Source organism: Sphingobium sp. WTD-1, from assembly GCF_030128825.1.
Classification (GTDB): Bacteria; Pseudomonadota; Alphaproteobacteria; order Sphingomonadales; family Sphingomonadaceae; genus Sphingobium.
Genome location: NZ_CP119127.1, coordinates 3705172 through 3814532 on the forward strand (window position 1 = coordinate 3705172; position 109361 = coordinate 3814532).

General features: G+C 61.5%; 120 protein-coding genes, 1 tRNA gene and 2 pseudogenes (2 of these 123 only partly in view). 73 read left to right on the forward strand and 50 right to left on the reverse strand.

What is annotated here, in order from left to right:
* From N6H05_RS18225 to N6H05_RS18250, 6 genes are all read left to right on the forward strand, one after another.
* Positions 1-1095: the 3' portion of an efflux RND transporter periplasmic adaptor subunit gene (locus N6H05_RS18225; RefSeq protein WP_284110976.1), read on the forward strand. Its footprint begins 459 nt before the window's first position; 1095 of the gene's 1554 nt are visible here — the last part of the coding sequence; its start codon lies off the left edge, out of view; the stop codon is at positions 1093-1095.
* Between the two features lie 4 nt (positions 1096-1099).
* On the forward strand, positions 1100-1822 hold the full coding sequence (locus N6H05_RS18230) for an ABC transporter ATP-binding protein (protein WP_004212086.1): 723 nt from the start codon (positions 1100-1102) through the stop codon (positions 1820-1822).
* Positions 1822-3027: an ABC transporter permease gene (locus N6H05_RS18235; protein WP_284110977.1), complete on the forward strand. Its 1206-nt coding sequence runs from the start codon at positions 1822-1824 to the stop codon at positions 3025-3027. Before N6H05_RS18230 ends, N6H05_RS18235 begins: the two co-directional genes overlap by 1 nt.
* A 110-nt stretch (positions 3028-3137) precedes the next feature.
* Positions 3138-3329 carry a hypothetical protein gene (locus N6H05_RS18240; protein WP_284110979.1) on the forward strand — a complete coding sequence of 64 codons (192 nt, stop codon included), beginning with the start codon at positions 3138-3140 and terminating at the stop codon, positions 3327-3329.
* A gap of 28 nt (positions 3330-3357) precedes the next feature.
* Positions 3358-4074 carry a CPBP family intramembrane glutamic endopeptidase, BDIM_20840 family gene (locus N6H05_RS18245; protein ID WP_284110981.1) on the forward strand — a complete coding sequence of 239 codons (717 nt, stop codon included), beginning with the start codon at positions 3358-3360 and terminating at the stop codon, positions 4072-4074.
* 177 nt (positions 4075-4251) lie between these two features.
* Positions 4252-4605 (forward strand): RcnB family protein, encoded by a 354-nt coding sequence (locus tag N6H05_RS18250; protein ID WP_004212081.1) that lies wholly within the window; start codon positions 4252-4254, stop codon positions 4603-4605.
* Between the two features lie 58 nt (positions 4606-4663).
* Here the strand turns inward: N6H05_RS18250 and N6H05_RS18255 are convergent, their stop codons facing one another.
* Positions 4664-6067, reverse strand: a complete 1404-nt coding sequence (locus N6H05_RS18255) for a GntP family permease (protein WP_284110983.1) — start codon at positions 6065-6067, stop codon at positions 4664-4666.
* 246 nt (positions 6068-6313) lie between these two features.
* Between N6H05_RS18255 and rpsF the strand changes: the two genes are divergently transcribed.
* From rpsF to rplI, 3 genes are read left to right on the forward strand one after another with little or no spacing between them, the layout of a single operon-like run.
* Positions 6314-6718 carry a 30S ribosomal protein S6 gene (rpsF, locus tag N6H05_RS18260; protein ID WP_004212077.1) on the forward strand — a complete coding sequence of 135 codons (405 nt, stop codon included), beginning with the start codon at positions 6314-6316 and terminating at the stop codon, positions 6716-6718.
* A gap of 13 nt (positions 6719-6731) precedes the next feature.
* Positions 6732-6956 carry a 30S ribosomal protein S18 gene (gene rpsR / locus N6H05_RS18265; RefSeq protein WP_004212076.1) on the forward strand — a complete coding sequence of 75 codons (225 nt, stop codon included), beginning with the start codon at positions 6732-6734 and terminating at the stop codon, positions 6954-6956.
* A 13-nt stretch (positions 6957-6969) separates the two neighbouring features.
* Entirely contained in the window at positions 6970-7566 is a 597-nt protein-coding gene (gene rplI, locus N6H05_RS18270) for a 50S ribosomal protein L9 (protein WP_004212072.1), read from the forward strand.
* 79 nt (positions 7567-7645) lie between these two features.
* On the opposite strand, the gene N6H05_RS18275 is transcribed toward rplI, so the two are convergent.
* Complete coding sequence (locus N6H05_RS18275) at positions 7646-8398, reverse strand: SDR family NAD(P)-dependent oxidoreductase (protein WP_284110995.1); 753 nt, start codon at positions 8396-8398, stop codon at positions 7646-7648.
* 132 nt (positions 8399-8530) lie between these two features.
* Between N6H05_RS18275 and N6H05_RS18280 the strand changes: the two genes are divergently transcribed.
* On the forward strand, positions 8531-9427 hold the full coding sequence (locus N6H05_RS18280) for a LysR family transcriptional regulator (protein ID WP_284110997.1): 897 nt from the start codon (positions 8531-8533) through the stop codon (positions 9425-9427).
* A 2-nt stretch (positions 9428-9429) separates the two neighbouring features.
* Here the strand turns inward: N6H05_RS18280 and N6H05_RS18285 are convergent, their stop codons facing one another.
* Positions 9430-9699 (reverse strand): plasmid stabilization protein, encoded by a 270-nt coding sequence (locus tag N6H05_RS18285; RefSeq protein ID WP_284110999.1) that lies wholly within the window; start codon positions 9697-9699, stop codon positions 9430-9432.
* Between the two features lie 104 nt (positions 9700-9803).
* On the opposite strand from N6H05_RS18285, the gene N6H05_RS18290 reads away from it, so the two are divergent.
* The 5 genes from N6H05_RS18290 (at position 9804) to N6H05_RS18310 (ending at position 13318) form a co-directional block, all read left to right on the forward strand.
* Positions 9804-10169: a hypothetical protein gene (locus N6H05_RS18290; protein ID WP_284111001.1), complete on the forward strand. Its 366-nt coding sequence runs from the start codon at positions 9804-9806 to the stop codon at positions 10167-10169.
* Positions 10166-10408, forward strand: coding sequence for a hypothetical protein (locus tag N6H05_RS18295; RefSeq protein ID WP_284111003.1), 243 nt, complete (start codon positions 10166-10168; stop codon positions 10406-10408). Before N6H05_RS18290 ends, N6H05_RS18295 begins: the two co-directional genes overlap by 4 nt.
* Before the next feature lie 118 nt (positions 10409-10526).
* Positions 10527-11456, forward strand: a complete 930-nt coding sequence (locus tag N6H05_RS18300; protein ID WP_284111005.1) for a DUF808 domain-containing protein — start codon at positions 10527-10529, stop codon at positions 11454-11456.
* Between the two features lie 118 nt (positions 11457-11574).
* Positions 11575-12885, forward strand: a complete 1311-nt coding sequence (locus N6H05_RS18305) for an MATE family efflux transporter (protein ID WP_284114269.1) — start codon at positions 11575-11577, stop codon at positions 12883-12885.
* Between the two features lie 112 nt (positions 12886-12997).
* The gene (locus N6H05_RS18310) at positions 12998-13318 is read left to right on the forward strand and encodes a WYL domain-containing protein (RefSeq protein WP_004212065.1); all 321 of its coding nucleotides are present in this window, start codon (positions 12998-13000) and stop codon (positions 13316-13318) included.
* A 66-nt stretch (positions 13319-13384) separates the two neighbouring features.
* Here N6H05_RS18310 and N6H05_RS18315 read toward each other — a convergent pair whose 3' ends face one another.
* Together N6H05_RS18315 and N6H05_RS18320 are read right to left on the reverse strand one after the other, a co-directional pair.
* The gene (locus N6H05_RS18315) at positions 13385-14155 is read right to left on the reverse strand and encodes an ABC transporter permease (RefSeq protein WP_010335393.1); all 771 of its coding nucleotides are present in this window, start codon (positions 14153-14155) and stop codon (positions 13385-13387) included.
* Positions 14152-15084: an ABC transporter ATP-binding protein gene (locus tag N6H05_RS18320; protein ID WP_004212063.1), complete on the reverse strand. Its 933-nt coding sequence runs from the start codon at positions 15082-15084 to the stop codon at positions 14152-14154. The genes N6H05_RS18315 and N6H05_RS18320 overlap by 4 nt, the downstream gene beginning before the upstream one ends.
* Positions 15085-15243: 159 nt before the next feature.
* Here N6H05_RS18320 and N6H05_RS18325 point away from each other — a divergent pair, with 159 nt between their 5' ends.
* On the forward strand, positions 15244-15870 hold the full coding sequence (locus tag N6H05_RS18325; RefSeq protein WP_284111008.1) for an RcnB family protein: 627 nt from the start codon (positions 15244-15246) through the stop codon (positions 15868-15870).
* A gap of 54 nt (positions 15871-15924) precedes the next feature.
* Here the strand turns inward: N6H05_RS18325 and N6H05_RS18330 are convergent, their stop codons facing one another.
* The 6 genes from N6H05_RS18330 to folE form a co-directional block, all read right to left on the reverse strand.
* Complete coding sequence (locus N6H05_RS18330) at positions 15925-16554, reverse strand: class I SAM-dependent methyltransferase (protein ID WP_037518919.1); 630 nt, start codon at positions 16552-16554, stop codon at positions 15925-15927.
* A 119-nt stretch (positions 16555-16673) separates the two neighbouring features.
* Entirely contained in the window at positions 16674-17915 is a 1242-nt protein-coding gene (locus tag N6H05_RS18335) for a dipeptidase (RefSeq protein WP_284111010.1), read from the reverse strand.
* The gene (locus tag N6H05_RS18340) at positions 17915-20293 is read right to left on the reverse strand and encodes a TonB-dependent receptor (RefSeq protein ID WP_284111011.1); all 2379 of its coding nucleotides are present in this window, start codon (positions 20291-20293) and stop codon (positions 17915-17917) included. Before N6H05_RS18340 ends, N6H05_RS18335 begins: the two co-directional genes overlap by 1 nt.
* A gap of 348 nt (positions 20294-20641) precedes the next feature.
* On the reverse strand, positions 20642-21418 hold the full coding sequence (locus tag N6H05_RS18345) for an enoyl-CoA hydratase-related protein (protein WP_048937020.1): 777 nt from the start codon (positions 21416-21418) through the stop codon (positions 20642-20644).
* An 84-nt stretch (positions 21419-21502) separates the two neighbouring features.
* Positions 21503-22363, reverse strand: a complete 861-nt coding sequence (locus tag N6H05_RS18350; protein WP_284111012.1) for an SDR family oxidoreductase — start codon at positions 22361-22363, stop codon at positions 21503-21505.
* Positions 22360-22968, reverse strand: a complete 609-nt coding sequence (folE, locus tag N6H05_RS18355; RefSeq protein WP_037507879.1) for a GTP cyclohydrolase I FolE — start codon at positions 22966-22968, stop codon at positions 22360-22362. The genes N6H05_RS18350 and folE overlap by 4 nt, the downstream gene beginning before the upstream one ends.
* A 157-nt stretch (positions 22969-23125) precedes the next feature.
* Here folE and N6H05_RS18360 point away from each other — a divergent pair, with 157 nt between their 5' ends.
* Positions 23126-23722: a nucleotidyltransferase family protein gene (locus N6H05_RS18360; RefSeq protein ID WP_037507878.1), complete on the forward strand. Its 597-nt coding sequence runs from the start codon at positions 23126-23128 to the stop codon at positions 23720-23722.
* A gap of 42 nt (positions 23723-23764) precedes the next feature.
* On the opposite strand, the gene N6H05_RS18365 is transcribed toward N6H05_RS18360, so the two are convergent.
* Both N6H05_RS18365 and N6H05_RS18370 read right to left on the reverse strand, forming a co-directional pair.
* Complete coding sequence (locus N6H05_RS18365) at positions 23765-25435, reverse strand: MFS transporter (protein ID WP_004212052.1); 1671 nt, start codon at positions 25433-25435, stop codon at positions 23765-23767.
* Between the two features lie 47 nt (positions 25436-25482).
* Positions 25483-26238: a metallophosphoesterase family protein gene (locus N6H05_RS18370; protein WP_284111014.1), complete on the reverse strand. Its 756-nt coding sequence runs from the start codon at positions 26236-26238 to the stop codon at positions 25483-25485.
* A 151-nt stretch (positions 26239-26389) separates the two neighbouring features.
* Between N6H05_RS18370 and N6H05_RS18375 the strand changes: the two genes are divergently transcribed.
* The 5 genes from N6H05_RS18375 (at position 26390) to pgl (ending at position 32054) form a co-directional block, all read left to right on the forward strand.
* The gene (locus tag N6H05_RS18375) at positions 26390-27598 is read left to right on the forward strand and encodes an acetyl-CoA C-acetyltransferase (protein ID WP_284111015.1); all 1209 of its coding nucleotides are present in this window, start codon (positions 26390-26392) and stop codon (positions 27596-27598) included.
* Between the two features lie 24 nt (positions 27599-27622).
* A complete protein-coding gene (locus N6H05_RS18380) occupies positions 27623-29800 on the forward strand; it encodes a 3-hydroxyacyl-CoA dehydrogenase NAD-binding domain-containing protein (RefSeq protein ID WP_284111016.1) in 2178 nt (725 codons plus the stop codon).
* A 67-nt stretch (positions 29801-29867) separates the two neighbouring features.
* Positions 29868-30869 carry a UDP-glucose 4-epimerase GalE gene (galE, locus tag N6H05_RS18385; RefSeq protein ID WP_284111017.1) on the forward strand — a complete coding sequence of 334 codons (1002 nt, stop codon included), beginning with the start codon at positions 29868-29870 and terminating at the stop codon, positions 30867-30869.
* A 10-nt stretch (positions 30870-30879) separates the two neighbouring features.
* Complete coding sequence (locus N6H05_RS18390; RefSeq protein ID WP_284111018.1) at positions 30880-31356, forward strand: YbaK/EbsC family protein; 477 nt, start codon at positions 30880-30882, stop codon at positions 31354-31356.
* A gap of 5 nt (positions 31357-31361) precedes the next feature.
* Positions 31362-32054, forward strand: coding sequence for a 6-phosphogluconolactonase (pgl, locus tag N6H05_RS18395; RefSeq protein WP_284111019.1), 693 nt, complete (start codon positions 31362-31364; stop codon positions 32052-32054).
* A gap of 89 nt (positions 32055-32143) precedes the next feature.
* On the opposite strand, the gene N6H05_RS18400 is transcribed toward pgl, so the two are convergent.
* Positions 32144-32407: a hypothetical protein gene (locus N6H05_RS18400; RefSeq protein ID WP_284114270.1), complete on the reverse strand. Its 264-nt coding sequence runs from the start codon at positions 32405-32407 to the stop codon at positions 32144-32146.
* 57 nt (positions 32408-32464) lie between these two features.
* On the opposite strand from N6H05_RS18400, the gene N6H05_RS18405 reads away from it, so the two are divergent.
* Positions 32465-33601 carry an aminotransferase class I/II-fold pyridoxal phosphate-dependent enzyme gene (locus tag N6H05_RS18405; RefSeq protein ID WP_284111020.1) on the forward strand — a complete coding sequence of 379 codons (1137 nt, stop codon included), beginning with the start codon at positions 32465-32467 and terminating at the stop codon, positions 33599-33601.
* A gap of 95 nt (positions 33602-33696) precedes the next feature.
* Here N6H05_RS18405 and N6H05_RS18410 read toward each other — a convergent pair.
* The 3 genes from N6H05_RS18410 to N6H05_RS18420 form a co-directional block, all read right to left on the reverse strand.
* Positions 33697-33781, reverse strand: a tRNA-Leu gene (locus tag N6H05_RS18410).
* A 99-nt stretch (positions 33782-33880) separates the two neighbouring features.
* Positions 33881-34258: an ammonium transporter gene (locus N6H05_RS18415; RefSeq protein ID WP_284111021.1), complete on the reverse strand. Its 378-nt coding sequence runs from the start codon at positions 34256-34258 to the stop codon at positions 33881-33883.
* Complete coding sequence (locus tag N6H05_RS18420; protein ID WP_284111022.1) at positions 34243-34551, reverse strand: autorepressor SdpR family transcription factor; 309 nt, start codon at positions 34549-34551, stop codon at positions 34243-34245. The genes N6H05_RS18415 and N6H05_RS18420 overlap by 16 nt, the downstream gene beginning before the upstream one ends.
* 116 nt (positions 34552-34667) lie before the next feature.
* On the opposite strand from N6H05_RS18420, the gene N6H05_RS18425 reads away from it, so the two are divergent.
* Positions 34668-35006 carry a hypothetical protein gene (locus N6H05_RS18425; RefSeq protein ID WP_010337980.1) on the forward strand — a complete coding sequence of 113 codons (339 nt, stop codon included), beginning with the start codon at positions 34668-34670 and terminating at the stop codon, positions 35004-35006.
* Between the two features lie 35 nt (positions 35007-35041).
* Here N6H05_RS18425 and N6H05_RS18430 read toward each other — a convergent pair whose 3' ends face one another.
* On the reverse strand, positions 35042-36490 hold the full coding sequence (locus N6H05_RS18430; protein WP_284114271.1) for a S41 family peptidase: 1449 nt from the start codon (positions 36488-36490) through the stop codon (positions 35042-35044).
* Between the two features lie 197 nt (positions 36491-36687).
* On the opposite strand from N6H05_RS18430, the gene N6H05_RS18435 reads away from it, so the two are divergent.
* The 7 genes from N6H05_RS18435 to N6H05_RS18465 all read left to right on the forward strand — a co-directional run bounded on the left by N6H05_RS18435 (position 36688) and on the right by N6H05_RS18465 (position 43339).
* A complete protein-coding gene (locus tag N6H05_RS18435; RefSeq protein ID WP_284111023.1) occupies positions 36688-37098 on the forward strand; it encodes a MerC domain-containing protein in 411 nt (136 codons plus the stop codon).
* Between the two features lie 148 nt (positions 37099-37246).
* Positions 37247-38710 carry a glucose-6-phosphate dehydrogenase gene (zwf, locus tag N6H05_RS18440; protein WP_284111025.1) on the forward strand — a complete coding sequence of 488 codons (1464 nt, stop codon included), beginning with the start codon at positions 37247-37249 and terminating at the stop codon, positions 38708-38710.
* Complete coding sequence (gene edd, locus N6H05_RS18445) at positions 38703-40535, forward strand: phosphogluconate dehydratase (RefSeq protein WP_284111026.1); 1833 nt, start codon at positions 38703-38705, stop codon at positions 40533-40535. Before zwf ends, edd begins: the two co-directional genes overlap by 8 nt.
* Positions 40536-40597: 62 nt before the next feature.
* Complete coding sequence (gene glk / locus N6H05_RS18450) at positions 40598-41578, forward strand: glucokinase (protein WP_284111027.1); 981 nt, start codon at positions 40598-40600, stop codon at positions 41576-41578.
* A complete protein-coding gene (gene eda / locus N6H05_RS18455; protein ID WP_099230394.1) occupies positions 41575-42192 on the forward strand; it encodes a bifunctional 4-hydroxy-2-oxoglutarate aldolase/2-dehydro-3-deoxy-phosphogluconate aldolase in 618 nt (205 codons plus the stop codon). Before glk ends, eda begins: the two co-directional genes overlap by 4 nt.
* Positions 42193-42248: 56 nt before the next feature.
* Positions 42249-42770, forward strand: coding sequence for a hypothetical protein (locus tag N6H05_RS18460; protein ID WP_284111028.1), 522 nt, complete (start codon positions 42249-42251; stop codon positions 42768-42770).
* A gap of 179 nt (positions 42771-42949) precedes the next feature.
* Positions 42950-43339, forward strand: coding sequence for a hypothetical protein (locus N6H05_RS18465; protein ID WP_284111030.1), 390 nt, complete (start codon positions 42950-42952; stop codon positions 43337-43339).
* Positions 43340-43407: 68 nt separating this feature from the next.
* Here N6H05_RS18465 and N6H05_RS18470 read toward each other — a convergent pair whose 3' ends face one another.
* From N6H05_RS18470 to N6H05_RS18490, 6 genes are all read right to left on the reverse strand, one after another.
* Complete coding sequence (locus N6H05_RS18470; RefSeq protein ID WP_284111031.1) at positions 43408-43983, reverse strand: gamma carbonic anhydrase family protein; 576 nt, start codon at positions 43981-43983, stop codon at positions 43408-43410.
* A 7-nt stretch (positions 43984-43990) separates the two neighbouring features.
* The gene (hemB, locus tag N6H05_RS18475) at positions 43991-44986 is read right to left on the reverse strand and encodes a porphobilinogen synthase (protein WP_279728511.1); all 996 of its coding nucleotides are present in this window, start codon (positions 44984-44986) and stop codon (positions 43991-43993) included.
* A gap of 138 nt (positions 44987-45124) precedes the next feature.
* Complete coding sequence (locus N6H05_RS18480; RefSeq protein WP_284111033.1) at positions 45125-45943, reverse strand: DUF2711 family protein; 819 nt, start codon at positions 45941-45943, stop codon at positions 45125-45127.
* 289 nt (positions 45944-46232) lie between these two features.
* Positions 46233-46673, reverse strand: a complete 441-nt coding sequence (locus tag N6H05_RS28305) for a DUF6334 family protein (protein WP_502958943.1) — start codon at positions 46671-46673, stop codon at positions 46233-46235.
* 122 nt (positions 46674-46795) lie between these two features.
* Positions 46796-47572, reverse strand: coding sequence for a hypothetical protein (locus N6H05_RS18485; RefSeq protein WP_284111035.1), 777 nt, complete (start codon positions 47570-47572; stop codon positions 46796-46798).
* A 117-nt stretch (positions 47573-47689) separates the two neighbouring features.
* A complete protein-coding gene (locus N6H05_RS18490) occupies positions 47690-47932 on the reverse strand; it encodes a reeler domain-containing protein (protein WP_004212020.1) in 243 nt (80 codons plus the stop codon).
* Positions 47933-48046: 114 nt separating this feature from the next.
* Here N6H05_RS18490 and N6H05_RS18495 point away from each other — a divergent pair, with 114 nt between their 5' ends.
* The 6 genes from N6H05_RS18495 (at position 48047) to trmB (ending at position 54416) form a co-directional block, all read left to right on the forward strand.
* On the forward strand, positions 48047-48568 hold the full coding sequence (locus N6H05_RS18495; RefSeq protein ID WP_284111037.1) for a GNAT family N-acetyltransferase: 522 nt from the start codon (positions 48047-48049) through the stop codon (positions 48566-48568).
* Between the two features lie 11 nt (positions 48569-48579).
* Positions 48580-49215, forward strand: coding sequence for a YqaA family protein (locus N6H05_RS18500; protein ID WP_004212017.1), 636 nt, complete (start codon positions 48580-48582; stop codon positions 49213-49215).
* Positions 49216-49225: 10 nt separating this feature from the next.
* Positions 49226-50776, forward strand: coding sequence for an apolipoprotein N-acyltransferase (lnt, locus tag N6H05_RS18505; RefSeq protein WP_284111039.1), 1551 nt, complete (start codon positions 49226-49228; stop codon positions 50774-50776).
* A gap of 57 nt (positions 50777-50833) precedes the next feature.
* A complete protein-coding gene (metK, locus tag N6H05_RS18510) occupies positions 50834-52033 on the forward strand; it encodes a methionine adenosyltransferase (protein ID WP_284111041.1) in 1200 nt (399 codons plus the stop codon).
* Between the two features lie 576 nt (positions 52034-52609).
* Complete coding sequence (locus N6H05_RS18515; protein WP_284111043.1) at positions 52610-53659, forward strand: hypothetical protein; 1050 nt, start codon at positions 52610-52612, stop codon at positions 53657-53659.
* A 52-nt stretch (positions 53660-53711) separates the two neighbouring features.
* A complete protein-coding gene (gene trmB, locus N6H05_RS18520; protein ID WP_284111045.1) occupies positions 53712-54416 on the forward strand; it encodes a tRNA (guanine(46)-N(7))-methyltransferase TrmB in 705 nt (234 codons plus the stop codon).
* 107 nt (positions 54417-54523) lie between these two features.
* Here trmB and N6H05_RS18525 read toward each other — a convergent pair whose 3' ends face one another.
* The 4 genes from N6H05_RS18525 to N6H05_RS18540 form a co-directional block, all read right to left on the reverse strand.
* The gene (locus N6H05_RS18525) at positions 54524-55072 is read right to left on the reverse strand and encodes a hypothetical protein (RefSeq protein ID WP_004207710.1); all 549 of its coding nucleotides are present in this window, start codon (positions 55070-55072) and stop codon (positions 54524-54526) included.
* Between the two features lie 156 nt (positions 55073-55228).
* On the reverse strand, positions 55229-55603 hold the full coding sequence (locus N6H05_RS18530) for an STAS/SEC14 domain-containing protein (protein WP_284111046.1): 375 nt from the start codon (positions 55601-55603) through the stop codon (positions 55229-55231).
* A gap of 65 nt (positions 55604-55668) precedes the next feature.
* Entirely contained in the window at positions 55669-55920 is a 252-nt protein-coding gene (locus N6H05_RS18535) for a hypothetical protein (protein ID WP_037507992.1), read from the reverse strand.
* Positions 55921-56017: 97 nt separating this feature from the next.
* On the reverse strand, positions 56018-56173 hold the full coding sequence (locus tag N6H05_RS18540) for a hypothetical protein (protein ID WP_284111048.1): 156 nt from the start codon (positions 56171-56173) through the stop codon (positions 56018-56020).
* A 158-nt stretch (positions 56174-56331) separates the two neighbouring features.
* Here N6H05_RS18540 and N6H05_RS18545 point away from each other — a divergent pair, with 158 nt between their 5' ends.
* A complete protein-coding gene (locus N6H05_RS18545; RefSeq protein WP_284111049.1) occupies positions 56332-57441 on the forward strand; it encodes a sensor histidine kinase in 1110 nt (369 codons plus the stop codon).
* Positions 57442-57446: 5 nt separating this feature from the next.
* Positions 57447-58196, forward strand: a complete 750-nt coding sequence (locus tag N6H05_RS18550; protein ID WP_284111050.1) for a LytR/AlgR family response regulator transcription factor — start codon at positions 57447-57449, stop codon at positions 58194-58196.
* A 17-nt stretch (positions 58197-58213) separates the two neighbouring features.
* Here N6H05_RS18550 and N6H05_RS18555 read toward each other — a convergent pair whose 3' ends face one another.
* The 4 genes from N6H05_RS18555 to N6H05_RS18570 all read right to left on the reverse strand — a co-directional run bounded on the left by N6H05_RS18555 (position 58214) and on the right by N6H05_RS18570 (position 63887).
* Positions 58214-59512: an OprO/OprP family phosphate-selective porin gene (locus N6H05_RS18555; protein ID WP_284111052.1), complete on the reverse strand. Its 1299-nt coding sequence runs from the start codon at positions 59510-59512 to the stop codon at positions 58214-58216.
* Between the two features lie 161 nt (positions 59513-59673).
* Positions 59674-60015 carry a UrcA family protein gene (locus N6H05_RS18560; RefSeq protein ID WP_284111054.1) on the reverse strand — a complete coding sequence of 114 codons (342 nt, stop codon included), beginning with the start codon at positions 60013-60015 and terminating at the stop codon, positions 59674-59676.
* Between the two features lie 569 nt (positions 60016-60584).
* Positions 60585-61400: a phosphotransferase family protein gene (locus tag N6H05_RS18565; RefSeq protein WP_284111055.1), complete on the reverse strand. Its 816-nt coding sequence runs from the start codon at positions 61398-61400 to the stop codon at positions 60585-60587.
* Between the two features lie 90 nt (positions 61401-61490).
* Positions 61491-63887, reverse strand: a complete 2397-nt coding sequence (locus tag N6H05_RS18570) for a YadA family autotransporter adhesin (RefSeq protein WP_284111057.1) — start codon at positions 63885-63887, stop codon at positions 61491-61493.
* Between the two features lie 240 nt (positions 63888-64127).
* Here N6H05_RS18570 and uvrA point away from each other — a divergent pair, with 240 nt between their 5' ends.
* Positions 64128-67043, forward strand: a complete 2916-nt coding sequence (gene uvrA, locus N6H05_RS18575; protein WP_284111059.1) for an excinuclease ABC subunit UvrA — start codon at positions 64128-64130, stop codon at positions 67041-67043.
* A 112-nt stretch (positions 67044-67155) separates the two neighbouring features.
* On the opposite strand, the gene N6H05_RS18580 is transcribed toward uvrA, so the two are convergent.
* The gene (locus tag N6H05_RS18580) at positions 67156-68556 is read right to left on the reverse strand and encodes a reverse transcriptase domain-containing protein (RefSeq protein ID WP_284111061.1); all 1401 of its coding nucleotides are present in this window, start codon (positions 68554-68556) and stop codon (positions 67156-67158) included.
* A gap of 294 nt (positions 68557-68850) precedes the next feature.
* On the opposite strand from N6H05_RS18580, the gene relB reads away from it, so the two are divergent.
* The 4 genes from relB to N6H05_RS18600 all read left to right on the forward strand — a co-directional run bounded on the left by relB (position 68851) and on the right by N6H05_RS18600 (position 70957).
* The gene (gene relB, locus N6H05_RS18585) at positions 68851-69021 is read left to right on the forward strand and encodes a type II toxin-antitoxin system RelB family antitoxin (RefSeq protein WP_010336649.1); all 171 of its coding nucleotides are present in this window, start codon (positions 68851-68853) and stop codon (positions 69019-69021) included.
* Positions 69018-69296, forward strand: coding sequence for a type II toxin-antitoxin system RelE/ParE family toxin (locus N6H05_RS18590; RefSeq protein WP_161731919.1), 279 nt, complete (start codon positions 69018-69020; stop codon positions 69294-69296). The genes relB and N6H05_RS18590 overlap by 4 nt, the downstream gene beginning before the upstream one ends.
* 137 nt (positions 69297-69433) lie before the next feature.
* Complete coding sequence (locus tag N6H05_RS18595) at positions 69434-70630, forward strand: hypothetical protein (RefSeq protein WP_284111065.1); 1197 nt, start codon at positions 69434-69436, stop codon at positions 70628-70630.
* A gap of 111 nt (positions 70631-70741) precedes the next feature.
* Complete coding sequence (locus tag N6H05_RS18600; RefSeq protein WP_037512246.1) at positions 70742-70957, forward strand: cold-shock protein; 216 nt, start codon at positions 70742-70744, stop codon at positions 70955-70957.
* 47 nt (positions 70958-71004) lie between these two features.
* On the opposite strand, the gene N6H05_RS18605 is transcribed toward N6H05_RS18600, so the two are convergent.
* Positions 71005-71607, reverse strand: a complete 603-nt coding sequence (locus tag N6H05_RS18605; RefSeq protein ID WP_037491660.1) for a hypothetical protein — start codon at positions 71605-71607, stop codon at positions 71005-71007.
* A 136-nt stretch (positions 71608-71743) separates the two neighbouring features.
* Here N6H05_RS18605 and N6H05_RS18610 point away from each other — a divergent pair, with 136 nt between their 5' ends.
* Positions 71744-71950 (forward strand): hypothetical protein, encoded by a 207-nt coding sequence (locus N6H05_RS18610; RefSeq protein WP_004207728.1) that lies wholly within the window; start codon positions 71744-71746, stop codon positions 71948-71950.
* A 179-nt stretch (positions 71951-72129) separates the two neighbouring features.
* Positions 72130-72513, forward strand: coding sequence for a glycine zipper 2TM domain-containing protein (locus tag N6H05_RS18615; protein ID WP_284111070.1), 384 nt, complete (start codon positions 72130-72132; stop codon positions 72511-72513).
* 57 nt (positions 72514-72570) lie between these two features.
* On the opposite strand, the gene N6H05_RS18620 is transcribed toward N6H05_RS18615, so the two are convergent.
* From N6H05_RS18620 to N6H05_RS18635, 4 genes are all read right to left on the reverse strand, one after another.
* Positions 72571-73503 (reverse strand): electron transfer flavoprotein subunit alpha/FixB family protein, encoded by a 933-nt coding sequence (locus N6H05_RS18620; protein ID WP_284111072.1) that lies wholly within the window; start codon positions 73501-73503, stop codon positions 72571-72573.
* The gene (locus tag N6H05_RS18625; protein ID WP_279776230.1) at positions 73500-74249 is read right to left on the reverse strand and encodes an electron transfer flavoprotein subunit beta/FixA family protein; all 750 of its coding nucleotides are present in this window, start codon (positions 74247-74249) and stop codon (positions 73500-73502) included. Before N6H05_RS18625 ends, N6H05_RS18620 begins: the two co-directional genes overlap by 4 nt.
* A 112-nt stretch (positions 74250-74361) precedes the next feature.
* Positions 74362-75561, reverse strand: a complete 1200-nt coding sequence (gene sucC, locus N6H05_RS18630) for an ADP-forming succinate--CoA ligase subunit beta (RefSeq protein ID WP_004207732.1) — start codon at positions 75559-75561, stop codon at positions 74362-74364.
* A gap of 147 nt (positions 75562-75708) precedes the next feature.
* Positions 75709-76035, reverse strand: a complete 327-nt coding sequence (locus N6H05_RS18635) for a hypothetical protein (RefSeq protein WP_284111076.1) — start codon at positions 76033-76035, stop codon at positions 75709-75711.
* A 66-nt stretch (positions 76036-76101) separates the two neighbouring features.
* Between N6H05_RS18635 and N6H05_RS18640 the strand changes: the two are divergent.
* Both N6H05_RS18640 and N6H05_RS18645 read left to right on the forward strand, forming a co-directional pair.
* Positions 76102-76290, forward strand: a pseudogene (locus N6H05_RS18640) (low affinity iron permease family protein); the annotation flags it as partial.
* Positions 76291-76341: 51 nt separating this feature from the next.
* Positions 76342-77922 (forward strand): recombinase family protein, encoded by a 1581-nt coding sequence (locus tag N6H05_RS18645; RefSeq protein WP_284111078.1) that lies wholly within the window; start codon positions 76342-76344, stop codon positions 77920-77922.
* 96 nt (positions 77923-78018) lie between these two features.
* Here N6H05_RS18645 and N6H05_RS18650 read toward each other — a convergent pair whose 3' ends face one another.
* Positions 78019-78192 carry a hypothetical protein gene (locus N6H05_RS18650; protein ID WP_284111080.1) on the reverse strand — a complete coding sequence of 58 codons (174 nt, stop codon included), beginning with the start codon at positions 78190-78192 and terminating at the stop codon, positions 78019-78021.
* Between the two features lie 200 nt (positions 78193-78392).
* Here N6H05_RS18650 and N6H05_RS18655 point away from each other — a divergent pair, with 200 nt between their 5' ends.
* From N6H05_RS18655 to N6H05_RS18665, 3 genes are all read left to right on the forward strand, one after another.
* A complete protein-coding gene (locus tag N6H05_RS18655; protein WP_284111082.1) occupies positions 78393-78566 on the forward strand; it encodes a hypothetical protein in 174 nt (57 codons plus the stop codon).
* Between the two features lie 113 nt (positions 78567-78679).
* Positions 78680-79057: a hypothetical protein gene (locus tag N6H05_RS18660; RefSeq protein ID WP_284111083.1), complete on the forward strand. Its 378-nt coding sequence runs from the start codon at positions 78680-78682 to the stop codon at positions 79055-79057.
* A gap of 65 nt (positions 79058-79122) precedes the next feature.
* Positions 79123-79476 (forward strand): DUF2958 domain-containing protein, encoded by a 354-nt coding sequence (locus N6H05_RS18665; RefSeq protein ID WP_284111085.1) that lies wholly within the window; start codon positions 79123-79125, stop codon positions 79474-79476.
* 90 nt (positions 79477-79566) lie between these two features.
* Here N6H05_RS18665 and N6H05_RS18670 read toward each other — a convergent pair whose 3' ends face one another.
* The 3 genes from N6H05_RS18670 to N6H05_RS18680 form a co-directional block, all read right to left on the reverse strand.
* The gene (locus tag N6H05_RS18670; protein ID WP_284111086.1) at positions 79567-80100 is read right to left on the reverse strand and encodes a hypothetical protein; all 534 of its coding nucleotides are present in this window, start codon (positions 80098-80100) and stop codon (positions 79567-79569) included.
* A 110-nt stretch (positions 80101-80210) separates the two neighbouring features.
* Positions 80211-80531, reverse strand: coding sequence for a hypothetical protein (locus N6H05_RS18675; protein WP_284111088.1), 321 nt, complete (start codon positions 80529-80531; stop codon positions 80211-80213).
* Between the two features lie 82 nt (positions 80532-80613).
* Positions 80614-81837 (reverse strand): IS256-like element ISSpwi2 family transposase, encoded by a 1224-nt coding sequence (locus tag N6H05_RS18680; RefSeq protein ID WP_014082638.1) that lies wholly within the window; start codon positions 81835-81837, stop codon positions 80614-80616.
* A 298-nt stretch (positions 81838-82135) separates the two neighbouring features.
* On the opposite strand from N6H05_RS18680, the gene N6H05_RS18685 reads away from it, so the two are divergent.
* Genes N6H05_RS18685 through N6H05_RS18695 form a run of 3 tightly spaced genes read left to right on the forward strand, consistent with a single transcriptional unit; the run spans position 82136 to position 82877 of the window.
* Entirely contained in the window at positions 82136-82381 is a 246-nt protein-coding gene (locus tag N6H05_RS18685; protein WP_284111089.1) for a hypothetical protein, read from the forward strand.
* Positions 82378-82620, forward strand: a complete 243-nt coding sequence (locus N6H05_RS18690; protein ID WP_284111090.1) for a hypothetical protein — start codon at positions 82378-82380, stop codon at positions 82618-82620. The genes N6H05_RS18685 and N6H05_RS18690 overlap by 4 nt, the downstream gene beginning before the upstream one ends.
* Positions 82620-82877, forward strand: coding sequence for a hypothetical protein (locus N6H05_RS18695; protein WP_284111091.1), 258 nt, complete (start codon positions 82620-82622; stop codon positions 82875-82877). The genes N6H05_RS18690 and N6H05_RS18695 overlap by 1 nt, the downstream gene beginning before the upstream one ends.
* A gap of 65 nt (positions 82878-82942) precedes the next feature.
* Here N6H05_RS18695 and N6H05_RS18700 read toward each other — a convergent pair whose 3' ends face one another.
* Together N6H05_RS18700 and N6H05_RS18705 are read right to left on the reverse strand one after the other, a co-directional pair.
* On the reverse strand, positions 82943-83749 hold the full coding sequence (locus N6H05_RS18700) for a hypothetical protein (RefSeq protein ID WP_284111092.1): 807 nt from the start codon (positions 83747-83749) through the stop codon (positions 82943-82945).
* Positions 83750-84072: 323 nt separating this feature from the next.
* Positions 84073-85158, reverse strand: coding sequence for an AbiJ-NTD4 domain-containing protein (locus tag N6H05_RS18705; protein ID WP_284111093.1), 1086 nt, complete (start codon positions 85156-85158; stop codon positions 84073-84075).
* Positions 85159-85171: 13 nt separating this feature from the next.
* On the opposite strand from N6H05_RS18705, the gene N6H05_RS18710 reads away from it, so the two are divergent.
* A complete protein-coding gene (locus N6H05_RS18710; RefSeq protein ID WP_284111094.1) occupies positions 85172-85684 on the forward strand; it encodes a terminase small subunit-like protein in 513 nt (170 codons plus the stop codon).
* On the opposite strand, the gene N6H05_RS18715 is transcribed toward N6H05_RS18710, so the two are convergent.
* Positions 85681-86337 (reverse strand): recombinase family protein, encoded by a 657-nt coding sequence (locus N6H05_RS18715; RefSeq protein WP_284111095.1) that lies wholly within the window; start codon positions 86335-86337, stop codon positions 85681-85683. The genes N6H05_RS18710 and N6H05_RS18715 overlap by 4 nt on opposite strands.
* Before the next feature lie 385 nt (positions 86338-86722).
* Between N6H05_RS18715 and N6H05_RS18720 the strand changes: the two genes are divergently transcribed.
* The gene (locus N6H05_RS18720; RefSeq protein ID WP_284111096.1) at positions 86723-87532 is read left to right on the forward strand and encodes a hypothetical protein; all 810 of its coding nucleotides are present in this window, start codon (positions 86723-86725) and stop codon (positions 87530-87532) included.
* 54 nt (positions 87533-87586) lie between these two features.
* On the opposite strand, the gene N6H05_RS18725 is transcribed toward N6H05_RS18720, so the two are convergent.
* Complete coding sequence (locus N6H05_RS18725; RefSeq protein WP_284111097.1) at positions 87587-88090, reverse strand: hypothetical protein; 504 nt, start codon at positions 88088-88090, stop codon at positions 87587-87589.
* Positions 88091-88185: 95 nt separating this feature from the next.
* Here N6H05_RS18725 and N6H05_RS18730 point away from each other — a divergent pair, with 95 nt between their 5' ends.
* Entirely contained in the window at positions 88186-89613 is a 1428-nt protein-coding gene (locus N6H05_RS18730) for a phage terminase large subunit (protein WP_284111098.1), read from the forward strand.
* Here the strand turns inward: N6H05_RS18730 and N6H05_RS18735 are convergent, their stop codons facing one another.
* Positions 89614-90072 carry a hypothetical protein gene (locus tag N6H05_RS18735; RefSeq protein WP_284111099.1) on the reverse strand — a complete coding sequence of 153 codons (459 nt, stop codon included), beginning with the start codon at positions 90070-90072 and terminating at the stop codon, positions 89614-89616.
* Between the two features lie 142 nt (positions 90073-90214).
* Here N6H05_RS18735 and N6H05_RS18740 point away from each other — a divergent pair, with 142 nt between their 5' ends.
* Together N6H05_RS18740 and N6H05_RS18745 are read left to right on the forward strand one after the other, a co-directional pair.
* Positions 90215-91642 (forward strand): DUF4055 domain-containing protein, encoded by a 1428-nt coding sequence (locus tag N6H05_RS18740; protein ID WP_284111100.1) that lies wholly within the window; start codon positions 90215-90217, stop codon positions 91640-91642.
* The gene (locus N6H05_RS18745) at positions 91642-92715 is read left to right on the forward strand and encodes a minor capsid protein (RefSeq protein ID WP_284111101.1); all 1074 of its coding nucleotides are present in this window, start codon (positions 91642-91644) and stop codon (positions 92713-92715) included. The genes N6H05_RS18740 and N6H05_RS18745 overlap by 1 nt, the downstream gene beginning before the upstream one ends.
* On the opposite strand, the gene N6H05_RS18750 is transcribed toward N6H05_RS18745, so the two are convergent.
* Positions 92701-93207 carry a hypothetical protein gene (locus N6H05_RS18750; RefSeq protein WP_284111102.1) on the reverse strand — a complete coding sequence of 169 codons (507 nt, stop codon included), beginning with the start codon at positions 93205-93207 and terminating at the stop codon, positions 92701-92703. The genes N6H05_RS18745 and N6H05_RS18750 overlap by 15 nt on opposite strands.
* An 83-nt stretch (positions 93208-93290) precedes the next feature.
* Between N6H05_RS18750 and N6H05_RS18755 the strand changes: the two genes are divergently transcribed.
* The 13 genes from N6H05_RS18755 to N6H05_RS18815 all read left to right on the forward strand — a co-directional run bounded on the left by N6H05_RS18755 (position 93291) and on the right by N6H05_RS18815 (position 107154).
* Entirely contained in the window at positions 93291-93950 is a 660-nt protein-coding gene (locus N6H05_RS18755; RefSeq protein ID WP_284111103.1) for a hypothetical protein, read from the forward strand.
* Between the two features lie 104 nt (positions 93951-94054).
* Positions 94055-95053, forward strand: a complete 999-nt coding sequence (locus N6H05_RS18760; RefSeq protein WP_284111104.1) for a hypothetical protein — start codon at positions 94055-94057, stop codon at positions 95051-95053.
* Positions 95054-95141: 88 nt separating this feature from the next.
* Positions 95142-95540 carry a hypothetical protein gene (locus N6H05_RS18765; RefSeq protein WP_284111105.1) on the forward strand — a complete coding sequence of 133 codons (399 nt, stop codon included), beginning with the start codon at positions 95142-95144 and terminating at the stop codon, positions 95538-95540.
* Positions 95540-95884: a hypothetical protein gene (locus N6H05_RS18770; protein ID WP_284111106.1), complete on the forward strand. Its 345-nt coding sequence runs from the start codon at positions 95540-95542 to the stop codon at positions 95882-95884. Before N6H05_RS18765 ends, N6H05_RS18770 begins: the two co-directional genes overlap by 1 nt.
* Entirely contained in the window at positions 95877-96182 is a 306-nt protein-coding gene (locus N6H05_RS18775; protein ID WP_284111107.1) for a hypothetical protein, read from the forward strand. Before N6H05_RS18770 ends, N6H05_RS18775 begins: the two co-directional genes overlap by 8 nt.
* Positions 96183-96191: 9 nt before the next feature.
* Positions 96192-96623, forward strand: coding sequence for a hypothetical protein (locus tag N6H05_RS18780; RefSeq protein ID WP_284111108.1), 432 nt, complete (start codon positions 96192-96194; stop codon positions 96621-96623).
* 66 nt (positions 96624-96689) lie between these two features.
* Complete coding sequence (locus tag N6H05_RS18785; RefSeq protein ID WP_284111109.1) at positions 96690-97595, forward strand: phage tail tube protein; 906 nt, start codon at positions 96690-96692, stop codon at positions 97593-97595.
* A 123-nt stretch (positions 97596-97718) separates the two neighbouring features.
* Positions 97719-98174: a phage-derived protein YdaY family protein gene (locus N6H05_RS18790; protein ID WP_284111110.1), complete on the forward strand. Its 456-nt coding sequence runs from the start codon at positions 97719-97721 to the stop codon at positions 98172-98174.
* Positions 98175-98194: 20 nt separating this feature from the next.
* On the forward strand, positions 98195-98512 hold the full coding sequence (locus N6H05_RS18795; protein ID WP_284111111.1) for a hypothetical protein: 318 nt from the start codon (positions 98195-98197) through the stop codon (positions 98510-98512).
* A gap of 42 nt (positions 98513-98554) precedes the next feature.
* Positions 98555-102379 (forward strand): tape measure protein, encoded by a 3825-nt coding sequence (locus N6H05_RS18800; protein WP_284111112.1) that lies wholly within the window; start codon positions 98555-98557, stop codon positions 102377-102379.
* Positions 102380-102454: 75 nt separating this feature from the next.
* Entirely contained in the window at positions 102455-102754 is a 300-nt protein-coding gene (locus N6H05_RS18805) for a hypothetical protein (protein ID WP_284111113.1), read from the forward strand.
* Positions 102754-103518 (forward strand): hypothetical protein, encoded by a 765-nt coding sequence (locus tag N6H05_RS18810; RefSeq protein WP_284111114.1) that lies wholly within the window; start codon positions 102754-102756, stop codon positions 103516-103518. The genes N6H05_RS18805 and N6H05_RS18810 overlap by 1 nt, the downstream gene beginning before the upstream one ends.
* Before the next feature lie 45 nt (positions 103519-103563).
* Entirely contained in the window at positions 103564-107154 is a 3591-nt protein-coding gene (locus N6H05_RS18815; protein ID WP_284111115.1) for a hypothetical protein, read from the forward strand.
* Here N6H05_RS18815 and N6H05_RS18820 read toward each other — a convergent pair.
* Positions 107122-107903 (reverse strand): annotated as a pseudogene (locus N6H05_RS18820) (IS5 family transposase). The gene N6H05_RS18815 and the pseudogene N6H05_RS18820 sit on opposite strands and share 33 nt — an antisense overlap.
* 59 nt (positions 107904-107962) lie before the next feature.
* Positions 107963-108388 carry a hypothetical protein gene (locus N6H05_RS18830; protein WP_284111116.1) on the reverse strand — a complete coding sequence of 142 codons (426 nt, stop codon included), beginning with the start codon at positions 108386-108388 and terminating at the stop codon, positions 107963-107965.
* A 10-nt stretch (positions 108389-108398) separates the two neighbouring features.
* On the opposite strand from N6H05_RS18830, the gene N6H05_RS18835 reads away from it, so the two are divergent.
* Positions 108399-109361, forward strand: partial view of a carbohydrate binding domain-containing protein gene (locus tag N6H05_RS18835; RefSeq protein WP_284111117.1) — the start only. Its footprint extends 2775 nt past the window's final position; 963 of the gene's 3738 nt are visible here — the first part of the coding sequence; its start codon is at positions 108399-108401; the stop codon falls past the right edge of the window.

Sequence of the window (109361 nt, forward strand, 5' to 3'; positions counted from 1 at the left end):
GTCTATCAGCTTTCCGGCGGCAAGGTGCCGGCCAAGACCGAACTGGATTCGGCCCGCGCCGACTATAATGGCGCGCTTGCCAACCTCCGCTCGGCCCAGGCGCAGGTGAATGTCTCGCGCGCCCAGTTGTCGACCGCCCAGACCAATCTGTCGATCGCCCAGATCGTCTCGCCGGTCACCGGCGTGGTCCTGTCGCGTGACATCGAGCCGGGCCAGACCGTCGCCGCCTCGCTCAACGCGCCGGTGCTGTTCACCATCGCCGAGGATCTCACCAAGATGGAGGTCGAGGTCTCGGTCGACGAAGCCGATGTCGGCCAGGTCAAGGAAGGCCAGACCGCCAATTTCGCCGTCGACGCCTTCCCGGGCCGCACCTTCCCGGCGAAGGTCACGCGGGTGAATGTCGGATCGAACAGCTCCAGCAGCAGTTCGTCCTCCTCGTCCTCGACCAGCACGACCAGCAGCTCGACCGGCACGGTCGTCGCCTATACCGCCGTGCTGTCAGTGGACAATGCGGACGAAACCCTGCGTCCGGGCATGACCGCGACCGCCGACATCGTGACCCAGGAACTGCATGATGTGCTGCTCGTCCCCAACAGCGCGCTCCGCTTCAAGCCCAGCAGCGGTGCCGGATCGGGCGGCGGCATCACCAGCGTCCTGCCCGGCCCCGGCCGCATGCGCCGCAGCGGCGCCAACCGCCAGGTCAATTTCGGCGCGGGCAGCAGCCAGACCCTCTATGTGCTGGACGAAAAGGGCGATCCCAAGGCGATCCAGGTAACCGTCGGCGCCAGCGACGGATCGCGCACCGTCATCACCGGCGGCGACCTGAAGCCCGGCATGAAGGTCATCACCGGCCAGCTTGCCGCCGGCGCGCAGCAGCCCGCCGAGGACCAGAAGGCAGACCCCGCCGCTGGGGCCAATGGCTCCAAGGACCGCCCGCGCAATCCCGCCGCCGACGGCAGCCCCGCCAGCGTCAAGTCGCTCGGCAATTCGGGCGACGCCGCACCCCAGACCGCCCCGGTCGCCCCGACGCCCGCCGCCCCCCAGGGCAGCAACGGCACCGAAAGCCGGGGCACCGGGCGGCAGAGCGGAACCTGATCCCATGGCCGCCGATCCCATCATCTCGCTGCGGGGGATCACCAAGATCTTCGGCAGCGGCCCCACCGCCTTTCAGGCGCTCAAGGGCATAGACCTCGACATCGAGCAGGGCGATTTCGTCGCCGTCATGGGGCCTTCGGGCTCGGGCAAATCGACGACGATGAACATATTGGGCTGCCTCGACGTGCCATCGGGCGGACAGTTCCTGTTCAAGGGCCGCCATGTCGAAACGTTGGACCGCGACCAGCGCGCGCTGCTGCGCCGCCGCTATCTCGGCTTCGTGTTCCAGGGCTTCAACCTGCTCGCCCGCACCAGCGCGCTGGAGAATGTCGAGCTACCCCTGCTCTATCGCGGCGAGGACAAGAAGACCCGTTACGAGATGGGCATGGCCGCGCTCGACAAGGTGGGCCTCAAGGACTGGTGGGACCATACCCCGGCGGAACTCTCCGGCGGCCAGCAACAGCGCGTCGCGATCGCCCGTGCCATCGTCACCCAGCCCGACGTGCTGCTGGCGGACGAACCGACCGGCAATCTCGATTCCGAACGGTCGGTGGAGATCATGCAATTGCTGACCGACCTCAACCAGAATAGCGGCATCACCGTGCTGATGGTGACGCACGAACCCGACATGGCCGAATTTGCCCATACCATCGTCCATTTCAAGGATGGGCTGGTGGAGCGGGTCGACAAAGGCCAGGGCGGACCGCAGAAGGGAGCCGTGGGCTGATGCTGGGCACCACCGTCATCCTCGCCTTCCGGGCGATCAACCGGCACAAGATGCGCAGCTTCCTCACGACGCTCGGCATCATCATCGGCGTCGCCGCCGTCGTCACCATGGTGACGCTGGGCAATGGCGCGACCGCCGCCGTGCGCGAACAGATCAGCTCGCTGGGTGCAAACGTGCTGCAATTGCGCCCCGGCCAGGGCTTCGGCCGTGGCGGCGGCGGGCCACGCCCGCCCAATTTCAAGGAAGCGGACCTGACCGCGATCGAGAACCAGCTGACCGGCGTGCGCGCCGTGGCGCCGGTGGTTCAGTCGAGCGGCACCGCCATCTATGAAGGCAATAACTGGTCGACCACCGTCTATGGCACGACCTCCGCCTATTCGCAGGTCCAGTCCTGGAATGTGTCGGACGGGCGGCTGTTCATGCCGGACGAGGAAGAGGCCGGCAAATCGGTCTGCGTCATCGGCAATACGGTGCGCACCAACCTGTTCCAGGGCAATGACCCGATCGGCAAGCGGATGCGGATCAAGGGCGTCAGCTGTCAGGTGGTGGGCGTGCTTGCAACCCGCGGCCAGGGCGGCTTTGGCGACCAGGACGATGTCGTCGTCATGCCGATCAAGTTCGTCCAGCGCCGCTTCACCGGCGATCGCGACATCAGCCAGATCATGGTCGCGGTCGACGACGCCTATGACAGCGCCACCGTGCAGAACAGCCTGGAGGAGCTGATGCGCGAGCGGCGCAAGATCAAGGCGGGCGCGGAGGATAATTTCAACGTCTTCGACACCAAGCAGATCAGCGACACATTGACCGGCACCACCACCATCCTGACCCAGATCGTCGCGGCCGTCGCCGCCATCTCGCTGCTGGTCGGCGGCATCGGCATCATGAACATCATGCTGGTGTCGGTGACGGAGCGGACGCGCGAGATCGGCATTCGCCTCGCCATCGGCGCGGTCGCGCGCGAAGTGCTGATGCAGTTCCTGGTGGAGGCGATCGTGCTGTCCTGCATGGGTGGCGTCATCGGCCTGGTCATCGCGCTCATCGCATCGGTCGGCATCGCGCCGCTGATGAAGGTGCCCTTCACCTTCGACCCGCAGGTCAATCTGATCGCCTTCCTCTTCTCGGCGGCGATCGGCGTGGTGTTCGGCTATTTCCCCGCCCGCCGGGCGGCCAGCCTGAACCCGATTGACGCACTGCGGCACGAATAGGCTGATACATTTTCCGACAAAAGGGCGGTTATCCGGGATAATGCTGCGACATCTTCTGCCTAATCCCTCCCGCCATGGCGCCGCTCCGGCGCTGTGGAAGGGATGCCTCCATGAAGATGATCGCCGCCAGCCTCATCAGCAGTGCGCTGCTGCTCGGGGTCAGCCTCACCCCCTTTGCCGACGCGCAGGCACCGCAAACGGCGCAATTGCTGGAGGGCAAGGATCATCCCATCCTGCTCGCCCGCATGACCGTCACCGCCACGCCCCTGCCCGCCGTCTCTCTGCCCGCCTCCACCGACTGAACCACCGGCGCGCGCCGGAGCGGCGCGCATGAACGGTGTCATCGGCCTGCTCGGCACGCTGGCGCTGCTGCTGGCCGCAGGCGGTGCGATCGGCCTGATCGATCGGCGCGGCTTTCGGCCCGGCTGGCTGCTCACCGCCGCCGCCCTGGTTGCCGTCAATGACACGCTGCTGACCCGCGCCTATCGGCATATCCCCGATCTCATCCCCGCCGCCGACTGGAATTGGCAGGGCAAGCTGCTGGCCCTTGCCCTCACGCTGCTGGTCGCTGCCCTGCCCGCCTTCGGCTGGAAGCGGGTCGGCCTTACCCTCCGGCAGGCGCGCGGCAGCCTGACCGCTGCCCTGCCCGTGGCCCTGCTCTATTGCGCCTTCTTTACCGCGCTCTCGCTCTATTTCCCCGACGATCCCAGCGGCGCGGAGGAAATCGCCTTCCAGCTCACCATGCCGGGGCTGGAGGAAGAACCCTTTTATCGCGGCATCCTGCTCTTCGCGCTCGACCGCGCCTTTACCCGACGGGTCCGCTTCCTGGGTGTCGACTGGGGCTGGGGCGCCCTGCTCTCCTGCGGCCTGTTCGGCCTCGCCCATGCGTTCGGCTATTCGGGCGGCCATTTCAGCTTTGACCCGATGGTGATGGCGCTCACCGCCATCCCCTCGCTGCTGGCCGTCTGGCTGCGCCTGCGTACAGGCAGCCTGCTGCTGCCGATCCTGCTGCACAATTTCGGCAATGCCATCTCGCTGATGCTGTGAGTCGAACAAGGCATTGAAAAAGCGCCATTTCTGAACCGATATTCAGCTTAAATCGGGGTTTGATACAATTTCCGACAAACTTCCCCCGTTGCTGGGACAGGCTTGCGACAAGCGCAGCCTATCTCTGTCTTCGACGCCGGAAGCGGCGCCCTCGATTGAAACAAGAGGAGTGAAGACATGTTCAAGAAGATCATCCTGGCCCTGACCGCCACCGCCGTTGCCGCCAGCCCGATCGTCACCGCCCAGGCCCAGGCCGCGCCCCATCGCGAGACCGTCCGGGTCGTGAAGGAAGGTCCGCACCGCACCGTCGTCCAGAAGAAGACCGTCGTGCGCAACGATCGCCACTGGGCCAAGGGCCAGCGCTTCGATCGCCGCTATGCGACCAATTACCGGGTCGTCGACAATTATCGCGGCTATCGCCTGTCGGCCCCGCCGCGCGGTTACCACTGGGTCCGCTCGGGCAATGACGCAGTGCTGGTCGCCCTCACCAGCGGGATCATCGGCGCGGTCGTCGCCGGCGCCATCCGCTAAGCAGGCCCCGCCCTCCTGAAAAGCGCCCTGGAGCCATCGCTCCGGGGCGCTGTCATGTTCAGACCAGTTCTGTGAGATAATAGACGGCGATCACGACGAAGACAGTCATCGTCTTGATGAGGGTCAGCGCGAATATGTCCTTATAGGCCTGGCGATGGGTGAGGCCCGTCACCGCCAGCAGGGTGATGACCGCGCCATTGTGCGGCAGGCTGTCCATGCCCCCCGATGCCATCGACGCGACCCGGTGCAGCACCTCTCTTGGGATACCCGCCGCATCGCCCGCCGCAACGAACTGGTCCGCCATCGCCGCCAGCGCGATCGACAGGCCGCCCGACGCCGATCCCGTGATGCCGGCCAGGGTCGTCACCGTAATGGCTTCGTTGATCAGCGGGTTCGGCACCGCCTTCAGCGCATCCTTGACGACCAGGAAGCCGGGCAGCGCCGCGATCACTCCGCCAAAGCCATATTCGACCGCCGTGTTCATCCCCGCCAGCAGGGCGCCACCGACCGCCGCCTTCGCCCCTTCCGCAAAGCGCCGCGCCACGACCGAGAAAGCGAAGATCAGGATGGTGGCGATGCCCAGCAGCAGCGCCCCCTCCACAGCCCACAGTGCCGCTTGCTGTGTCACTTTCGCCGTCACCGGATCGGGCAACCCCGCCAGCCTAATGCTCACCTCTTCCGCCCCGCCGGTGATGCGCGGGATCACCAGGGTCAGCGCCAGATTGCCCAGCCCTACCACCAGCAGCGGCAGCAGGGCGACCAGCGGGTGGATGGCGACCGCCTCTTCCTGCCGATCGGGTTCGTTGACCAGCGTTTCGGGCGCGCCATAGCCCTCCCCCGCGGCCGCCATCGCCCGGCGCCGCCAGTTGAGATAGGCAAGGCCCGTCGCCGCGATCACCACCGATCCGATCATGCCCAGCACCGGCGCCGCCCAGGCGGTGGTGCCAAAGAAGCTGGCCGGAATGACATTCTGGATCTGCGGCGTGCCGGGCAGCGCATCCATGGTGAAGGTCAGCGCGCCAAGCCCTATGGTGGCCGGCACCAGCCGCTTGGGAATATCGGCGCGGCGGAACATCTCGGCAGCGAAGGGGTAGACGGCGAACACCGCCACGAACACCGACACCCCGCCATAGGTCAGCAGCGCCGTCACGATCATGATCGCCGGGATCGCCCGCCCCGCGCCGACGAAACCGATCACCGCCGTCACGATCGCGCGGGAAAAGCCCGATATCTCGACCAGCTTGCCGAACAGCGCGCCGAGCAGGAAGACGGGGAAATAGAGTTTCAGGAAAGTGGCGACCTTGTCCATGAACAGGCCGGAAAAGGCGGTGGGCACCGCCGCCGGATCGGTCAGGAACACCGCCAGCATGGCGAGCAAGGGCGCCATCAATATGACGCTCATGCCGCGATAGGCCGCCAGCATCAGCAAGATCAGCGCCAGTGCCGCGATTGCGACCGCCATCCGTCTCTCCTTCTCTTTTTCTGGAGGGCAGGATAGAGACAGGTGAAGCCTGACTGCAAGCAGGGCCGCTGCCGCCCATGGCTGCACCGATGCCGCTTGCCTTTCCCCCGCTTTTCCGTCATAGGCGCGCCTTCGCTCGGCCCCGGATTCGGACGTCGGACGATTTCGAATGCTTGAGACGACAGCCGGAGGGGCGTTCCACATGGGGTGGGCGTCAGCGATCGGCCAACAGATGAGGCAATACCCATGGCTCTTTACGAGCATGTGTTCCTTGCGCGCCAGGATCTGGCACAGGCGCAGGTGGACGCTCTGGCGGAAACCGCCACCAAGATCGTCGAGGAAAATGAAGGCAAGGTGACCAAGGTCGAGACCTGGGGCCTGCGTTCGCTCGCATACAAGATCGCCAAGAACCGCAAGGCGCACTACGTCATGCTGAACATCGACGCACCGGGCAACGTGATTGCCGAGCTGGAGCGTCAGACCCAGATCAACGAAGACATCATCCGCTACATGACCATCAAGGTCGAAGAGCTGGAAGCCGGTCCGTCGGTGATGATGCGCAAGCAGGAACGCGCCGAACGCGGCGACCGTGCCCCCCGTGGCGACCGTGGCCCGCGCCGTGAGCGCGAAGAAGCCCCGGCTGCCGAATAAGGAGATCTGAAACATGGCACGCCCGTTTTTCCGCCGCCGCAAGAGCTGCCCCTTCGCCGCCAAGGATGCGCCGAAGATCGATTACAAGGACGTCCGTCTGCTGCAGGGCTTCGTGTCCGAGCGCGGCAAGATCGTCCCCAGCCGCATCACCGCGGTGTCCGCCAAGAAGCAGCGTGAGCTGGCCCAGGCCATCAAGCGCGCCCGTCACCTGGGCCTGCTGCCCTATATCGTGAAGTAAGGGAGAAAGACCCATGGAAATCATTCTCCTTGAGCGCATCGAAAAGCTGGGCGCGATCGGCGACGTCGTCACCGTGAAGGATGGTTACGCTCGTAACTTCCTGCTGCCCAACAAGAAGGCTCTTCGTTCGAACGCCGCCAACAAGGCTGTGTTCGAAGCCAACCGCGCGAAGATCGAAGCCGACAACGCCGCTCGTCGTTCGGACGCCGAAAAGGCTGCCGAAGGCGTCAACGGCAAGCAGATCGTCCTGATCCGCCAGTCGTCGAACGCCGGCCACCTGTACGGCTCGGTCGCCGTCCGTGACGTCGTCGATGCGCTGCACGCCGATGGCGTGACCAACGTCTCCAAGGCGATGGTCGTGCTGGAGCGTCCGATCAAGACACTGGGCGTCTTCGACGTCAAGGTCGCGCTGCACCCGGAAGTGGCCGTCACCATCACGGTGAACGTTGCCCGCTCGCCGGAAGAAGCCGAACTGCAGGCGCAGGGCGTCGACGTGATGGCCGACCTGTTCGAGAAGGACGAAGCCGGCTTCACCGAGGATTACGATCCGAACGCCGAGCCGGGCGAAATCGCCGTCGAGGCGGAAGAAGCTCCGGCCGAAGAAGCCTGAGCCTCTTCGCTCTAGAAAAACGAGAAAGCCGCCCGTCACCGGGCGGCTTTTTTGTTGCCCTGAAAAGCGCGGCTGCGGCTCAGATCTGCGCGAAGCCGCCATCGACGAACAGTTCGACGCCGTTGACATAGCTGGCGTCGTCGGAGGCGAGGAAGGTTGCCGCCTTGCCGATCTCGCGCGGGTCGGCCAGCCGGCCGAGCGGGATTTGCGACGCCAAACCACCTTCCAGCGCCTGCCATTCCGCGTCGTCAGCAGCCAGCCCCTGCAGCCCCGGCGTGCGGGTGGCACCCGGCGCGATCGTATTCACCCGGATATGGCGGTCCTTGAGGTCGAGGATCCAGTGGCGCGCGAAATTGCGGATCGCCGCCTTGGTTGCGCCATAGACGCTGAAGGCCGGCAAAGCGCGCACCGACTCCGTCGATCCCGTCAGGATGATCGATGCCCCGTCGCGCAGCAGCGGCAGCGCCTTCTGCACCGTGAACAGCGTCGCCTTCACGTTCAGGCCGAAGGTGCGATCAAACTCGTCCTCGGTAATGGCGCCGATCGGCTGGAAGCTGCCGCCACCGGCATTGGCGACCAATATATCGATCTGGGCGCCCTGCTGCTGCACGACATCATAGAGGCGGTCGAGATCGGCGAACCGGGTCACGTCGCCCTGCACACCCACGGCACCATGGCCGATGGTGCGGACCGCCGCGTCCAGTTCCTCCTGCCGCCGGCCGGTGATGAACAGCCTGGCGCCGGCTTCGGCCAATTCCTGCGCGATGCCCAGGCCAATGCCGGTCGTGCCGCCGGTCACAACCGCCACCTTGTTTTCCAATTTGCGTGCCATGATCATTTCCTTTCTGTTCGGCGATGCGCCCTGCACCGCCTGTGTCATCGGAAATAAGCCTGGAACGATTATCGCTGTAGACAGCAAAATTGACATCCATCGTTCCAAAAGTAGAACAATGACATGCAGGATATGAATGATCTTCGTCTGTTTGCGGCGGTTGTGACCCATGGTGGCTTTGCCGCCGCCGGCCGGGCGCTGCGCCTCCCCAAGTCGAAACTCAGCCGCCGGGTCGCGGAGTTGGAACAGCGGCTGGGCGTGCGGTTGATCGAACGCTCATCGCGCCGGTTCCGGGTCACCGAGCTTGGCCTGTCGGTCTATGACCAGTGCCGCATCGCCGTGGCCGCCGCGGAACGCGCCGAAGCCCTGGTCGAATCCAGCCTCAGCGAACCCAGGGGCACCGTCCGCTTTTCCTGCCCGACCGGCCTCACCCCGTTCATCGCCGCCCTATTGCCCGATTTCCTGACCCTCTATCCCAAGGGCCATGTCCAGATCGTCGCGGTCGATCGCCCCGTCGACCTAATCGGCGAGCGGATCGATGTCGCCCTGCGCGTGCGCACCCGATTGGACACCGACGCGGAACTGACGATGCGCACCCTGGCGCGCAGCCGCCGTATTTTGGTCGCCAGCCCCGCGCTCGCCAATCAGGTGGCAGGACAGCACATCGATGCCCTGCCGTCCCTGCCGACGCTCAGTTCATCGGGGGAGGATGGCGCGGTGAGCTGGCATCTCGAAGGCCCCGATGGCGGGACACGGGTGATCGAGCATCATCCGCGCCTGAGCTGCGGCGATTTCGAGACCATCCGCCGCGCCGCCATTGCGGGGCTCGGCGTGGCGCTGCTGCCCGATCATGTCTGCATGGCCGACCTGCGCTCGGGCGCCCTGGCGCTGCCGTTCCCGGAATGGCAGGCGCAGGAGGGGATCGTCCACCTCGTCTTCACCACCCGCACCGGGCTGCCGCCGCTGGTGCGCGCCTGGATCGACCATCTCGCCGCCCATTTCAGCAACGGCGATATCTTCTCGCCCTGATTTCAGCCCTGCGCCCGGCGGCGGCGCGTTTCCCACCCCTTCTTCGCCGCGGCCGATCGATCGGCCGCCTTGCGCCGTTCGGCGGCATGGCTGTCGGGCTTGCCCCGCCCCGATCCCGACAGATTTCCGCCGCCCGAATCCTTGTTCACGGTCGCCCAGGCCCGCGCCTCCGCCTCGTCATGCGAAACGCCACGTTCTTCATAGCCTTGCACGATATGCGCGGCCTTGCGCTTCTGCTTGTCAGTGTAACGATCCTTGTCGCCTCTGGGCATATCTGCCTCCTTTTCCTGCGCCATATCGGTTCAAATCCCGAGGCGCGCGGCGCGTCGATCGCGACTAGATTGGCCGATGACAAAATGAGGAACGGAGAGTCGCCATGAACGTTCCGGACATCATGGAGCAACGCACCCTGCTTGAGCGCCTCGCCCGGCATCTTGCCGCTGGCGCAACGCATAACTGGCCCTATTGGGTAGAGGACGCTGCCAGCATATTGGCACTGCTCAAGGAGCCCGATCCGGCCATGCGAGAGACGGGCGACGTGATCGCCTGGCAGGCGATGATCGACACCGCCCTGCAACAGCGCTGGAGCATTTTCCCGCCCGCCATGACCGGCGCGGACGAGGATGACGATCATGCCGGCAGCGCGGACGAAGAGGGCGAAATTCGCCTCTCGCCCGAGGCTATCGACCAGGACGCCGCCAAATGGGTCCATCTCCACAATGCGTCGAAGGAGACACCATGAAGGGATTGTTGAAGCTGGCCTTTCTGACCGGCCTGGGGGCTGTCGCCTGGAAAAGCTGGAAGGAACGCGCCGGCAAAAGCGATAGCAACACCGCCAATGATCCGGACGATCGCGCCCCGGTCGGCTCATCCGGGATCGTCCGCGACGCCGGACCGCAGGCGGACGACAGCGATTGGGACATGGTCGATGAACAGTCCGACGAATCCTTCCCCGCCAGTGATCCGCCCGGCAATTACTGATATCGCCGACGCCCGGTCACGAACCGGCAATCATCGCTCCATTGCTCCCACCCTGCCCGCGCATTAAGAAGCGCGCACGGATGATATCCATCCGTTTCAACAGGGGAATTATTCAACCATGCCTTCGGGTCTGATCGCGCTGCTCGACGACGTTGCCGGTATCGCCAAGATGGCGGCCACGTCGCTGGATGATGTCGCCGCTGCCGCCGGCAAGGCCGGCACCAAGGCCGCCGGCGTCGTCATCGACGATACTGCCGTCACGCCCAATTATGTCATGGGCCTGTCGCCCGAACGCGAACTGCCGATCATCTGGAAGATCGCGCGCGGATCGCTGCGCAACAAATTGCTGTTCCTGCTGCCGGCGGCACTGGCGCTCAGTGCCTTTGCGCCCTGGCTGCTGCCGCCGCTGTTGATGCTGGGCGGCGCCTTCCTCTGCTTCGAGGCGGCGGAAAAGCTACTCGAAGCGATCCAGGGCGGCCATGACGAGGTGGCGGATGCCGCCGCGACCCTGACCTCCAAGGAACTGGAGGACCAGAAGGTTTCCAGCGCGATCCGCACCGACTTCATCCTGTCGGGCGAGATCATGGCGATTGCGCTCGGCACTGTCGCCAGCGAGCCGATCTGGGAACAGGCGATCATCCTGGTCGTCGTCGCCATCGCGATCACCGCCGGCGTCTATGGCGTGGTCGGCTTCATCGTGAAGATGGACGATATCGGCCTGCACCTCGCCCAGCGCAGCGGCGCGGCGACGCGCGCCATCGGCCGGGGCCTGGTGAAGGCAATGCCGGTGCTGATGAGCGTGCTGGGCGTCGTCGGTACGGCGGCGATGCTGTGGGTCGGCGGCGGCCTGATCGTCCATGGCCTGCACGAATTTCACTGGGATCTGATCCCCGGCACGATCCATCATGTGGCCGAGGGGGCAGCCCATGCCGTGCCCGCGATCGCGCCGGTGGTCGACTGGCTTGTCAACGCGATCGGCGCGGGCATTGTCGGTCTGGTGATCGGCGGCATCATCGTTGCCGTGCTGCATCTGTTCAAGAAGCACTGAGGCGATTAAGGGGAGCGCCCGCGCCATATCGGCGCTTCCCTCGCTCCGGACCATCCAAGTGACCCAATCCTCCCCCTGGCGCATCGAGGCGCGCGCCCTCGTCACGCTCGCCATTCCCATGATCGCGGGCAATGTCGCCTGGTCGGGAATCGCGGCGACCGACCTGCTGCTCGTCGGTCGACTGGGTGCGGAAGCGGTCGCCGCCGGGGCACTGGCGATCAATCTCTTCAACGCGCTGCTGATCTTCGGCCTCGGCCTCGTCACGGCCGCCGCGCCGCTGATCGCCAGCGAACGCGGCCGTCGTCGCCATTCGGTGCGCGACGTGCGCCGCACCGTCCACCAGACGCTGCGCGCCGCCGCCTTCTTCGTGCTGCCGGCCTGGCTGATCCTGTGGCATTGCGAGGCGATATTGCGCGCCATGGGCCAGGAGCCCGACCTGGCGCGCGAAGCCGGCCATCTGATGCGCGGGATGCAATGGGCGCTGCTGCCCTTCCTCTGCTTCACTACGCTGCGCAACTTCATTTCGGCACTGGAACGACCACTCTGGGGCCTCATCATCATGATGCTCGGCATCCCGTTCAACGTGCTGGCGGGCTGGGCGCTGATCTTCGGCCATCTCGGCCTGCCCGCGCTCGGCCTGCTGGGCGCCGGCATCGCCAGCACCCTCTCTTCCACCTTCCTGTTCCTGGGCCTGCTGACCGTCATCCTGGTCGATCGCCGCTTCCGTCGCTATCGCCTGATGGGCCGCTTCTGGACGCGTGACCGCGACCGACAGCGGGCGGTGTGGACGCTGGGCCTGCCGATCGCGATCACGCTGGGGCTGGAAGTCACCGTGTTCAACGCCTCGGCCTTCCTGATGGGGCTGATCGACCGGGAATCGCTCGCCGCCCATGCCGTGGCGATCCAGATCGCCTCGCTGGTCTTCATGGTGCCGATGGGCATCGGCCAGGCCGCGACCGTGCGCGTCGGCGTCGCCTATGGCCGGGCCGATCCCGCCGCGATCGGCCGGGCCGGCTGGCTGGCGCTGATCGTCGGCACCGGTTTCGCCATGGCGGCCGCGCTGATGCTGGTCCTGATCCCGCGACCGCTGGTGTCGATCTTCCTCGACGTCCATGATCCGGCCAATCTCGCCACCGCCAATCTGGCGGTCAGCTTCCTGGCGGTCGCCGCGCTGTTCCAGTTGGTCGACGCTGCCCAGGCCGTCGGCGCCGGCGTGCTGCGCGGCATCCAGGATACCAAGGTGCCGATGATCTTCGCCCTGGTCGGCTACTGGATCATCGGCATCGGCGTCGGCGCCCTGCTCGCCTTCCCGATGGGGCTGCATGGCGTTGGCATCTGGTTCGGCCTGGCTGCGGGTCTCGGCACGGTGGCGATCCTGCTGATCGCGCGCTGGTCGTTGCGCGATCGGCTGCGCCTCATCCCGCGCTAAAAAAAGCCCGCACAATTCGTCGTGAAAATCCGGCCGGTTGCATTACGGGCATATGCTGCGACGCACAAAGCAATTGAAACCCGAACCTGTTTCTTGATATGGGCGGCTCATCATGGACTCTCCGACCCCTATCTTCGAAGCCATCGCGCTTCAGAAGTGCCTCAAGGCGACCTATAACAAGATGGTCGTCACGCTGGCCCCGCACATCCTCTACACGCGCCATGACGAGATGTTCATGGATGCCGTGACCACGGACCGTGACGGCCGCCCGCCGCGCGAGCTGAAGCTCGGTACGTTCAAGCTGGCCGGCCTGAGCGACGTCGAGATCCTGGACGAGACGTTCGAGGCGATGCACGGCCTCTACGACCAGGGCGACGACAAATATAAGGGCGTGACCCTGTTCGCAGTCGATCCGCAGAGCGCCGCCGCCTGATCGGCATTGGCATCGCTTCGACCGGAATGAAGAAGGGCGGCCAATGGCCGCCCTTTTCTTTTTTCGTTACTTCTTGAGCCGATAGCCGGTGCGGAACACCCAGGCGATGATGCCTAGGCAAACTGCAAGCATGCCGCCCACGAACAGCAGGCTGAATTCGATCCCGACATCACCCTTGCCAAAAAAGGTCCAGCGGAAGCCCGAGATCAGATAGACGATCGGGTTGAACAGCGTGATGGTGCGCCACGGTTCGGCCAGCATGTGGATCGAGTAGAAGGCGCCGCCCAGGAAGGTCATCGGCGTGATGATCAGCAGCGGGATCACCTGCAACTGCTCGAACCCCTGCGCCCAGATGCCCAGGATGAAGCCGAACAGGCAGAAGCTCACCGCGATCAGCAGCATGAAGCCGACCATGGCGAAGGGATGGGCCACCGGCAGGTCGACAAACAGATGCGCCGTGGCAAAGATGATGAAGCCGACGATCAGCGCCTTGGTCGCCGCTGCGCCCACATAGGCGATCACCGTCTCCATCGCCGACACCGGCGCCGAGAGCAACTCATAGATGGTGCCGGTGAATTTGGGCATGTAGATGCCGAAACTCGCATTGAAGATGCTCTCCGTGAACATCGACATCATGATGAGGCCGGGCACGATGAAGGCGGCGTAGGGAATGCCGTCAATCTCGGTCATGCGCGAGCCGATCGCCCCGCCGAACACGATGAAATAGAGCGATGTGGTGATGACCGGCACCAGCAGGCCGGTCAGCCAGGTGCGCCGGAACCGGTGCAGCTCGAACTTGTAGATGGCGGCGACGGCGCGCAGATTGGGGCCGTTCATGCCGCTTTCTCCTGATGGACCAGGCTCACGAAAATATCCTCCAGGCTACTCTGCCGCGTGTTGAGATCCTTGTAGCCGATGCCGAGATCGCCCAGCTTGCGCAACAACGAGGAGACGCCGGTGCGTTCGGCGCGGGTGTCGAACAGATATTCGATCTCCTGCCCCTCAGCCTTCAGCGCCACATCCCAGTCGGCCAGTTCGGGCGGCAGCGCCTCGATCGGCTCGGCCAGCATGATCGACAGCGTCTTCTTGCCCAGCTTCTCCATCAGCGCGGTCTTGTCCTCGACCAGCATCAGCTGGCCATGGTTGATGACGCCCACCCGGTCGGCCATTTCCTCGGCCTCCTCGATATAATGGGTGGTCAGGATGATGGTGACGCCGGTCTGGCGCAGTTCGCCGATCAGCTTCCACATGTCCCGGCGCAGTTCGACGTCGACGCCGGCGGTCGGCTCGTCCAGGAACAGCACGCGCGGTTCGTGGCTCAGCGCCTTGGCGATCATCACGCGGCGCTTCATGCCGCCGGAAAGCTCGCGGATCTTGTTGTGGCGCTTGTCCCACAGCGACAGGTCGCGCAGCACCTTTTCGACATAGGCGTCGTTGCGCGGCTTGCCGAACAGGCCGCGGCTGAAGGTGACGGTGTCGATCACCCGCTCGAACTGATCGGTATTCAGTTCCTGCGGCACCAGCCCGATCGCCGCGCGCGCGCCGCGATAGTCGCGGATGATGTCATGGCCGGCGACCGTCACGGTGCCGCCCGAGGGACGGACATTGGCGCAGATGATCGAGATCATCGTTGTCTTGCCCGCGCCATTGGGGCCGAGCAGCGCAAAAATCTCGCCCTCCTCGATATTCAGGTCGACGCCCTTGAGCGCCTGAAAGCCCGACGCATAGCTTTTCGTCAGGCCCTTGATTTCGATGATGGATGCCATGCGGCAGCGCCCCCTTTCCTTGTGTCGGCAAGATAGGAGGCTGACCGCGCCATGCAACCGGCGACGTGGCAAATAGCGAAGCGGGGCACCATATTGGAAAAAGATTGAAGCCGGCGAAGCACGGGCATAGGTTGACCCGGCTATATTGCGGAGAAGGCTATGAAGAAGGCAATTCTCTTTCTCTCTACCGCGTTGCTAATCCTCCCGGACATGGCGCTGTCCCAACCGCAGCATCGTCCGCCATCCGGCGGCGGTTCGGCCCGCCCGCCCGGTCCGTCCGCCCGCCCGTCCCCTCGCCCCTCCCGACCCGGCGGATCGGTGCAGCCCTCGCGACCCGGCGGGGGCGGATCAGTTCAGCCTTCGCGCCCCGGTGGCCCCAATCCCGGCCGGCCCGGTGGTGGCGGTCCAACGCCATCCCGTCCCGGCGGCGATGGCCATCATGGTCGCCCGCCAACCCAGCCCGGACGCCCTGGCGGCCCGCATCCTGGCCGACCGGGCGATTATCGCCCGCCCCATCATCCGGGCGCCGGCCGTCCGCCCAATTTCCGGCCGATCCCCGGCCCGGCCTTCCGCTATCCCCATGGCTATCGCTATCGGCGTTGGACGGTCGGCCTGTTCCTGCCGGCTGTCTTCTTCTCCAGCTATTATTATTACAACGACTATTGGCGCCTGGGCCTGGGCGCGCCGCCCTATGGCTATCGCTGGGTGCGCTACGGCCCCGACCTGCTGCTGGTCGAAGTCCGGTCGCGCCGCGTGGTCGATGTCGTCTATGGCGCCTTCTACTGAGGCAGAAACAGGAAGGGCCGCATCATCGGATGCGGCCCTTTTCTCTTGTCCCGATCATTCGCCCCGACGGGTGAAGCGGAAGACCGTCGCTGGCGGGAAATTGCGTACCGTATGGCCGGCGCGGACAACCTCCAGGCCAAGCTGATCCAGCACCGCACGACTGACCGGCGGCCGCGTCGAATAGGTGAACTGCACCAGACTGCCGCCCGGCTTCAGCATGCGGAAGGCTTCGGACAATATGTCGATATGCATCGCGCGGTCCATCGCCAGCAGCGGCAGGCCGCTGACCACGGTCTGATAGTCGCCGGGGCCACCGGCGGCCGCGACCGAGACGATCTGCGCCGGCGTCTCCAGGATCGAGACATGGGGAAAATGACGACGCAGCCCGCGCGCGAAGGCGGGGTTGATCTCCACCACCTCCAGCATGTCGGCGGCAAGCCCGGTTTCCAGGATGGCGCGGGTGAAGACGCCCGTGCCCCCGCCCAGTTCCAGCACGCGGCCGCCCTGCGGATCAATGTCGGCCACCATCAGCCGCGCCAGATAGCGACTGCTGGGCACGACCGAGGCGGTCTGCCGGGGCTTCTTCACCCAGGCGGCGAGGAAATCGAGATATTCGGTGGCGCGGGCGCGAAACTCGCTGTTCGGCAGGGCGATTGCCCGGCTGCGCTTCGGCTTGTGCTGCATGGGCGAAATGCGACCGCTCCTTTCTGGTGCCGACTCCCCTTAGCGGGCCGGAGCGCCCCCGTCGATTGGCTTAACAAGATTTCATGCCGGACCAGCAACGGCCGGTCCGGCACAAGTCCTTATTTCTGCTTGCCCGCTTCGGCCGCGGCCAGCACGCGCAGCACATTGCCGGACCAGATTTTCTGTACGTCAGCCTCGCTATAGCCGGCCTTCAGCAGCGCGTCGGTGATCTTGGGCAGATCGACCACATCCTCCATGCCGACGACACCGCCGCCACCGTCCCAATCTAGGCCAATGCCGACATGATCGGGACCGACGACCTTCAGCGCGTGCAGCATATGCGCCATGAAATCGTCGAAGGTTGGCCGGTCGGTGTCGGGGTAGAGCTTGTCGATCTCCTGCCGCTTGGCGAGCAGTTCGGCGCGCTTCTCGGCCGAAACTTTGGCGTCTTCCCGCATCTGGCCATAGAGCACCATCAGTGCCTTCTGCCGGTCGGGATTGGGCTTCGATGCGCGCAGATAGGCGCCATAGGCGTTCATCTGGATCACGCCGCCCTTGGCCGCCAGCGCTTTCAGATGTTCGTCGTCGATGTTGCGCGGATGGTCGTAGATCGCCTTGCAGCCCGAATGGGTCAGCAGCACCGGCGTGGTCGACAGCGCCAGCAGATCGTCCAGCACCTCGTCTGAGCTGTGCGAGGCGTCGGGGACGATGCCGAGCCGGTTCATCTCCTTCAGCAATTCCTTGCCGAGCGGGCTGAGACCGCCATAGCGCGGCTTCTTCGACGGATCGGTCGAGCTGTCGGCGAACTGGTTATGCGCGAAATGGGCAAAGCCCGACACGCGCACGCCCATGTCGTAGAATGTCTTGATCAGCGAGACATCCTCGCCGAGCGGATAGGCATTTTCGATCGACATATAGACGATACGCTTGCCCGCCGCGGCGATCGGCGCCGCGTCCTTCGCCTCCAGCGCCAGCGTGAAATTGTCGGGGTCGGCCGCCACCATCGATCGGATCGACATGCCGCGCAGCAGCGCAAAATCGCGGGCCTTGCGGAAGCCCTCGATCGTCAGCGGCCCCTGCCCGGTGTAGATCGCCCAGAAGCCGCCATCCAGGCCGCCCTTCTTCATCCGCGGCAGGTCGACCTGGGTATAGTCGTTATGGACGCCATGCTCCTCGTCGATCGACCAGTCGGGCAGGTCGAGCGAGGCCGGCGTATCGAGATGGCTGTCGAGCGTGATCAGCTTCTGGTGCAGCTGATAGACCTGTTTCGACACGCCCCCCGTCGCAGATTTTGGCTGGGCCTGCGCCGCAATCGGGAGCAGCGCGACCAGCGCTGCCCCCATCAGATAAGCATTCCGCATCAGATTTCGCCCGAAATGGTGAACTGGAAGGTGCGTGGCGACAGCGGCCGGAAGGCACCGTCGCCCGTCACCGAGGAAGAGATGTAGGACAGCGTGTCCTTGTCGAAGATATTGTCGACGTTGAAGCGCGCCTTGATGCTCTTCACCGGGCCGAAGCTCCAGCCGTCGCCAATGTCCACATAGCCGCTGAACACGGTGTAGGCCGGCACGCTTGACCCCGCCGTGTTGGTGAAGGTCGACCAGCGCTTCGAGGTATATTTGCCGCTGATGTTCGCCACCAGCCAGCTTGCCGGCTCGATCGTAACGCCGCCGCTGACGATCCACTTGGCGCTGTCCGGAATATATTTGCCGGAGGTCGCATAGGTGACCGACGCGACGATATCGTCCTGGAACTTGGCGTTGTTATAGGTGACGTTGGCGTTGGCATAGGCCAGGCCGTTGAGGAAGGCCGGCTTGTAGGTGCCGCTGGCTTCCACGCCGTAGGATTCGACCCGACCGACATTCTGGTAGAAGGTTTCGGTGGTGCTGCCGCCGCCTTCCTGGAAGGTCGTGATCGACTGGATGCGGTTCTTGAACTTGGTGTAATAGCCCGCGATCGAGGCGTAGAGCTGCCCCTGATTGGTGCGGAAGCCGATTTCCATATTCTGCGAGCGTTCCGCCTTGGGCTGGGGCACCAGCGCCGACGTACCGGTACGCGTCACGGCATAGATATCATCCATGCCCTTGGGCAGCGCCATCGTCTCGGCATAGGAGGCGAAGATCTGGCTGCGCTCGTTGATCTTGAACAGCAGGCCGGCCATCGGCAGGAACATGTCGCGATAATGGGCCGTGTTATACTGCGGCCCCCAGCCAGCCACCGCAGTGCCACCCACGACGCGATAATAGTCGTCGAAGTCGCGATAGCCACCCAGACGATAGTCCAGCATCAGCCCCTTGAAGCCCGCATCCAGAACCAGCCGGTCATCCATCAGCTTGAGCGTGTCTTTCAGGAATATCTGCAGCGTGTCGCGCTGCGAACGATAGTCGCGGCGCAGATAGACCAGTTCGTCCAGATTGGGCTCGCCATCGGGGGCGCCGTCCATCGTGTTGTAGCGCGCCTGGGTGCGGTGATATTTGTCGACTTCGGCCCAGATGCCGCCTTCCACGACATTATTGCCGCTTTCCCAGTGCAGCTTGGTGGTCACGCCATAGCGATCGCCGCCCACGCCCGACCGGCCATATTGCACGCCCTTGGGCGCGGTCACGTCCAGACCGGCGGCCGCTTGTGCCGTGTAGCGGGTCAGCGAGTTTGAATAGCTGTCGGGCGAGACGCCATAGCCATTCTTGTCCTCATAATAGAGGGTCGATTCCGCCCACACGCCGTCAGCGACACCCAGGTGGAAGGTGCCGCCATAAAGCTTGTCCTTCCGCACGTTGATCGCGAGGTTGTAGACATTGGTGTAGTTGGAATTGGAATAATAGACGCCCGCCGCCGTCGGCGCGAAGCCGGTCGTGGTGTTGGGCACATTTTCGATATAGGCGAAGTCGCGGCCACAGGTGCCGACCACGCTCTTCACCGTGCAATTATATTGGGCGCGGGTGATTGTCGGCGAGTCATAGTCGAAGAAGTCGTTCGACACGAACTTGAAGCGCGCCCAGCTGTCGCCGCCCAGATCGGCATGGATCTGGCCTTCCCAATGTTCGCGATCGACCGAACCGGGGCCACGCCACAGGTCGCTGTCCAGCTTGGTGCGGCTGACATAGGCCTTGAACGGGCCCACCCGGCCCGTGCTGGCGCGGATGAAGGTGCGCTTCATATTATTGTCGCCAAAGCTCTGCGACACGAACAGGCCCATCTCCTCCTGCGGGGCGATGCTGTTATACTGCACCACCGGGCCAAGGCTGGAATAGCTGGGCAGGCCGACATCCGCGGCGCCGACGGAGGCTTCCACCACGCCCAGATTTTCATTGTCGACATAGCGGAAGACAGGGCTGCCGCCGAAAGCGTCGCTGCGACCGGTCGGGATGCCGTCGACCACGAAACCGATCTGGTCGAGGTTGAAGGCGCGGGTCTGGACGCTGTTGCCGAATTCATAGAGGCCCAGCGCACCGTCGGTCTGGACGTTGAAGCCGGGCAGTTGCTCCAGCATCTTCAGGCCCGAAATGCCCGACGGCGCCGACAGCAGCGCCTCGCGCGTGACGGCGACGACATTGTTGATCTTGTCTTCGCCAATCGCTTCCGACGATTGCGAGATACGACGACCGGTCACGGTGATCGTGCTATCCTCATCCGCCGGCGCCGCTTCCTGGGCCAGGGCGGCAGATGACAGCGCGCCGGTGCAGCAGGCAAGCAGAAGCGCAGCGCGCGAAACGCGACGGACAGACGAAATCGAAGGCATAGAGGCTCCCTGTAGGCCCTGCAAAAGGGCAGTTCGCGCCAATCAGCAGCACCCGCTCCTTCGAGCTGTCGCGCCGTTCCTCTCCGGACTCTGGCCTGTCGATCGTCCCTTCGGGCGACCGCAGATCATGTCATCCTTTTGTCATCTGAAACGAGCCCTTCGGGAAAATCCACCACGCGCTTATGATGATTTCTCAAGCGCAACGAGACGCCTCAAAGCATTGAGATTCCGTAATCAATGCCCTCTTCCCTCTCATGCGCGCACAAAAAATCCTCCCCAGGCCTGGCCTGGGGAGGATCGAAAAATGGCATACCCTCTCCTTTCCGGAGAGGAGCTTTCTTTAAGTCTTTAGCGCCCTTTCCAGACGCCCGGACGCTTCTCGACAAAGGCGGTCATGCCTTCCTTCTTGTCTTCGGTCGCGGTCAGGATCTGGAACAGGCGGCGCTCGGTCAAAATACCCTGGGCCAGATTGGTCTCGAACGCGATATTGACCATTTCCTTGTTCACCATCGCCGCCATCGGCGGCATCGCCGCGATCGCGGCGGCGGTCTTGAGCGCATCGTCCAGCAACTCGGCCGCCGGCACGATCCGCGCGACCAGGCCGGCCCGCTCGGCCTCCTCGGCCCCCATCATCCGGCCGGTCAGGCACATTTCCATCGCCTTGGCCTTGCCGACCGCGCGGGTCAGCCGCTGCGACCCGCCCATGCCCGGCGCCACGCCCAGCTTCACCTCGGGCTGGCCGAACTTGGCGGTGTCGGCTGCCAGGATAAAGTCCGCCATCATCGCCAGTTCGCAGCCGCCGCCCAGCGCAAAGCCGGCAACCGCCGCGATCCACGGCTTGCGGGTGGCGACGACCTTGGTCTGCCAGTCGGAGAAGAAATCCTGCAGGAAGAAGTCGGCCGCTTCCTTGTCGACCATTTCCTTGATGTCGGCGCCGGCGGCAAAGGCCTTTTCGCTGCCGGTCAGCACCGCGCAATGCTGGGTCGGGTCGGCATCATAGGCGGCAAAGGCCGCGCCCAGATCCGCCAGCACCTGGCTGTTGAGCGCGTTGAGCGCCTGCGGCCGGTTGAGCGTGATGAGCGTCACCGCGCCCTGCTGTTCCACCAGGATCGTTTCATATGCCATTGCCGTCTCCCTAAGCTGTCAGCGCCGATCTATGTCGGCCAAAAACGGATCGCCAGCCTTTGCGGCGCGGCGATTTTGCCGATCCTATCGGCAAAGATGCATGAAATCCTGATCATAGCTGCGCATATGGGCGCCGCCATCGACATAGAGGGTCTGGCCCGTCACCGCCGTCGCCCCGGCCAGATAGAGCACGGCCTGCGCGATCTGCTCCGCCTGCGGCAGCCGGCCGAGCGGCATCAACTGCTCCAGCCGCGCCATCTGTTCCGCATCATAATCGGGCGTGGCGATGGTCAGACCGGGCGCCACCGCATTGACCCGCACATGCGGCGCCAGGCTGCTGGCCGCCGTCTTCGTCAGGCCGGCGAGCGCCAGCTTGGACAGCGTATAGGCCAGCTGGTCGCCATGGGGATGGTCGATCCGCTGGTCGAGGATATTGACGATGCAGCGATCGCCGGTCCCGGCCGGCACCGTCGCGAACGCCTTGGTCAGCATCGCGGGCGCCGCGCAATTGACCGCATAATGGCGCATCAGATCATCGGCGGTCACGCTGTCGATCCGGTCCTGGCCAAAGATCGCGGCACTGTTGACCAGCAGGTCGGGCGGCCGGCCAAAACGTTCGGCGACCTGCGCGACCAGTTCCTCGGCCGCTTCGGGATCGGCGAAGTCGACGACGAAGCCTTCCCATTCGGCGCCATTTTCCTCGAGCGCCAGCGCCAGATGGGAATCGAGCCGCGTGTCATGGCTGCCATGGATCGCGAGCGAATAGCCCGCCTTCGCCAGCGCCGCCGAAATGATGCCGCCCAGCCGGCGATGGCCGCCGGTCACCAGCGCCAGCCGGCGCGAGGCCAGCGGCAAGGGGCCTGTCGCCCCGCCGTCCTTCTTTACGCCGCCGATCGGGCGATAGGCGGGCTCCGCGCCCTCCCCCTCTCCGGTCACATCATTCACGAGGCGATGAGCTTCAGCACTTCCTCGCGCGACTTTTCGTCGTCGCGGAAGACGCCGAGCATGCGGCTGGTCTTCATGATGACGTTCGGCGTGCGCACGCCACGGCCGGTCATGCAGCCATGGGTCGCCTCGATCACCACGGCGACGCCTTGGGGCTTGAGATTTTCCCAGATGCAGTTGGCGACTTCGGAGGTCAGCCGTTCCTGCACCTGCAACCGGTTGGCATAGGCGTGCAGCACGCGGGCCAGCTTGGAAATGCCGACCACATAGTCGCCGGGCAAATAGGCGATGTGCGCGCGACCGACGATCGGCGCCATATGATGTTCGCAATGCGACTGGAACGGAATGTCCTTCAGCAGCACGACATCGTCATAACCGCCCACCTCGTGGAAGATGCGCGAGAGATGATAGGCCGGATCATCATTATAGCCGCGGCAATATTCGCGCCAGGCGCGCGCCACCCGCTCGGGTGTTTCCACCAACCCCTCGCGCTCGGGCGCATCGCCCGACCAGCGGATGAGGGTGCGGATCGCCTCCGACACTTCGGCCGGGACCGGCTCCTTCGAGCCTTCGCCTACGGTTTCCGCATCGGGATCATATGCCATGAACTGGGCCACTCCATAATTGTTGGCCCCGGCATATGGCGACTGCGTGGCCGTCTGACCAGCCCTTTTGCCCCGGCTGGACACAACATCGCTGTGGTGGCAAATCACAGCCTAACGGGAACGCACCACATAAAAATGTCATTACAATCGCACGATCATGCGCACTGAACGCATCGCCGCCGTCCTGCTGGCAGCCGGCATGTCGACCCGCTTCGGCGAGGAAGACAAGCTGATGGCCGACCTGCGCGGCAAGCCGGTTGCCGCGCACACGCTGGAAACCATCGCCTCCATGGCCTTTGCCGAGCTGGTCGCCGTCGTGCGGCCGGTCGAATTTGCGCCAATATTGCATCGCAAGCTCGACCGGCGCGGCTTCGATATCATCGTCAACGAACGGCCCGAGGAAGGCCTGTCGAGCAGCATCCGGCTGGCGGTCGAGCATGTGATGGACAAGCGCAAGGTGCGCGGCATCCTGATCTGCCTGGCCGACATGCCCGACGTGCCGCAGACCCATTATAACCATATCTGCATGGCGGCCGAGGACATAAGGTCGGTCGTCGCCAGCACCGACGGCTTCTCCTCCTCGCCGCCCGCCTTCATCGGCCGCAAGCATTTCCCCGAATTGCTGGCACTTAAAGGCGATCAGGGTGCCCGTGCGCTGCTGAGCCATGGCATCCAGATCGAGACGATCGGCAATGTGCTGCACGACATCGATACGCCGGAGGATCTTGGCCGCCCCCCGGTGACACCGACCTGAGGCACAAAAGGGGCAGGCGAAGCCGCTTTGCCTTGCCCCGCGTCAGGTCGATCGCGTCGGATCGGTCAGGCCGTCGCCCATTTCCCGCGGATCAGGGGCACGACTGAGCGGCAGCGAGCCGGTCTGGCGTTCCAGCATGCGATGCACCACCGGCGGCTTGCCGCCGCTGTGCAGCGCGTGGATCGTATCGCTGTTGGTGATGTCGGCGATGGTACGCCGCTGGTTGTGGCGGACATAGTCGAGCCAGGTCGACACATGATAGCGCTCGACCCAGAGTTCCGGATCGCCCAGGTCACGCATCAGCGACCAGCCATGCGCGCCGTCGCGCTTGCGGATACGGCGGCGCTCGCTCATCGCACTGAGGAAGGGGACGACCGACCCCACCGGGATGCGATATTCGATGGTGATGACGACTGGGCCGCTGCGCGGCTCGACCGGCACCGCCGTCTCCGGCTCGCGCCAGCGGTTCTGGAGATCGAGATTGTCATCGCCGATCTGCGGCAGCGGACGAACGAAGCCGATCAGCGCAGCGACCAGTTGCACCGCGGCGGAAGCATAGAGGGCGTCCACCACGCCATGATCCTCGGCCAGATTGCCGAACAGCCAGGCGCCGATCGCCATGCCGCCGAACGCCGTCATCTGATAGATGGCGACGGCGCGGGCGACGACCCAGCGCGGCGCCGACATCTGGACCGACACGTTGAAGGTCGACAGCGCCATGACCCAGCCCGCCCCGGCGAGCAGATAGCCGAGCAACGCCAGCGCCAGATAGCCTGACATGGCGGTGATCGCCGTCCCCGCCGCCAGCGACAGGGCAGCGGACCGCACGATCGCCTCGATCGAGAAGCGCGCGCGCAGCCGCCGGGTGGAGAGCGCCCCGGCCACCGCGCCGACGCCGAAGGCGCCACTGGTAAGGCCGAAGGTCAGCGCGCCGCCGCCCAGCACATCGCGCGCCACCAGCGGCATCAGCGCCGACACCGCACTGGCGCCGATGCCGAAGGCGCCGCCGCGCAGCAGCACGAGCTGGATCTTTGGCGACATCGAGACATAGCTGACACCGGCCCACATCGCGACGCCCAGCCGCTCACGCGGCAGCAGCTTGGGCGGCAATTCCGGCCGCCAGCGCGCCAGCACCGCGACCAGGCCGATATAGCTGACCGCATTGGCCAGGAACGCCGCCGCCGCGCCCGCCGCCGCGACGATCACGCCGCCCAGCGCCGGGCCGGTGCTGCGGGCCAGGTTGAAGCCCATGCTGTTCATCGCGACCGCGCTGGGCAGCACGCTGCGCGGCACCATGTCACCGACCGATGCCTGCCAGGCCGGGCCGTTCACCGCCGTCGCGCAGCCGATCAGGAAGGTGAAGCCCAGCAATGTCCAGGGCGTCAGCGCACCGAGCCAGGCAACCAGTGCGAGGGCGGTCGACACCAGCAGCATGAAAAGCTGGCAGGCCATCATCACCTTGCGCCGATCCAGATTGTCGGCGACCGCACCGGCCCAGAGCGAGAACAGCATGATCGGCAGCGTCGTCGACGCCGGCACCAGCGCCACCAGCACCGGCGAAGCGGACAGCGAGGTCATCATCCAGGCCGCACCGACCGACTGGATCAGCCCGCCGAAATTGGACGCCAGGCTCGCGATCCAGATCGCGCGGAAGATGGGAATGGCAAAGGGCGAGGAAGGCTGGGGGGACTCGGTGTCAGGCACGAAAACCATCAAGCGGATTTAAGAACCTGGGTCAAACCCACGACTCGGTCATTGGTTCAGATGCGGCCTGTCCGTAACGCCCGGCCCCAGTCCGGACGGCCGCGCGCATCGGCCCTGGCGGCGGCGCGTTCCGCGTCATAGGCGACCATCATGATCTCCGCGTGCCAGCCGTTGGCCATCCGCTCGACCAGTGCATAACGGGCTTCGGGCGATCCGGTCTCCACCTTGTGCGGCCAGGGCCGATCATCGTCGTAGGCCGGCAGGCCGACGCTGCCCGGATTGACGATCAGCCCGCCATCGGCGCGACGGTGGATGCGCGGCACATGGGTATGGCCGCACAGGACCAGCGGCGCGACGACGCCCCCTGCCCGCGCCTCGACCTCCACATTGGTGGCAGCGCGCAAGCCGGTCGGTTCGACCGTCTCCAGCCAATAATCGATGTCGCTACCCGGCGTGCCATGGACCATGAGCACCTCATCCGTCAGCCACAGCGTCTCGGGCAAGGCAGCGATCCAGTCGCGATGGCGCGGCGCCAGCAGATCATGGGTCGCCCGGTCCGACGCGCCCATGCGTTCGGGCGCCAGCGTCAGCAATTGCCGCTCATGATTGCCCCGGATCGTCGGCATATCCAACGCCATCAGCCGATCGGCGGTCTCGCAGGGGAAGAGCGGCCCCGACAGGATGTCACCGAGATTGACACATAGATCGACATTGCGTGCGGCCACGTCCGCCAGCACGGCGTTAAGCGCGTCGATATTGCCATGGATGTCGGAAAGAGCCGCAATCTTCACCTGGTGCTTGTCCCGCTGCAATCGCGCCCCACATCAGGCCCGCACCTGACCTTACGGCAAGGCCATGTCGGCGAAAACCGACCATTTCACGCTTGCACTTTACGTAAACGTAAATACATTCAGGGCCACTTCCGGTGCGCCAAAAGCCGCCAACGGAGAGGGAAAAGGAACCATGGAAGCCTATATTTACGACGCCGTCCGCACGCCCCGTGGCCGGGGCAAGAGCGACGGTTCGCTCCACGACATCACCCCCATCCAGCTCGCGACGCAGATGCTCGAAGCGGTGCGCGACCGCACCCAGATCGACACCGCCGACGTCGACGATGTGATCCTGGGCTGCGTCAGCCCCGTGGGCGAACAGGGCGCGGATATCGCGCGTGTCGCCGTACTCAACGCCGATTATGCCCAGACCGTGCCGGGCGTGCAGATCAACCGTTTCTGTGCATCCGGCCTGGAAGCAGTCAACATGGCCGCGGCCAAGGTCTATTCGGGCGAAGCGATGTTCGCGATCGGCGGCGGCGTCGAATCGATGAGCCGCGTGCCGATGGCATCGGACGGCGGCGCCTGGGCAATGGACCCGGCGGTTGCCTACAAGACCTATTTCGCGCCCCAGGGCATCGGCGCCGACGTGATCGCCACCAAGTTCGGCATCAGCCGCGACGATGTCGACGCCTATGCCGTCGAGAGCCAACGCCGCGCCAAGGCCGCCTGGGACGAAGGCCGTTTCAAGAAGTCGATCGTGCCGGTCCGCGACGTGATCGGCGGCATCGCCCTCGACCATGACGAACATATGCGCCCCGACGCGACGATGCAGTCGCTGGGCAGCCTGAAGCCCAGCTTCCAGGCGCTGGGCGAAGACATGCCCGGCTTCGACACGGTCGCCCTGCTGCGCTATCCCGAGCTGGAAAAGGTCAACCATGTCCATCACGCCGGCAACAGCAGCGGCATCGTCGACGGCGCCGCCGCCGTGCTGGTCGGCAACAAGGAAATCGGCGACAAATACGGCCTGAAGCCGCGCGCCAGGATCAAGGCGATGGCCTCGATCGGATCGGAACCGCTGATCATGCTGACCGGCCCGGAATTTGTCGCCGGCAAGCTGCTGGCCCGTGCCGGCATGACCACCGCCGACATCGACCTGTGGGAACTGAACGAGGCCTTTGCCTCGGTCGTGCTGCGCTACATGCAGGCGATGAACCTCGACCACAGCAAGATCAACGTCAATGGCGGCGCGATCGCCATGGGCCATCCGCTGGGCGCCACCGGCGCCATGGTGCTGGGCACTGCGCTCGACGAGCTGGAACGCTCGGGCAAGGGCACCGCGCTCATCAATCTGTGCGTCGGCGCGGGCATGGGCACCGGCATCATCATCGAGCGCGTGTAAGCAGCGGACTTAGGAGAGACACACATGGAAACCATCCGCTTCGACATCGATGCCGACGGCATCGCCACCCTGACGATCGACGTGCCCGGCCAGTCGATGAACGTCATCGGCCCCGACTTCCTGGCAGACCTCGACGCCGCCATCACCCGCATCGCATCGGAAGAAGGCATCAAGGGCGCGGTCATCGCATCGGGCAAGGACAGCGGCTTCATGGCCGGCATGGACCTGAAATATTTCGGGTCCATGCTCGCCAGCGCCGATGGCCAGCGCCCCGCCCCCACCGCGATCTTCGACAATGTGTTCGTGCTGAACCAGTTGTTCCGTCGCCTGGAAACCGCCGGCAAGCCGGTCGCCTGCGCCATTGAAGGCACCTGCGTCGGCGGCGGCTTCGAACTGGCGCTGGCCTGCCATCGCCGCTTCGTCGGTGACAGCCCCAAGACCCAGCTGGGCCTGCCCGAAATCCTGATCGGCCTGTTCCCCGGCGGTGGCGGATCGCAGCGCCTGCCGCGCATCATGGGCGTCCAGGCGTCGCTGATGTACATGCTGCAGGGCAAGCTGTTCCGCCCGGCCGAAGCCGCGATGCTGAAGGTCGTCGACGGCGTGGTGCCGCAGGGCACGGCAGCTGCGGCGGCGAAGGAATGGGTCAAGGCCAACCCGACCGCCAGCACCCAGCCCTGGGACGTCAAGGGCTTCAAGGTTCCCGGCGGCGCCGGCGGTTTCAACCCCGCCTTCGTCCAGACCATGGCCGGCGCCCTGCCGATGACGCTCAAGCAGACCCAGCGCAACATGAACGCGCCGATCGCCCTGCTGTCGGCGGTCTATGAGGGCATCACCCTGCCGATGGACCGGGCGATCCGGATCGAAAGCAAATATTTCGCCAAGGTCGCCGCCGATCCGCAGGCGTCGAACATGATCCGCACCCTGTTCGTCAACAAGCAGGCAGCCGAGCGCGGCGCGCGCCGTCCCAAGGACGAGCCCAAGGCGCCGACCACCAAGCTCGCCATGCTGGGCGCCGGCATGATGGGCGCGGGCATCGCCACCGTCGCGGCACAGGCCGGGATGGACGTGGTGCTGTTCGACCGCGACCAGGCCTATGCCGAAAAGGGCAAGGCCCATGTCGAGGCGGTGCTGGCCAAGCGCCTGGGCCGTGGCATGACGCCCGAGAAGATGGCCGCTACCCTGGCCCGCGTCACCCCGACCACCGACTATGCCGCGCTCGCCGGCGCCGACTTCGTGATCGAAGCGGTGTTCGAGGATGTCGCAATCAAGGCGGAAGTGACCAAGCAGGTCGAAGCCGTGCTGGGCGCCGACACCATCTTCGGTTCCAACACCTCGACCCTGCCGATCACCAAGCTGGCCAATGCCTGGTCCAAGCCCGAGAATTTCATCGGCGTCCACTTCTTCTCGCCGGTCGAGAAGATGCCGCTGGTCGAAATCATCCTGGGTGAAAAGACCGGCCCGGCCGCGATCGCCAAGGCGCTCGACTTCGTTGCCCAGATCAAGAAGACGCCGATCGTCGTCCATGACAGCCGCGGCTTCTACACCTCGCGCAGCTTCGGCACCTATGTGCAGGAAGGTGCGGAGCTGGTCGGCGAAGGCATCAACCCGGCGCTCATCGAAAATGCCGGCAAGCAGCTCGGCATGCCGACCGGCCCGCTGGCCGTCAGCGACGAAGTGTCGATCGAACTGGGCGTCAAGATCATGACCGCCGCCAAGAAGGAGCTGGGCGACGCCTATGTTCCCCAGGGGTCGGACGACATCATGCTCAAGATGGTCGAGGCCGATCGCCTGGGCCGCAAGAACGGCAAGGGCTGGTACGACTATCCCGAAGGCGGCAAGAAGCATCTCTCGCCGGTGCTGGGCGATCTGTTCCCGCGCGCCGACGCCCAGCCGGACGTCGAGGAAGTCAAGGAACGCCTGCTCTATCGCCAGTTGATCGAATGCGCCCGCTGCTTCGAGGAAGGCGTACTCGAAACGCCGGAAGATGGCGACATCGGCGCGATCTTCGGCTGGGGCTTCGCGCCCTATACCGGTGGTCCGTTCAGCCATATGGACACGGTCGGCATCGCCCATGTCGTGGCCGTGCTGGATCGGCTGGCCGCCGCCCATGGCCCGCGCTTCGCCCCCACGGCGCAGTTGCGGGAAATGGCGGCCAACGGCGCGACCTTCTATCGCCCCGTTCCGTCTCGCGCTGCAGCATGAGCGATTTGTAAATCGTAACGCTTCTGTATTAGGTCTCCCCGGACATATTCGGGGAGACCTTTTCTTTATGAGCAAGCCAACGGTTCTGGTCACGGGCGGCGCCGGCTATATCGGCAGCCATGCGGTGCTGGCGCTGAAGGATGCCGGCTATGGCGTGGTGGTGATCGACAATCTCGTCACCGGCTTCCGCTGGGCCGTGCCGCAAGACGTCCCCTTCGTGCAGGGCGACATCGCCGACCAGGCGCTGGTACAGGCGACGCTGCGCGACCATGGCGTCCAGGCGATCATGCATTTCGCCGGATCGGTGGTGGTGCCGGAATCGGTCGAGAACCCGCTCAAATATTATAACAATAACAGCGCCAAGACCCGCGACCTGCTGGAAAGCGCGGTCGCCGTCGGCGTGCCCCATTTCATCTTCTCCTCGACCGCCGCCACCTATGGCATCCCGGAGGAAAGCCCGGTCAGGGAAACGACGCCGCAGCGGCCGATCAATCCCTATGGCATGTCGAAGCTGATGACCGAATATATGCTGCGCGACGTCGCCGCCGCCCACGCCATGAACTTCTGCGCCCTGCGCTATTTCAACGTCGCGGGCGCCGATCCGCAGGGCCGCACCGGCCAGTCGACGGCCGGCGCCACCCACCTCATCAAGGTCGCGGTCGAGGCGGCGCTGGGCAAGCGCAGCCATGTCAGCGTCTTCGGCACCGATTTCGCCACGCCCGACGGCACCGGCGTGCGCGACTATATCCATGTCAGTGATCTCGCCGCCGCCCATGTGCTGGCGCTCGAAGCGCTGATCGCCCACCCCGATCGCAACTACATGCTCAATTGCGGCTATGGCCGGGGCTTCTCCGTCCTTGAAGTGCTGGATGCGATCGACCGGGTCACCAACATGACGATCGAGCGCCGACTGGAAGGTCGCCGTGCGGGCGATCCCGACGCGCTGATTTCCGACAATAGCGCGCTCATGGCCGAATTTCCCTGGCAGCCGCGCTATGCCGATCTCAATCAGATCGTCGATCATGCGCTCGCCTGGGAACGCAAGCTGAGCGACATTCAGAAGGCATGAGGCAAAAAGCATGAGCGAAGCCAGCGTTCGCGCCTTCTTCGCCGCGCAGGCGCCCGATGTCGTCATCATCGACCAGGGCGTCAGCACCGCAACGGTAGTCGAGGCGGCAACTGCGCTGGGCGTCGAACCCGCGCGCATTGCCAAGACCCTGTCGCTGCGCGTCGGCGACAGGGTGGTGCTGGTCTGCGCCCGCGGCGACGCCCGCCTGTCCAATGGCAAGGCCAAGGCCGCGCTGGGCGCCAAGCCGCGTATGCTGGGTGCGCATGAGGTGGAAGAGATTACCGGCCATCCGGTCGGCGGTGTCTGTCCCTTCGGCCTCGCCAGCGCCCTACCCGTCTATTGTGATGTCTCGCTACAGGCGTTCGACACCGTGTTTCCGGCGGCGGGATCGCGCACCGCATCGGTCGAACTGACGCCCGACCGGCTTGCCGCCTTGACCGGGGCGCTATGGATCGACATCTGCACCCTTCCCGAAATCGTCGAGTGAGAGCCATGCCGACCGAACATATCTTTACCACCGGGGCTGAGGCCGCCACCGATATCGCCGCCCGCATCGCCACCCTCTTGTCGGATGCGATCGCCCAGCGCGGCATCGCCACCCTCGCAGTCTCGGGTGGCCGCTCGCCGCGCCCGGTGCTGGAAGCGCTGTCGAAAGTGCCGCTCGACTGGACCAAGCTGATCGTCACCCTGGTCGACGAACGCTGGGTCGATCCGGTCAGCGCCGACAGCAATGAACGGCTCGTGCGCGAAACCCTGCTCCAGGGTCCGGCCGCTGCCGCCCGCTTCGTGCCGATGAAGAACGGCGCCGCCGACGCCTATGCCGGCCAGAGCGCGGTCGAGGCGGACTTTGCCGCCCTGCCCTGGCCGTTCGACATCATCCTGCTCGGCATGGGCGATGACGGCCATACCGCCTCGCTTTTCCCCGAGGGTAAGGAACTGGCCGAGGGGCTTTCTACTCAGGCTTACACGATTGCCGCCACCCCGCCGGTCGCGCCGCACCAGCGCCTGTCGCTGACCGCGCACGCGATCCTGCAAAGCCGCCATATCTTCCTGCAGATCGGCGGTGCGGGCAAGAAGGCGGTCTATGACCTGGCGCTGGCCGGCGGCCCGGTCGAGCAACTGCCGATCCGCCTTGCGCTGCTGCAGGACAAGGTGCCGGTCGAGGTGTGGATCGCCGAAGCCTGACGCTTTCATCCGTTCGTTTCGAGCCTGTCGAGAAATGCTGGCGCAGCGCTATCCGCTTCTCGACACGCTCAAAGTGAACGCAAGTTGATTCAATTTGTCGGCTCATGTTTCGAGATCAGATAGCGCCACACCCCGACCGCGTTGATCGCCAGCAGCGCGACATTCTGCCAGCCGATGCCCTCGCTGTCCTTGTCCAGGAAGCCCCAGCCGATCAGCGCGATCGAACTGGTGACGAACAGCACGAACGCCCAGCCGGTGATCCGCCGCCCCAGATTCAGCGACACGACCAGCGCCGCGAGCGTGGCGGCGCCGGCACCATAATATTGCAGGACGGTGAGCAGCGCCTGGTTCATGCCAGACAGAACGTGGCGGCCATGGACATGGTTGCCCGCAGAGAATAGGCATCCGGCATGATTGCCCAGATCGATCCCTTTCACGCCATCGCCATCAGCCGCGAGGCCCATGCCCTCAAGGCTGCGGGCCGCTCCATCCTGCACATGGAGTTCGGCCAGCCCTCGACCGGTGCGCCCGCCGCCGCCATCGCGCTGGCGCATGAGGTGCTCGACACCGATCCGATGGGTTATTGGGAAAGCCCGGCGCTCAAGGAACGGATCGCCCGCCTCTATGCCGATCGGCACAATGTCGCCGTCGATCCCGAACAGGTGCTGCTGACCTGCGGCGCTTCGCCCGGCCTGGTGCTGGCGCTCACCAGCCTGTTCGCGCCCGGTGCCCGTGTCGCTACCGCGCGGCCCGGCTATGTCGCCTATCGCAATACGCTCAAGGCGCTCTATCTGGAACCGGTCGAGATCGCCTGCGGCCCGGCCGAACGCTACCAGATCAGCGCCGACGCGCTGGCCGCGCTCGATCCGGCGCCCGACGGCCTGATCCTCGCCAGCCCGGCCAACCCGACCGGCACGATCATCCCGGCCGACGAACTGGCGGCGATCGCCAGGGTCTGCGCCGATCGGGGCATCCGCATCATCTCCGACGAAATCTATCATGGCCTCAGCTTCGGCGAACCGGCGCGGTCGATGCTGGAATTTGCCCCCGACGCCGTGATCGTGAACAGCTTCTCCAAATATTTCAGCATGGCCGGCTGGCGGCTGGGCTGGATCGTCGTGCCCGCCGATCTGATCGGCGCGGCGCGGGCGCGAATGGGCAATCTGTTCCTGACGCCGCCGGTGCTGGCGCAGCAGGCGGGGCTGGCCGCGTTCGACTGCACCGACGAACTGGAAGGCCATGTCGACACCTATCGCCGCAACCGGCAATTGCTGCTCGACGCCTTGCCCGCGCTCGGCCTCGCCAGCATCGCCCCGCCCGATGGCGCCTTCTACATCTATGCCGATATCAGCCATCTCACCAATGACAGCCTGGCCTTCTGCCAGAAGCTGCTGCGCGAGACCGGCGTCGCCACCGCGCCGGGGATCGATTTCGATCCGGTCGACGGCCACCGCTTCATCCGTTTCAGCTTCGCCGTCTCGACCGACCGGGTCGAGGATGCGATCGCGCGGATGATCCCATGGTTCCAGGCGCAACCAAGCCGCTGAAAGGCAGCGAACACGAGAGGCTTCGTAACGCCATCTGCAATTTTGTGAGGAATAAGCGATGCCGCAAATGGCAGCGCCTGAGGCCGATCAAAAGATGGTGCGGGCGGTCGGAATCGAACCGACACTCCTTGCGGAACCGGATTTTGAGTCCGGCGCGTCTACCAGTTTCACCACGCCCGCATCTGATCGTGGAAGGGGGCACCTAGCAGGTCATGAACCGGCTGCAAAGCCCCCAAAATCACTCCCGCAACAAAGCCGCCAGGCAGGCGAAACAAGGGCCTAGCGGCGGGCGCGCAGCCGGGCGCGCAGAGTGAGGCCGTAGCCGATCGTCACGGCCATCCCCGCCCCCACCGCGATGCAGCCGCCGACGACCGCCACCGGGATCGGCGCGAACGCCCAGAAGCCGGCATAGATAATGCCGCTGAGCGCCATCGACCAGCCGCCGACCCGTGCCACCTGCCGCGCGCAGGCGTCGGGCAGGAACGCCTTGGGCATGCGATTGCCATACCAGGCGATCATCAACCCGTTGGCGCCAATCACCAGCCGCGTGACCATGTCACGGTCCAGCCAGTCGAGCTTGCGCCCCTGGCTGGCGGCCAGGGCCAGCAGCAGGATACCGCCGCCCCACAGCAGGCCCGCCTTCAATTCCCTGTCCATCCTGCCTTCTCCCGATGCTGATCCGGCGCGTCCACGCCGATGCCGAACGGCTGGGCGAAGCCCAGCAGCGCCTCTTCCAGCACCGACAATTTGAGATGATAGATGACCGACTTGCCGGCCTTTTCGGCATGGACCAGGTCCGCCTCCTTCAGCACCGCGAAATGCGCCGACATGGTCGGCTTGGAGACATCGAACTGGTCGCTCAGTTCGCCCGCGCTCATCGGCCCTTGCCGCAGCAATTGCAGCACCCGGCGACGGGTCGGATCGGACAAGGCGCGGAAGACCTGGCTCATGATAAGATAATTAGCTAACCATCGAAATGAGTCAAGCGACCGTGATGATCGCCGTGGCGCTGCCGCGCCGGCTGCGATAGGGAGCCGCCAAAGTTTCCTTCAATTCAGGCAGAGACATGGCCCGCAAATATTCCAAACATGGCCCCTATGAAGATGTGCATCGCGAGGAAGAGGAAGCGCCGCCCCCGCCGCCCTGCTGGCTATGCGGGCGTCCAACGGGCACGACCATCGTGTGGCATCATCCCGTTCCCAAGAGCCGGGGCGGCCGCGATGTCGTGCCGATGCACGGCATCTGCCAGCAGACGCTGATCGCCAATTTCACCAATTCCGAATTACAGCGCCACGGCATGGACGTGGAGGGCCTGCTGCTCCATCCACCGATCCGCAAGTTCGTCGACTGGGTGGCGAACAAGGATCCCGATTTCACCGCGACCATCACCAAGAAGCAGCGCTGATCGAAGTCAGCGCTGCCGCCTGATCGACCAGTCGGTCAGAACAGCCCCGGCACCTCGCGCTGGGCCGGATTGGGCCGCTGCGGCGCCAGCAATTCGCGCGGGGCGGACACCGGCGACGTCACCGCCTGTCGGCTGAGCGTCGCCACCGCGCCGCCGATCGGCGTGCAGCTGCGCCCGGCGATGAAGTCCAGCGCCTGCCGGGTCGCCGCCTCGCGCGGATCGCCCAGCGGATAGCTGATATCGTCCCACGCCTGGCAACTGGCCTTCATGCTGCTCGCCAGCCCGTCATAATAATCGGCGTTGCCCGCGCCATTCTGGGTCGCAAAGGCAACCACCCGCAACCGGTCGTCACAGGCTTCGCGGTCGATCGCGATCTGCCCGACCGGCTTGCCGTAGGTATTGGCGCCGATCAGCGCCGCCTGCGCGCCCAGATAGGGGATGAAGGCGTTGATGACGCCTTCGCTGGCCGATGCCGTGCCGCCGCTGCCGATGAAGGCGATGCGGGTGGGCGCGACGGACTGCGCCAGCGGCTCGAAATAATGGGTCTGGTTCTGGCCGCTCTTTTCCGGGCGATAGGTCATGCGCATGAAGATGTCGGTGCGCGCCCGGTTGCCGCCGAGCAGATCGCCCAGCACCTTGGCGGTCGAGACGAGGCCGCCGCCATTATAGCGCAGGTCGAGGATGATGTCGGTCACGCCCTGCGCCTTGAAACCGGCGAACGCGTCCCGCAGCGGCTGTTCCGCCGACAGGATGAAGGTGCGCAGATTGACATAGCCGACACGGCGGCCGCCATCGTCGATCACCCGTGTGCCATAGCGGTTCGATACCGGCATCAGGTCGAAGTCGCGCTTGGTCACGGATACGGTGCGGGTGCTGGTCGCGTCGGCGATGCGCAGCAACCGGGTCGTGCCGGCACTATCCGGCCCCATCGCATCGGCCACGGCATTGGCGCCGCCCGATGCGAACAGCGACGACACGCTGCGCATGTTCGTGATGCTGGTGCCGATCTCCAATATCTCCGCGCCGCGATCGATGCCGGCGGCCAGCGCCGGGCCATTCTCGAACGATTCGATGACGAACAGGCGGGTCGCCCCGCTATCGGTCGCGAAGCGCAGGCCGAAGCCGGCACTCGACCCCGACTGATAATAGGCATTCTCCGCCTTGATGGAGGTGAGATAGGTGAAATAGCGATCCCGCCGCTGCGACCGCGCGCCCTGCGTCAGCGCGTCGATATAGCTGTCGACGCTGGCATAGCCGGACGGGCTGAGCGCGGACGGCAGGGTTTCGGGGAAAAGATACCATTCCTTGAGCGTCGCCGCCGCCCAATCCTGCCGTTCGCGCAGCGAACAGGTGGCGGTCGGCGTGGGCGTTGGCGTCGCCGTCGGCGGCGCAGTGCCCGCGCTGTCGGACCCGCCGCCGCCACAAGCCGCCAACATCGCCAGCCCACCCGCCAGCAACGCCAGGCGCGCCACACCATGCTTCATCACTATTCCCCCCAAAGACCGCAGACGGGATAGACCGCGCACCGCAACACGGCAAGACAGCGTTGAAACAAAAGCGCTTTCCGCGCCGTCAACCAACCGCTCCGGCAACGCCTCTCCGTCCCCCTGCCCTTGACTTCCCATGCCCGCATATCGATATGGCCGATGAAAATGTAACGTTATATCATTTAGGAACCATCATGCCCCATTGCGAAGCGCCGGAACGCGATCCGGCCGGCCACCCCCGCTCCTGGCTGGACGGCTTCGCCATCTGCGCGTCCGCGCTCTGCACTGTCCATTGCCTGGGCCTGCCGCTGCTCTTCGCCTTGCTGCCGACCATTGCCGCGCGGATCGATCCGGGCGAATCCTTTCACCTGCTGATGCTGGCCGTCGCCGTGCCGACCAGCCTGTTCGCGCTGTTGCAGGGCTGGCGCCGCCACCGCGCTGCCCTGCCGCTCGGCATCGGCCTGGTCGGCCTGTCGCTGATGGCCGTGGGCGCGCTGGTCGCCAGCACCCTGCTCGGCGAAGCCATCTGGACCGTCGGCGGCAGCGCCCTGCTGGCCGGCGCCCATATCCTCAACTGGCGCCGGGGCCTGCGCACCGCCTGCTGACCGACACCATAGACCGCCCCACCCTTCCGCGAGTCGTTCGCAGTTGCAGCATCATTTTCCTGCCTATAGCCTGCTTGCGTAACGAAGCATGGCCGGTATAAGAGCCGCATCGTGCAGATATAGATAACTAACGGAGAAGGACTGTCCTTTGACCGAACCGTCTGCCACGTTCCTGTTGTTCGGTGCCACCGGCGATCTTGCCCGGCGCATGATTTTCCCATCGCTCTACAATCTTCTGTCGGACGGGCTGCTGCCCGACGACTTCCTGATCATCGCCTCGGCCCGCACCGAAATGGATGACGAGGCCTTTCGCGAGGAAGTCTGCGCGGCGCTCAAGCAGTTCCTGCCAGCCGACCGCTATGATGCCGACATCGCTGCGCGTTTCCGCGCGATGATCCTCTATCAGCCGGTCGATTCCAGCAACGGCGCCCATTTCGCCGAGCTGGCCGAGCGCGTCGATGGACGCCTGGAACGCGGCATTTCCGTCTATCTCTCCACCCCGCCCTCGCTGTTCGGCCCGACCGCCCAGGGGCTGGCCGACGCCGGCCTGCTGACGCCCAGGACGCGGATCGCGATGGAAAAGCCGATCGGCAAGGATCTCGCCTCCTCCAAGGTCGTGAACGACAGCATCGGCCACCTCTTCGCCGAAGAGCAGATTTTCCGCGTCGACCATTATCTGGGCAAGGAAACCGTCCAGAACCTGCTGGCGCTCCGCTTCGGCAATGTCATGTTCGAACCGCTGTGGAACGCCACCGCGATCGACCATGTCCAGATCACCGTCGCCGAAACCGTGGGCCTCGAAGGCCGCGTCTCCTATTATGACGGCGTCGGCGCGCTGCGCGACATGGTGCAGAACCATATCCTCCAGATCCTTTCCATCCTGACGATGGAGCCGCCCGCCCGCATGGACCCGACCGCGGTGCGCGACGAGAAGGTCAAGGCGCTGCGTTCGCTGCGTCCGATGACCGCCGAAACGGTCAAGACCCACAGCGTGCGCGGCCAATATACGCCCGGCGCCGTTGGCGGCCAGATCGTCACCGGCTATGCCGACGAACTGGGCCAGCCGTCCGACACCGAAACCTTCGTCGCGCTGAAGGCGCATATCGACAATTGGCGCTGGCAGGGCGTGCCCTTCTACCTGCGCACCGGCAAGCGGCTGCCCGCGCGCCAGTCGGAAATCATGATCGAGTTCAAGCCGGTGCGCCATTCGATCTTCGGCCGTGACGGGCACGGATCGGGGCTGGAACCGAACACGCTGGTGATCCGCCTGCAACCGGAAGAATATATCCGCCTGACCATCATGTCGAAGCGGCCGGGACTGGAACGGCAGGTGCAGCTGGAGGAAGTGACGCTCGACGTGTCGCTGACCGCCGCCTTTGCCGGCCAGCGTCGCCGCATCGCCTATGAACGACTGATCCTGGACCTGCTCGCCGGCGACCAGACCCTGTTCGTCCGCCGCGACGAGGTGGAAGCTCAATGGGCCTGGATCGATTCCATCATCGACGGATGGAAGGAGGCGCACATGAAGGTGTCGCCCTATTCCTCCGGGAACTGGGGGCCGTCCTCGGCCATTGCCCTAATCGAACGCGACGGAGCCAGCTGGCATGACTGATCTTCACCCCGTGATCGCCAAGGTCACAGAACGCATCACCGAACGCAGTGCGGCGACGCGCCTCAAATATCTCGACCTGATCGAGCGCGGCCGCGACGCCGGCACCAACCGTGCCCAGCTGTCCTGCGGCAACCTCGCCCATGGCTTTGCCGCCAGCGGCGAGGACAAGGCTGTCATCCGCACCGGCCGGGCGATGAACATCGGCATCATCACCGCCTATAATGACATGCTCTCGGCCCATCAGCCCTATGGCCGCTATCCCGAGCAGATCAAGATCGCCGCGCGCGAGATCGGCGCCACGGCGCAGGTGGCAGGCGGCGTGCCCGCCATGTGTGACGGCGTCACCCAGGGTCAGGCCGGCATGGACCTCTCCCTCTTCAGCCGCGATACCATCGCCCTGTCGACCGCCGTGTCGCTCAGCCATGCGATGTTCGAGGGCAATCTGATGCTCGGCATCTGCGACAAGATCGTGCCGGGCCTGTTGATCGGCGCGCTGCGCTTTGGCCATCTGCCGACCATCCTGATCCCGGCCGGGCCGATGCCTTCGGGCCTCGCCAACAAGGAAAAGGTCCGCATCCGTCAGCTCTATGCCGAGGGCAAGGTGGGCCGCGAGGAACTGCTGGAAAGCGAAAGCGCCTCCTATCATGGCGCAGGCACCTGCACCTTCTATGGCACCGCCAACTCCAACCAGATGATGATGGAAGTCATGGGCCTGCACATGCCCGGCGCCGCCTTCGTCAATCCGGGCACGAAACTGCGCAGCGAACTGACCCGCGCGGCCACCCATCGCATCGCCGACATCGGCTGGGACGGCAACGACTATCGCCCGCTCGGCCACTGCATCGATGAAAAGGCGATCGTCAACGCCATCATCGGCCTGATGGCCACCGGCGGTTCGACCAACCATGCGATCCACCTGCCCGCGATCGCGCGCGCGGCCGGCATCCATATCGACTGGACCGACTTTGCCGAACTGTCGGACGTGGTGCCGCTGCTGGCACGCGTCTATCCCAATGGATCGGGCGACGTGAACCATTTCCACGCTGCGGGCGGCATGGCGGTCATCATCCGCGAACTGCTCGACGCCGGCCTGCTCCACCGCGACATCATGACCGTCGCACGTCAGGATCTGACCGATTATGGCAAGGAACCAGTGCTGCAGGATGATGCGCTGGTCTGGCAGGACGTCCCCGCCAGCCGTGACGAGACGATGCTGCGCCCGGCCTCCAACCCGTTCCAGGCCGATGGCGGCATGAAGCTGCTCCAGGGCAATCTGGGCCGCTGCGTGATGAAGGTCAGCGCGGTCGACAAGGAACGCTGGACGATCGAGGCGCCGGCCGCGATCTTCCACGATCAGGACGATGTGCTGCGCGCCTTCAAGGCGGGTGAGCTGGAACGCGACGTCGTCGTCGTCGTCCGCTTCCAGGGCCCGCGCGCCAACGGCATGCCCGAACTGCACAAGCTGACCCCGGCGCTGGGCGTGCTGCAGGATCGCGGCTTCAAGGTCGCGCTGCTGACCGACGGCCGCATGTCGGGCGCGTCGGGCAAGGTGCCCGCCGCCATCCATCTGTCGCCCGAGGCGCTGGGTGGTGGCCCGATCGGCAAGCTGCGCGATGGCGATCTCGTCCGCGTCTGCGCGGAAAGCGGCGAGGTCGAGGCGCTGGTGGATGCCGCCACCTGGGAGGCGCGCGACATTCCCGCCGCCCCGCCCCCGCCCTATGACACGGGCCGCGAACTCTTCGCGCTGTTCCGCCACAATAGCGACCTTGCCGAACAGGGCGCTTCCCCGATCCTCGCCGCGATGGACGCCGAACTCGCGATATAAGCACAGCCATTCGCGCCGGCGCACTCGGATGCGCTGGCGCGAATGTCCGGAGAGAGAGACCCATGACCGACATCATCGCCGCCGACATTGGCGGCACCAATGCGCGTTTCGCCCGCGCCTCGCTGGACGACAAGGGCGTGCCGACGCTCGGCACCGTCCGCAAATACAAGGTCGCCGACTATCCCAGCCTCCAGGCCTGCTGGGGCGCCTTTGCCGAGGATGAGGCGAAGGCCGGTGCAGGCCCGCTGCCCGACGCCGCCTCGATCGCCTTTGCCACCGCCATCGGCCGCGAAGTCATCAAGCTGACCAACAGCAACTGGGTGATCCGCGCCGACACGCTGGCGGAGGATCTGGGCCTGCGCACGGTGCGCCTGGTCAATGATTTCGAGGCGGTCGCCCATGCCGTCTCGCGCCTGCCCGACGAAAATCTACCCCTGCTGTTCGGCGAGGATCGCCCTTTCCCGCGCGACGGCGGCGTCACCGTGGTCGGTCCCGGCACCGGCCTTGGCGTCGCGATGATCGCCTATGACGATGGCCACCCCCATGTCATCGCGACCGAGGGCGGCCATCTCGATTTCGCCCCGCTCGACCAGATCGAGGTGAAGATCCTCGACTATCTGCGCGACAAGTTCCTGCGCGTCTCGACCGAGCGGATCGTGTCGGGTCCGGGCCTCAACTATATCTACAAGGCGCTCGCCACCATCGGTCACGACCGGGTCATGCTGATGGAAGACCCCGAATTGTGGCAGGCCGCGCTCGACGGCAGCGACGAGTTCGCCCGCCGCGCGCTCGACCGCTTCTGCCTCTGCTATGGCTCGGTCGCGGGCGATCTGGCACTGGCGCACGGGCCCCATGCGGTGGTACTGGCCGGCGGCCTCACCCAGCGGATGAAGGATTTTCTCGAACAGAGCGGCTTCCACACCCGCTTCAAGGCCAAGGGCCGGTTCGAGAGCCTGATGGCGACCGTGCCGATCCGCTGCGCGATCCATGAAGAAATCGGCCTGTTCGGCGCTGCCGCGGCCTTTAGGGAGAAGAATGCATGAGCTTGACCGTCGAACAGGTGATGGAACTGGCCCCGGTGATCCCGGTGCTGGTGGTCGATCGGGTCGAGGATGCGCTCCCCATTGCCCAGGCGCTGGTGAAGGGCGGCCTGCCCGCGCTTGAAGTCACGCTGCGCACCCCCGCCGCGCTCGACGTCATCCGCGAGATGGCGAAGGTCGAGGGCGCGATCGTCGGCGCCGGCACGGTGCTGAACCCGGCCCAGCTCGACGCCGCGATGGAAGCGGGCGCCCGCTTCATCGTCAGCCCCGGCCTCACCGAACCGCTGGGCAAGGCCGCGATCGCCGCCAACATTCCCTTCCTGCCGGGCACCGCCACGGCCGGCGACATCATGCGCGGCATGGACATGGGCCTGTCCCACTTCAAATTCTTCCCGGCCGAAACCTCGGGTGGTCTTCCGGCGCTCAAGGCGCTGGCCGCGCCGCTTCACACCGCCCGTTTCTGCCCGACCGGTGGCATCACCGCCCAGAGCGCACCCGAATGGCTGGCCCAGCCCTTCATCAAATGCGTCGGCGGCAGCTGGGTCGTGCCCAAGGGGCCGGTCGATCCCGACAAGATCGAGGCACTCGCGCGCGAAGCTGCCGCCCTGCCGCGCTAAATCTATCGCGCGGGACCGGACAGAGGGCCATTGCACCCCGTCCGGTCCCGCCCTAGATGCAGATCATGATCACGCGCCGCTTCCTTCCCACCATCGCCCTGATCCTGTCGGGCTGCGCCGGCGCGCATGAAAGCTATCCCTCGCTTGCCAAGCGCCCGGTCGAAAGCGCACCGATGGCCGAGGCGACTGCCGCCCCGCTCCCCGTGCCGGCCGACGACAAGCTCAAGGCCCAGATCAGCCAGCTGACCAGCCAGGCGCAGAGCGGCGGCGCCAATTTCGACAAGGCCTATGCCAGCGCCGACCGCGCCGTGAACAGCGCCGGCCGCGCATCAGTATCGAGCGACGCCTGGGTCGCGGCGCAGGTCGCGATCAGCGCCGCCGAATCCGCGCGCAACGACAGCGTCTCCGCGCTTGCCAGCCTCGACACCCTGTTCATCGAACGCTCCAACGCGGTCGCCGATGGATCGGAAAAGGGCGGCGTCGCAGATATCGACGCGGCGCGCGCCAGCGTCCTGTCGATGGTCGACAGCCAGAATGACCGCATCGACGCGCTGAAAAACCGCCTGCCCCAGCCTTAAGCCTTCGCTGACCATTTGGGCGCATAGCGAATATGTGTCCGGCGGCCATCCGGGCACCGGCGGGGGAAATGATGATGCAACGATTTTTGCTGGCCGCGCTCGCGAGCGCCCTATGCGCGTCGACATCGACCGATGCGCAAACATCGGGTGCCACGCCCCTGCCACCCCCACCGGAGAATATGGCCGTCAATTCTGAAGGGCGCGGCAGCAATCTGGGCTATGTCGTCAGCCTAGGCTATTTTTCCGAGGCGGAGATGCAAGATCCGGAATGGGAATTTGCGCGGGCGAAAATCGCCAACATATGGTGGTGCCGGTCGGAGGCGCGGTTGAGGCGGCGCGACATACGATGGGTTCCGGCCAATGACGGCTCCGGTAAGCAATGCGCGATGGCCATTTACACGTCGGAGTGCCTGGAACCGCGCGACGTGGCGGAAAATGTCGATCCCGGATTTTCAGACAGGCTGGAACAGGACAGGCATGAACTGATGACCCAGTCCGTTCCAGGGCCAACGGGCGCAGGCTGCGGCGAGAAGGATCGCGCCTTGCGGCATGATCCACCGTCCCAATAGAGCCTTAGACTTTCTCACCCGGAAGTGACCGTCGGATAACGCCTGTAGGGCATAGGCCACGCCGCGCCTCACCCCATCTGCCGCACCGCGCCCTTATGCGCCTTGCCATTATGGACATAATGGTCGACGCCCTCGCGCATGGTGATGATCGCCTCGTCGGTCAGGCCGCGCATATATTTGGCCGGGCGCCCGGCCCAGAGCTGCCGATGCAGCACCGTTTTGCCGGGCGACAGCAGCGCGCCGGCCGCCAGCATCGCGTCGCTCTCCACCGTGCAGCCGCTCATCACGATCGCACCAAGCCCCACGAACGCGCGATCCTCCAGCACGCAGCCATGGACCATCGCCATATGGCCGATCAGCACATCCTCGCCGATGATGGTGGGATAGCCCTCCGCCGGATAGCCCGGACGGCCGTCGCCGGGGCTGTCGCAATGGACGACGCTGCCGTCCTGGATGTTGGTGCGCGCGCCGATGCGGATATGGTTCACATCGCCCCGGATCACGCAATTATACCAGATGCTGGCATCCGCGCCGATCTCGACATCGCCGATGATCCGGCATCCCGGCGCGATGAAGGCGCTGGGGTGGATCAGCGGCGTCTTGCCGTTCAATGGAATGATCGAAACATCGGGATGGTCGCTCATCTGCGCCTCAACCGTTCAGCAGTCGCGCCGCGTGCAGCGCATGATAGGTCAGCACGCCCGAACAGCCCGCCCGCTTGAACGCCATCAGCGTTTCCAGGATCAGCGCATCGCGATCGCCCGAGCCGGCGGCGGCGCCATGCTCGATCATCGCATATTCGCCCGACACCTGATAGGCGAAGACCGGCACGGAGAAACGGTCGCGGACGCGCGCAACGATGTCGAGATAGGGCAGGCCCGGCTTCACCATCACGCTGTCCGCGCCCTCGGCCAGGTCCAGCGCGACCTCGCGCAGCGCCTCCTCGCCATTGGCCGGGTCCATCTGGTAATTTTTCTTGTCACCCTTCAGCAGCCCGCGCGATCCCACCGCATCACGGAACGGACCATAGAAGGCGCTGGCATATTTGGCGGCATAGGCCATGATCTGCACATTGGCGTGGCCGGTTTCCTCCAGCGCCTCGCGGATCGCGCCGATCCGGCCGTCCATCATGTCGCTGGGCGCGATGATGTCGGCGCCCGCCGCGGCCTGGTTGAGCGACTGGCCGATCAGCATGTCGATCGTTGCATCATTGATCACATAGCCGGTCTCGTCGAGCAGCCCGTCCTGGCCATGGGCGGTATAGGGGTCGAGCGCCACGTCGGTCAGCACGCCAATATCGGGCACTGCATCCTTGATCGCGCGGATAGCCCGGCACATCAGATTATCGGGGTTCAGCGCCTCGGCGCCATCGTCGCTGCGGCGTTCGGCCTGGGTATTGGGGAACAACGCCAGACAGGGAATACCGGCGTCGCGCGCTTCCTTGGCTCGGGCCACCATCAGGTCGACCGACCAGCGCGATACGCCGGGCAGCGCCGCGATCGGCTCCTCGACGCCGTCCCCTTCGGTCACGAACAGGGGCCAGATGAAATCGCTGGGCGACAGGCGGTTCTCGGCATGCATCGCCCGGCTCCAGGCGGTGGCACGGGTACGGCGCATGCGCAGCGCCGGATAGGAGGCAATAGTCATGCCGCGGGTGTAGGCCGCGACCAGAAGGGGATCAAGCCGGACCGATTGTCCTGCCCCTGGCGGGAATGGGTGGGAAGCAGACCGGCGGCTTTTAGCCAACCGGTTTGGAAAGCGGACATGTGCTAGTCGCTTCGCGAGCTATTCCACAAGCGGGATGCAGGGCTGTCTAAACCAAGATGATTCCGTTTGTTCGGAACACCAAAACCCCTCGAACAAACTGGCGATCTTTAGGCCTTGGAACGCCTCTTCTTTCCCAAGAAGCAGTGTGTAGAAGCTATCCCAGTGGACCCATGCTAGAAGTGAGTGATCGGGAGCAATCAGGCGTTTCACGCCATATTGTGGAAGGTCAGCCATGCCGTCCCACAAATCACCTTGTTCCAACGAGCTAGTGTCGACCAGGCGTTCATCATCGCCAAATTCATCCCCCACGATCAGCCGGCTAAAACCGGCTCGTCTAAACACTGCGGCGAGGTTGGCTTGCATCAGCGGTTCGAAACGCCCCTCGTTCGGCGGAAATATGCCATGCTGAGAGCAGTAAATGGTGAGACGCTCTGATTTGGCGGCGTCCGCAAAGCCATGCTTGAGGCCGCCGATGCTCGTTCTCAAAGCCTGATCCAAATCGCAGTGGTTAGCGAAATCAGCCTGCTGACAGATCGTTCGCCAGCCGATCTGCCGTCCATATCGCTTTGCCGCACTATCGACCCCTTCGAAACTAATCTCCTTACCAACGCGTCGATTAGCCACCTCTTCGTCCGCCCACTCCAACAAACCAAGTGCAGCAGGAGCCGCCGAGCCTGAAAGGACAAGCGTTCCGTGTTCGCAGGTCTTCGGGTCGAGCCCTTTTACGGTGAAAAATGGATGGAGAGCGACAAAGCCGTGTGTGTATGCGCCGCTAAACCAAGGTAGGATGGGCGTATCGTCGGGCGGGCCAAACTTATCTCGATCGATCATATCCATGCCCCGTTCTAATCGCATACCGTTACGATGTCAGCTTTCGGGCTAGGCCAACTCTACGATGAACGGCACAAAATGGCCGGGTGGCCGACCGTCCGGTTTTCGCCAACGCCCAGGCGATTCATTCCCTGAGGCCTCCTCAGCTCATTGGCCGTTAGCGTCACTCTGCCGCGACCCGCGCAAACGGCGGAAAAGGGTGGTTAGGCGACGGTCCGGTTTGGAGGAGATGATCGACCATAGCTGATGCTGCGCGAAAAAGAATCGTTGGGCAACAATCGCCCCATAGTGGACGTCAAGCCCGGCGTGGCGCTAGGTCGAAGCACATCAGTAAAGAGGCCTCCGCCAAGAAAGTGCATCGGGGCGTGAGGGCATCGGGGACCGCATCGCCGAACGCGACGGTAAAGCTGTCTTTGTAACCTTGAGAATTGATCCCGATCCAAGACCATCCAAGGGGCTTGGCAACCGCGAAATCAAAAGACGGGATCCTCTCCCATCCGCCACCACAGGGCAGGGCTGCGCGAGCAACAATAACTTGGTCGGTGTCTGGCTCCACCGTTACCATAACAGCCGTGGTTCCTACGCAAATTGCAACTGAAGCCCAACGTGCAGACCCATCATCCATAACGGTGGCGTCTAGCCCGAGCACATCGGTAACTTGCTCATGCGCGACTTCATCCCAATTGAAACGGAAAGAAACATGCTCTACCATACGAAATGGTAACTCGTCGGGCATTCGCCTTCCAACAGATTTCGCTATTCGACGTTCAACCTGCCATCTTAATGAGCGACAGGTTCAGGGATACGGATGGCAATGATCGAGCGACCGACTTTGGTCGCTACTCGACCTACCGCGCCTCAGCGCCCGTCGTCATCTGCGCCAGCGCCACCACCGATAACCGTTCGGGTATAATCGATGCGGATGCGGACCCAGGCGCCGACCTGGGGCTTGCCGTCGACGCGGGGCGGGCGCACCAGGAACTGCCAGGCGGCCAGGCGCACGGCGCGGCCAAAGCCCGATCCGGTCGGATATTCGCTGATCATCTGGCAATTTTCGACATGATAATGGTCGATCGTCTTGCACGCGACCAGGCCATAGCCCTGCGCCGGCGCATTGGCGGGCAGATAGGTCGACAATTCGGCATGGGTCGGCCGGCGATACCATTCCGCCTCGAACAATTGCACGCCGCCCGGCCCCTCGCCCGGCCCGACGATCGCCTTGGCATTGCCGGTGCCGCTGTCGCCGACGCCCGCCGTCTTCTTTTCCATCTTGCCGATGTCGGCCGCCGCCATCTGGCGGCTGTCGAGCGTGATGAAGGGGAAAGGCGATGGCGGCTGCACGCTCGGCGTCTCGACCGGCCGGGGTGGCGTTACCACCGGCTCGCTCTTCTGCTTGGGCGCGGCGGTATCCCGCTCGCGCTTTTCCGCCTTCTGCGCCTTGGACTTTTCCTTGTTCGCCTGCTTGGCCGGCTCGATGTCGAAGCTCACCGGATTGCGATCCTCGACCTTCTTGGGGTCGATATGCGGCGCCATTGTCAGCAGCGCCAGCAGCAGGATCGCGTTCAGCACCAGCGCGAACGCCAGGCCTCCGGCCCGCTGCCGCAACTTGTCCCAGGGAATATGCGAAATTATCAAGCGTGCCGACCGGTCTCTATGCGTTGCGCGTCATGCCCAGACGGCACCGCACAGTCAACGCCGTGGCGGCTGACAAATCGGTAATGTGGTGGGATTGGCCGGCCGATACCCTGCCCGTCAGCAGACATCCTCTTCGCGCACCACCGGCCGGCTCTCGCGCGTGGCGCGCATTCGGCTGGCCTTGTCGTCGACATCGGAGGTCAGCACGACATGGTCGTCATGCACTTCCAGCAGCACCCCGGCAAAGGGAAAGCCCTCCAGGCTGCCGGTCACGCGATAGCTGACCGAATCGCCGACCTTGAAGCTGGCCGGGTCCATGTTGAAGCTGAAGGGGCAGCTGCCCTCGCCCATATCCTGCATGTCACTCTCCTGTTTGCGCCGATCCTATCGCGGCCGCAGCGTCCCGATCAAGCATCGCCGCATCCCTATGATCGGGGCTTTTGCAGCCATCGCCGGCCCGCTAAAGGCGGGGCCATGGATATCTGCCTTGCCGCCCCCGCTGACCTGCCCCTGCTCCATCGCGTGATCGAGCGCGCCTATCGCGGCGATGAGGCGCGGGCCGGCTGGACCTTCGAGTCCGACCTGCTGACCGGCGCCCGCACCGATATCGAGGAATTGCAGGCGATCCTCGCCAGCCCGACCGACCGCCTGCTGGTCGCGATCGACGACAAGGGCATGCCGATCGGCTGCGTCCAGATCGCCAAGCGCGACGAGGGCGTCGCCTATCTCGGCCTGCTCTGCATCGATCCGCAGCTTCAGGCCGCCGGGCTTGGCCGCCGCATGATCGCCGCCGCGGAGGATCAGGCCGCGCGCGATTTCGGCGCGACGATGATCGAGATGACGGTGATCGACCGGCGCCCCGAGCTGATCGCCTATTATCAGCGACGCGGCTATATGCTGACCGACGAGAAGCGCCCCTTCCCCATCCCGCTCGATCCGCCGCTCGAAATGGTCGTCCTGGCAAAAGCGCTGGCGGCCCCGGTTCAACTCAGCTAGGCCCGCTCGCGATGCTCACCAAGCTCTATCAGTGGATGCTGGCCAAGGCCGCTCACCCGCACGCCGAACGTTGGCTTTTTGCCTTCAGTTTCATGGAATCCAGCTTCTTTCCGATCCCGCCGCATCCACTGCTGGGCCTGATGTGCCTGGCGCGGCCGGAAAAGGCGATCCGCTATGGCCTCATCTGCACCATCGCCTCGGTGCTGGGCGGCCTGCTGGGCTATGGCATCGGCCATTTCCTCTATCAGGCGGTCGGCGCGCAGATCCTGCACTTCCTTGGCCTGTCGGCGAAATTCCCGGTCGCGGCCTGCTATCTGCGCGACTATGGCGCGGAGATCATCCTGATCAAGGGCGCGACCCCGATCCCGTTCAAGCTGATCACCATCACCGCCGGCTTCATCGGCCTGTCGCTCTTCACCTTCCTGTGGGCCAGCATCCTGTCCCGCGCTTTCCAGTTCATGATCGTCGGCTTCCTGTTCTGGAAATTCGGCCGCCCGATCAAGGCGTTCATCGAGAAATATCTGGCACCGCTGTCGGCGTTGTTCCTGGTGCTGGTGGTCGGCGGCTTCGTCGCCGCGTCGATGCTGTCGGGCGGCGGGCAGAAGAGCGATCGTTGCTCCAATGCCACCATGGCCACCATTTCCTGATCCGCCGCAAATGAACGACCTGCTCGCGCGCCATCCCCGGCTTGCCGCCCTGCTTGCCGGCTTCCTCTCGGCGACCGGTTTCGAGCCGCTGAAACTCTGGCCGGTGACCATCGCCTGCTTCGCGCTGCTGATCCTGCTGGTCGAGCGCGCGCCCGATCGCCGCGCCGCTTTCCTGCGCGGCTGGCTGTTCGGGGTCGGCCATTTCACTTTGGGTCTCAACTGGATCGCCCACGCCTTCACCTATCAGGATGCGATGCCGCACTGGTTCGGCTATGGCGCGGTGGTCCTGCTCTCGCTCTATCTCGCCGTCTATCCCGGCCTCGCGACCTTGGGCGCGTGGTGGGCCGGGCGCCGCTTCGCCTTCACCGGCCCGGCTTTCCTGCTGCTGTTCGCCGGCTGCTGGATCGCCAGCGAATATGCGCGCGCCACCATCTTCACCGGCTTTGCCTGGAACCCGCTGGGCGTCACCCTGCTGCCGACCGGCGCCGCGATCGCCGCGACCCTGATCGGCACCTATGGCCTGGGCGCGCTGGTGCTGCTCGCCGCCGGGGCCTGCCTGCTCACCGCCCGCCGCCAGTATCGCCCCGCCGCCGCCATCGCCGTGCCGCTCGTCGCCCTCGCGCTCTGGGGCCAGTTCTCGCCCGCGCCGACGACGCCCGCCGGTGCGCCGCTGATCCGCGTGGTCCAGCCCAATATCGGCCAGGACGAGAAATATTCGGCCGAGCTGGAACAGGCGCATTTCCGCACCCTCGCGACCCTGTCGGGCAAGCCCCGCCCTGCCCCGCGCCTGATCTTCTGGCCCGAAGCGGCGATCCCTGCCTATCTCGACATGGAACCCGAATGGCGCTGGCGCCTCGCCGACCTGATGGGGCCGGGCGACCTGCTGATGACCGGCGCGACCAAGGTCTATTTCAAGGATAGTAAGAACGGGGGGCCTTATGGCACGACCGAACTGGCCGGCGCCAACAACAGCCTGTTCGTCGTCACCCCCGATGCCCAGCTGGCCGCCCGCTATGACAAGGCGCATCTCGTCCCTTATGGCGAATATCTGCCGATGCGCAGCATCCTCCAGCCGATCGGCCTGTCGCGGCTGGTGCCGGGCGACGTCGATTTCTGGCCCGGCCCCGGCCCGCAGAGCCTGCCCCTGCCCGCCACCCTTGGCCGCCCTGCGCTCAGGATGGGCGTGCAGATATGCTATGAGATCATCTTCTCAGGCCAGGTGGTCGACCGCGCCCATCGCCCGGACTTCCTGTTCAACCCGTCCAACGACGCCTGGTTCGGCAGCTGGGGGCCGGTCCAGCATCTGGCCCAGGCCCGCCTGCGCGCGCTGGAGGAAGGGCTGCCGATCATCCGCGCCACGCCGACCGGCGTCTCCGCCATCGTCGATGCGCGCGGCCATATTCTCCACGCCCTCTCCAGCCATCGCGCGGGCTATCTCGACAGCCGCCTGCCGCCGCCGCTGCCCGCCACGCTGTTCGCGCGGATCGGCAACTGGGCGCCCTTCGCCTTCCTCCTGATCCTGCTCGGGACGGCTATTGCCTTGCGCAAAGGCAAAAGCTAATAACCACATAAAGTTTTCTTTATATCCTTTCGTCCGCCCATGTCTTACGGGAGTCTCATGCGTAACCAATTCCTCTTCACCTCGGAATCCGTTTCCGAAGGCCACCCCGACAAGGTCGCGGACCAGATTTCCGACTCGATCGTCGACCTGTTCCTGTCCAAGGATCCCGAAGCCCGCATCGCGTGCGAAACCCTGACCACGACCCAGCTCGTCGTCCTGGCCGGCGAAATCCGCTGCAAGGGCGTCTATGAGAATGGCGAATGGGCGCCGGGCGCCAAGGAAGAAATCGAAGCGACCGTCCGCGCGACCGTGAAGCGGATCGGCTATGAGCAGGACGGCTTCCACTGGGAAACCTTCCGCTTCGAGAACAACCTCCACGGCCAGTCCGCGCACATCGCGCAGGGCGTCGATGAAAGCGGCAACAAGGACGAAGGCGCCGGCGACCAGGGCATCATGTTCGGCTATGCGTCGGACGAAACCCCCGATCTCATGCCCGCCACCCTTTATTATTCGCACAAGATCCTGGAGCGCATGGCCGCCGACCGCCATGGCAAGGTCGTTCCCTTCCTGGAACCCGATGCCAAGAGCCAGGTGACGCTCGAATATATCGACGAAAAGCCGGTCCGCGCGGCCGCGCTGGTCGTCTCGACCCAGCATGCCGCCGGCATGGACAATGACGACAGCCGCGCCGAGCTGCGCGCTTACGTCAAGGGCGTGATGGCCGATGTCCTGCCCGAAGGCTGGCTGCCGGGCGACGAGAGCATCTATGTCAACCCGACCGGCCTGTTCGAAATCGGCGGCCCCGACGGCGACGCCGGCCTCACCGGCCGCAAGATCATCGTCGACACCTATGGCGGCGCGTCGCCCCATGGCGGCGGTGCTTTCTCGGGCAAGGATCCGACCAAGGTTGACCGTTCGGCGGCCTACATCACCCGCTACCTCGCGAAGAACATCGTTGCCGCCGGCCTCGCCCGTCGCTGCACGATCCAGCTCAGCTACGCCATCGGCGTTGCCGAGCCGCTCTCGCTCTATGTCGACCTGCACGGCACCGGCACCGTCGAAGCCTCGGCGATCGAAGCCGTGCTGCCGACCCTGGTGCGCCTGACCCCCAAGGGCATCCGCACCCATCTCGGCCTCAACAAGCCGATCTACCAGAAGACCGCTGCCTACGGCCATTTCGGCCGCACCCCCGAAGGCGACTATTTCCCCTGGGAAAAGACCGATCTGGTCGACGCGCTCAAGGCAAAGCTGGCCTGATACCGGCCACCACGTAAATCAGGGGAAGGGCGTCGAAGCATGGCTTCGGCGCCCTTCTTCTTTGCCGGCCTTCCTTGCCGGAACATGACGAAAAGTTCATTGGCCTGCGCCCGCGGAACCGCGCATAGAGAGGGCGTCGGGCTCGCACCCCTGTCGAGCCCGGCACCCTCCACCCAGGGCAACGCCATGACCCGTCCTCTTGCTACCGCCTTCATCAGCCTTGCATTTCTGGTTGGCAGTGCCGCTCCTGCACTGGCAGCTCCCTGCAAGGATGCGAAGGGCAAGTTCGTCACATGTCCGCCAAAGGCGGCCCCGAAAAAGGGCCCCTGCAAGGACGCCAAGGGCCGCTTCGCCAAGTGCAAGTGACCTGACGAACTGGACAGACCGGTCGGGCCTTGCCTCCCGGCCAGCCTTCGGGTCGCACCACGGCTAGCCAGCTTCAAGGGCCGTCCTGCCGCTCTCCCCTGTTCGGCATCCCATGGCCCTTGTGCTCTGCCCCCTTCCCGCTACCTTGCCTGCATGCATAGCGGGAGGGGGCAGATATCCATGTGGATGCGGGTGATCGGCGCTATTGTGATGACAACGGTCCTGGCCTCCTCCGTCCAGGCCCAGCCAAAGGCCATCGCCGTCAAACCCGACAGGAGCTGGACCCACAAACCATCCGCTATCGCCTTCCCGCCGAAGATTGACGGCTTTGCCCGCAGCGCGGTCGAAGATCTGAGCAACGGCGCGCTCCTCGACACATCGATTGCCTATGACGATCCGATCAGTCGCACCCATGTGAATATCTATGTCTATCATGCCGCCATGCCGGCCACCGCCATCTGGTTCGATGTCGCGGCCACCATGATCGCGACCAACGACAAGTTCGGGCGCCCGGCCGCCTTGGGCGATCCTGTGGCCTTTGCCCTTCCGGGCAGTTCCGTACCGGCCGGCCTGCGCCAGAGCTTCGCCATCACCCAGGTCGGCCGCAGCAGCGGCGTTGCCGTCATCGCGCTCGGGGAATGGGTTGTAAAACTGCGCGTCACTTCGCCCGTCCATGATGCAGCCCAACTCGACGCCCTGATGGATCGGATGATAGCCCAGTTCGGCTGGCCCCGCGTGCTGCCGCCACTCGCGACGGTCGCCCCGCTCAAAGCCTGCCCCCAACCGCTTGTCTTCGGTGCGCGGGCGGACAAGGTGACAAAGGACGGCGCGTCCGTCATTGCCGGCGCGATGATGGGCAATATCGACCGCAGCGTCAGGGAAAAGGCGGCGAAAAATAGAGAAGCCCCGGCCGCACCAGCCTATTGCGTCCATCCCGATCGGATACAGGGCCGCCTCCCCATCTATCAGGGCGAGGCGAACGAGGGCAGCTATGCCATCCCGCTCGGCGATTCGGGCACCATGCTGGCCATCACCCGAAACACGCTGACCGCCTTGCTCGGCGGCAAGGATGAAGGCAGCGCGCCCTGGACCGTCACCGTCCGCAAGCTCGACCAATGGCTGCAATATCCCAGCTATGCCAGCGCGCCGCCGCCGGCCCAGGCGATCGAAATCGTCCAGTCGGAAAAGCCACTGTCGGCCACCAGCGTCTATGGCAAGCAAAGCCAGATCAGCCTGTCGCCGGACGCCGTCGCAAACTGATCGGGCGCACGCGGCTTGCTCCATCGGCCCGCTCCCGCTATCGGCGCACCCCATGACCGCGCATAAATCGGGCGACCCGACCACTCTCAACCGCCTTTATGGCCGCCAGTCCGGCCCCAAGCTCCGCAAGGGCCAGCAGGAACTGGTCGACACGCTGTTGCCTGCCGTATCGGTGCCGGCTGAAGGCGACGTCACCGCCGCCGACCTGTTCGGCTATGACCGCCCGCTTCATTTCGAGATCGGCTTCGGCGGCGGCGAGCATATGGCCTATCGCGCCGATATGCTGCCCGACCATGGCTTCATCGGTTGCGAGCCGTTCCTGAACGGCGTGGTGCAAGCGCTCGGCCATATCCGCGATGGCGCGCTCGGCAATGTCCGGCTGCACATGGGCGACGCGCTCGACGTTCTCAGCCGCATCCCCGACGGGTCGCTCAGCTTCGTCTATCTGCTCCATCCCGATCCCTGGCCCAAGGCCCGCCATGCCAAGCGGCGGATGATGAACCCCGGCCCGGTCGACATGATCGCGCGGAAGCTCAAGCCCGGCGGCGAGTTCCGCTTCGGCACCGATCATCCGGTCTATCTGCGCTGGGCGTTGATGGTGATGAACGGCCACCCGGATTTCGACTGGCTGGCGAGCGATCCCAAGGACTTCCTGACCCGTCCGGGCGGCTGGCCCGAAACCCGCTACGAGGCCAAGGCACGGCGGCTGGGTCATGAAGTCTGGTATTTCCGCTACCGCCGCCGATCCGCGCCCTGACAAGGGGCCGCAGGCGTCGGATTGCCGCTGCGACATGACCCATCCGACCGGTCCGTACCGACCCGCTCCCCCCGCCATCTGGACATGAAATCCTGATGGCGGCCCGATCAATTCGCCTTGGACAGGTCCACCTTCTCGACCCATTCGGGGTAGAAGGTCGGCTCGCGGTTGGACCAGCCGACCGCGGTGGCCGCCGCCTCACTGATCGACTGCAACAGCAGCCGCCGCTTTTCGGGATGCAAATGCGGCAGGCTCGCCGCCGCGCAGAAGGCGCCCGGCAGCCAGGGCCGCGCCCCCGCCCCCAGCAACCGCTCATAGAGGAAGCGATAGGCCGAGAAGCTCGCCAGCCGGTCCTGCCCCAGGTCGAAGGCGGACACCGTCACCAGCGGCGCCATGAACGGCTCCACCTGGTCCAGCCCGCTATCGTCGGGGACATGCGCCTTGATCTCGTCCAGCCGGCCATAGATGCGCGCCTGGGCGCGGATGCTGGCTTCCTCGACCATGTCGCGCGACCATAGCTTCATCGCGTCGCGGCGATGCAGCCCAATGTCCAGCGATCTGCGAATATATCTTTGCGTGGCCGACGGGAAACTGGCGAATTCCCGCAATTCCGCCAGGGTAATGGCCCCGTCCGCCGGTCTTGCACTCGTGCCCATTGCTCATGCCCTCCGACTTGAAGTCGATCAGCAGAACATGCGCCCCGCATGGTTAGCAAAGGCTTAACGGGCACCTGTCCCACCGATTGTCACAAGGGACCAGATTTCGTTTTGCAGTGCAACATGATATTTTTGTGAAATGCGACGGACCGAGGATTATGCCTGCGCTTCAACCGCTTCGGCTTCCAGCAACCAGGCCAGTCCGGCGCTCGCATCATCGAAGATCCGCAAATAAGGCTGCGTCATTTCGCGCTTCACCTGCAACCGCGTGATCGCGCTGCCGGTGATGATGGCGATCCGCCGCGCCTTGGGAAAATCGCCAAGATTCGCGCGAAAGGACGCGACCGCCTCCTGCGGCTGGGCGCTGCTGGCGCTCATGTCCATGCGCAGCAGATAGCCCGGCTTGAACCCCTCGGCCAGGAAGCGGGCCTTGCACTCGCGGGCATAGGCCGCGACTTCCTGCGCCGTGAACAGCTTGGACCATTTGATGTCCAGCAGGTTCAGATCATGGCGAAATTCGATGTGGTACATGGCGCAGTCTCCTGCGCGCTCCCTGCCACGACCGGGTTAATATTTCGCTCCGGGGACGCCCCTGCTCAGGCCGGGCGCCGCTCCAGCACCGCGCCGATCATGCTGCGCCACACCGCCACGTCGCCGGCCCGCGCCATGTCGGCATCGGGTTCGCGCAGAGTATGCAATATCGCATAGGCATCGTCGACATGGTCGGGCCAGGCCGCATCCACCGCGCCCGCCGCATGGGGATCCTTGCCGCCGCCGTTCAGGCTCAACTGGCGCCCGGCCAGCACGCGGGCAATGCGTTCGATCGCGGGGGTGGTGGAAGTCGGCATCGTCGTCTGCTCCTCTCGCGCGGGAAGCCGGCCTGCCGCCTGATGGCGGTCGGGGCCGCGCTTGCCCTACTGGAATAACATGGATTTTCGCGGTCCGCTATCGGGGACGCTCGGGCTTTTCGGGAAACCCCGAAGACGGCACCGGTTCGCCGTCATCGTCGGGCCGGCTGGTCGCGGGCGGGTCCGACGCGTCCATGCTGTCTTCCAGTGCCTCGTCCAGCTTCTTCTCGCTCTCGCGCCGGGTATCGCTCATCTGCGCCTCTCCTTTTCTCCTGCCGGATCAACCGACAGGAGCCAATGCCGGTTCCGCCCCGGTTCCCCCCGCCGCCGCTTCGACCAACCGTCAAGCCGCTTCGACCAGCATCGCGCACAGGGGGCGACAGCGCCGGCAAGCTGGCGTAGATATCCTCCATGACACTTCCCACCGAAGACGGGCCACGCGGCGTGGCGCCTGCCGTTGCCCTCTATTCCATCATCGGCTTCTGGTTCTTCTATGCCGTGCTGATCAGCCTGCGCGCGGCGGTGGTCGGCTTTGACTCCCAGATCGAAATGGCCGCGCGCCGCGCGGTGGTGACATTGATCGGCATCATCGTCACCTGGGTGCTGTACCTGGTGCTGCGCCGGTTCGACGGCAAACCGCTGATGATCCGGGTGGTGGCCGCTTTCTCGCTCGCCGCCCCCTTCGCCCTCGCCATGGCGGCGGCCAATTTCTATGTCTTCAACATCTATGATCCGGTCAGCATGTTCCCCGACGCGGATCATGAGAAATATACCCAACAGGGCTATGCCCTGACCGCGATCCTGGAAGATGCGCTCAGCCGCTATTTCTTCCTTGCCGCCTGGGCCGGCCTCTATCTCGCCCTCTCCTATGCCAGCGAGGCGCATCGCACCGAACGCCGCGCCGCCCGGCTGGAACGCGCAGCACAGCAGGCCGAACTGCGCTCGCTGCGTTATCAGGTGAACCCGCATTTCCTGTTCAACACGCTGAACTCGCTCTCGTCCCTGGTGATGAAGGACCGGCGCGACGAGGCCGAACAGATGATCATGTCGCTCTCCAATTTCTACCGCACCAGCCTCACCGGCGATCCGCTCGATGACGTGCAGCTGGAAGAGGAAGTCCATCTCCAGAAACTCTATCTGGATATCGAGGCGGTGCGCTTCCCCGACCGGCTGACCACCCGGATCGATATTCCCGCCGACCTGCTCAGCGCCTGCGTGCCGGGCCTGATCCTCCAGCCCTTGGTCGAAAATGCGATCAAATATGGCGTCTCGCGCACCTCCAGCCCGGTCGCCATCACCATCCGCGCGCGCGAGGAGCATGGCCTGCTGCACCTCACCGTCGCCGACAATGGCGACAAGCCGCCCAGCCCCGCCGATGGCGGCAGCGGCATCGGCCTCGCCAATGTGCGCGACCGCCTGTCCGCCCGCTTTGGCGATCAGGGCCGGATCGACTATGGTCCACAGGCCGATGGCGGCTTTGCCGTCAATCTCTTCCTTCCGCTCAACCGCCGGGGGTGCTGACGCCCATGTCCATCCGCACCATGATCGTCGATGATGAGCCGCTCGCGGTCGAGCGATTGCAGATGCTGTGCGCGCGCGAACCGCGCATCGCGCTGGTCGGCACCGCCAATGATGGCGAGGCGGCGCTGCGCCTGGTCGAGGCCCTGAAGCCCGACCTGCTGCTGCTCGACATCGCCATGCCGCTGCTCGACGGCATCGGCGTCGCCCGCGCGATCAGCCAGATGGGCATTCGCCCGGCGATCATCTTCGTCACCGCCTTCGAAAGCTTTGCGGTCGAGGCGTTCGATCTTGCCGCAATCGACTATCTGCTCAAGCCCGTCGCCCATGATCGCCTGACCCGCGCGGTCGACCGGGTCGAACAGGCGCTGCGCAGCCGCGACGGCGAGGATGGTGCCCCGTCCGCCCCGGCCGATCCCACGCCCGAATGGGCCGAGGAATTCTGGGTGCCGCACCGATCCGAACTGGTCCGCATCGCCGCCGACCAGATCGACCGGATCGAGGCGGAGCGCGACTATATGCGCCTCCATGTCGGCGCCCATAGCTATTTGCTGCACCAGACCATCAGTTCGCTGGAGGAACGGCTCGATCCGCAGGCCTTCGTCCGCCTGCACCGCTCGCACATCGTCCGGCGCCCGCATATCGCGCGGCTGCGTCACGACGGCAGCGGCGTCTGGTTCGCGGCACTGGCGGACGGCAATGAAATCCGTATCGGCCGCACCTATCTCGCCAATGCACGGGCGATGACCGGGCGCTAGACGCGTCCGCTACGCACTCAATAGATCCACTGGATGCGGGTCAGGAAGGTGTCGCTCTCGCCGCGCTCGGCGAACCGGTCGAGCCAGGTGTGGCCCCAGGTCGCGCCGAATTTCCAGCGCGTCGTCGCCCACCAGTTAAGGCCCAGCATCGTCTTCTTGAACCGGCCGCCCTCGATGCCATTATCGTCCAGGTCCATTTCCGAATAGCGCGCCACCAGTTCGGGCGCGCCCCAGCGGCCCTTGGGAATGACGCGCCGGGCATAGCCGACATTGCGGTCATAGGGCCGGGTCTCGCCGGTCAATATCCAGCTGCCGGTGACATACCAGCCATGGAAGACCGGGTCGCGAAATTCGCGCGAATTGGTCCGGTTCAATATATATTCGCCCAGGAACGACACCGGCCCGACATTCAGCAGCGCCTCGCCGGCAAAGCCGTCGCTGCTCTGGGCAGAAAATTTCCCGGTATCGATCGCGACGTCGCCGACATTGGTTTCCGCCCGGCCGCTATAGCGGACCGTGCCGTCCGCCGCGGCATGGCGATAGGCGACGCCGACATGCAGGAACTCGTTGCGGTCGGGCACGTCCCAGATCAGCCCGGTCATGCGCGCCGAATAGTCCCAGCCACGATCGGTCGAGCTGCCGAAATCCCAGCTATCCTTGTAGGCGCCCGCCGAAAAGGTCGCCGCCTTGTTCGCGCCCAGCACCTGGACGAAGCGGACGCCGAAATTGCGCGACGTGAAAAAAGGCGTCAGCACGCGCTCGCTATGCGGCAGGTTCGCCGAATCCCCGACCATTTCATAGGAGAATGTCTCCTTGGTCTTGCCCACCGTCATCTTGGTGCGACTGCCCAGCGGAAAGGTCAGCGCTGCGTCGGTCAGCTTCCACTTCTGCTCGGGCGCGGTGTCGAACCCCTTATATTCGCCACTGACCTGATAGCTGACCCGATAGTCGCCACCGATCGAACCGGTGATGTTGAGCCGGGCCGAACGGACCTGGAACTCGTCCCTCAGCCGCCCGACCTGGTCTTCGCTCACCGCATCCTGGGCAAAATCGGTCCAGTCGCCGATCATGGCCAGGCCAAAGCGGATCTTGAAGAAGGGCTGTTCCTTGCTGGGGTCGGCGGGCTTGGCCGGGGGAAAGTCGGGAATGACATAATGGGGCGTTTCGTCCACCGCATGCACATCGCCGCCGCTATGATGACCGATCGGTTCATAGAGCGATTCCGTGCTCTGTGCGCGGGCAGCGGAGGCGTGAAATCCACCCATCAGCGCGATTGCCATGATGACGGGCGAAGTGCGAGAAAGACGCGCGCGCATGACCGATATCCCCTTGAACCTGCCTCTCCTGATCCTCGCAAATCAAGCGGTCCGCCATCGGGGGAAATACCGAGAATAACCGGGACGGCGCGCCCGCCCTCCCATAGAAAAAGGCCCGGCTTGCGCCAGGCCTCTCCCTTCCCTCGACGGGATGATTTGCGTCAGTTGCCCACGACCGGCCGGGCATCCTTGGCATCGGCATAGCGCTCGTTCGTCTGGGCGCGGGCGATGGCGGTGGCGATCGGCGCCTCGACCTGGGCAATCGCGGCCGAACGACAGGCGGTATATGCCGCCAGATCGCTGGTCGAGCAGACCTTGCCCGCCGCGCGGGAAATGCGGCTGCGCAACTGCTGCTGGTCGGCGTAGCGGGTCAGGTCCAGGTCGCCGAAGCGAACTTGCGTAGTGCGGCCGTTGGACTTGAAATCCTGGGCCGAAGCGATGCCGGAACCGGCCAGCAGGGCGGCGGCACTCAGGGTGGTGATGATCTTGGCGGTGGCGAACATGGCGTGTCTCCTCAAAACTGTCATGGCATCCGGCCTGCGTCGTCAGGGGGCGTCGACGCGCCGGATGCGAACGGTTTGGCGGGGGTCTTGTGGGGGCGTTGCGCCATATCCCGTTCGCCCATCCTGTGTACGCGCTGTGCCGGCGCGCCGCTCGTCCGCTTCGACCGGTAACCCTCGGCATCGGCCAACGACCGATCCATCGACCAAGAGCGGACAGGCGCGGACGAACGACCGGACCAATGCCATTCGTCCACGAAACGACAGCGCATTCCCTAGGGGAAATTACGGAGATGCAGGAGGAGCGGACATGAAAACGCCCCCGGCGCAAGGGAATGCCGGGGGCGTATCCGGGATGCTGTCGGGCACTCCAGGATTCATGTCTCAACTGTTACCGTCAACACGGCACCATCGGCCGTGAACCGTCGCTTAACGCGCTGCTCTCTGGCCTGTTTCGATGTCAGAATAACGACAGGACCAGCCCTGCGGACGCCGCTTCGATGACCGGGGTATAACATCCGCCGGGCGGCATCGGTGGGGGACGAACCGCCCACCGCCATCCACCAACGACATCAGCCTTCCAGCGGCGGCAGTCCGGCGCGGCACAACGCATCGGTCAGATAGGCGGCAAAGGCCGCGTCCCGGCCCGGCAGCCGATGCCGCAGCCAGGCCAGCCCCACCAGCCCCCGCCAGGCATTGAGCGCTTCCGGCTCCATCCCCGCCAGCTTGCGATAGCGGCCGACATAATAGGCCGTCGTCGCGTCGCGCAGCTTGCCCTCCAGCGCCCCGGCCGCCTGCCCCGGCCCGAACCGCATCAGCATCTCGCTGCGCACCACGTCGGCCGCCGGGGCCGAGCGGGCCGCCTTGGACCAGTCGATCACCGCCAACCCGTCGCCGCTGACGATCATATTGGCCGGATGCAGGTCGCCATGGGACAGATGATCCCCTTCGATCAACTGGTCCAGCCGGTCGATCGCCGCCGCGCGCAGCCGGTCGCCGATCGGCGCCATCTCGATATCCTCGGCCAAGATCGCCTTGCGGCTGCGCAATTCGGGCAGGTCATGCGCATGGATGGCGCGCTGCAACGCCGCCATCGCGCCCATCGCCCAGCCGATCCGATGGGGATGGCGGACGATATAATGGAGCAGGTTCGGCCCCTCTATCTCGCTATAGATGATGCCCTGCCGCCCGCCAGCCTCGGCGCGCCCGAACACACAGGGCACCGGTAGCCCGGTCGCCTGGATCGCCTGCGCCATCGCATATTCGCGGCCGATGATCCCGGCATCGACGCCTTCGTGAAACAGCTTGAGCACCTTGCCGCCCTCAAGCCGATACACGGCCGCGGACGCCCCCTCGGCAATGAAGGTGGAAGGATCAGGCAGGCTCATGCCACTCGCCTGTGCCGCAGCCGGGCGGGATTGGCCAGTGTTTTTGCGACGGGTGCCGCCGGCGCTGATGGCCGACGGCACCCATCCTCTTTACCAGCCGAAGGTCATGCCGACCCGGCCACCGGTCGAGCCCTTGACGGTCGAACCAGCGAAGCCGCCGCTCATCCAAACACGCTCGGTGACCTGGGCCACAGCCGCGCCGGAAAAGCCCTGCTGGCCGCGATAGGTCGACAGGTTGAACGACAAGGCAAAGGTCGAATCCGGCGGCAACAGCGTGCCACCCATCGCCATGGCCGCCGCGATGCCGGCGTTGGCCGCGCGCAGTTGCTGCTTCATGCCGACGACTTCGCCTTCCAGCGTACCGACACGGCCTCCAAGGCCCGACAATTCGCCGACATCCAGCGCCGCCGTCGCCAGGTTGCCCGCCGCATCGGTCGTCACCAGGCTGACCGCGCCCGACTGGGCAGCCCGGCTGGCCGAGGAGGTGATGCCGGCGGCGGTATAGGTCGAACTGGCCGAACCCAGCGCCACCTGGCCCTGCCGGACGGTGGTGACATTGGCACCGATCGCGATGCTATCGGCATAGACCGCCTGGGCGCCATTACCCAGCGCAACCGCGCTGGCGCCATTGGCCGTGCTCGCATTGCCCAGCGCGACCGCCCCGTCGCCCGTGGCCGTGTTGTTGGCGCCGATCGCAACCGCGCCGGTGCCGGTCGCGACATTGGGATCGCCGATCGCCACGGCGCCGTTGCCGCTCGCGCGATTGGCATAGCCGACCGACACGGCCGCACCGTTGGTCGCCTGCGCGCCATTGCCGATGGCGACCGCGTTGGCGGCCGACGCATTGGCGGCATTGCCCATTGCAATCGCATTGGCCCCGCTCGCGGTCGGGGCAGCGCCCGATCCATTGACAGCGATATAGGCGGTACGGGCCGCTGCCGCATCGGCGCTGCTCTTGGCATCATTGGCGGTCGCCAGCGCGCTGTTGGCGGTGCCGGCGATGCCGTTGGCGACATTCAGCGCCTCGGTCGCATTGCCGTTGGCCGTGCCGATCTGCGCCAGCGCATTATTGGCGATATCGCGCGCCTCGCTGCCATAGGCGATCGCCGTATCCGCCTTCACGCCCGCCGCATCGGCAGACGCCTGCGCCGTCGCCGCGTTGGCGAGCGCCGTGTTGGCGGTGCCCTGCGCGGTCGCCGCATTGGCAAGCGCGCTATTGGCCGTCCCCTGCGCCGCCGATGCGTCGGCCTTCGCGCTGTTCGCGGCATCCTGCGCCATGGCCGCATTGGCCAGCGCAGCGTCAGCGGTCGACTGGGCGGTCGCGGCGTTAGCAAGCGCCGTATTGGCGGTGCCATTCGCCGTCGTCGCGGTCGCCAGCGCGGTGTCGGCGGTGGACTGGGCAGCCGCTGCATCGGCCTTGGCGCTATTGGCCGTGGTCTGCGCCGTCGCGGCATTAACCAGCGCGGCATCCGCCGCAGTCTGAGCCGCAACAGCCAAGCCATTTGCAATATTGGCGTTGGTCCGCGCCGTATTCGCTATAGTCCGAACCTGATCGAGCTGCGTCAAATTCACCGCGTCGGTGGCCTGGCTACCGGCTGCCAGATTGGTCAATTGCCGCTCCGAACCACTCTGACCGATGGACACGCTTGCAGCGCGATCCGCAATCGAACCATTGCCAAGCGCAACGCTATTATCCGCCAATATGATCGTCTTGGCGCGAGAGCCGAATGCCACACTATTGGCGGCTTCCGCAATCGAACCATATCCCACCGCGACATTATTGTCGCGCACGGCATAGGCGCTGCTTCCCAAGGCTACCGACTGCTGGCCATAGGCTCGCGCGGAAGAACCTGACGCCACAGAATAGCTGCTGGCGCTTCCGCCGATGGCAGTGCCATAGGCGTCCGCCGTCGCACCTGCGCCAATGGATATCGCCACGTCACCACTGGCCTGCGCGCCGATGCCCATCGCAACCGAATTGGTCCCACTCGATACGCTCATATTGCCAAGCGCAATTGTGCCGACGTTGCTCGCAGCCGCAAGATCACCAATCGCAATCGACGATTCTGCCGCCATGGACGATGTGCCAATCGCGGCTCCTGAACGCGCGGCCGAGGCCCTGAACCCCATAGAAACGCCCCTGTCGTCAGCCGAGCTTCCGAAACCGACGGCTGTGGCATAATCTCCGGTGGCACGGCTCGAAGCGCCGATCGCCGTCTGGAAGGCGGTGCCTGTCAGCATTGGACTTCCGGCATAGGCATCGGCGCCTATCGCCGTGGCCCCATAATCCCTGGCTATCGCCCCTGCCCCGATTGCGGTTGCCATATCCGCAAAAGTCTTGGCATCGACGCCACATTCCGTCGATTGATCGCCACTTCCTGCATTGCATTCCACCGTCTCATCGGCGCGCGCCATACCGGCCGTGGCGAGCGCGCACAGGCTGATCCCCGCCGCGACGCTGCGCGACAGGCCAAATTTCTTCATCATGAAACAGACTACTCCTACAGACCAACGGTGCAGTCGGAGGGGATCGCTCTCAGCCAAGCCCCCGAATCATCCCCTCTTCCCCCACGAAGCGTGTCTTAATCGCGCCGAAGCGCTTCGCAAGGCTTTGGCGATGCGTCGAAATCGCACCCGTCTGGCATCTGCGCCGATGGCATCCTATCTTCCTTGGCGTCACGGCCGGCACCCCTTGCCCCCACGGAACAAATCTGGAACAACGCCCCCATGAGTCTGACCCATATTTCGGTGCGCGGCGCGCGCGAGCATAATCTCAAGGGCGTGGACGTCGATCTGCCCCGCGACGCCCTGATCGTCATCACCGGCCTTTCCGGCTCGGGCAAGTCCAGCCTCGCCTTCGACACCATCTATGCCGAGGGGCAGCGCCGCTATGTGGAGTCGCTCTCCGCCTATGCGCGCCAGTTCCTGGAGATGATGCAGAAGCCCGATGTCGAGCATATCGAGGGCCTCTCCCCCGCGATCAGCATCGAGCAGAAGACCACCAGCCGCAACCCGCGCTCCACCGTCGCGACCGTCACCGAGATTTACGACTATATGCGCCTGCTCTGGGCGCGCGTCGGCATCCCCTATTCGCCCGCCACCGGCGAGCCGATCAGCGCGCAGACCGTCAGCCAGATGGTCGACCGGGTCATGCTCCTGCCCGAAGGCACCCGCTTCTACCTGCTCGCCCCGGTCGTGCGCGGGCGGAAGGGCGAATATCGCAAGGAACTGGCCGAGTGGCAGAAGGCGGGCTACACCCGCGTCCGCATCGACGGCGAGCTTTACCTGATCGAGGACGCCCCCGCCCTCGACAAGAAATACAAGCATGACATCGAGGTCGTGGTCGATCGCCTGGCGGTCAATGCCGACATGGCCACCCGCCTCGCCGACAGTTTCGAGCAGGCGCTCAAGCTCGCCGACGGCCTCGCCTTTGTCGACCTGGCCGAGGGCGTCGTCCCCGGCCGCGAGGACGAAGCCCAGTCCGCGGGCAAGATGAAGAATGCCGGCATCCCCGCCAACCGCATCGTCTTTTCCGAGAAATTCGCCTGCCCGGTCAGCGGCTTCACCATTCCCGAGATCGAGCCGCGCCTCTTCTCCTTCAACGCCCCCATGGGCGCCTGCCCGGCCTGCGACGGCCTGGGCGAGCGGCAGGAGTTCGACCCCGAACTGGTCGTCCCCAACGAAGCCCTCTCCCTGAAGAAGGGCGCCGTCGTCCCCTGGGCCAAGTCCAACCCGCCCAGCCCCTATTATATGCAGGTCTTGGGCTCCCTCGCCAAGGAGTTCGGCTTCTCCCTCGACACCCCCTGGGCCGAGCTGCCGGGCGAGGTGAAGCTCATCATCCTCCACGGCACCGGCGGCAAGCCCGTCACCCTGCGCTTCGTCGACGGCAAGAAGAGCTACGAGGTCAAGAAGCCGTTCGAGGGCGTGATCGGCAACCTCAACCGCCGCCTGCTCCAGACCGAAAGCGCCTGGATGCGCGAGGAACTGAGCAAGTACCAGACCGCCATGCCCTGCGAGACCTGCCACGGCGCGCGCCTCAAGCCCGAAGCGCTGGCGGTCAAGATCGCCGGCGAGGACATCTCCGTCTCCACCCGCCGCTCGGTGGTGGACGCGCTCGCCTTCTTCACCGCGATGCCCGACGCGCTCAATGAGCAGCAGAACCAGATCGCCCGCGCCATCCTCAAGGAAATTGTCGAGCGCCTCGGCTTCCTCAACAATGTCGGCCTCGATTATCTGAACCTCGACCGCACATCAGGCACATTGTCGGGCGGCGAAAGCCAGCGCATCCGCCTCGCCAGCCAGATCGGCTCGGGCCTCTCGGGCGTGCTCTACGTCCTCGACGAACCCTCGATCGGCCTGCACCAGCGCGACAATGACCGGCTGCTCGTCACCCTGAAACGCCTAAGAGACCTCGGCAACAGCGTCATCGTCGTCGAGCATGATGAGGATGCGATCCGCGCCGCCGACTATATTGTCGATATGGGGCCGGGCGCCGGCGTCCATGGCGGCACCATCGTCGCCCAGGGCACCCTGCCCGAACTCTTGGCGCACAAGGACAGCCTGACCGCGGACTATCTCAACGGCACCCGCCGCATCGAAGTCCCGGCCAAGCGCCGCAAGGGCTCGGGCAAGAAGCTCACCGTCCACAATGCCCGCGCCAACAACCTCACCGGCGTCACCGCGTCGATCCCGCTCGGCACCTTCACCTGCATCACCGGCGTCAGCGGATCGGGCAAGTCCAGCTTCACCATCGACACCCTCTACGCCGCCAGCGCCCGCACCCTCAACGGTGCCCGCATCGTCGCCGGCCCGCATGACAAGATCACGGGCCTGGAACATTGCGACAAGGTGATCGACATCGACCAGTCGCCGATCGGCCGCACCCCGCGCTCCAACCCGGCCACCTATACCGGCGCCTTCACCAATATCCGCGACTGGTTCGCGGGCCTCCCCGAAGCGCAGGCGCGCGGCTACAAGCCGGGCCGCTTCTCCTTCAACGTCAAGGGCGGCCGCTGCGAAGCCTGCCAGGGCGACGGCGTGCTCAAGATCGAGATGCACTTCCTCCCCGACGTCTATGTCACATGCGACGTCTGCCACGGCGCCCGCTACAATCGCGAGACGCTGGAGGTGAAGTTCAAGGGGATGAGCATCGCCGACGTGCTCGACATGACGGTCGAGGATGCGGTCGAATTCTTCAAGGCCGTGCCGCCGATCCGCGACAAGATGGCGATGCTCGCCGAAGTGGGCCTTGGCTATATCAAGGTCGGCCAGCAGGCCACCACCCTGTCGGGCGGCGAAGCCCAGCGCGTCAAGCTCGCCAAGGAATTGTCGCGCCGCGCCACCGGCAACACCCTCTATATCCTCGACGAACCCACCACCGGCCTGCATTTCGAAGATGTCCGCAAGCTGCTGGAAGTCCTCCACGCCCTAGTCGAACAGGGCAACAGCGTCGTGGTGATCGAGCATAATCTCGATGTTATCAAGACGGCGGATTATATCATCGACATGGGACCGGAAGGCGGCGTGAAAGGCGGCGAAGTCGTCGCGCAGGGCACGCCGGAGCAGGTGGTGAAGGAGAAGCGCAGCTTTACCGGGCGCTATCTGGCGCCGTTGCTGGGGCTGGAGGCTGTGGCGGCGGAGTAATCCGCCGCTTAGGCAGCGGTCGTTGATCCAAGCCCTAGCGCGCCCACCATACTGTTGGTTGCATACTCCTCTCCGCGCGCGGACCAACCACGAGTTCTGAGTACCGTTCCTTTTATGAAGGTGCTTGTTTCGCGGTTTTTGGATATATAAATGGACTCCGTTGCATTTCGCCAAGGTTTGTCAAACCGAGAGGTAAGTGCGCCTTACCTTCGGGCAATCGACTCCGCGTGTCGGCGTAGGCCCCTAAATATGCACCGATAGCCAAGCGAACCTTTTCATCGACGGTTTGAAAAAGGTGCCGATCATTGCAGAACCAGTAATGCTTGCCCCAGCCGTCTATCATACCGTCAATCCGCTTGAGCGTAGCTATTAGAGCCAACTTCGGATCTAGTTTGTGTCCATGGCGCAGGCCCGTTATTGCGTTTTTGCTCGCATCAAGCTGAGCGTCGATTGAGCTGATAAACTTGGTGCGCGCCCTCTTGGCAGGGCGAACAAAGCCAGCAGATATTTCTATTCCCAAAAATTCAAAGCCTTTGCTCACCTCATGGGCCTGTTTCGACGATTTCTCAGGTGCGAGTTCCATATCGAACTCCTCCAGCAGTCTCCGGGCCTTCCGGAGGCGTGCATCAGCTGCTTTCCTTGTCGGGGCCAGAATGACGAAGTCGTCGATGTATCTAATGCAGCGGCAATCTCCTTCGTTCATTGCGTTATCAAATGCCGCGAGGAGGATGTTGCCGAGCAACGGGGACAAGGAATTACCTTGTGCAACGCCAATATCTTCAATCGGAAACTGATCAGCGAATTTCCGTAACTCGCTCAAATTCGCCAGTTCAACGCTGATGGCAGCCTCGAGCAGCGCCATCAAATCATCATCTTTGATTGCACCACGGATTATGCCCATCACCGTTGATTTTGGAACTTTGGTGAAGAAGCCAGTAATATCCGCAGCCGCGACCCAGCCTGCTCCTCGGCCGATCCCATCCAGCACGGCCTTGATCGCAGCGGGTACTGCCGAGATGCCATCACCCTTCGCTCTGTCATCCGTTTGAGCTTTACGTAACCCGCCAAAACTATGAGGTGTGTTTACGTAAGGCTTGAGTGCCGGAATCTCGACCAAAACGTTGAGAATTGCCCTTTGCACAATTCGGGCCTCAAGCGATGAGATAACAATTGGGCGGATTTTCCCCGTAGGCTTGCCCCTACCGTCACGCTTTTGGATCGGCGCACCTCTGGCCTGCCCAAAGGTGAACGTACCGCGCGAAAGGCGGCGCTGTATTGATCGGAGATTGGCAGCCGGGTCTTCGGAAAAGCGTTCAATCGCTTGCCGAACGTCTTCAGAATTGGAGAACTTGCCGTTGCGGTAAATTACCCGCCAAGCATCTTCAAGGTTGGAAGATTTGTGAACGGCTCTACGTAGCTTTGATAACACGTCTTGCGGGTCCTGTCGGTGAACCAGACCCATCTGACGGAGCGCTAAACCTCGCAGCGGTTCCAAATGGCCCGTGCCGCGCATACTTGGCGTCAACCTGAGTCGTCGCCTCGCCGTGGCAATGAGTCATGGTCACAACGGACGCGCCGCCTGTCCCGATCACCGCCAAAGTCAGCACCATCAGTATAGGAGGAAATCGTTTCGCCTTCAAGATTATTACGGAGGTAGCATAATTATTTTCAGCTAATCTGCTGACCCAAAACTAGATCACGATGAATGTTTACTTGCCTCCTAAGCCTAACCGAACATCCTCCAATCTGAACCAAACTCCACCCCTCTCAATCGACACCACGCAGCATCCCTGATACCTTCCCACTGATGACCAAGCTCACCCCCATCGAGTCCGAATTTGCGACGACCGAGGATGCGGAAGCCCATGACGCATGGGTCCGCGCCAAGGTGGAACGCGCACTGGCCTCCACCAAGCCGCGCATCCCGCATGACGCAGTCATGGCAAAGGCGCAGGCCGTTCTCGACAAATATAAATGACCCTGCCGGTCGTCTGGGATGACGAGGCCGAAACAGCCCTCCTCACCATCCTCGACTATATCGGCCCGCGCAACAAAACTGCGGCCGAGCGCCTCTATGCCGCCATCCGGCACACTGCCGACAATCTGCCCAACCACCCCTATGCGCATCGCCCAGGCCGCACGCCCGGCACGCGCGAAGCCGTGGTTCACCCCAATTATATCCTCATCTACCGCGTCGGGATCGAGGCGATCGAGATATTGACGCTCGTTCACGCGCGCCAGCAATATCCCTGAGCACCGGAACGCAGAAAGGCGCGCTTTGCAGGCCCGTATGGGCGCACTGGTGGCCAATTCCTATTCCGCTGTCCTACACCCCGCCTTTCTGCCTACCCTTCCGGCAACGCGTTCTCTTTCCCTGAAAGGGCCTTGCCATGTCCTGCGCATTTCCGCCGATCACGCCGCCCCTGCCGGACACCATCCCCACACCCGATCCGCAGCGGCGGGTCGATGGCTGGAGCCCGGCGCGCCAGCGGCGCTTCCTGGAGATACTCGCCGCCACCGGCGTCATCATGCTCGCCTGCGAAGGGGTGCGCATCACCGCGCGCTCGGCCTACACGCTGCGTATCCGCCATGACGGCGCCGCCTTTCGCCTGGGCTGGGACGCCGCGATCCTGATCGCCCGCGCCCGCCTGGCCGACGATCTCCTGTCGCGCGCGATCATGGGCAGCGAGGAGGTGATCCGCAAGGATCCCGACAATTATGAAGTCCGCCGCCACCGCCATGACAATCGCCTCGCCATGTCGATGCTCGCCCGGCTCGATCGCAAGGCCGACAGCCCGCCCGAAGGGTCGGACGCCGCGCTCGCCCGCGTCGTGGCCCAGGATTTCACCGCCTATCTCGACCTGATCTGCCCGGCCGAGGATGCCGACAAGGAGTCTGAACTGATCGGCCTGCCGCGCACCGGCATGGAGCGCATGGCCCGCGACATGGCCGACGCCCGCCTGCTCAACGGCGACCAGCCCGAGACGCCCGAACCCATCGCGCCGGAAGCCGCACCCGCCCTCGCCCCCGCCGCCTCGGTCGCGCTCTTCATCGCCGCCCGGCTGGCGCTCCAGCCCGGTGCGAAACGCCCGCCCATCCAGCCGGGAATCTCGCCCTTTTCCGACCGGAATGAACGGTGTGAACTTCCGCCCCATATCCACCGCGCCGACCTGCCGCCGGAGGAGGCCGCGACCCGTTTGCGCGGCGTCTGGTGGGATGAGGATCGCGAGCAATTGCGCACCGATTACCCCGCCCCGCCCGGCTTCACCGGCGACCAGAGCGAGGATTATTACGATATCGACGAGTATGACCGCGCCCTGACACAAGCCGAGGAGGCCGCCTATGCCGCGGAGCTGGAGGCGCAGGCCCGCCCCTATGAGGAGGCCGCCACCCGCGCCCGCGACGCCCGTTTCGGCTTCGCGCCCGGCAGTGACGAGGAAATCGCCGTGCTGGAAGCGGCCGGCTACGAGCTTTTGAGCGAGGATGAGGAAGACGAGGCGGAAGAGGAGGACGCGGCGGCAGACCCCGCCGAAACGGCCAGTGATTTGCCAGGACGCCCGCAATGCCGTACAAGGGCGCTGCTATAGTCGCAAATCGACGGTCTTCGGCGCTTTGCGGCACCTATCTCCTTCTTTCCCTGCCCCTCTAGCCCCCGGCGAGTCCACACGGGGCCCGCCGCATTGAAAGAAGGAAATATCATGAGCAGCATCACCGGAACCGTGAAGTTCTTCAACGCCGACAAGGGCTATGGCTTCATCGAGCCCGACACCGGCGGCCAGGACGCGTTCGTCCACATCAGCGCCGTCGAGCGCGCCGGCCTCGCCACCCTGCGCGAGAAGGACCGCGTGTCCTATGACCTGGAGCAGGACAAGCGCGGCAAGATGGCCGCGGTGAACATCGCCCACGCCGAATAATCGGCCAATCGGGCCGGGCGCCGCCGCATGGTGGCGCCCGGTCCCGGTCAGATATAATCCTCGGCAATGCTGGCGCCGAGCAGGATCAGGTTCGCCGCGATCAGCATCGCCATGTTCGCGCGCCGGCTCCGCACCCGCAGCAGCGCGACCAGCAGGGTCAGCAGCCCCACCAGCCCGCCCAGCAGGATCGGCGCGGCATAGGGGGCGAGCGGCCCAGCGGGGGCATCGGCCACCGGCCTCACCTCTTCCAGCACGCCCTGGCCGATCGTGACCGCGACATTGGCCAGCAGCAGCCCGCCGATCACCATCCGCTTCTGCCGGTCATACCAGTCGTCGAAATCGGGCCATTGTTCCGGCTCGTCGGGAAAGATCAGCGACGCGGCAAGATGATAGACGCCGACGATCGCCAGCACCACGACCAGCGTCAGATAGCTCGCATCCATCTGGTCCCGCATGATATAGGCGCTGCCCCAGAAGCTGGTGAGGTCCAGCAGCACGAACAGCCCCAGCAGCGGCGTCAGCCAGCCGATCCGCACCGGCTTGGCAGTCCGCTTGAGCTTCAGCGCACGGGCAAAGCCGCCCAGCACCTCGGCGATCGCCAGCCCCAGCAGCAACCCGAACACCGCGAACACCAGATCGAATGCCGACATTGCCACCCCCTTGTCCCGGCGGCCCCCGCCACCGTCCGTCGCAAGACTAGCAAGGCCCGTCGCGGACGCAATCATGCTCGGAACCCTTGCCGCCGACGCCGGTTCTTTTCCCCGACTGGCAACCAAGGAGTTCCCCATGATCCGCACCCTGATTTTCGGCGCCATCGCCGGCTATGTCGGCAAGAAGCTCTATGACGATGGCAAGCTGACCGAGTTCAAGGACGACCTCGTCGCCCGCTACAACGAAGCCCGTGCCAAGCTGGAGGATCAGCGCATCCAGGACAGCCCGGCCCCGGTCGTCACCCCGGCCACGGCCAGCGGCGCTTCCCCCCTGGCCCATTAAGCCCCATCCTCTCGGCGGCGCGCCATCTCGACGCGCCGTTGATGCCGTCCGCTCGCTGCCGCACTCCCCTCTCGATGGCAGCGGCGGGCGGTTTCGCGTTTCTGATCAGTATCTTGGCGCAACCTTCGCGCCGCTTGCGGGTTCTCCTCCCGACAGGGAAAAGAAGAGGAGACTATCCCGTGCGTACCCCCATAATGGCGCTTGCCGCCCTTGCCATGCTCCCGCTCGGCGCCTGCACCTCGGACAATTATGGCGGCGGCTATGGCTATGACCGCCCCGGCGGCTACAACCGCCCGCCCGGCGGCCGTGACCGCGACCGGGATCGCCGCCCGCCGCGCCGCCACCTCGGCGACAATGACCAGATCTACCGCGACCGCGACGGCCGCTATTATTGCAAGCGGGATGACGGCACCACCGGCACCATCGTCGGCGCCATCGCCGGCGGCGTGCTCGGCAATGTCATCGCTCCCGGCGGTTCCAAGACGCTCGGCACCATCCTCGGCGGCGCGGGCGGCGCGCTTGCCGGCCGGGCCATCGACAAGAACGACATCAACTGCGAATGACAAAAAGAGGGCGTGGGGATCACTCCCCACGCCCTTTCCTACTCAAGCCAATTCGGCTTACAGCTTGCCGGTCAGTTCCGGCACCACCTTGAACAGATCACCGACCAGGCCGATGTCAGCCACCTGGAAGATCGGCGCGTCCTCGTCTTTGTTGATGGCGATGATGGTCTTGCTGTCCTTCATGCCGGCAAGGTGCTGGATCGCGCCCGAGATGCCGACAGCGATATAGACTTCCGGCGCGACGATCTTGCCTGTCTGGCCGACTTGATAGTCGTTGGGGACATAGCCCGCGTCGACCGCAGCACGCGAGGCACCGACGGCCGCGCCCAGCTTGTCGGCCAGCGGCATGATATATTCCTCGAAGGTCGGACCGTCCTTCAGCGCGCGGCCACCCGACACGATGATCTTGGCACTGGTCAGCTCGGGGCGTTCCAGCTTGGCGATCTCGGCGCCGACGAAGGAGGAAATGCCCTTGTCGCCGGTCGAGGCCACGGCTTCCACCGCACCATTGCCGCCTTCTTTGGCTGCCTTTTCAAAGGCCGTGCCGCGCACGGTGATGACCTTCTTGGCATCCTTCGACTTGACCGTGGCGATCGCGTTGCCAGCATAGATCGGACGGGTGAAGGTATCTTCGCTCTCGACCGACAGGATGTCGCTGATCTGCATCACGTCCAGCAGGGCGGCGACGCGCGGCGCGATATTCTTGCCGTTGCTGGTGGCCGGCGCGACGAACGCATCATGATGGCCCATCAGCTCGACGATCAGCGGCGCGACATTTTCTGCCAGCGCATGGCCAAAGGCCGCGTCGTCGGCGACATGGACCTTGCCCACGCCGGCGATCTTGGCGGCTTCGGCGGCAACGCCCTCGACGCCCTGGCCGGCAACCAGCAGATGGACTTCGCCCAGCTTGGCCGCGGCGGTCACGGCGGAAAGGGTCGCGTCCTTGACGGCGGCGCCCTCATGTTCAACCCAAACGAGCGTCTTCGTCATGCTGCAACTCCCAGAGCCTTGAGCTTCGCCACCAGTTCATCGACATCGGCAACCTTGATGCCGGCCGAACGCTTGGGCGGTTCGGAGACCTTGAGCGTCTCCAGACGGGCGGCGATGTCGACGCCATAGTCGGCCGGCGTCTTGTTCGCGAGCGGCTTGGACTTGGCCTTCATGATGTTCGGCAGCGACGCATAGCGCGGCTCGTTCAGGCGCAGGTCGGTGGTGATGATCGCCGGGGTGGCGAGCTTCACCGTCTCCAGGCCGCCATCGACTTCGCGGGTGACATTGACCTTGTCGCCCTCGACCTCGACCTTGCTGGCAAAGGTGCCCTGCGGCAGGTTCAGCAGCGCGGCGAGCATCTGGCCGGTCTGGTTGCTGTCGTCGTCGATCGCCTGCTTGCCCAGGATGATCAGGCCAGCGCCTTCCTCTTCCTGCACCTTGGCGAGCAGCTTGGCGACGCCCAGCGGTTCAACTTCGTCATCGGTCTGGATCAGGATGGCGCGGTCAGCGCCCATCGCCAGCGCCGTGCGCAGCGTTTCCTGCGCCTTGGCGACGCCGATCGATACCGCCACCACCTCGGTCGCCGCGCCCTTTTCCTTCAGGCGAATGGCTTCCTCGACGGCGATTTCGTCGAATGGGTTCATGCTCATCTTGACGTTGGCCAGGTCGACACCCGTGCCATCCGCCTTCACGCGCGGCTTCACATTATAGTCGATAACCCGCTTCACGGGCACAAGGATCTTCATTTCAACATCCTCCATTTTCACGCCATCGCCCGCCAACGCGAACACGGACGTGGGCGACCCGTTTCTAGGTCACCCACGCCCTATGGCGTATCTTCTCAGGTGATTAGGGGGCTCAGGCCGCCTTCCTCACTTCTGCCACGATCTTCTTGGCCGCATCGCCCAGGTCGTCAGCGGGAACGATCGGAAGACCCGAATTGGCCAGAATGTCCTTGCCCTGCTGGACGTTGGTGCCTTCGAGGCGGACAACCAGCGGAACCGACAGGTTCACTTCCTTGGCAGCTTCGACGATGCCATTGGCAATGATGTCGCACTTCATGATGCCGCCGAAGATGTTGACCAGAATGCCCTTAACGGCCGGGTCCTTCAGGATGATCTTGAACGCTGCGGTCACCTTCTCGGTGGTGGCGCCGCCACCCACGTCCAGGAAGTTGGCGGGGAATTCGCCGTTCAGCTTGATGATGTCCATGGTCGCCATGGCCAGGCCAGCGCCGTTCACCATGCAGCCGATGTTACCGTCGAGCTTGATGTAAGCCAGGTCGTACTTCGACGCTTCGACTTCGGCCGCATCTTCCTCGGTCAGGTCGCGCAGTTCGGCGATGTCCTTGTGACGGAACATGGCATTGCCGTCGAAACCGACCTTGGCGTCGAGGACGAGGAGGTTTCCCTGCTCGGTCAGCGCCAGCGGGTTGACTTCGATCTGCTCGGCGTCGGTGTCGAGGAACGCGGCGTAGAGCGACGCGGCAACCTTCGAAGCCTGCTTGGCGAGGTCGCCGGTCAGGCCTAGGGCAGCGGCAACGGCGCGGCCGTGGTGCGGCTGGAAGCCGGTGGCCGGATCGACCGAGAAGCTGTGGATCTTTTCGGGGGTCGAGTGAGCGACCTCTTCAATGTCCATGCCGCCTTCGGTCGACACGACGAAAGCGATGCGGCTGGTGGCGCGATCGACCAGCAGCGCCAGATAGAATTCCTTGGCAATGTCGGCGCCGTCGGTGATGTACAGACGGTTGACCTGCTTGCCGGCTTCGCCGGTCTGGATGGTGACCAGCGTGTTGCCGAGCATGTCGGTGGCGTGGGCCTTCACCTCGTCCAGGTTGAAGGCGAGGCGGACGCCGCCCTTGGCTTCGGGGGCCAGTTCCTTGAACTTGCCCTTGCCGCGGCCACCGGCGTGGATCTGCGACTTCACGACATAGAGCGGTCCGGGCAGCTTCTTGGCAGCCTCGACGGCTTCCTCGACGGTGAAGGCGGCGTGACCGGCGGCGATCGGCGCGCCATACTTGGCGAGCAGTTCCTTCGCTTGATATTCGTGAATGTTCATGGGCTAGCCCGTCCTTTGTTCACAGGAAAACTGTTGAGGCGGGTTAAGCACAGGCGAGGAAGCAGGGCCAGAGCCATTTCGCAAAACGACTTTGCAAAATTGCAAAACCCTTGCGAAGCCCGACCCTGCTTTATTGTGAAATCAGTGTCAGAAGGAGCAGTGGATGGCGGCCTTGCTGGTCACCAGGAAAATCTCCGGATCCTCCAGCGCACGGACCTTATAGAGGAGTTCGTCCATGCTCATCTTGCCCATGTGCGACTTGTGGAGCGAGGCGATCGACTGGAGCCGCCGCAACTGCACCAGACTAAGCCGATCGACCATGCGTTCGGCCATGCAGCCAGCCATACGCGGCGAAAGACCAGCGTCGATCAGCCCGACACGCACGCGTGATTCGGGGGAAACACTGGCACAGGAGGCCAGCAGAAGGGAGCCGGCGAGCGCGCCGATCGTTGCACGAAAAGATATGGTTGCCATGGACATGGCCATGGCAGCAGATGGCTGAACAGAGCCTAAATGCGCCGAGCACCCAAAGGAGTTTCCATGGATCGGATATTTTCCGCCCTATCGGCACGGATCGCCAGTTGGACCGGCCAGCCACTCGCCTTCATCCTGGCAGTCAGCGTGGTCGCAATCTGGGGCCTGACCGGCCCGCTTTTTCACTATTCCGACACTTGGCAACTGGTGATCAACACCGGCACGACCATCGTTACCTTCCTGATGGTCTTCCTGAACGCAACGGTTGTAGCAAAAAGCTAACGCTTTCACTGCTAAGGCCGTCGAATGTCCAAGAACGCAATAATTTACGCACGTTTTAGCTCTGCCGAGCAAAGCAAGGGTCACTCTCTAGAGCGCCAAAAAGAGAACGGCCAGAAATATGTAGCCGAAAACGGCTACATTCTTTCGGGGATTTTGACCGACGAGGGACGCTCCGCTTTTAGTGGGAAGAACCGTTCAGAAGGCTCGTCACTCTTTCAGTTCGAGGCAGAAGCCCGCGAAGGCTTGCATACAGGTAAAGTCCTGTGCGTCGAAAATGTCGACCGACTTTCCCGTCAAGGCGCGAAAGCAGCCGCGCAGCTAATTTGGGCGCTAAACGAAAATGGTGTCGATGTCGCGACCTGGAGCGACAACACGACATATCGGGCCAACAGCAATTCCGACATGATGGAGTTGTTCGGCCTCATCATCAAAGCGCAACTTGCCCACGAGGAAAGCGTCAAAAAGAGTGAGCGCGTCCTTGATGCTATCGGCAAACGCTATTCCAGAATTGCAGCAGGCGACCGCACGGTATCAATCGGCAGAGTGCCCGCATGGCTCGAAAAGACCGAAAGTGGGTATGAGCTTAATCCACACCGGACAAAAGTGCTCAACGAGATTTTTGATTGGTATGCCAGCGGCGTCGGCATTTACCGAATTGTCGCAAACCTCAATGATCGAAACGAACCGGGCTGGCAGGATTGCGGAGAAGAGCGCGGCAACGGTTGGTATATGCCGTATATCCATCGCCTGTTGCAGCATCGCGCAGTGCTAGGTGAGTTCATAACCCTCAAAGGCGAACTGATCTCACCTGACTTTTTCCCCCAAGCGGTGACAGCAGACAAGTTCATGCGCGCCCAGATTATGCGCGCCGGCAAACAGCGCACAGGTGGCCGCGACACCACACAAATGAGAAACCTGCTGTCGGGTATGGTGGTCTGCTCCGAATGTCAGGGCAAAGCAGGTTATCAATATCGCGTCCCTTCCACGCGCAGCTACATCACTAAAGCAGGTGAGCCGCGCATCTATGAGATTTTAGCATCCGAGCATCTGCGTTGCGACCGCTACCGGCGCAAACACTCCTGCTCCAATTCGGTCATTGTCGATTACAAGCTAGTCGAAAAATCGGTGCTCGACCAACTGCTATCCGTTGCATTTTCCGAGCAAGAGGAAGTCAGCCAGCCCAACCAGTTCGACGTTCAGATTGCCGAAACTGTCCGGCAAATCGAGCATACCACGCAACGCCTCAACAATCTCTACGATCAGGTAGAAGACGGCATCAAAGGGCTAGGCAGTCGTATCGAACAGCGTCAAGCCGAATTGCAGCTACTCGAAACTGCACTAAAGGAGCAGCAGGAAGCGCGAGCAATCGACGCAGCAAAGCCCAGCCATTTTGACGATGCAGCGATGATTGCCAGCTTGCGTGATGACCTCAACAGCGACGACCCAGACATTCGCTATTATGCCCGCACCCAGACCAACGCAGCGCTCAAGCGCGTCATTGAGGAAATTATAATCTGCCCCGATGGCACGTTCACTGTCGAAGCCGACATTGCAGTTTGGCACTTCGATAAAAACGGAACCTGTATAGGCGGACAAGCGCTATAAGCGTCATGCAGACGCGCTCATGCAGAAAGCCCCCAGCGTATAGCTAGGGGCTTCTGGCTATCAGGATGGGCTTCCTAGCAGCCCTGTGAAGCTATCTCACATGCGGGGCAACTCGAAGATCGCAGAGCCAATTTCCAAACGGAAATGCGACTTGTGACGCTCGCAATAAACACGCGCATCATCGAATGAAAATGCAAATTGGTCATCTTCATATTCGGGATTGCTGTCCAGCGTTTCTACGAAGTTAGCAAGTGCGTCCATGTTAACCATCTGTCGTCTCCTTCTCCAACTGTAGAACACCAGTCAGTTTCCAGAGCGAGCAAAGACTACTCTCAAATTCAGAACTTAGGCAGAAAAATAGGCAGAACAACGAGTAGACGAAAAACCAGACATTGAGTTGAAATCTGCTCTTGTCCAGTTTGCTCAAAGGCTATGTATGGAGTGTTGGCAACAACAAGGAGTGGCCGACAATGAACATCAAGAAGCACCCCGAATTTGAAACTGAACATACGATCGGGGGCAAGAAGACTGCCGTGTTCGCTGGTGACACAAATGTGTGGCTGCTCATCGAGAGCAACGAAGAAGACCCCGACGCTTTCGAGTTTAACGGGACGTGGTGGCGCAAAGCACTGCCCGACCTATAAGTTAAAGACAGCTTAACAAATGGCCCCGGAAAGCAATTTCCGGGGCTTTCGTGTCTTTGCTTGACTTATGATATATAGGCACTGCTATTCGCGGCAGATCAGCCGGAGGACGTATGGGCAGACGCATTGAAATTCGCTTGCTTGAGGGCTTGCCCGAGCATCTACAAGACACCATCCTGACCAGCAGCACACTTAGGACTGTCCGACCGACAAAAGTCGTAGAGAAGCGGGTTAGCGAAGCTGCGCTTGCATGGCTCAGGGAACGCGCAATCGGCCAGGAACATATCAGCTTTGCGTTTTACAAATGGCCCGCAAACGGCCCTGCTCATTACGGCCTGCTATTCGCATATAACCCGCGCACCGATCGGACATTCCGACTGCCGTTCAGTGAGACGGTTGGGGAAACCGAAAACATAGCAAGCTGGGATGAGGCAGAAATCGAACTGCACCTGTTCAGCCTAAAACAATTTGGCCAGCCCAGCGCGGTATAGCATTGCCCTTTTGCCAGTTTGGCGCACTGTTTTCTCAGGCACACAACCTAGGAGTGCCTAAGAAAATGGAATGGACTAGCTTAATCCGCCCGCAGCAGATGCAGCAGCTTATCATCAATCATGAGATACAGCAGCCGCTCAAAGGGACACGCAAGGAAATCAATTTCCAGCCAATCGTGAAGCTGCATATTCCCGGCACATTTTGCATGTGGCTGCTAACCGAGTGCGACAATGATGGGATGGCGTTCGGGCTATGCCAGATACAATGTGCAGAGCTTGGCTCGGTCTGGCTACCGGAAGTTGCTGATTTGGACCTGAACGGCGTCCGAGTGATCGAGGATGAGACGTTCGTCGTCAATCATAGCCTCAACACATATGCGGACATGGCCAAGCGCAACGGCGGCCTATTGCTGCTCTAATAAATAGAGGCAGCAGGGTTCTGCATAGCCTGCTGCCTTTCAGTCCGTGAAGGAAAGCCCCGGAACTCTCCTGCCGGGGCTTTCTCTACCTTACTTGCCCGACTTTTCCGCAAGCACCTTGTCGATGTCGGCAGCATCATATTTGCCAGCCTCTTTCAAAGCAGCAGCAGCCTCAGCGGCAGTTTGCTTCTTCTTCCCGATCCGATTAGCGAACGCTCTACGGATATTGGTCAGGGGATCGCTGCTGGGCGCGCGAGTAGCAGCAGCTTTCGGCTTTGCACTCACAGAGGCACTTCCGGTCAGCAGATCGTCAAGTTCCCCCGCATCCACATTTGCGATCAGCTTATTCAGGGCTTCAACGAACCGCTCGCTGGGAATGAAAAGCTCAGTCTTGTCGGAAATGGCCAGCGGTTGACCCTTGAGCTTCGGAGTGAATTTCACCGTATCGCCGTTAGCGGTCCACATGCGGTTAGGCGCTTTGGTGCGACCTTCCTCAAACTGCTTAATTGCCGCTTCCAGCGCTCTCTTAAACGGCTTTCGGATAGCCGTCTTATCGACCGGCTTAGCTTCAAACTGTTCACGAAGGGTATCGTCGGTAAGCGACAGGAAATCAGATAAGGGCATAATGTCCTCCTAGTGCGACTACCAGCGCACTAAAGGGACATTGTAGAGCAGTTGTCAACAAAATGGGGTCGAGAAGCCCGACCCCATTGCAGTTAATGGTTGTTTAGCAGTTAGCTTGCAGGCTTGTCCGCTTTGGGCTTCGACTTGCGCGTCTCACGCATCTTTTCGGTTCTGGTAGCACGAGCAGCTTCAAGGGCAGATAATTGTTCGTCAAAAGCCCCCTTCCCGATCTCATCGGCAAAATAGGCCATCGCTTCGGGAAACGCCTTTGTTTCGACGGCAAGCTGCGTTTCATCGCCGCGCAATTTGAGAGCAGAGTTGCCGTAACGGATCGAGAATGCAGTGTCGGAAGCACCCGACCTGAACCAGCGCCGACCATCCTTCTTCGGATCGTTGAAAAGTGCGATCTGCGTTTTGATCGCCTCAAGCACAACATCACGCGCAGTGCGCTTGCCGGTCTTGCTCAGGTCAGGGGACTGTCAGGATTTCCGTGTGCGGCCGGGCGGTTGATCATCAGGCCGCCATGGCTCTGATGAAACGTTCGCCGAAGATCACGGCAAATTGCGCCTTCGCCATGGTCCACTCACGTGGTGGCATCTTCCACTCTTTCTCCGACCGATTCAAGATCAGGTAGAGCAGCTTGGTGGCGGCCTCGTCGCTGGGGAAGTGTCCCCTGGCCCTGACAGCCCGCCTGAGCTTCGAGTTCAAAGCTTCGATGGCGTTCGTAGTGTAGATGATCCGGCGGACCTCGTCGGGGAACGCAAAAAACGGGATCACCTCGCCCCAGGCGCGCCGCCAGCTCTGGCCGATGGCGGGATAGCGCTGCCCCCAAGGGCCAGCCTCAAATGCTGTCAGCGCCTTTTCGGCGGCATCTGCGTCGGTGGCACGGTAAATCTCCTTGAGCGCGCTGGCGAGGTTCTTTCGGTCCTTCCAGGAGACGAAGTCCATCGAGTTGCGCAGCAGGTGAACGATGCAGGTCTGGACGATCGCATCGGGGAACACTGCGGTGATCGCATCGGGAAAGCCCTTCAGGCCGTCAACGACGGCCAGCAGGATGTCTTCAACGCCACGGTTGCGAAGCTCGTTCATCACCCGAAGCCAGAACTTGGCACCCTCATTCTGCTCGAGCCACAAGCCGAGCACCTCCTTTGCGCCGTCGGCGCGGACGCCCAGCGCAATGTGGATCGCCTTGTTGCGCACCATGCCCTCGTCGCGGATCTTGACCCGGATCGCGTCGAAGAAGACCAGCGGGTAAACCGGATCGAGCGGCCGCTGCTGCCAAGTGGCGACCTCATCGAGCACGGCGTCGGTCACCGTGCTAATCAAATCGGGTGAGACGTCGATGCCGTATAGATCGTGCAGGTGCCTGGTGATCTCGCGGGTGCTCATGCCGCGCGCGTACATCGACACGATCTTGTCGTCGAAGCCGGGAAAGCGGCGTTGATACTTGGCGATCAACTGCGGGTCGAAGCTCGACTGGCGATCGCGCGGCACGTCGATCGCCAACTTGCCGGTGTCGGTCATTACCGTCTTCCGACCGTAGCCGTTGCGCATGTTGCCGGCGCCGTCTTCGCCAGCGAGGTGGTGATCCATCTCCGCATTCAGGGCACGCTCTGTCAGCGCCTTCTTCAGCGAATCGAGCAGACCGCCCTGCTCGAAGGCGGCACTGGCAGCGCCGCCCGCCAAAAGCTGATCGAGAAGCTCATTCGGTATGGCAGGTTCTTTGCGTCGTGACATAGTGGGACTCCTTGTTGCCCATTATGCCCGGCCGCACACGGAAATCCTGACAGTCCCCAGGTCAGCAACGGCGGAAACCGACTTCAGTGCATTAGGATTGAACGCCATCTAATTAACTCCGATCTGTGCAAGCATCATTGCTTACTCAGTTCGTATGTTGCCACTCCCCAACCAGAACAACCGAAGAAAGACAGCCAGATTACCTTTTAGGCTATTGACCTCAAGAGCAACTAGGCAACCGACCTTCCAGAGTGACGCTCTGCTCCTGTGATAAATATGCGGGAGAGGAGAACACACTATGATCTATATCATCACCGCACTTGCGGTTTTCATGTTTCTTGCGCTTTGCGGAGTATGCAGCCGGCTCAAGAAAGCCGAAGAGCATATCGAGATTATCCGCGTAGCGCTGGACCGTCATCTAACCGACGGCACTGACTATCGTTCTACGACAAGCAAACAGCAGGTCAAACAGGCACAGCTACTTGCCGAACTTGCCCAATATCGTGCTGCAAAGTCGGTAGGCCGCAAGGGAGACAACGCATGAGCCACTACACCAAAAGTGAATGGCAGCGCGTAAAGGCTAACGCGACGGCCCGCTGGCAGGCTTTCTCGTCAAACCCGCTGCTGCCATCCGACTACAGGACAGCGAAAGTCGCATTCTGGCTCGCGATAGAAGAAGGCGCGGACAATGCGCTCAGTCTGATCCAATCAGGCAGCAACCTCGATGAGGCAGCACAATATGTCCCCGACTTCCTCGACTGGAAGCTGGGAGGTGACGCATAATGGACAAGATCACCCGACATGTCATCGAAAGGATGGCAGAGCGTTTGAAGCGCACCATCGACGGCGAGGGTTACAACGCTCTTTGCCAAGCTGCTCACAAGGGCTTTGTGGTCGAACGAAAGACCACCTCATCAAAGCGTGTATTCAGGTTCCAGCGGAAATGGCTGCTCGCAGTCTATGACGAACAAAAGTGCCGCGTTGTGACCTGCTGGCGTCCACACAAAAAGATCATCGAGAAAGCGAGGCTGGCATCCTGATCCTCACGACTATCCCGACCGACTTATTTGCGTCCTATCCTAAACAACTCAAACAGGCTTAAGCATCAATCGCATCTTATTGCCTCCCACTTCGCGACAATATCTGCCTGAATTGCTCGCTCAACTACAAACTGGTAGGTTGCTTTTAGTATCAGCTTCTGAGCCTCTGCCAAGGTGATCGTCTTCTGTGGAGGGCCATGCCTTTTAGCGCCGTGACGAGCAAATACGCCGAGCGTCTCTACGTTGTTCACCGTCCCAGTGAAACGCTTGACGTCCCCAGAATTCATCCCAGAGCAGCCGGCTATCCTCTCATCCGACCATCCGTGGGTCTTCAGCCAATCGAGCACTGAGTAGAGCGTTCGATAGTCAGGGCCATTGTACCCGAGGTGCTTTAGCAAATCGCGGGTTACATCATCAAAACGTGAGAGGAAAATCATCTGCTCGACACTTAGTGATTTACCAGGAGCGTAAACTCTTGGCACTCCCATACTGAGAACTAAATCATCAAACGGGTTAGAAAGCACGTTGCCTTCCCAGCATTCGTACGACTTTCCGGTTCTATTGTTAATCAAACGGCCAAATGTGAAAGGCTCATGAGCTGGACTGAACAGGTACATCGCTCCATCTAATATCGCTTTTAGCGCTGCTGCACGATCAAAGACGACATTGTTGGTTGCAGCCAATTCGAAGTGAGGAGATGCAAAGATAAATCGATTGCAGACGAAACCGGCCTCACATTTCCACATACTGATATCAGGACTGCGAAAATCAGTCGCTAATGCAACTGTCTGATTCAGAGTGGAGCGAAATTCCATTCCCCAGGTTGGCTGCGAGAAGATGCTGGGGGGATTCCTATAGCTGGTAAAACTCATAGAGCCGCTCTCAATCCTATTACCTAATAACTATCAACGCAGGTTGCTTAATTGCCTCCACATAGCCCTAAAGTCTATTTGGTGAGGTGTCTAAAAAATATCAACCTCAGAGCGTTATCAATGATTTGCTTGGCAATGACTGTGGAATACCATAAGAACAGCTTCATCGGAACCCATATGACTTATCCTAACGCGAGCTTCCCCCTCAGATGCACGGTAGCTGCGATTGATTTCCAGCCATTCTTGTAAAAATGTGGGCATCGTCACCACGTCATTCGTTGCACGCCAATAAAGAGCGCCAAAAATGGACAACTACAGCCGCACTACATCCTCTGGATAAGGCTCTTTGCCCAAGACATTGCGGTGTCAATGGCCCAGTTGGTTTGTTGCGGGGACAGCGACGGCATACGATCTGGCCCCGGCCCATGCGCAAAGGGATTGCGAACATCCGTAAACATCTTCTTCAACAAGTCCGCTTCCCATTGTTCTATGAAGTTGCCATTTGCCCTAGATCCGAGATTGTCGACGTAATTAGCTGCGCCTTTTTCCATGCCAGTGTTCCACCCCTTCTTGCCACTGATTATCTTGATAACGCTTTCGAGTGCAGAGACAGCGTGGAATGCAGCAGTTCGATCCGCATTATCCCTGCGATCAATTGCCTCCTTCATTTGCAGATCGACATTTGACCACATCGGATCGGCAACAAGCGACCAGAACGGCTCATGTATCTCATCAGAAGTTAAGCGATCATCAGTGAACTGGAAGAAGCCGTTGTTATAGCTCAGCGGATAAGCCGCCTGACGCAAGCGCTCATTAATCTCCAGAATTGCTGCACTAAGATGCTCTGTAATCCGCTTGTGGTTTGCAAGAACATGCTGCTCATTGTTAAAAAGCGAAAACGGACTCATATTGCTATCAAGCGACCGGGCTGCCTCCAATTTGCTGTCCAGCCCATCATTGAGCCGCGCAACAAAATCAGAATGTATCCGCAATACCTGCTCAATCAGTGATAGCCGAAGCCCTATAGTGATAAATGGCTGCACCCTCAGGTCATATTTCTGATTAAGATACTCGTTGCTGATTACCGAATATAGCTTCCGCTCCGGCCTACCATTGTAATGGTGATACGGGTCTGCCAGACTATCGACACCCAACTCATCACACACCCGCTCATGCGCGTTTTCAAATGTGGATTCCATTCGGGTCTGATCCTCATAGAGGTCTTGCCCATTCTGCGTCCATTCGGGTTTCGATAGAAGCATGACCCGCAATAGCTTCGATGCCTGAAACATGAAGCGCCGATCAAGCTCAGTCCATGCGCTTTTTACAGGCTTATTCGGATAACGATTATAGAAGATGTCGGTCAGCATAACGGTTTTCAGCCCCAAATCCCGCTTGGTAGCACCCATTATAAATATGAGCATGGAGAAAACCAAGCAAACCAAGTCAACCCTACCGGCGGTAGTCGCAGAACAGCAAGCTATGGTTCCAGCTGTGACGAACCTAATCGGCAAAGTAACTCGCCCACGTCCCGGTCAGCCCACAAAGCGCACGGAAGCCATTGTAGAAGAGATCGTAGATCGAATTGCCGACGGTGAGAGCCTTTTAGCGATCTGCCAGGACGAGCATTTGCCCGGTTACAGCACATTTAACCGCTGGCAGCGCGCAGACCCCGACCTACTGCGCTTGGTTGATCTCGCATATGAGTTCCATGCGCGCACGATGGATGACATCATCGACGACATGCTGGCCGGTGGGCCGTCTAGTTGCGGTGAATTCCGTCGAGACGTGGAACGCGCTGCTCACTTGCGTTGGCGATTGGGCAAACTGAACCGTAGGCGTTTCGGTGACAGGCAGCAGATTGAGATTACCACCTATGAGCCTGTGGTCATTGATGGCACGATCATCGAAGGACCGGGCGGCGACGGCGTTTAATTTAAGCCGATAAGCCGCTTAACACTCGCTGCATACCACTGACCACCCTGTGCGGTCGTGATATGTCGGGCATTCAGGTATGCAGCGATATCCCTCAAGGACACACAACCCTCAGCCCTAGCAGCGTCTATATGGGGCTTAACGAGAGCAGCACGGGCAGCAGTAGCCTTAGTGCGCTTATCCGCGCTAGCGATACGTCCTAGCGCACCTATGGCCGCTATGTTGCCACGATCCCCACCCAGCTTTGCCCCTTTAGCCTTTGCAGCCGCAAGAGCCTCCTTTGTGCGCTTGCTTATTTGTTCGGCTTCCCATTGTGCAACCTGAGCCATAATGCCGATCATAAAGCGATCCGCGAAAGGCATATCGGCAAAGCGAATAGGCACATGACTGTCGATGAGGCTATTCAGGAAAGCAGCATTGCGGCTAAGCCTATCCAGCTTTGCAACTAACAAGGTCGCTCCGGTAAGGCTCGCATAATCCATTGCGGCCTTCAGTTGCGGGCGGTCATTGTTCCTACCGCTTTCGACTTCCGTAAACTCGGCTAACAATGGCGCATCGATGATTGCGGCGACTGCCTGCTTCTGAGCCTCGAGCCCTAGTCCACTGTTGCCCTGCTTGCGAGTGGAAACCCGATAGTAAGCGACGCACTTCATGCCGTAACCCTGTTGCAATGTCCGTTGCGCGAGGTGTTACAGCCACAGCACAGCTAGAGCGACCTAAGACTAGAAGCCCCAAAGAAGCCCAGCACGACTAAGCACTTCTCAGACGCTACATGGTGTGCTGCAAGGCCGTCTGGCTATCACAGTGAGCTTCCTAGCGCTTCTATGACGCAAGGAATGACAGGGGGTAGTATACACATGCTGAGCAGTGGGGTGGGGTGTGGGTGCAATGGACTATTTTCTGTCTTCCAAAAACCTGACTGTATAGTCTGGATTTTTCACCACTTTTTCCGAAAGCCGCGACCGTATTATAGATTTGTTACCGTCGTCTCATTATTTTTGGGCTTTAACAACCTAATCCCATGAAGGAGCAAATTAGATGGACCTTCTTTACTGCGATGAAAGCAACCTAGAAAATCGCGAGAATGAGTTTCTACTTTATGGTGGTGTCCGCATTCCTGGCGATCAAGCCGCCGCCCTGAGCAACCGAATTGAGGAACTGCGAGCCGAATCTGGTTTAGCGCCAGATGCTCAACTCAAATTCAATCCGGCTCCCGATGGGCTTACGCACGAAGCATTCCGCGACCTCAAGCAAAGCATTATCGAAGCCGCCATCGAACACGACTGTCAGTTCCTAGCGTATGTGGCGTTGCATAACATAGCAGGCGAGCCTGACGTGGCACGTCGGTATGGCATCAACACCATCTGCTATCATTTTCATTGCTGTCTAAATCGTGAAGATAAGAACGGACTTGTCCTGATTGATCGTTTCAACGACGAAGGCAACAGGATCGATGGACACCTTCGAGATAAGATGTCGATTGGAGTCCAACTTCCCCATGAGAATGAACCCACCCGACTATCTACTATAAATGGTTTTCATTACAGCGCGATCGGGCAGTCGCACTTCACTTCTTTAGCAGATATACTCATCAGTTCACTTCGGTGGGCAATCAATGTGCATTCAAGAAATACTGGCGACCTTAGAGACAATGCGTTGACACTTTTACGGGTCATGTCTCCACTATTTTTCCGCTATGATGCAGGAGCAGCAGTACCAGACCTCGGCTTTTGTTTTTCCCCGATGAACGTAAAAGTCGCCGCCTACCATAAACTATATCTGGACCTTCAAGGCTTTCTCCGTGAGGGCGGCATTGATAGTAGCCAGATTATAACGAATAATCGGTGATTGACAGGGGGCGCCCAAACCGCGCCCCCTTTCCTCCGCTAAAAGCGGAAGCTGTTAAAGCGAGATAGCGTCAGCCTTAGTATAGCTGAGCTCCCAACTGGACTTGCCCAGACCACCGCCGCCGAAAGCGCCGTTCTCGAACTTCTTGAAGCGCATCGCTACGCCATCGGCTCGCGGCCACATTGCGACCTTCCCCTGACGAGCCAAGATCGAACCCGCGCTGCTATCCCAATTGGCGGGCTGGCCATATTTCGCCGACAGTGCGGTCAGAACATCATTCGAGCAACGACCGCCCATGCTGGGATTGCCTGCGATCATGACCTCGCGCACCAGCCCGTTGTCGTCAAAGCGGATATTGACCTCCGCGTCGCACTTCTCCGTGATCTTAATATCGCTGAGTTCGATGTTCTTGGGCTGGTAGCTAACGCCTTTGCCTTTCGGATACAGCGCCTCGACCTGGCTTCGCGTCATGCCAAATTCGATGTTGTTCCAGACCGGCGCTGCCATTGCTGGAGCGGAAATGCCCAGAGCCAAAGCAGCGATTATTACTTTCTTCATTTTTTACTCCCTGTTGCAAAGCGCGTAGCCTTACAGCCGCCCTTATAGACCTGTCATCCTCAAAGGACAGTTAATATCCATCCTCTAAATATGGGATGACTACAAGTTCCAGTAAGGGCATCCGCCCCAACTTCGATGGCTTTAATGAAGACCAGTGGGAAGCATATCGCCTTGCCACTACCGCAGGTAACAAGTTCCACCTTTTTTACGGGGGTGGTGGTTCCGGCAAAAGCTGGCTCATCATGTTCATTGTGTTGCTTCGTGCGTATCGCGCTAGGAACACCCGTCACGCAATTTACCGCCTGACCAGAAACTCTTGTGAGCAGACCCTTTTCAATAAGACGCTCTTCGAAGTGCTGGATCAGGGATTTCCGGGCCTTCGTGAACAGATCGAAGCAAAGAATGGCATCAGCTATTCGAAGATGATCGTCACCCTCCCCAACGGCAGTGAACTCTATTTCAACGGGCTTGATGAAAACCGAACATCGAAAGTCCTTGGTGACGAGTTCAACACTGTCTGGCTCAATGAGTGCAACGAGGACGGCCTAAGTTACAGTCAGGTATCCACTCTAATGACCCGACTTCGAAGAAAGTCGGAAACAGAAGATGGAAAGCTGCTCAAAAACAAGATGTTCTTTGATTGCAACCCGCGCTTCTTTAGCGACTGGGAATATAAGGCGTTCAAGCTGCACATTAATCCCAGCGATGGCGACGCAATGCCGCGTGAGCATCAATGGGTATCCCAGAAACTCCGAACCGAAGCCAACTTAGAAAATCTCTCGGAAGACTACACCGAAAATATGGAAACGATGAGCGCAAGTGATCGCCGTCGTTATCTGGAAGGTGAATGGTCCGACGAAAACAGCAACGCATTGTTCAATGAGAGGATGTTTGTCGATCATCGCTTTCCTAAGCCCAACAGCATCGTCACTCCAGCACAGACATTGGACCTACTTGCCGATCACGGCATCGAGTTGAACCGTATCACAGTTGCAGTCGATCCAGCGACAAAGGGCGATACAAAGAACGACCTTCACGGCATCACCGTTCAGGGGATTTCAGGATACGGCAAAGACGCGGAAGTCTATGTGTTGGCCGACTATAGCCGCAACGGCTCTCCTATCCATGTCTGTGATGTTATCGCAGAGGCATATAGGGATTGGGGTGCAAGTCGCATCATTCTGGAAGACAATGCGGGTGGTAAGTGGCTGCAAAGCACCATTATGCAACATAGTCCGCATCTGCCACTGAAGTTCGTCAATGCCAATCGAACTACGGGCGACAAGTCGTCTCGTGCTGAACCTGTTGCTGCTCAGTATGAGATCGGCAAAGTGCATCATGTGGGCACTCACAAAGAGCTAGAAGCGCAAATGTGTGATTGGGGTAGTCCAGCGAGTAGAAGGAAGTCACCTGACCGCATGGACGCGGTAGTTTGGGGCATCACTGAACTGCTGGACTTGAACCAAGAGAAGAAGCCCGAACCAACGGGCGGCGGCGCATACCGCTACAAACGACTACGCTAATCAGGCTAGATTTAAATCATACATCACCTCTGTAGCTAACGAACTCATAGAGGATTTCAATTTCGCAATAAGCGCTGGACCGCCGACATATGTTGATGGCTTAATTTCTCCATACAAATTATATTCAATTTCCGGTATTCCAGATCGATGCTTACGAAGTTGATTTTCGACGCTTTGAAAGGCGGCTTGCACTTCCTTTGAGAAGACACACTTAGCTTCCAACATCAGCCTCTCAAACTGCGCGTCTTTAATCTGATAGCCTTCGCTCTCGATATATATTTCAACGAGCTTTTTCGTGGCACTATACACCTCGATCCGGCGATCAAATAACGCTTGCTTGTTGGCCTGCTTTTGAACCCGCAACTGCTGCCCGTAGATCAGCGCCTGAACAATGCCAACAAAGGCTGCTGCACACCCTACGCCGATCGTTGCCCAAACCCCCGCTTCCGCTACGTCCATTCTAACCTCATCTAGCTTTTGCCGTTATGTTTCGCATCATAACCCTCTTCGGCAACCTCATAAATAGCCAAGGCAGGGCTGTGCCACGCCGCTTCATTGCGTCCGTGACGCGCCCCCTTAATGCCTTTGGCAGAGGATTTTAGTGCCTATCGATGATATTTCCAAAGCAACACCTGAGATTGCTAAACATCACCCGCGTTTTGTTCGTAACCGCGATTTTGCAGATGGCGAAGAAGCCGTAAAAGCAAAGAATTCCATCTATCTGCCTGCTGCTAATCCCGCAGATGATGATGCAACATACAACTCGCACCTTTTCCGAACCCGTTTCTTTCCCGCAGCATCAAAGACGCTGCAAGGCTGGGTCGGCCTCATCAAGCGCAAGCCCGATCAGCTTGGCACAAAGAGCGAGATTATCGGCACGCTCTGCGAACTGCTTACACCCGACTATCTGAACCTCAACGAACTGACCGAATGGCTGATCCGCGAGACGCTAATCACCAATTTCACCGGACTGCTTGTCGATCACCCAAGCAGGGATGAATTTACCGGACTGAGCGCCGCCAATGCATTCGAGCAGGGATATCGCCCGTTCATTGCTGGCTATACCGCCGAAAGCATCCTTGAATTGAAGCCCGGCTTGGTCGGTGGAAAGCGCCAGCTAGTCCGCGTCCGACTGATGGAACAGGATTGCACTCGCATCCGCGAACTGATGGTCAATCAGGGCATCTATCAGGTGCGTATCTGGACCAAGGATGGCGAGGCATTCATTCCCGGCCCGATCCAAACTCCATTGGTCAACGGCAAGGCATTGGGTGAAATTCCGTTCGTTCTGGTCAGCACGTCGGAAAAGCTCACGCCGCAGCCATCGCTTTTGCAGCATGTGGTGGATCTCAATCTCCAGCTTTATATCCAGCAGGGTTTGCTCTCCAACGTCCATTACACGTTGAGCGCCCCCATCCCCACCATTCGCGGCATTTCGCCGTTGAAGGACAAGGATGACAATTACGTTCTCGACAAGGACGGCCAGCTACAGTTTCCAGACTTTCCGGTAGCCCCCGGCAGTTTGTGGCTCTTTGAGAGCAAGGACACGGTTGCTGAATATCTGGAATTCAAGGGACAAGGCGCGGCTACGCTCGAAAACTCGGTCAAGGAGATAAAGGACGAACTGCGCATCGCAGGCCATTCCATTGTCGCTCCCGACAAGCCCGCACCAGAAGCACCAGAAACGCAGATGATCTACCGCGCAGCGGAAATGGCCATCCTTGCCAGCTTTGCGCGCACAATTTCCGCCAAGATGCTTCGCGCTCTCAAGCTGTTGGCGCGCTGGGCCGATCCGGCGGCAGAAGCTGACCTGACATTCTCCGTCAACAAGGACTTCGTGCCACAGAGCTTGTCGCCACAGGCAATCTCTGCGCTCCAAGGTCTATGGCAGGCCGGTGCTATCACGCATGACCAGCTATTGCTCTGCCTCAAGGATGGTGAAGTGCTGTCGCCGGCGCTCGACGTTGCGGCCGAAATCGAAGCCACGAAGGTCGAGGTCGCGGACAGGCCAAGCACTGAGGCTCTATAATGGCCACAGTCAATCAGTCCCTACAGGACCGCGCCATTGCCCACGCCATAGCGATCAGTCGCTATGGCAACGGCATTTCCGACCGCATCGTCAAATTGCTCAACAGCGCTGACGCTGATCTTCTGGAAAAGATCGCTGGTCGGCTCGCCTCCATTGAGGAACGCAGATACGACCTAGGCCCGAAAAGCACCAAGCGTTTGCTTGCCCTGCTGGACGAGCTGCGCGCTCTCAATGCCGCGATCTATGAGCAATTGCATGACAGCCTGGCCGACGAGCTAAACGATTTCGCGGCAGCGGAAGCGGGTTTCCAGAAGGCAGCGATCGAAGGCGCATTGCTGGTGGAAGTCGGCACGAAACTGCCCGCCCCTGCCCGCTTGAAAGCCATTGTCGAGGAAGTGCCATTTGAAGGTCGCCTGCTGAAAAGCTGGACCGAAGGGATGGAGCAAGGACGCATTGATCGCGTCACCCAAGCAATCCGTCTGGGCCTCACTCAGAGTGAGACGACGGATCAAATTGTCCGTCGCATCCGGGGCACGAAAGCCGCTCAATATAGCGATGGCATCCTTGATGTTAGCCGTCGATCCGCTCAGTCGATTGTCCGCACCGCTGTTACTCATGTCTCCAACGTCACCGCTCAGGAGACGTGGAAGGCAAATAGTCATGTGGTCAAAGGCTGGCAGTTTCTGGCCACGCTAGACACGCGCACGACTATTGGGTGCGCCAGCCTCGACGGAAAAGTCTTTCCAATTGGCGAAGGTCCAATTCCACCCAGACATATCCGCTGCCGCTCGATCAGCGTTGCGGTGACAAAGAGCTTCCGGGAAATGGGTATCGACAAGGACGAACTGCCCAAGGGTGATCGTGCGAGCATGGACGGTCAGGTAGCTGGCGCACCGCGCTATGAGCAATGGCTGTCCGCTAAGAGTGCCGCTGTTCAGGACGATATACTAGGCCCGACCCGTGCAGCTTTGTTCCGCGACGGAAAGCTGAAACTAGACCAGCTTGTAAAGTCGGATGGCACAAAGCTGACACTGGACCAGCTAAAGGACAAATACCCGTCAATTCTCCAGTAATCTGACCACCGCCGCGCGGCGTTCAAACATAATATCGCGCATCCGCCTCAACTGCCCCCCGACCAATCCTGCCGATTTATTATGGATATCATGCACGAAAACCGCTTCGCGGGTGATGCGCCCAATTTCACCATAAAGCTGGGGATCAGAAGTGGCTAATTGCTGCAACGATTCCAATTGCAACCGGATAGGCTCGATCTCGGAAATATCCTTTCGCCAGCTATCTCCGAACGTGGATGTAGCGACGACCCTTCCATAGACCTCTTGGATTTTCGCCTCAATCTCAGCGGTCAGGCGGATCACTTCACCGATCAAATGGGCGCGTTTCTCATGTGCTTGGTTATCAGCAATCTGTCGAAGCTGCTGGTCATAACGGCGCTGACTATTTGCGATCCTAACAGCAAAGATCACTGCAACCACGCTACCCACGCCAGCTATGACGCTTGCAATTCCAGAAACCCAGTCTGCGACATTACCATAATCGACTGCCAACGGACAGAACATCAATAACCCCGCTAAATACGATTGCTTCCAAGTGGAAGTAACCGAGAACGCCTGTGGCGGGAAGGACAAAAATGACCGACAATACTAAGACTGTCACGGAAGACAGCGAAATCAACACCAGCAACGACACTGCTGATCTTCAAACCGAAATCGACAAGCTACGCGCCAAGAACAAGGAACTTCTAGCTGAGAAGCAGAAGGTCAAGCAGAAAGCTCAGGAAGCCCAAGACGCAGCCGACGAAGCAGCGGCTCAGGCAGCAGAACGCAATGGCGACATCGAAGCGCTGAAATCCGCACATGTGAAAGAACTCAAGAAGCTGCAAGACAAGCTAGATGCAGCGGATACCGACCTGCGCAAAATCCGCATCGATAACGAACTTACTCGCGCCTACAACGAAAGCGGCAGGCCCGAACTTGCTGAGCAGTTCATTGCTTGGGCAAAGGATCGCGTTCAGTATGAGAATGGCGTTGCGACAATCGAAGCTGTCGGTGTCGGGGAATATGTCACCAACTACCTGAACAGCAACACCGGCGCACATTTCCGTCGAGTAGCTGACAATAGTGGCGCTGGCGCATCCGGCAACACCAACACCACCGCTCCCTCCAAATGGACGAAAGAAGAGTTCCTGGGAACGCGCTCGCGTGAGGCTCAGTTACTCGCTCGCGACAACCCTACCGAACATAACGCCATCGTCAGCCAGCTAGGACTTCCCGATAGTTTGAAGGTCTAAGCCACCTAAAGAGCCATTGGAATAAATAACGGGGAAGCAAGAACAGCTTCCCCGGCCCTCCAACATGGGCCGAGTTTTGTCCCGTAGTTGGAGAACATAATAAGATGACCATTCAAGGCACAACTATTAACGATCTAGTCCCGAGCGAAAAGGCACTTGGCGCTCGTGTTGACCTCGTTCTGAAAGAACAGAACCCAATCATCAACAGCGGTCTTGCTGCAACCGGCCCAGAAGTAGATGCAGTTCTTAGCGGTGGTGCGCGAAAGCAGGGCCTCGCCTACATCGAACCACTCGACGCCTCTAACGTCAACATCAGCACCGATGACATCAACGAACAGGGCGCTAGCGGCAAGCTGACCGCCGACGAATTTAACGTCCTGCGTCATGAGCAAAACTGGGCTTGGGGCTACACCGATCTCGCTCGTATGGTCACCCAGTATGATGCCAAGGGCGGCATCGAAGCTGGTATCGGTCAGTATTGGAACACCCGCTTCCAGAAGACCACTGTATCGTCTGTGAAGGGTGTTCAGGCACACATTGAAGGCGTTCTCGCTTATTCCGGCGCTGACGCGTCCCTGCTTGCTAAGAAGGCAGCTTATGCTGGTCTTGTTTCGGGTTCGACCTCGACCGACTTTTCGATGAACACCGTTCTCAAGGCTGCTGCTACTGCACTTGAGTATCAGGATATGTTCGACGTTATGATCGTTCACCCAACCCTTTACGCACTCTTCCAGAGCCAGGAGACTTCGGGCTTCCTGACTCCTGCGCAGACCGGCACCAAGTTCGCAACTTACAAGGGCTACAAGCTGCTCAAGAGCGTAGCTTTCGGTGAAACTCAGATGGCTATCGCACGTAGCGGCGCAATCGCATTTGGTGCGCGTAGCAACGAAATCGAAATCAACCGCCTCGCTAATGGCGGTACGGGCGGCGGCGCTACCCTGCTGCACTCGCGTCAGGGCTTCGTTTCTCACGTTCAGGGCACTAACTATGCTGGTTCGGTTGCACCCGACCTGACCGCACTAGAGAACGCCGCAACTTGGGAACTGGAAGTCGCTCCTGAACACTTCGGCTTCCGCTTCATTAAGTATAAGAAGCCAGCATAATTCTCCCGCGAAAGGGAAACAGAAACCTGCTCTGGAAACGGAGCAGGTTTTCTTGTGCCTCATAAATACTGAAAACTCAGGAGGCCTAATGGCAGTTACACTAGATCAAGTTGATACCTTCCATGCAGATCGCGGCTACTCCGAGTGGGCAGCGATTGCCGAGAACACACGTCGCGCAATGATTGTCCGCGCTCTCGATTATGTTGAAGCAAACTATGCTCCGCTTATTGCGGAAGCAGAAGCGCACCCGCGCTATCTCATGTCGGTGGCCCTTCTTGCACTTCGCCTTTTCCAATCCGTCGATCCAATGACGGCGCAGCCTGTCGTGAAGAGTGAGAAGAAGGAAATGAAGGGAATGAAGAAGGAGGTCGAGTATTTCGAGCCATCCGCACTTGATCCCTTTCCCGGCGTGACCAAGCTAATCGAACCCCTCAAACTACCCACGGTAGCTGTCCCATCGGTCAGCTTCGGAAAGCTGGTCCGCTAATGACGTTCTATGAGGAAATGGCAGAACTCGCAGTCGAAATGCTGAACGAGTTTGGCGCTGCTGCAACCCTGAGCCGTGAGACAGTTTCCTTCGACAAGAAGAGCAATCGACGCATTGCTGTCACGGTCGATCCAGTGGCTACCCTAGCTGTCATGGATGAACTTGAAGTGCTGGATGAGAACACAGGCCGTCTTGTTGTCCGTACGGTCGCATACCTGCTCGCAAAGCCAGCGACCGGCGACATTCTGATGATGGGTGATCGCAAGTGGACAATCGGCAAAGTGACAACTGTTCAGCCAACCAACCTAGCTATCATCCATTTTGCGGAGGTGGAGAATGCTTAAAATCGATCTCTCCGACTTGCTCAACAAGACCCCAGCCATGAAGCAGATGGTTGAACAGAAAGTCGTTGAAGTGGCAGCTAAGGTCACACTTGATGTTCATGCCAACGTGGTTGCTGGTTCGCCCGTAGATACTGGCGCATTCCGTGGTGCGTGGACTGTCGAAACTCCCACACAGCCATTTGAAAACGGCAAGGTCGAGAACACCACAACATACGGCCCACAGCTTGTTGATGGTCATTCTGGACAAGCGCCCAAAGGCTGGATCGATAATGCCGTCCTAGCTGCAACCCGACTTTAAGGAGAACCGATGATTTATTTGGACGTAGATGATTTGAATGCGCGTTTCTGGACTTGTGAACTGAGTTACAAGGATGAGAACGGCGACACGGTTGTTCTCTCTGATAGCCAGAAGCTAGTCGAGAACCAGCCAGACGAAGAGGTTGACGCAACCCAGCCTTATGTTCGCTGGGTGATTGAACCCGGTGCGAGTGTCCAAAAGGTCAACGCCGGTCCACACATGTTCAAGAGTGTTGGCACTGCCTATTTGCAGGTCTTTGTACCAAAGGGAATGGGCACTGGTCCAGCAACCGACATTGTTGATTGCTTCCATAATCACTTCCGTAAATATCGAAGCGAAGACACTTGCTTGCGTGTCCTATCGACGGATCAGCGCAAGGGCTATGACAAGAAGTTCTATCAGGTGAATGGCTCATTTGCCTACGAAAGCAATCGCTCCTGACCTCGCAATAAATACAGGCACGGAGCCTGTTTTTGCGGCTCCCTAGTTTAACAACAAGGAGACCGCATGGCACTCGTTAGCTCATCTGATATTACGTCCAGCATCATCGCTGAGACTGTGTTTGGCGTTACGCCAACCGCAACTGCAACCCGTTACGAACTTCCGCTAGGAGCGGACGCGGCTCTTCTGACCGCTGCTGCTACCACTATCGCAAGCCCTACCAAGCGTCCAAATCGCGCCAGCAATGGTTCGCGTCGTGCCATGGTCAATCCAGAAGGCTCACTGGACATTCGTTTCCAGAACCATGCTTTTATGGACATTCTGCTGCAAAGCGCTCTGTCGAACACCTTTGCTACTAAAGTCCTGAAAGCGGGCACTGTCGATAGCAGCTTCTCGGTCATCCATAAGCTGGCCAATGACATGTATAAGACCTACGCGGGTAACATGGTCACTGGTTTCTCGATCTCGACCACCGGCAATGACGAAGTGAAAAGCTCGTGGAACTTGATCGGCGCAAGCGTGACCGACGGCGCAACCGATAACGCGCTGGCTGTTACCGCGATCACCGGCGCTACTGAGTTTCTGGCTTCGGAAGTTCAGAGCATCACTGTTGCGGGCCAGACCCTCTCCGTTGCTGAACTGACCTTCGAAACCACGCTGGACCGCACTCGTCGTCCGGTCCTCGGCTCGAACACCGGTCTACAGTTTGGCGTCAACGGCACTCGCGAAACCACTGTCACGGTCAGGGCTTATCGTGAGAGCTTCGCCATCAATAGCGCGATCACCGGTCTGGCTCAGGCTGTTAGCTTCGATATCGGAACAACCGGTGCTGGCTATCGTTTCCAGCTTCCTGCTGCATATGGCGATATGCCCGTCGATAGCATCAGCGATGGTTCGGCTTTCGTGACGATCACCTTCAAGGCTGGCTATGACGCAACTTCGGGCACAGATTTGGTAATCACCAAGTTGTAAGAGATAGAGAGCTACTTCCTCTCCCTTAGGTAGCTCTCGGCGGCTCTGGGCTTCGGCTCAGGGCCGCTTCCTTATCAGACGCATAAATACCTTTGCCGATAAACCATTAAGGGAGAACATAAGATGGCAAAGAACGAAACTACCGTAGCCGATGAGAACTTCGGCTTTGATATCCCAGTCCGTTATGACGCAGACGTTGCAGTTGAAGGCGTTTGGTCGCCTCCTGTTCTGGACGAACATGACCAGTGTTGGGGTGAATTTAAGCTGGTCATGTATGACGGCGACAATCCAGCGATCAAGAAGGTGCAAGAGCGCGTTAAGAATAAGCACGCTAAGGCAATCCGCTTGAAGCAAGTCACTGCTGACGATCTTGCACTTGAAGTCTTCCTTGACGCTATCCTACTTGATTGGAAGGGCGTCAAGAAGAGTGGCGAAGAAGTTCCATATAGCAAGGAAATGGCGAAGCAGTATTTTTCCATTCCGGCTGTCCGCAAGGTGGTCTTTGTGGAACTGCTGGAATTTGCTGCTGACGTTCGCAACTATGGCTCAGCCGACAAGGACGAAATCTCGGGAAACTAATAAAGGCTTTGGACTGGAGTATGCGCGATGATCTCGCGCCACTCCAGAAAGGAGCCGATGCCGGTAATGAGCTTGCCATTAAAGCACTAGCCGACCAGCCAGATATTGAATGGTCATGGCACTGGTGGGCATATCATGAACTATCTACGGATCGTCCAGCAACACAAGGTGCGCTACTCCCCATCCCTCATTCTGCAATCCGGCTTATGGCAGACGAGTGGCATTTGAAGGGTAAAGAGCGCTCCGACTTCCTCTACATCATTCGCGAACTGGACGGCTTTGTTCTCAACAAAGCGCGTGAGCAGGCAGAGCGAGCCATGTCCTCTAAGGGCAAGTAGAGCCAGCTAAATAACGGGAACCTCTCATAAGAAGGAGAACCCGTGGCAGACGCACAAGCAGTAATTAGGATCAATATCGAGGCTGCTGGTGCGGAGGCTGGCGCTCGCCGCGTCAATCAGGCCATTGGTTCAGTCGGTAATTCTTCACGTCGCACAGCAGCGGCAAGCGACAATCAGACATCGGCATTGGGTCGCCTGACCCGCGCAATGAACGACAACGCCAAAGCCGGTGGCGCAGTCGGCAAGATCATGGACGACATCAATGGTCGTTCTGCTGCCGCAATTCCGGTTGTCGGCAATCTCATTTCCAAACTCATGGGCATGGGTCCGGTCGCGGGCATCATCGGTGGTGTCGTCCTGGGTATTGGCGCGCTCGCCACCGTAGCAGTCGGAGCAGCCGCGAAGGTCGAGACATGGAAAGCCAATTTGCTGACCATGACAAAAAGCACGGAAGCCGCTGACGCAGCTTATCGTGAACTGGTCGCTTTCGGTAACAATACCCCGTTCTCGACGGAGCAGTCCGTCAATGGCTTCATCAAAATGCGCGCTCTGGGTCTAGAGACCTCGACCGAGATCATGACCAGCTTCGGCAATACGTCTGCCGCGATGGGCAAGGACATGACGCAGATGGTCGAAGCCGTTGCGGACGCCACGACCGGTGAGTTTGAACGCCTCAAGGAATTTGGCATCAAGGCCAGCCAAGAAGGCAATAAGGTCAAATTCACTTTTCAGGGCGTGACCACGACCGTCGATAAAAACGCATCGGCAATTCAGAAATACATTGTCGGTATCGGCAACACCAATTTCGGTGGAGCAATGGCCCGACAGATGGCCACCGCTCAGGGCGCGTTCTCCCAATTCGAAGATCAGATTTTCAACACACTCGCGGCAATGGGTGACGGCGTTCTGAATAAGACCGTCGGCAAGGTCGTCAATGCTGTATCGGGTGGTCTAGCGGCCATCACTCCCCTGCTTTCCGGCATCATGGATATTGTTGGTGGCTTGCTGTCGGTCGTCGTGGATGTTGGCGGCGGCCTGCTTTCCATGTGGATCGGCGGCACTCAGGGCGCTGGCACATTCAAGAGCCAGCTTGATGGCCTAGCCGTCGCTTTCAAGTTCCTAGGTGAATGGGTCTCGATGGCGGGCAGCGTCATCGGCAGCGTTATGGGCTTTGCCGGTGATATCATCGGCATGGTCGCCGGTGGCATTCGTAGTGCGTTTGGTGCTGCTTTCGATTGGCTAATGCCCGCGACGCAATCGACTGGCCAGAGTATGGGCGAAAGCCTTGTCGGGATTTTGCGCGCTGCTCAGTATGTCGCTGGTCAGCTTCCGAATATCTTCAAGGTCGCACTGGCCGAATTGAAGACATCGTTCATGCAGACCGGTGCGGCTCTTGCTGCCGCCCTCACTGGCGATTTCTCCAAGTTCAGCAAAATCGATCTCTGGTTTAGCCGCACTCAAAAGGTCGCGAGCCGTGTTATTGCCGGTGCAGGCCGTGTCCAGCAAGACCAGCGCGGCAATCGCAAGTGGATCGATGAAGCAGCCGGAAAATCGGCAAAGGGCAACATCGACTTTGCTGCATTGGGCAAGGACAAGCCAGCAGCGGATAAGAAGAAGAGCGGCGAAAGCGATGCCGAAAAGCGCGCGAAGGCAGAAAAGGAGTTCTGGGAAACTCTCAAGAACGAAGCTGCCACTGCCGAACTGCTGGGCATCAAAGCCGAAGATCATAAAAAGCAGCTAGAGCTACAGAAAATCCTAGGCCGTGATCTGGTTGCTGCCGAATTGCAGCGCCTGACCACCGCGACCCAGCTCGTCCGCACCAACAAGTTCCTAGCCGATGCCGCTCAGGCCCATATCGACGCTGTGACCGCTGCCGGGATCTCGGAAGAGATGACCAAGAAGCGAATTGCCGGTCTCACTCAGGATCAGATTGAGAGCGAACGCGGCATTCTGGAATTCCGTGCAAAGGCTGCGGCCGAAGGCGTGGACCTGCAAAGCGCTGCGTATCAGGCCGCGGAAAAGGCACTGCGCACCGATCTTGCCCGCGTGGATGCCAATAAGCTGCTTAATCAGCAATTGGACCGCGCTGTCGACCTGGCCGACAAATACAGCGCGTCATTTCGCAAAGCACAGGCCGCTAAGCAGTCCGCAACCGATATGGCTGCGCTCGAAGTGGGCCGTGCAAATGGCACGATCAGCGATGCGGTCTATAAGGAAATCAAAGAGGGTCTGGCACAAGCTGCGCTCGATACCTCAATGCAATTCCGCGACGAGTTCGGTCAGCGCATCGAGGCCCTTGGCGATCAATTCCAAGGTGCGTTCGGCTCCGCGATCAGCAAGCTAGGCCGTGCCATTCAGGGCATTGCGACCGCAGCTACCGGCAAGAATTTCGGTGGTCTTGGTGCAATCGGATCGCTGGTCGATGTCTTCGGTCGCAAGGTCGATGGGTCGCTAAACGGTCTGGGCAAATCATTCCAGAGCGGCGCAAGTTCGTTTGGTGACAAGCTGTTCACAAGCAGCACTTGGACCAAACCGCTGTCCAGCATTTCGGACAGCTTCGGTGGATTTAAGAAATCCTTCGGCAGCATGTTCAGCAAGGGCGGCGACTTTATGAGCGGCCTTGGTAGCGTTCTGGGCAACGCTGCTGGCGGCGCTGGCATCGGTAGCGCAGTCGGCTCCATGCTGGGCCTCAATAGCACTGGTTCATCCATTGGCGGCGCAATCGGCTCGATTGGCGGCCCTCTTGGTTCGCTGGCCGGATCGCTGATCGGCGGCGCGCTTGGTGGTCTGCTGAAAAAGGCCAAGTGGGGCACAGCGACCGTCACCAACGGCACTGTCACTACTCGCGGTAACAAGCAGGCATATGAGGACAATGCGTCCGCTGCCGGTAACAGCATCATATCGACGCTCGACAACATCGCTGCCCAGCTTGGCGCAGACGTGGGCAATTACTCCGTCTCGCTTGGTCAGTATAAGGGGAAATGGCGTGTCAGCAGCAGCGGGCGTTCTGGTAAGCTCAAGGGCAAATACAGCGACGTTTCCGACTATGGCAAGGATGGCGCAGAAGCAGCACTCCGCGCAGCCATCGCGGACGCAATCAGTGATGGTGCAATCGTCGGTGTCAGGGCTTCCACTAATGCACTGTTGAAAGCTGGCGACGACATCGAAGCGCAGATGGAAAAGGCGCTGACCTTCGAGAACGTCTTCAAGGATTTGAAGAGCCGTCTCGATCCGGTTGGCTCTGCACTCGACGCACTCAGCTTGGAGTTCAATAACCTCACGAAGATATTCAACGAGGCAGGTGCGACCAGCGAAGAATATGCCCAGCTAGAACAGCTTCGCACTCTCAAGCTACAGGACATCATTAAGGAACAGACTTCTGGTCTGCGCGATATCTTGGACACTCTAAACGGCGAAGCAAGCGGAAAGTCCGCTATGGCGCAGTTGACCGAGAACATGGCCGCGTTTGCTTCCTACCAGAGCGATGCACTTGCGGGCAAGCAAGTCGATCAGGACGCATATTCAACTCTTGTCGATAAAATCCTTAACAACAGTCAGTCGGTCTATGGCACGAACTCTAAGGAGTATCAGGCGCTCCTTTCGGACTTGAAGTCCACGACCACCGGCTTCCTAACAAATGTCGAAACTGCGCTTGGCGTAGCTTCTACCGCTTCAACTTCGTCGGACGTGACTTCGGTTCTAAACAGCCAGACGAACGCGATCACAACCAACCAGACACTACAGACCGATTACCTCGCGCAAATCCTATCCGCGATCAAGTCGGGCAATAGCGCTGGAACTGTCGTTTACACCACAACCGGCGGAACGACTTACACGGCCATCAACGGCAAGCTGCAATATGTTTAAGGGAGGCGCGTAAATAAGCACATGGCAATAGACGCAAACAGAGCATCTTTCATCAAGAAGGAATATCGTTGGGACGTGAAGGAAGACACTGCCGTTAAGGCGCGTGACAATACCGCTCGCGAAGAAGAGTTTTCCTGCAATGTCGATCCTACTACCGCAAGCCAGCTAGGCCCGTTGATCCTCGCCCAGAACAACACTGCTCGCATTTTCACAGTGAGCATTGATGGCGTGATGACCCTTGAGGATTTTCTAACAGGCGTTCCCCGCTACATTCCCGTCATCCCCAAATACGGCACAGACGGCAGGACTTATCGCGTCCTGAGTTTCACCACCGATTTGAACAAGGGAATTACAACCGCAAAGGTGCATGGATAATGGCAGTCGTCATTTGTGCCCCTAGGGCTTTCACCGTTCAATCATCGAACAACAGCACAACAGCACCAGCGACCAATCTGAATCTCGATCACCCGTCGATGGTCTGGCGCTCGTCTAACCTGTCTTCCGTGCAGATCACCGTGCAATTGCCTGCTGGCTCATGGGATACGGTCTGCCTGTCTGACACAAATCTGCGCGCCACCGATACCATTCGCATCCGTGCAGCGGCGACCGCAGCGGCGACCACCAGTGCCCCGACCTACGATAGCACCGCTCTCCCCGCTTTTAGCGGAGCGGCGAATGGCGGTGGCAATACGTCGCTGATCCTCACTCCGAGTGTCCGCACTGAGACATTTATCCGCATCGACATCACCAGCACGGGTAATCCGGCAACCTATGTGGAAGCGCGTCGTCTCATCATCGGCAAGCGCATTGAGGAAGATGGTATCGACCTGAACGCAGAGCATAGTTTCGAGGATAACAGCCAGCGCACCGAGTATCGCAATTTCGAGACTGTCGATCCCTACGACACTAAAACATCTTGGAAGTTCAGCATCGGCTACGTCAAGGAAGCATCCTACTGGAGCAACTGGTTTCCACTGTTGCGCGATGTTGGCACTAAGAAAGGTCTGTTGTTCATTCCTGACAGCCAAAGTGTCTACTTGCAGAGCGAAGCGGTCTTTGGTCGCATCACAAGTTCAGCCAAAGGCAGTCCGGTTTCATCCGACTATTACAAGTTGGAACTCTACGTCCGAGAAATCTAAGCACTGAGCCAGTCGCTAAATAGCGATATGGCTACAGTGTATAACATGCTCCTTGAAGTTACGCCTCTCAACGGCGCAACCCCTAAAACCCTTCGCCTTACGAATGTGAGCGCCGACAAACTGGCGACCACTGCAAACGATCAAGCATGGCTTCCCTGCATCACCTCAATGCCTTCGCTGAGCTTTACGCTCTCAAGCGATGGTTTGCTCGATGACCCCAAGGTCGAACGCGGCGAGATTAGCTTCTTCTGCTCTGACGACTTCACAAACCATGAGTGGAGTAGCTATGTCTGGAACGGCGCAACATACAAGGCATGGTATGGCGAGCATGGCACTGACTTCTCCAACTATCAGAAATGGGGCGAAGGCAAAGCATCGAACCTAGAGCGCGAAGGCAATATCGTTACCGTTCGCTTGCTTGGTCCAGAAGCTGACCTAACTACCAAGATACTATCAAAGACATATGCGGGCAGCGGTGGCGCAGAAGGACCGATTGGTTCAAAGGGCAACTTGAAGCCACGTTGCTTCGGCAATCCCAAGTCGGTCGAGCCTGTTGAGATTGATCCGGTCAATCTCGTCTATCAGGTTCATGGCTATGGCGCTGTCTATGCGATCCAGCCTTATGAATATGGTCTTCCACTGGATGCCACGCAATATAAGGGCAATGCCACTTCATATGCGAACCTGATCGCCGCAACCCTAAAGCCGGGTGAATATGCGACTTGCTTTGCAGAAGGCTTGTTCCGTTTCGGTGGCACTCCTACTCCAAAGATCACCGCTGACGTTTCTATGTCAGGTGGCACTACCCTGCCCGCTGTCGCTACTGCGCTGCTTCAAGCTGCTGGCGTGTCTGCCGATAAGATCGGTGATTTCTCCGCGTTCAATGCCGTTGAAACGGACCTGTATGTCACCAGCCAGACCGAGTTCTTCGACGCGCTGCAAAAGCTGTTCAGGGATGCCGGCGGTTATGTCTTTGCGGACAAGAACGGCGTTTATCAGTGCGGCAAGTTCTATCAGTCCGCTAAAAGCGCGGTCACGCTTAATGCGGATCGCTCGACGTTTCCCCTGTTTCTGGATTGGAAAGAAGAGCCGCCAAAGGCTCCGATCTGCAAAGTCAGCTACGGTTATCAAAAATGCTGGGGCGTCCACTCGGACAGCGATGCTTCGCCAATCGTCAATGAACTGGCGGAAGCTGCTGATGAAGCGGCTCTAGCCGCACAGACTGCCCAGACGACTGCCGACAACGCGCAATCGCTGGCCAATGACGCCAAGGGCGTTGCCGACACTGCGCTTGATGCGGTCAAGGATGACGACGGCACGGTCATCAAGTCCAAGACCATTCAGGAGAAGGTCAACGAGGCGAACGCCGATATCGCTGATCTGGTCGAGACATATGGCAGCACGGCAACCGCAGCAGCATCGGCCAATGCGGCTAAAATCTCAGAAGACGCGGCAAAGGCAGCAGCGACCACTTCTCAGACCGCGAGCAATAATGCTGCTCAGGCAAAGGCCGACGCAGAAGCAGCAGAGGCGGATGCCATTGCAGCAAAGACCGCAGCGGAGACAGCCAGGTCACAGGCCCAGACCGCAGCGACCAACGCGACCACGGCGAAGACCGCCGCTGAGACTGCAAAGACCGCTGCTGAAACGGCCAAAACAGCGGCACAGACAGCAAAGACCGACGCGGAAACCGCATTCAGCAATTCGACCACGGCAAAAAATGCTGCCGTTGCGGCTCAGGGTGCGGCCGAAACTGCCCGCAATAATGCCCAGACCTACGCGACCAATGCCAGCAATAGCGCAACTGCTGCATCTGGTTCGGCATCGACCGCCAGCACCAAGGCCACTGAGGCAGGAAATAGCGCGACCGCAGCACAGGCAAGCAACGTCTCTGCCACGTCTACATATAATGACCTGCTCAACACGGTCTATAATCAGCCGTTGCTACCGTTTTCGTTTGAGGAAGGCACAAAGCACTGGACCCGTGTTCGCAATGGCGCACCTGCAACCCTAGCGACGACCACAGGCACTCAGGTCACAGATGCGGATCTCGGTCAGGCGCTACAGCTCTCCGATTGGACCTCTGCCGGAACGAATATCCTGAGCAAAGGCGCGGTCGCTGTCTCGGCGGGTCGCATCTACGAAGTGACGGTTCGCTTCAAGGTCACGGCTTCCGACGGTTCGGTCAGCTTCAACCCGATCCTCGCGACTATGGCCGAAAACTACGTCGGCACAGATGGATCGTCAGCAGCATTCGCTTCGGGCGGTTCGTCTAGCGTCACAACCAACAATACCGTCCAGACCTTCACTGCCAAATTCGCGATCGGTGGCGGCATTGGCATCGCCTCGCTTCCATCCAATACCAAATATATCCGCCCAGGCCTTCGACTGAACTCGTCTGAAAGCGGGCTTGCTCTCGTTATCGGTGAAATTCGCCTGCTCGACGTTACCGAGCGCGAAGCATCAGCCGCGTCCGCGAATGCAGCTTCCACTTCTGCCAGCGCCGCAGCGACCAGTGCTACCGACGCGGGCACTTCTGCATCTGCTGCCCAGACCAGTGCGACCACTGCCACCACACAGGCCGGTAAAGCATCCACGTCCGCGACCAACGCCGCGACGAGCGAGACAAACGCTAAGGGGTCGGAAAATGCGGCCAAAACGTCTCAGACAGCCGCTGCGACATCCGCAACGAACGCGGGCAACTCGGCTACTGCCGCAGCGACATCGGCGTCCACGGCTAGCTCAAAAGCGACGGAAGCAAGTCAATCCGCATCGACCGCGACCACACAGGCTAACACTGCAACCACGAAGGCCGGTGAAGCATCGACCAGTGCGACGAATGCCGCAACCAGCGAAAGCAATGCGCTAGGGTCGAAGAACGCAGCAGCGACTTCCGCGACCAACGCCGCGACCAGCGCCACAAATGCCGGAAATAGCGCGACGGCTGCAAGTGGCTCGGCATCGACCGCAGGCACAAAAGCCACGGAAGCGGGTAACGCGGCGACTTCTGCCGCAGCATCGGCGGTGTCCGCGAACTCGACCTATAACAGCACGCTCGGTGCGCTCTATGTCACTTCGCCCATTTTGCCATCGACCTTTGATGAAGGCGCGAAGCACTGGACCAACCAGCGAACCGGCAATCCAACCAGCTTAGCCGACATTCCCGGAACGGCGGTGATCGACGCCGACATGGGTCCGTCGTTGGAATTCAACAATTGGGCCGGTGCAGGCAATAATATCCTGACCAAAGGCGTGATCGCACCAAAGCCCGGTCGCATCTATGAAGTCTCGGTTTCGTTCAAGATCACTCAGAGTGACGGCTCGGTTAGTTTCAACATAGCGTTGGGAACGATGCTATCCGGCTTCGGAACAGCAGCATCCAATTATAGATCAAGCACTATCGGTAACTATTCGACCACCGGTTCTGTCAATGTCCTAACTGCCAAATTCTCGCTTGATACCATCTCCGGTGTGACCACCATCCCAGCCGATGTCGTGCTATTTCGCGCTGGCATTCGCCTGAACTCATCAGAGACTGCGGGATCGCTGATTTTCCGTGTTGGTGAAATTCGCATCACGGACGTTACCGAACGCGAAGCGGCTCTAGGCGGTGTTGACAAAAGCTTTCAGCCATAGTCGCGCGGCAGCGAGGTTGATGAAGCTCTCGAACGACAGGACGGTCTTGTCGTAGCGGGTGGCGATGCGGCGCTGCTGCTTGAGTTTGGCGAACATGCGCTCGACACGATTGCGATCCTTGTAGCGCCGGTAGTCGGGATGGGCCGGCACCTTGCGGTTGGAGCGCGGCGGGATGACGGGCAGGATGCCTCGCATGAGCAGGTTCTCCCGGAACCTGTCGCCATCATAGCCTTTGTCGGCGAGCAGCGCCCTGGGCTTGGGCAGCGGCAGGTTCATCAGATCGTCGGCCGCCGTATAGTCCGATGCCTCGCCGCCGGTAAGGATGAAGCCGACAGGGAGGCCCTGATTGTCACAGCGGGCGTGGATCTTGCTCGTAAAGCCGCCGCGTGATCGACCAAAAGCCTGCGCACAAGCCCCCCTTTTCCGCCCGCTGCCGAGACGTGGCCGCGAACCGTGGTGCTGTCGATCATGTGCTGCCAGTCGTCGGTGAGGCCCAGATCGACCAACGTTTGCAGCATGGCGTCCCAGACGCCTTGCTCCGCCCAGCGCCGGAACCGGACATAGACCGAGTTCCACTTGCCATAGCGCTCGTGCATGTCGCGCCACGGGCAACCGACCCGCAGCACATGCAGCATGCCATTGAGAAAGCGCCGGTTATCGCCGGCCGGTCGGGCATGCCTCCCACGCTCGGACGGGAGTAGCGGCCCGATCAACTCCCACTCCGCGTCCGACAAATCCCCTCGATCCATGACCGCTCCCCAAAGAGCAGCCTTGAATCAGAACACGCACCGATTGGGAATCCCTTTTGTCAACGCCGCCTAGCTTCGGCAAATGGTGCAGCGGCTAGCGCATCGGCGGCAGCAACTTCCGCTTCCACTGCATCGACCAATGCGACGAATGCTGGAACGTCGGCCACGTCGGCGTCGAATTCCGCAAACACCGCAACCACCAAGGCAGGCGAAGCATCGACCAGCGCCAGCAATGCAGCGACCAGCGAGAGCAACGCCAACGCATCGAAGAATGCGGCTTCGACCAGTGCAACAAGTGCCGCCAATAGCGCGACTGCTGCCGGTGGTTCGGCGTCTGCAGCATCCGGCAGTGCCAGCAACGCCCAGACCAGCGCAACGAATGCGGGCAACTCGGCATCGTCGGCCGCTGCTTCGGCGGTTTTAGCTTCATCCAGCTTTGATGGCGCGAAAGTAACCGCCGCATCGCTGTTGCCATCCGACTTCATGCAAGATGGCTTGTTCTGGTCGCACACTTTTACGGGTGTGCCCGGCTCTCAAGCCGCTTTGTCCAATGCGGTCTCGTATCTCGATGTCGCCAATGTCGGTCGCGTCGCTCAAATGGGCGGTACAACCACATATCGATACATCGCGCCGCTGGGTGCTGTCAGCGTGATCGCCGGTCGAACCTATCGCCTAACCATGTCGGTGCGCGCAACATCTGCCACTGCACCGGGCGTGCGCCTCTACGGCATTTACCTGTCCAGTTCATATGGTCAGATTGGTCAGCCATCCACTCTGCAGACCCTTTCGGTCCAAAACCAGTGGTATAACGTAACAATCGACGTAACCGGTGACGCAGTGATCGCGGGTAGCGGCGCTTACTTGCGACCATTGCTGCGCCTCGAACCGGGCGAAACACACACGATCCAGCTCGCATTTCTGAAAATCGAAGATGTTACGAGCCAATTGGCCGCTGCCTCGTCTGCTTCCGCCGCCGCAACCAGCGCATCGTCGGCAGGCACGTCCGCGACCAACGCGGGGAATAGCGCGAACAGCGCAACCCAGTCCGCAAACACGGCTTCCACCAAGGCCAACGAAGCATCCAATAGCGCGACCTCGGCGGCCAATAGCGCGTCTAGCGCGTCGTCGTCCTCGACCGATGCCAGCAACAGCGCGACCGCCGCGAACTCGTCCGATGTTTCCGCGAAGCTCAGCGCGGCTTCTCAGATGCCATCGGATTTCCAGCAGGACGGCAAGTTCTGGCAGCAGGGTTTTGGCGGTCTACCGGCTGCACTAAACCCGATCACCGCCAATTCGACCTTCGCTTTCGTCAACAACAGCGATGTCGGTCGATCCATGCGCGTCACTGCAAATAGCCAGATTGACGTTGGCAATATCGGAATGATGCCGCTCCAAGCGGATCGCGTTTATCGCATCACCGCAAAGGTCCGTCAGCAGACCGGTTCTGTTTTTGCCCAG

Bases quoted from the DNA above. Each gene is read 5' to 3' on its own strand.
- N6H05_RS18230 (WP_004212086.1), top strand. From the start codon at position 1,100: ATGGCCGCCGATCCCATCATCTCGCTGCGGGGGATCACCAAGATCTTC.
- N6H05_RS18235 (WP_284110977.1), top strand. From the start codon at position 1,822: ATGCTGGGCACCACCGTCATCCTCGCCTTCCGGGCGATCAACCGGCAC.
- N6H05_RS18240 (WP_284110979.1), top strand. From the start codon at position 3,138: ATGAAGATGATCGCCGCCAGCCTCATCAGCAGTGCGCTGCTGCTCGGG.
- N6H05_RS18245 (WP_284110981.1), top strand. From the start codon at position 3,358: ATGAACGGTGTCATCGGCCTGCTCGGCACGCTGGCGCTGCTGCTGGCC.
- N6H05_RS18250 (WP_004212081.1), top strand. From the start codon at position 4,252: ATGTTCAAGAAGATCATCCTGGCCCTGACCGCCACCGCCGTTGCCGCC.
- N6H05_RS18255 (WP_284110983.1), bottom strand. From the start codon at position 6,067: ATGGCGGTCGCAATCGCGGCACTGGCGCTGATCTTGCTGATGCTGGCG.
- rpsF (WP_004212077.1), top strand. From the start codon at position 6,314: ATGGCTCTTTACGAGCATGTGTTCCTTGCGCGCCAGGATCTGGCACAG.
- rpsR (WP_004212076.1), top strand. From the start codon at position 6,732: ATGGCACGCCCGTTTTTCCGCCGCCGCAAGAGCTGCCCCTTCGCCGCC.
- rplI (WP_004212072.1), top strand. From the start codon at position 6,970: ATGGAAATCATTCTCCTTGAGCGCATCGAAAAGCTGGGCGCGATCGGC.
- N6H05_RS18275 (WP_284110995.1), bottom strand. From the start codon at position 8,398: ATGGCACGCAAATTGGAAAACAAGGTGGCGGTTGTGACCGGCGGCACG.
- N6H05_RS18280 (WP_284110997.1), top strand. From the start codon at position 8,531: ATGAATGATCTTCGTCTGTTTGCGGCGGTTGTGACCCATGGTGGCTTT.
- N6H05_RS18285 (WP_284110999.1), bottom strand. From the start codon at position 9,699: ATGCCCAGAGGCGACAAGGATCGTTACACTGACAAGCAGAAGCGCAAG.
- N6H05_RS18290 (WP_284111001.1), top strand. From the start codon at position 9,804: ATGAACGTTCCGGACATCATGGAGCAACGCACCCTGCTTGAGCGCCTC.
- N6H05_RS18295 (WP_284111003.1), top strand. From the start codon at position 10,166: ATGAAGGGATTGTTGAAGCTGGCCTTTCTGACCGGCCTGGGGGCTGTC.
- N6H05_RS18300 (WP_284111005.1), top strand. From the start codon at position 10,527: ATGCCTTCGGGTCTGATCGCGCTGCTCGACGACGTTGCCGGTATCGCC.
- N6H05_RS18305 (WP_284114269.1), top strand. From the start codon at position 11,575: ATGATCGCGGGCAATGTCGCCTGGTCGGGAATCGCGGCGACCGACCTG.
- N6H05_RS18310 (WP_004212065.1), top strand. From the start codon at position 12,998: ATGGACTCTCCGACCCCTATCTTCGAAGCCATCGCGCTTCAGAAGTGC.
- N6H05_RS18315 (WP_010335393.1), bottom strand. From the start codon at position 14,155: ATGAACGGCCCCAATCTGCGCGCCGTCGCCGCCATCTACAAGTTCGAG.
- N6H05_RS18320 (WP_004212063.1), bottom strand. From the start codon at position 15,084: ATGGCATCCATCATCGAAATCAAGGGCCTGACGAAAAGCTATGCGTCG.
- N6H05_RS18325 (WP_284111008.1), top strand. From the start codon at position 15,244: ATGAAGAAGGCAATTCTCTTTCTCTCTACCGCGTTGCTAATCCTCCCG.
- N6H05_RS18330 (WP_037518919.1), bottom strand. From the start codon at position 16,554: ATGCAGCACAAGCCGAAGCGCAGCCGGGCAATCGCCCTGCCGAACAGC.
- N6H05_RS18335 (WP_284111010.1), bottom strand. From the start codon at position 17,915: ATGCGGAATGCTTATCTGATGGGGGCAGCGCTGGTCGCGCTGCTCCCG.
- N6H05_RS18340 (WP_284111011.1), bottom strand. From the start codon at position 20,293: ATGCCTTCGATTTCGTCTGTCCGTCGCGTTTCGCGCGCTGCGCTTCTG.
- N6H05_RS18345 (WP_048937020.1), bottom strand. From the start codon at position 21,418: ATGGCATATGAAACGATCCTGGTGGAACAGCAGGGCGCGGTGACGCTC.
- folE (WP_037507879.1), bottom strand. From the start codon at position 22,968: ATGGCATATGATCCCGATGCGGAAACCGTAGGCGAAGGCTCGAAGGAG.
- N6H05_RS18360 (WP_037507878.1), top strand. From the start codon at position 23,126: ATGCGCACTGAACGCATCGCCGCCGTCCTGCTGGCAGCCGGCATGTCG.
- N6H05_RS18365 (WP_004212052.1), bottom strand. From the start codon at position 25,435: ATGGTTTTCGTGCCTGACACCGAGTCCCCCCAGCCTTCCTCGCCCTTT.
- N6H05_RS18375 (WP_284111015.1), top strand. From the start codon at position 26,390: ATGGAAGCCTATATTTACGACGCCGTCCGCACGCCCCGTGGCCGGGGC.
- N6H05_RS18380 (WP_284111016.1), top strand. From the start codon at position 27,623: ATGGAAACCATCCGCTTCGACATCGATGCCGACGGCATCGCCACCCTG.
- galE (WP_284111017.1), top strand. From the start codon at position 29,868: ATGAGCAAGCCAACGGTTCTGGTCACGGGCGGCGCCGGCTATATCGGC.
- N6H05_RS18390 (WP_284111018.1), top strand. From the start codon at position 30,880: ATGAGCGAAGCCAGCGTTCGCGCCTTCTTCGCCGCGCAGGCGCCCGAT.
- pgl (WP_284111019.1), top strand. From the start codon at position 31,362: ATGCCGACCGAACATATCTTTACCACCGGGGCTGAGGCCGCCACCGAT.
- N6H05_RS18400 (WP_284114270.1), bottom strand. From the start codon at position 32,407: ATGAACCAGGCGCTGCTCACCGTCCTGCAATATTATGGTGCCGGCGCC.
- N6H05_RS18405 (WP_284111020.1), top strand. From the start codon at position 32,465: ATGATTGCCCAGATCGATCCCTTTCACGCCATCGCCATCAGCCGCGAG.
- N6H05_RS18415 (WP_284111021.1), bottom strand. From the start codon at position 34,258: ATGGACAGGGAATTGAAGGCGGGCCTGCTGTGGGGCGGCGGTATCCTG.
- N6H05_RS18420 (WP_284111022.1), bottom strand. From the start codon at position 34,551: ATGAGCCAGGTCTTCCGCGCCTTGTCCGATCCGACCCGTCGCCGGGTG.
- N6H05_RS18425 (WP_010337980.1), top strand. From the start codon at position 34,668: ATGGCCCGCAAATATTCCAAACATGGCCCCTATGAAGATGTGCATCGC.
- N6H05_RS18430 (WP_284114271.1), bottom strand. From the start codon at position 36,490: ATGAAGCATGGTGTGGCGCGCCTGGCGTTGCTGGCGGGTGGGCTGGCG.
- N6H05_RS18435 (WP_284111023.1), top strand. From the start codon at position 36,688: ATGCCCCATTGCGAAGCGCCGGAACGCGATCCGGCCGGCCACCCCCGC.
- edd (WP_284111026.1), top strand. From the start codon at position 38,703: ATGACTGATCTTCACCCCGTGATCGCCAAGGTCACAGAACGCATCACC.
- glk (WP_284111027.1), top strand. From the start codon at position 40,598: ATGACCGACATCATCGCCGCCGACATTGGCGGCACCAATGCGCGTTTC.
- eda (WP_099230394.1), top strand. From the start codon at position 41,575: ATGAGCTTGACCGTCGAACAGGTGATGGAACTGGCCCCGGTGATCCCG.
- N6H05_RS18460 (WP_284111028.1), top strand. From the start codon at position 42,249: ATGCAGATCATGATCACGCGCCGCTTCCTTCCCACCATCGCCCTGATC.
- N6H05_RS18465 (WP_284111030.1), top strand. From the start codon at position 42,950: ATGGCCGTCAATTCTGAAGGGCGCGGCAGCAATCTGGGCTATGTCGTC.
- N6H05_RS18470 (WP_284111031.1), bottom strand. From the start codon at position 43,983: ATGAGCGACCATCCCGATGTTTCGATCATTCCATTGAACGGCAAGACG.
- hemB (WP_279728511.1), bottom strand. From the start codon at position 44,986: ATGACTATTGCCTCCTATCCGGCGCTGCGCATGCGCCGTACCCGTGCC.
- N6H05_RS18480 (WP_284111033.1), bottom strand. From the start codon at position 45,943: ATGGATATGATCGATCGAGATAAGTTTGGCCCGCCCGACGATACGCCC.
- N6H05_RS28305 (WP_502958943.1), bottom strand. From the start codon at position 46,673: ATGCCCGACGAGTTACCATTTCGTATGGTAGAGCATGTTTCTTTCCGT.
- N6H05_RS18490 (WP_004212020.1), bottom strand. From the start codon at position 47,932: ATGCAGGATATGGGCGAGGGCAGCTGCCCCTTCAGCTTCAACATGGAC.
- N6H05_RS18495 (WP_284111037.1), top strand. From the start codon at position 48,047: ATGGATATCTGCCTTGCCGCCCCCGCTGACCTGCCCCTGCTCCATCGC.
- N6H05_RS18500 (WP_004212017.1), top strand. From the start codon at position 48,580: ATGCTCACCAAGCTCTATCAGTGGATGCTGGCCAAGGCCGCTCACCCG.
- lnt (WP_284111039.1), top strand. From the start codon at position 49,226: ATGAACGACCTGCTCGCGCGCCATCCCCGGCTTGCCGCCCTGCTTGCC.
- metK (WP_284111041.1), top strand. From the start codon at position 50,834: ATGCGTAACCAATTCCTCTTCACCTCGGAATCCGTTTCCGAAGGCCAC.
- N6H05_RS18515 (WP_284111043.1), top strand. From the start codon at position 52,610: ATGACAACGGTCCTGGCCTCCTCCGTCCAGGCCCAGCCAAAGGCCATC.
- trmB (WP_284111045.1), top strand. From the start codon at position 53,712: ATGACCGCGCATAAATCGGGCGACCCGACCACTCTCAACCGCCTTTAT.
- N6H05_RS18525 (WP_004207710.1), bottom strand. From the start codon at position 55,072: ATGGGCACGAGTGCAAGACCGGCGGACGGGGCCATTACCCTGGCGGAA.
- N6H05_RS18530 (WP_284111046.1), bottom strand. From the start codon at position 55,603: ATGTACCACATCGAATTTCGCCATGATCTGAACCTGCTGGACATCAAA.
- N6H05_RS18535 (WP_037507992.1), bottom strand. From the start codon at position 55,920: ATGCCGACTTCCACCACCCCCGCGATCGAACGCATTGCCCGCGTGCTG.
- N6H05_RS18540 (WP_284111048.1), bottom strand. From the start codon at position 56,173: ATGAGCGATACCCGGCGCGAGAGCGAGAAGAAGCTGGACGAGGCACTG.
- N6H05_RS18545 (WP_284111049.1), top strand. From the start codon at position 56,332: ATGACACTTCCCACCGAAGACGGGCCACGCGGCGTGGCGCCTGCCGTT.
- N6H05_RS18550 (WP_284111050.1), top strand. From the start codon at position 57,447: ATGTCCATCCGCACCATGATCGTCGATGATGAGCCGCTCGCGGTCGAG.
- N6H05_RS18555 (WP_284111052.1), bottom strand. From the start codon at position 59,512: ATGCGCGCGCGTCTTTCTCGCACTTCGCCCGTCATCATGGCAATCGCG.
- N6H05_RS18560 (WP_284111054.1), bottom strand. From the start codon at position 60,015: ATGTTCGCCACCGCCAAGATCATCACCACCCTGAGTGCCGCCGCCCTG.
- N6H05_RS18565 (WP_284111055.1), bottom strand. From the start codon at position 61,400: ATGAGCCTGCCTGATCCTTCCACCTTCATTGCCGAGGGGGCGTCCGCG.
- N6H05_RS18570 (WP_284111057.1), bottom strand. From the start codon at position 63,887: ATGATGAAGAAATTTGGCCTGTCGCGCAGCGTCGCGGCGGGGATCAGC.
- uvrA (WP_284111059.1), top strand. From the start codon at position 64,128: ATGAGTCTGACCCATATTTCGGTGCGCGGCGCGCGCGAGCATAATCTC.
- N6H05_RS18580 (WP_284111061.1), bottom strand. From the start codon at position 68,556: ATGCGCGGCACGGGCCATTTGGAACCGCTGCGAGGTTTAGCGCTCCGT.
- relB (WP_010336649.1), top strand. From the start codon at position 68,851: ATGACCAAGCTCACCCCCATCGAGTCCGAATTTGCGACGACCGAGGAT.
- N6H05_RS18590 (WP_161731919.1), top strand. From the start codon at position 69,018: ATGACCCTGCCGGTCGTCTGGGATGACGAGGCCGAAACAGCCCTCCTC.
- N6H05_RS18595 (WP_284111065.1), top strand. From the start codon at position 69,434: ATGTCCTGCGCATTTCCGCCGATCACGCCGCCCCTGCCGGACACCATC.
- N6H05_RS18600 (WP_037512246.1), top strand. From the start codon at position 70,742: ATGAGCAGCATCACCGGAACCGTGAAGTTCTTCAACGCCGACAAGGGC.
- N6H05_RS18605 (WP_037491660.1), bottom strand. From the start codon at position 71,607: ATGTCGGCATTCGATCTGGTGTTCGCGGTGTTCGGGTTGCTGCTGGGG.
- N6H05_RS18610 (WP_004207728.1), top strand. From the start codon at position 71,744: ATGATCCGCACCCTGATTTTCGGCGCCATCGCCGGCTATGTCGGCAAG.
- N6H05_RS18620 (WP_284111072.1), bottom strand. From the start codon at position 73,503: ATGACGAAGACGCTCGTTTGGGTTGAACATGAGGGCGCCGCCGTCAAG.
- N6H05_RS18625 (WP_279776230.1), bottom strand. From the start codon at position 74,249: ATGAAGATCCTTGTGCCCGTGAAGCGGGTTATCGACTATAATGTGAAG.
- sucC (WP_004207732.1), bottom strand. From the start codon at position 75,561: ATGAACATTCACGAATATCAAGCGAAGGAACTGCTCGCCAAGTATGGC.
- N6H05_RS18635 (WP_284111076.1), bottom strand. From the start codon at position 76,035: ATGGCAACCATATCTTTTCGTGCAACGATCGGCGCGCTCGCCGGCTCC.
- N6H05_RS18645 (WP_284111078.1), top strand. From the start codon at position 76,342: ATGTCCAAGAACGCAATAATTTACGCACGTTTTAGCTCTGCCGAGCAA.
- N6H05_RS18650 (WP_284111080.1), bottom strand. From the start codon at position 78,192: ATGGTTAACATGGACGCACTTGCTAACTTCGTAGAAACGCTGGACAGC.
- N6H05_RS18655 (WP_284111082.1), top strand. From the start codon at position 78,393: ATGAACATCAAGAAGCACCCCGAATTTGAAACTGAACATACGATCGGG.
- N6H05_RS18660 (WP_284111083.1), top strand. From the start codon at position 78,680: ATGGGCAGACGCATTGAAATTCGCTTGCTTGAGGGCTTGCCCGAGCAT.
- N6H05_RS18665 (WP_284111085.1), top strand. From the start codon at position 79,123: ATGGAATGGACTAGCTTAATCCGCCCGCAGCAGATGCAGCAGCTTATC.
- N6H05_RS18670 (WP_284111086.1), bottom strand. From the start codon at position 80,100: ATGCCCTTATCTGATTTCCTGTCGCTTACCGACGATACCCTTCGTGAA.
- N6H05_RS18680 (WP_014082638.1), bottom strand. From the start codon at position 81,837: ATGTCACGACGCAAAGAACCTGCCATACCGAATGAGCTTCTCGATCAG.
- N6H05_RS18685 (WP_284111089.1), top strand. From the start codon at position 82,136: ATGATCTATATCATCACCGCACTTGCGGTTTTCATGTTTCTTGCGCTT.
- N6H05_RS18690 (WP_284111090.1), top strand. From the start codon at position 82,378: ATGAGCCACTACACCAAAAGTGAATGGCAGCGCGTAAAGGCTAACGCG.
- N6H05_RS18695 (WP_284111091.1), top strand. From the start codon at position 82,620: ATGGACAAGATCACCCGACATGTCATCGAAAGGATGGCAGAGCGTTTG.
- N6H05_RS18700 (WP_284111092.1), bottom strand. From the start codon at position 83,749: ATGAGTTTTACCAGCTATAGGAATCCCCCCAGCATCTTCTCGCAGCCA.
- N6H05_RS18705 (WP_284111093.1), bottom strand. From the start codon at position 85,158: ATGGGTGCTACCAAGCGGGATTTGGGGCTGAAAACCGTTATGCTGACC.
- N6H05_RS18710 (WP_284111094.1), top strand. From the start codon at position 85,172: ATGGAGAAAACCAAGCAAACCAAGTCAACCCTACCGGCGGTAGTCGCA.
- N6H05_RS18715 (WP_284111095.1), bottom strand. From the start codon at position 86,337: ATGAAGTGCGTCGCTTACTATCGGGTTTCCACTCGCAAGCAGGGCAAC.
- N6H05_RS18720 (WP_284111096.1), top strand. From the start codon at position 86,723: ATGGACCTTCTTTACTGCGATGAAAGCAACCTAGAAAATCGCGAGAAT.
- N6H05_RS18725 (WP_284111097.1), bottom strand. From the start codon at position 88,090: ATGAAGAAAGTAATAATCGCTGCTTTGGCTCTGGGCATTTCCGCTCCA.
- N6H05_RS18730 (WP_284111098.1), top strand. From the start codon at position 88,186: ATGACTACAAGTTCCAGTAAGGGCATCCGCCCCAACTTCGATGGCTTT.
- N6H05_RS18735 (WP_284111099.1), bottom strand. From the start codon at position 90,072: ATGGACGTAGCGGAAGCGGGGGTTTGGGCAACGATCGGCGTAGGGTGT.
- N6H05_RS18745 (WP_284111101.1), top strand. From the start codon at position 91,642: ATGGCCACAGTCAATCAGTCCCTACAGGACCGCGCCATTGCCCACGCC.
- N6H05_RS18755 (WP_284111103.1), top strand. From the start codon at position 93,291: ATGACCGACAATACTAAGACTGTCACGGAAGACAGCGAAATCAACACC.
- N6H05_RS18760 (WP_284111104.1), top strand. From the start codon at position 94,055: ATGACCATTCAAGGCACAACTATTAACGATCTAGTCCCGAGCGAAAAG.
- N6H05_RS18765 (WP_284111105.1), top strand. From the start codon at position 95,142: ATGGCAGTTACACTAGATCAAGTTGATACCTTCCATGCAGATCGCGGC.
- N6H05_RS18770 (WP_284111106.1), top strand. From the start codon at position 95,540: ATGACGTTCTATGAGGAAATGGCAGAACTCGCAGTCGAAATGCTGAAC.
- N6H05_RS18775 (WP_284111107.1), top strand. From the start codon at position 95,877: ATGCTTAAAATCGATCTCTCCGACTTGCTCAACAAGACCCCAGCCATG.
- N6H05_RS18780 (WP_284111108.1), top strand. From the start codon at position 96,192: ATGATTTATTTGGACGTAGATGATTTGAATGCGCGTTTCTGGACTTGT.
- N6H05_RS18785 (WP_284111109.1), top strand. From the start codon at position 96,690: ATGGCACTCGTTAGCTCATCTGATATTACGTCCAGCATCATCGCTGAG.
- N6H05_RS18790 (WP_284111110.1), top strand. From the start codon at position 97,719: ATGGCAAAGAACGAAACTACCGTAGCCGATGAGAACTTCGGCTTTGAT.
- N6H05_RS18795 (WP_284111111.1), top strand. From the start codon at position 98,195: ATGCGCGATGATCTCGCGCCACTCCAGAAAGGAGCCGATGCCGGTAAT.
- N6H05_RS18810 (WP_284111114.1), top strand. From the start codon at position 102,754: ATGGCAGTCGTCATTTGTGCCCCTAGGGCTTTCACCGTTCAATCATCG.
- N6H05_RS18815 (WP_284111115.1), top strand. From the start codon at position 103,564: ATGCTCCTTGAAGTTACGCCTCTCAACGGCGCAACCCCTAAAACCCTT.
- N6H05_RS18830 (WP_284111116.1), bottom strand. From the start codon at position 108,388: ATGAAGTCGGATGGCAACAGCGATGCGGCGGTTACTTTCGCGCCATCA.